We start from the raw sequence: 115,343 nt of genomic DNA on the forward strand, positions 1-115,343 counted from the left end.
ATTCATGTACTTAGCAGCCTTATTAGAGAAGGTCATCTGTACCCCTAACGTCTCTAGAACATGCTGCTGATTGGGTAAATATTTATCTAATAATAAAGAGGAGTAAACCATTTGTATCGGAGAAGTATCTACGAACGTCTTTTTGCCCTCTTTCATACTCTCAAAATAATTTAATTTCGTAGGATCCATAGAATCTTTTTGACCCATTAACTTGGCCGATTCTTCTGTCCATTTATTAATTTGATCTCGGATTTGCTTAATACCATTATTCATCCCATCAATCACTTTCTGATAATCAAAGCGTGACATCACCGAATTAGGACTCCTCGTCATTAATTCAATGCATTTTTGGAAAAATTCAGGATTAAGATTAGTTTGACTGCTGCCATAAAATAGCTTGATACCTTGATAAGTAGCATAAGGGTTATTCTTAAATGTAACTAAAGGCACGTCGGCAACATTAAAATTACTATTTCCGCGTTCATTCCAATAAGTATATTCTTTCTCAAGAACCGCTTTATAATTAGCCTGCGAACTACTCTGGGATATACCGTATTGCCCAGCACACACTAAATAGGAATACAATAAACTTAGGAAACTGGGTAAAGTCACATTGGCATTCATCTTCAAGCTACCCATAGCATTGATAAACGTAGTTACTCCCTGTTTGACTCCTTCGGGCATCTTGTCTACAGCATGACCTGAGTACTTATCCATAAGCATGCGATATACCCCGCCCAACACTATATAGGTGCGTGTCATACCCCCTTGCATAGCGTTATAACCGGAACCAGTTAAGGTAGATGCTGTTGAAGATATATCCCAAATAGGATTGAGTAGATCTTTAAGAGAACTTGAGAACTGACGTATTAGCTCAATGACTTTATTCGCTTCATCAATATTTAATGAGCATTCAGCAAGTTGGATATTCAGTTGTTCAGAAACAGGATAAGACAAGGAGATCATGGCATTATAAACTACCATAATGTTCTGCCAAAAATTGATCACTTTGCTTTTTGGAGGAGCGTCTTTCCCCTCTAGTTTTTCTATTGCCGCTACAAACTCTTTAGATAAACCATATAGAGATGTGTATTGTGCTTCTGTAGGAGTTCCTGCTACAAAGGCCTGTTTCAAAGTATCTAATTTTATTTTAAAATCTTTAACTATAGTTTTTTCAGCTTCTGTAGGATTAACAATCCCTCCTTGATCAACGTCCTTTAGCCAATCATCAAAACTCTTATCAAGCCCCTCTATATAAAGTTTTGCAGCAGCAAGATTTGGGTTTGCTAAAATTTCGTCAACTTTACGGGAATCATAAGTAATATTTGAAAGTGTGATTTTTTCTTCAGGAAGATTTTCGAAAGAAGCATCTCCTATAAACTCTGAGGAAAATTGCGCTGTGGGTAACTTAACCTCTGCTTCTTGCAACAAACCAAGTGCGTGTTTTAATCCCCTTGCTTTCTGATCTAGTTCTTGAAAAAGAAATACAGAACTAGAAAACGGTGTTGTCATATCTACCTGATCACCAAGTAGTGCCGCAGTTACATTGCGATTAAAAGTAATGTATGAAGATGGTACCGTCACTGTAATTTATCCAGAAGAGACTAATTATTTTTCTAATTTTAAAATAAAAAAAATATTTCAAAAATAAAAAATAATTAACTTTAAAACTAAAACATAAATAACAAGTGACTTTGATTATTTAATTATTTTAATTCTCTTTCTATTCTGAATAATTCATCAGTGATTGTTTGAGGAAAGTCAGATCCAAAAATCTTGCAATACTCACGAACATTAGCAACCTCTTTCAGCCACCCAGAAACATCCACAGAAAGTAGATCCTGAAGAGCTTGTGAAGATAAATTGAGTCCTTCTAAGTTCAAAGAAGATTCTTCTGGTAAGTAACCAATGGGTGTTTTCTTAGCGATGGACTCTTCCCCATTAGTTCTTCGAAAAATCCATTCTAAAACACGAAGATTGTCGCTAAATCCTGGCCAGATAAAATTACCATCTTTATCCTTACGGAACCAGTTCACGCCATAGATCTTTGGTAGTTTTAAACTTGTGTTAGAAGCAAAAGATAACCAGTGATCAAAATAGTATGCCATGTTGTAGCCACAGAAAGGTAACATAGCAAAAGGATCATGCCGCAACTTCCCTTGTTCACCAACAATAGCTGCGGTAGTTGCCGAAGACATGCTTGCACCAATGGTGACTCCATGTTGCCAACTTAAAGCCTCATAAACCAAAGGTATAGTCTCAGAACGACGACCACCAAAAATAATCGCCTCAATTGGTACACCTTCAGGACTATTCCATTGAGGATCTAAAACAGGACACTGCTTTACAAGAGTAGTGAATCTAGAATTAGCATGTGCTGCAGGAGCTCCTCCGGGTTGCCAAGGATTACCATGCCAATCTATAAGACCTTCAGGAGGTTGGCTCGTTAAACCTTCCCACCAGACATCTCCATTTGGAGTCAAAGCAACATTAGTGAATATCGAGTTAGATTTGCAAGTAGCTAAAGCATTAGGATTTGTCGTTTCTGATGTTCCTGGAGCAACACCAAAAAAACCAAATTCAGGATTCACAGCGTATAACCTACCGTCAACACCAGGACGTATCCATGCAATGTCATCGCCGACACATTCGACTTTCCAACCAGGAATCTTAGGCATGAGCATCGCGAGATTAGTTTTACCACAAGCGCTAGGGAAAGAAGCGGCAAAATATTTCTTCTGTCCTTGAGGATTAGTCACACCGATGATTAGCATATGCTCTGCAAGCCAGTTTTGTGAACGAGCTATATATGAAGCTAAGCGTAATGCTACGCATTTCTTCCCTAGTAAAGCATTTCCCCCGTAACCACTACCAAATGACATTACACTACTGTCATCTTGGAAATGTACTATACGCATATGCTTAGGATTACAAGGCCAAGCTACATCTTTTTCACCCGGAGATAAAGGGACTCCCACACTGTGTAGACACTTATGAAAAGAACCGGATGTTCCTAGAGATTCTAATACCTCTGCTCCCATTCGTGTCATGATCTTCATAGAACAAACAACATATGGAGAATCGGTAATTTCAACACCAATAAGAGAAAATGGAGAATTTAACGGTCCCATGCAAAAAGGAATCACATAGAGAGTCCTTCCGCGCATACAACCTCGGAAAAGACCTTCTAATTCCTGACGCATTTCTTGGGGATCACGCCAATTATTGGTAGGGCCTGCATCTTCTTTTTTTGTAGTACAAATAAAAGTGAACTGTTCAACACGAGCAACATCTTCAGGAGAAGAACGCACTAGAAAACAGTTGGGATGTAAATCAGAGTTTAAAGGAATAGCTATTCCTGATTTTTGCATCATACTGTAGACTTCAGCATATTCAGCATCAGAGCCATTACATATACGGATATCCTTAGGAGTTACTAATTCAGCAACCTCTTTGATCCATTGTCTTAAACCTTCATGCTGAATTTCATTGCTCCATGCACTGGTCATACCATATTCCCTTTGCGTTTTTTGAATTGATCTAGGTGTTCTAAAGCCTTTCCTGTTCCTAAACAAACAGCAAGTAAAGGATGCGGTGCAGTAATTACAGAAAGCCCTGTATTTTTACTTAAAGCCTTATCGAGACCTTTAATTAAAGCCCCTCCACCAGCTAATACCATACCACGTTCAACTAAATCAGCAGAAAGTTCGGGAGGACACTTCTCTAAAGTTAAACGAACGCATTCAATAATTTGTTGGATAGGCTCTGCTAAACATTCACGAATTTCAACAGAGTTAATCCTTTTTGTGATTGGTAATCCTGCAACCTGATCACGACCTCGAACTTCCATTTCAAGCTCATGATCTCCCAAAGGATACGCAGAACCAATAGTGATTTTTATTTCTTCAGCAGTACGCGGGCCAATCATAAGATTGTAAGTACGACGCATGTAATTAATAATACATTCATCGAACTCATCCCCAGCAATACGTAAGGAACGTGACTCTACAATTCCTCCTAGAGAAATGATAGCAATCTCCGTAGTTCCACCACCAATATCAATAATCATACTCGCAGCAGGTTCGTGAACAGGAAGATCCACGCCAATAGCAGCCGCCATAGGCTCCTCTATTAAGATCACTTCCTGAGCTCCAGCATGTAAAGCAGAGTCTTCAACAGCACGCTTTTCCACACCAGTAATCCCCGAAGGTACAGCAATTAAAATTCTAGGTCGGAACATACTACGAGAAGGTGTTACACGTTTGATCAACGCCTTTAACATGCCCTCCGCTATTTCGAAATCTGCAATCACCCCATCTTTCATAGGACGAACAGCCATAATTTTACGCGGAGTTTTTCCCAACATAGCCTTAGCTTTATGGCCAACAGCAAGAACTGTATGCGTTTGAGCATCTACAGCAACTACGGAGGGCTCACTGAGAACAATACCCCGACCACGAACATAAACTAAAGTGTTCGCTGTTCCTAAATCGATACCAACATTGCCAGAAAAAAAGTTGAAAACTTTATCAAAACGGCCTAGAGTCTTGTTGTACAATCGATTAGAAAGATTTTTAATTTTAAATAAGCTTCGATGTGGGCTCATAGCATCATATCTGTAGCAATTCTAGTACTTCTTCCCAAGTCAACTTGGAAACGACTTCATCATCAGAGTTGATCACTTTCTTTACAAGGCTCTTTTTCCTGTTTTGGAGAGTTAGAATTTTTTCCTCAATAGTATTTAACGTAACTAGCTTATACGAAGACACTGAGCGATTCTGCCCTATGCGATGCACCCGATCTGTAGCTTGATTTTCTACAGCAGGATTCCACCACATGTCGTAGTGAATCACCGTGTCCGCACCAACAAGATTTAATCCTGTTCCTCCAGCTTTTAAAGAAATCAAGAAAACTAAAAGTCCTGGATCTTCGTTAAACTGGTTGACTATTTCTAATCTGTTCTTGGTGGAACCGTCTAAATAAACAAAGCGCACGCCACGAGCTTCTAAGTCTTTTTTTATGATGCTTAACATCTTGGTATATTGACTAAAGAGAACGGTTTTATGCCCTGTCTCAACAAGAGAAGAAAGAAGGTCCATAAGCAAATCATACTTTGCAGAATCACCCGGCTCAGGTACATCTTTTGCAAAAATAGCTGGGTGACAACAGATTTGTTTTAGACGGGTAAGTGTTGCAAGAACATGGATATGTATACGATCAAATCCTTCTTGTTTAACTAAACGAGAAAGTTCTTTTTTAGCTGAAGCAGCATAAGAATGGTATAGCTCTTTCTGAGAATCTGTAAGGTGACAATGATATAGAATTTCTGAAACAGGAGGTAAATCTTCCAATACGTCTTCTTTCATACGACGAAGAATGAACGGTGCGACCTTCTTCTTCAAAGCAACCATATTATCGGTCTTATTCCCCATATAGTTGCCTGTGCGGATATATTTTCCAACAAAGCGATCGTAACTGCTTAATAAGCCAGGCATTAAGAAATCGAAAAGGCTCCATAATTCTTCAAGAGAATTTTCAATCGGAGTCCCTGTTAAGATTAATCGATGCCCCGAACGAATCATTTTTACAGATTTTGCATTACGCGTCGTACGGTTCTTAATATGATGAGCTTCGTCTAAAACTACATAGTCAAAGACAAAATCCTTATAAATATCGATGTCTTTTTGCAACAGGTTGTATGAGGTAATGGCAACGTCATAATCTGATAAAGTAGCTAGCTGTCTACGTCTATGAGAAGGGATCCCATCAACTATCATAGTTTTGAATTCGGGATTAAACTTACGGAATTCTTCTTTCCAGTTATATACTAGAGATGTTGGACAGACAATTAGCGAACATCCCTTTCCCTTCTCTAATCTACTTTGTGTAATAGCAATGATCGCTTGTAAGGTTTTCCCAAGGCCCATATCGTCAGCAAGAATGCCATTTAAATGCATTCTTCTAAGACGTTCTAGCCAATGAATTCCTTCTGTTTGATAGCTACGTAATGTAGCTTGTATTTGCTTAGGAATAGCTTGGAAATCAAAAGCAACTTCTCCACGAATTTGCTTTTGTATCTCCGCGAGTTTATCCGTCATTTTAAAATTGACCGGTAAACCTTTGAATAATTCAGGAGAAATCCCTGTTAAACTCCACAAAGGACACTTTTCTACAAAGTCATCAAGAACTTTAAAGCCTATTTCATTAAAAATCTGAATAACTGGAGAAATTTTTTCTAAATCCAAAACTAAAATACATGGAAGTTTTGCAGAACCAGAGGTTCTACCTCTTCGAGGAGTTTTTACATTACGTCCTCGCTTTGGCAACTCAAGGAAACGTTTTTTAGCGCTTATACAATCCCAAAGCAAGTCCAAGCTAATTCCCTTCAGCAAACCATTAACTTTAAGCTCGGCTTCATAAGTATTAATTTCAGAGCTTTCCTTAAAGGAAAGATCAAAGACTGTTTCATCATAAATAAACTGATCAGAAAGAGTCTCAGGACAATTAAACGTTATCCTATGCTGATTATTAGGAATTGTTTCTGTCATAAACTCTACGATTTTCTTTTCACTTTTTACATGAAAAGCACCGTCACGCTCATCATAAATAAAGCCTGAGAAAACCTCTTCTATGATTTTACGTTCTTCAACAAGATTTCTAGCCAAGATTCCGTCGTCACGAATAAATGCACGAATATCTTGGTATTTTAAAGAAAAAGAAGCAGCTGGAATCGCAAGCGAATCATAAATAAAATGTAATTTTGCCTCTAATTCGCCATCTAAATAACTTATGTTACAGACACCACGAACATCTTCAATATAAGGCAGAGTAATAAAGGAGTTTAGAACTTCAACGTTGGAAACTTCAGCGTATTCTTTAAACACAGGAAGAGCATTCTCTCGGAAAGAGCCGAATAGAGCTTCTGGGACAGTAATATCTCGTAGCCTTGAAAAAGAACGTAAATGCGCACGTCGAATTTGGGGTGCGAAGTGATGGTAAACGTTATTATGAATAATTCCGGGAACATTAGATTCTAAAAGAATCGCTTGCTCAGGCTGAAGAGTCTCATCGTCCACTAAGATTAGTGGAGTCATTAACAATGCTTTGTAGGGAGTGTCGAAAAAATCTAAATCAAACTTCATCTTAGCTGGTGAAACCGACCAACATAAAGGTTCTTCAAGGTTCCCACAAAACATTCCTGAAAAACTTTCTTTCTCTCCAGCTTGCCCTCCACCACGATCTGCCATTTGATGTTCATACATTTTTCCTAAAATTACACCTAACGATGTTAATGTAAGATAAGCAGATTTTAATAGTTTTTCTTCAGGAGCTTGGTTCGCATAACGAACATAGCGAATTAACAAATCTATAAGCTTACGGTCAGAAGCATTGAAAGATTGCATTGTGAAAAAGAAACGACGCCCATTAAGGATAATCGGCTCTTGATATAAAACTCCTTCAAGAAAGGTTTTAATATTTGAAATATAAAACGGTTTAGAACGTCCGGGAAGACGTAAAACAAGTTGGAATTCAACATGCTGATTTGGGCGAAATACTTCATCGTTGGCACCAACAAATAAAACAGCAAGTTCTGCAGAATTCTTCTCTAAATATTCTTGAGGGAGGAAAAATGGATTCGCGCTTAATACATTCGCTGCGTGAACGTACTCACTCAAAATTTCTTTTTGATGAGCTCGGTCTTTTCTCTCTTCTTCTCTACTGGCCGCAACAACAAAAGTTTCTTGAAGCTCTTTTTTTACTTCTTCATTTATCTCTTGATTAGTATCTAAGTTGGCTTCTTGAGAATAAGCCACTACCATTTCATTAAAATACTTCTCTAGATAAAACAGTAGTGCCACTATGTGCTGGCAATCATAATTATAAGAGCAATCACAATTAGAATCTATGGTATCAGATTTCGATCGATCAACTTCTATTTCACATTCATATACGTTGTCATATAGGCCTCGAATCTGTGCTCCTATACACACTGATTCTCCGTTCATAGACAGGATTTTCGCATTAATCACAGCTCCTTGGTCAAAAAGTTCCTTGCCATCCTGCAAAATGTTAGCTGTAAAATCCCTTCGTAATTTGCGAAAATTGAGCATTTCTCCTCTAAATTATAGAGTTCTGATTGAATCAGCTTACTTGTACCTGTTTACCCATGCTAAATCAATGAAAAATTTTATCAGGCCTTTTGTCTTGTATTTCAGCCTGTGTTTTTGCACTAACTATTACTACCGTAGTTGACTAGTCATTGATAAAAACTCATCAAATATCTAGAATATCACTTTTCTTGCGGGTGTAGCTCAGTGGTAGAGCGCCACGTTGCCAACGTGAAGGTCGTGAGTTCAAGCCTCATCACCCGCTTTTCCTTCCAGAAAAGCTTCAAAAGGTAGTCTTGTGTCGCGAAATTTTTCTAACGAGCAATTTTCTATTAATTTAGAAGAACAGTCAGGATGTGTTGTTTCTGCTGTAGTAAAAACCACGCCGCAACTCTTAGATAAACTTCATAAACAAGCTATAAAAAAGATAAAGAAAGATGTTGTATTATCAGGATTCCGAAAAGGTAAAGCTCCTGATGAAATTATTGTTTCTCGTTATCCTAGCCAAGCAACAAGAGAATTGAATCAATTATTGATTCAAGCAGCTTACCAAGCTTTATCTACTGTAGGAGATCGCCGACCTCTTTCTCCACAAGCTATCAAATCAACATCTGTAGCAAAAGCAGATCTAGCGGAAGGTGGGCAAGTAGATTTCACTTATGAAGCTTTTCCTGTGATTGCTGATATTTCTTGGGACAAATTATCACTAGCAAAAGAAGCCCCTATAAAAGATATTACTGATGAAGAAATGGAAAAGGGATTACTCAATATCTCTTATTTCTTCGCCACAAAAACCCCTGTAACTCGTCCTTCTCAAGAAGGGGATTTTGTATCCCTATCTCTTTATGTTTCCAAACAAGACGAAGAAAGAACCCCTACAGCAATTTTTGAAAATAAATACTTCAAACTTTGCGAAGAAGAAATGACGGATTCTTTTAAAGCTAAATTTTTAGGTATTTCTGCAGGTCATCGCGTTACAGAGATCATCACCTCTCCTGACATTCAATCATTTTTAAATGGAGATGTTCTAACTTTTACTGTTAATGCAGTCATTGAAGTTGTTGCTCCAGAACTTGATGATGAGAAAGCTCGTCAGTTACAGGCTGAATCTTTAGAAGATCTAAAGAAAAAGCTACGCATTCAATTAGAAAATCAAGCAAAAGATAAACAGCATCAACAACGCTTTACTGAAGCAGAAAATGCTCTAGCAAATATTATAGATTTTGATCTTCCAACATCTATGTTAGAAGATCGTTTAGCCACGCTAACGAGAGAAAAATTACTCAATGCTCGTTTGATTCAATATTGTTCTGATGAAGAATTAGAAGATAAAAAATCAGATTTATTACAAGAAGCGGAAGCAGAAGCTAAAAAAACTTTAAAATTATTTTTCTTGGCAAACAAGATTTTCACAGATGAAAAGCTTGTGATTAGCCGTGAAGAACTTCAATATATGATGGATGTATGTTCTAGAGAGCGTTACGGCATGCAACCTCCTCGAGATATATCTAACGAAGCTTTGCAAGAACTCGTGATGGCAGCTCGCGATCGTCTAACTTACCATAAAGCCATGGAAACAGTTCTATCCAAAGCAAAAGAATTAGCGACAGCACCCTCTGCATAATTTAGCTAGAGGAAAACACTTGACCCAAGAAAGTCTTAAACATAGAATTCAACATTTTAATGCGTAGGCTTATTTCCAGGCAAAAAAGCATAAAAAATGAATTATGTGTATTGTTGGAATTGCTTTTGCGCATCCTATATATATGCGGGAAAGAAACTATTTTGAGAGGAAATGCAAATGACATTGGTGCCTTATGTGGTCGAGGATACAGGTCGTGGCGAACGCGCCATGGATATTTACTCGCGTCTTTTAAAAGATCGCATTGTAATGATTGGCCAAGAGATTACAGAACCTCTCGCGAATACTGTCATTGCCCAATTACTTTTCCTAATGTCTGAAGATCCTAAAAAAGATATTAAAGTTTTCATTAACTCTCCTGGCGGATATATCACAGCAGGACTAGCTATTTATGATACTATTCGTTTCTTAGGTTGCGATGTAAATACTTATTGCATAGGTCAAGCCGCTTCTATGGGAGCTCTATTACTTTCTGCAGGAACTAAAGGTAAGCGTTATGCTTTACCTCATAGTCGAATGATGATTCACCAACCTTCCGGCGGGATTATAGGAACTTCTGCAGATATTCAGCTACAAGCTGCTGAAATCTTAACACTGAAAAAGCACCTCGCTAACATTCTTTCCGAATGTACAGGACAACCTGTAGAAAAAATCATAGAAGATTCTGAGAGAGATTTCTTTATGGGTGCTGAGGATGCTATCTCGTATGGTCTAATTGATAAAGTGGTCTCTTCAGCAAAAGACACGAAAGATAAGGATACTATCTCCTAGAGAGTCGTTATGAACAAAAAAAATCTCACCATTTGCTCTTTTTGTGGGCGTTCTGAAAAAGATGTAGAAAAACTGATAGCAGGTCCATCTGTCTATATTTGTGATTACTGCATTAAGTTATGCTCAGGGATTTTAGATAAGAAACCTACATCGACTCCATCATCAGGGACACCCACAGAAACTACGCCTCAGCATCCAGATCTTCAAGTTCTTACTCCAAAAGAAATCAAAAAACATATCGATAAATATGTTGTAGGACAGGAAAGAGCAAAAAAAACCATAGCGGTAGCCGTATATAATCATTACAAACGCATACGTGCTTTATTAAACAATAAACACGTAAGCTATGGAAAATCTAATGTTTTACTCTTGGGCCCTACAGGATCAGGGAAAACCCTTATTGCTAAAACCTTAGCAAAAATTTTAGATGTGCCATTTACAATCGCTGATGCGACAACCCTTACCGAAGCCGGTTATGTCGGTGAAGATGTGGAAAACATTGTTTTAAGATTATTGCAAGCCGCTGATTACGACGTCGCTAGGGCAGAACGTGGAATTATCTATATTGATGAAATCGATAAAATTGGTAGAACTACAGCTAACGTTTCTATTACTCGTGACGTTTCCGGTGAAGGCGTCCAACAAGCTCTATTAAAAATTATAGAAGGCACTACTGCTAATGTTCCCCCTAAAGGAGGACGTAAACATCCTAATCAAGAATATATCCGTGTAAATACTGAAAATATTCTTTTCATTGTCGGCGGCGCCTTTGTTAATTTAGATAAGATTATTGCCAAACGTTTAGGGAAAACCACAATCGGATTTTCTGATGATTTAGGAGATTTCTCACAGGAAGATCGAGATCATTTACTTACTAAGGTAGAAACAGAAGATCTCATTGGCTTTGGTATGATCCCTGAATTCGTTGGTCGATTCAACTGTATTGTTAACTGTGAAGAGCTCTCTTTGGACGAACTTGTCGCGATTCTTACTGAACCTACAAATGCAATTGTAAAACAGTATATCGAGCTATTTTCAGAAGAAAATGTGAAGTTGATATTCGAAAAAGATGCTCTGTATGCTATAGCAAAAAAAGCTAAGCTGGCAAAAACTGGCGCCCGCGCTTTAGGTATGATCTTGGAAAATCTACTCAGAGATTTGATGTTTGAGATTCCTTCCGATCCTACAGTAGAGGCGATAAGGATTCAAGAAGACACAATCTTAGAGAATAAAGCACCAGTGATTATCAGGAGAGCTCCAGAAGCTATAGCTTAAATTTCTTCTCTTCTTTATTTAGGGATGTAATGACAACGATCGCCCTAGAAGCTGCAAAAAAAATTCTCTTGAAATTGCGTAATGCAGGTTATCAAGCATACTTTGTTGGAGGTTGCGTTCGCGATATGCTCATGGGCAAACCCATAGAAGAGATTGATATTGCAACCAGCGCATCCCCTGTCATCGTTTCCACTATTTTTACTGATACTTTAGCACTAGGTGCTGCCTTCGGTATTATCGTCGTTAAAGAAGACAACCGGCTATTTGAAGTGGCTACATTCCGTAGTGATGAAAATTATGAGGATGGACGTCATCCCGAACGTGTTGTATTCTCATCAATGAAAGAAGACGCTCTACGTCGAGATTTTACAATAAATGGGATGTATTATGATCCTTTCGAAGAAAAACTCTTTGATCTTGTTGAAGGAAGAAGGGATCTTGAAAAACGCGTCGTCCGTGCCATCGGTCATCCTAAATTACGTTTTGCCGAAGATAAACTCCGTATACTACGAGCTATACGTTTTAGCTCTTCATTAGGTTTTGCTCTAGACCCAGCTACAGAACGCGCTATTATTAAGGAAGCCCCCACCCTAGTAAATTCCGTATCTCCAGAAAGAATCTGGCAGGAACTAAGGAAAATGCTAAAAAACCGTCCCTACGAAGCCCTATCCTTATTGATAAAGCTAAAAATCATTACTGTTATCTTCCCTGAGCTTCGCGATGTTCCTCCTAGTTTATTACGAACAAACATCGAATTTGCTAAAAGAATCAGTCCAATAAAATTTCCTGAGATTTGCTTTCTACTCCCCCTATTTCAAGGGGTTAGTGAAGAAGCCGCTTGCGTAGCATTCACGCGTTTACGGGTGTCAAATAAAGATTTAAAACTTTTACAACTTTGGTACCAAGCTCTTCCACAATTCCAAAACATCAGTAATAATCGTGTTTTTTGGGCACATTTTTTAGCCTCACCAACAGCCCATCTATTTCTATCTCTGTTTTCAGCGACCCAAAAAGATCCTTCTAAACAGCAGCATTTCATCGCTCGCGTTCAAGAATTAGAAATACGCTTAGAACAATTCATTTTAAGAATCAAAACTTCTACACCCTTGGTTTCTGCTCCAGACCTTATTTCTAGAGGGATTACACCAGGTAGACTACTTGGAGATCTTTTAAGAGAAGCTGAGATACTATCTATAGAAAACGAATGTCATGACAAAGAAAAAATTTTATTACTCCTGAAGGAAAAAGGCTTCTGGAAGTAAGATTTATCTTAAAATAAACTTTTCCCTTAAACACTCAATCGATTTTATTTCTTTAGATTTAATTTTTTAGCTTTTATCATTTTCTTTGTAATTATTCAAAACTGAGATTAATTGGCTTATCATGCTACGGATTGCTATCTTAGGAAGACCCAACGTTGGGAAATCTTCTCTTTTCAATCGCATGTGCAAACGATCTTTGGCTATTGTTAACTCCCAAGAAGGGACCACACGAGATCGCCTATACGGGGAGATACGTGGATGGAGCATCCCTGTACAAGTAATCGATACTGGGGGAGTTGATAAAGATTCCGAAGACCACTTTCAAAAGCACATCTACAAGCAAGCTCTAGCGGGTGCTAATGAAGCGGATATTTTGCTTCTTGTTGTTGATATTCGCTGTGGAATTACAGAACAAGACGCTGAACTTGCTAAGTTACTTCTTCCTTTAAACAAGCCTCTTATTCTTGTCGCGAATAAAGCAGATACTTTTAAAGATGAACATCGCATTCATGAATTATATAAAATAGGAATCTCTGAGATTTTTACTGTATCAGCAAGTCACGATAAACATATTGATAAACTTTTAGATAGAATTAAAACTCTTGGTAATGTTCCTGAACTTGTAGAAGAGTTTCCAGAAGAAGAGCTTGAAGAAGAAGCAGTCCCTTCGATTGAGACGTTATCCGAAGAACCCCTATTAGACTACGAAGAAGAAGAAATCCCTTTCCCCGGAGCATCGGCAACAAATAAACCTTTAAAAATTGCTCTCATTGGTCGTCCTAACGTAGGCAAGTCCTCTATCATTAATGGATTATTAAATGAAGAGCGCTGCATCATCGACAATATACCAGGAACAACTCGCGATAACGTCGACATTCTATATTCTCATAATGATCGTTCGTATTTATTCATAGATACTGCCGGTCTAAGAAAAATGAAAAGCGTAAAAAATTCTATAGAATGGATATCTTCGTCTAGAACAGAAAAAGCCATAGCACGCGCAGACGTTTGCTTATTAGTTATCGATGCCATGCATCACCTATCTTCTTACGATAAACGTATTCTTTCTTTGATATCTAAACACAAGAAACCCCATATCATCCTTGTTAACAAATGGGATTTGATTGAGGCGGTGCGTATGGAGCATTACATCCGAGACTTACGCGCCACCGATGTTTATATCGGTCAATCTAGAATTCTTTGCATATCTGCAGCAACAAAACGTAATCTACGACATATCTTTTCATCTATCGATGAACTCTATGAAACAGTATCCAGTAAAGTCCCTACACCCGTCGTTAATAAAACACTGGCCTCAGCACTACAAAGGCATCATCCTCAAGTAATTAATGGAAGAAGATTGCGTGTTTACTATGCCATTCATAAGACAGCCACACCTTTCCAATTCTTATTATTTATTAATGCAAAATCGTTACTAACTAAACATTATGAGTGTTATTTAAAAAACACTTTAAAATCATCTTTTAATTTATACGGGATACCTTTTGATTTAGAATTCAAAGAAAAAACGAAAAGAACAAATTAATTTGTTTAAAAAATGAAATATTATTATTACAAAAATAATAATAACAAATTAATTATTTCTTGGAGACTTTAACCATGAACCATGATCATTATGATGCATCAGAAGCTGATTACCACCACTCACTCGATGAGCTCCTTTACCAATCAGAAGAAGCTTTCTCTTTGGATAAATACCAAGAAACTGGAGTTTATGTTGAAGAAGACAAGGAGAATGGTGATCTCCTTATAGTTCTTGGAGAATCCATTCTAAAAGGTGTCATACGCCAATTCTATATTAGTGATGATAATCATGCTTATACGCGTAGTTGTCTGACAGGAGACTGGGAGTTATGGTTTAATATCCCTCCAAAAACAATAGAAAGCAAAACTTATGACTTCAACTCTCTATTAGAATCCGATTTTCTTCTTACTACAAATGTAGAAACATTTGTAAACGCTCCCGAAGATTTCCCAAAGGGATCGGAGTCCTTAAATAATATCATTATTTGTATGACAACTCGTAATCGAGATCATCACGTACAGTTTCTGATTGGGGATAACCACAGAACATTTTGGATACGCCACCATGATGCAAATACATGGTCCGAGTGGTCCACATTTATTTAAAATCGTAAATTAGAGCAGGAAAAGGCTGGAAGCTAGCCCAGCCCTAAAAGCTTTTTTATTCGTCGTCAGAATCATTGATAACAGTTAATTCCATAGGACCGAAGTTCTCATCATTTTGGAATGATGTAGCAACAACAGGAATAACATTTTGAGGACGCTGTTCTCTAGTCATAGTTAACTCTAGACGGAATAGATGTTTCACAATAGCGATACGAATATCCCGGACAAGGCTTTCAAATAGTAAGAATGATTCGTGTTTAAATTCAATTAAAGGATCTTTCTGACCCACAGTACGTAAACCTACTTCACTACGGAGTAAATCCATGTCCACAAGATGAATTTTCCATTGTTCATCGATATGCATAATCATTACTGAGCGTATAATATCTTTACAGATACCATTAGCATCAACATCATTTCCAGCAGCTGTAGTAATTTCGTCTACCATAGAAGAAAACTTATTCTGGAAAACCCCAATCAAATCATCTGCAACTTTTTCTGCAATAGCATCTAAAGTGTTTAACCTACGCAATTCCTCAAGATTTAACTTCAGAGGGAAAGAGTAGTTCATCCATTCTTCTAGAGTAGGGAGAGAGTGACCTGTGGGATGATTACGACTCGTGATCAATGAAGCTATCATCAATGACACATGATATATCGATTCCTTAGCTAAGGCAAAGATATCCTCAGAACGTATAACTTCGTTACGAAAACCATAAATAGTCTGTCTCTGCCTATTCATAACATCGTCATACTCAAGAGTATGTTTTCGAATTGTATAGTTTCTTGCTTCAACACGTTTTTGAGCAGTCTCAATTAGCTTGTTAAACATAGGATCCGACATGGCCTCTCCCTCAGGAGGACGGAAATGTCGAATCAATGCGTTTAATTTTGGCGAAGCAAATAAACGCATCAGACGATCTTCAAAAGATAAGAAGAACTTAGCAGCGCCAGGATCCCCTAAACGTGCGCAACGTCCACGTAATTGCCTATCAATACGTCGAGACTGATGGCGACTTGTACCGATAACATGAAGACCACCAACAACTACAGCTTCCTGATCTAGCTTGATATCTGTACCACGACCTGCCATATTTGTAGCAACAGTAACAGCACCTAGCTTCCCAGCTGCAGCAATAATCTCCGCTTCTTGAGCATGATTTTTTGCATTTAAAACTGTATGATTTATACGATTTTGTTTCAAAATACGAGACAGCTTCTCAGAGACCTCAACAGATTCTGTACCTATGAGAATAGGATTCCCGTCTTTATGTATACGAGCAATTTCATTAACAATCGCATGATACTTCTCACGCTCTGTCATATAAAATTCATCGTTATGATCTACACGTAAACATGTTTTAAATGTAGGCACTTGGAGAACATATAGATTATAAATTTCTTTAAATTCTTTGGACTCGGTAATTGCCGTCCCAGTCATACCTGCAAGTTTTTCGTAAAGACGGAAGAAATTCTGCAAAGTTACTGTCGCAAAAGTTTGTGATTCCTTACGGATAGTCACATGTTCTTTTGCTTCTATTGCTTGATGAAGACCTTCGGAAAAACGACGGCCTGGTTGTGGACGACCTGTATGTTCATCAATAATGACAATTTGATCATCACGGACAATGTAGTCCACATCACGTTCCATAAGCAATTGTGCTCTCAACAGCTGTCTCAAACCATGAGCTCGAGCTTTTCTTTGAGTGTCTTCTTCAGAAACGGCAATTTTTCTATTAATTTTATCTGTTGGAGAAAGAGATTCATCACTATCTATTAGAGCGTATTCGTGTCCCATATCCATCATGACGAAATCTTCGGCAGAGCCTCCGGCCCTATCAACCCACTGTTGCATGCCACGATCTGTCAATTCAAAATCATTATTGTGCTCATCAACAATGATATAAAGTTGAGATAGTTTTTCAATACTCTCTTCTTTATTTTGTTCAGCGTGATAATAAGTATCCCACTTATCAATCATAGCTCGCAAATCGGGGTGTTCGCGTACTCTACGCAAAACACGATTTAAAGGCATACCCTTACTAACTAGCCATAAACTCCGGCAAAATTCAGAAATACCTTCGATAACTTTTTTATCCTTAGGAAGGATATCCATATCCAAGAACAGTTCTAATCCTCGTCTAGCATCAAGAGCTAATTGATTACATAGTTCTCTTTGTAATTGCACTAGTTCAGCAACTTTATCCTTAAGTTCGAAATAAACAGGATTATGTTTTTCTCCAGGCCCGGAAATAATTAAAGGAGTTCTTGCTTCATCAATTAGAATAGAATCCACTTCATCAATAATAGCAAAATAGAATCCCCGACCTACCTGCTCATCAACAGAAGTTGCTATAGAATTATCTCTGAGATAATCGAACCCAAATTCTGAGGCTGTACCATAGACAACATCACAACGATAGATTTCCTTTCGTTTTTCTAAAGGCGAGCCGGATATCAATACTCCGGTAGTTAGACCTAACCAACGCAATATGGAGCCAACCCATTCACAGTCTCTTTGAGCAAGATAATCGTTAACTGTGACCAAATGCACAGGCTTCCCTGTTAAAGCATTTAAATACAGAGGCATAACTGCGGTAAGAGTTTTTCCTTCGCCTGTCTGCATCTCAGTAATAAAGCCCTTGTGCATAGCTATAGCACCGAGAACCTGAACATCATAAGGAACCATGTCCCAATTCTGATGATAACCGGAAACTTCTACAGGAGTTCCTGTCAAACGTCTACATACATTTTTAACAACAGCATAAGCTTCAGGAAGCATATCATCTAAGGATTCGCCCTCCTGATAGCGCTTTTTTAACTCTACTGTTTTATTACGCAACTCCTCATCAGACAAAGGAGCGAGCATCTCATCATAGAGATTTACCTTATCCACAAGTTTTTGAAATTTTTTTAAGGTACGCTCTTGAGAAGATCCAAAGAAACGTTTAAGAAAATCTAACATACATCGCTTAATTCAATATAATTGCTTGGAAAATACTCTATTAATTCCTACGAAAACTCATCTGTCAATACCATACTCGATTCTGATGAATAAAAGGAACAAAAGTTCCCGCTTACATTCTTCTTTCTCCTGAACAGGAGGGAAAAAACTTCTACCATAAAGACAGAGAATGAAAAAAAGAATTTAAGCAGCAAGTAGTGTATCTACTTCCACAATATGCTGATGATTCAAAGGTAGTTTCTGGCGTAAATTACGCATAATTTGCGAGCGACGCTTCTTTTGCTGCAAAGAAACATCTTGAGCTGATAGAAATGCTTGTATTTCATAAGCAGCGTCGAAATTCCCTGCGCGAGCCTCGCAGGCACTTAATAGTTCTAAAGTTTCTGAGGAATGATTTAGTTGGAGAGCTTTCTTTGCATACTCTAAACCAGTCTCTGCTGTCACTATTGAGGCGTATCCAACTCCTGCAAGCCAAGCTAACGCTTTACATGCTGTAGGACAATCAGGGAATTTCTGAATTACTTTGAGATACATCTTTTCAGCAGCAGAATATTTCTTTAAGCAACATAAACTAAATCCATAACCTAAACCACATTGCCGATCTTCAGCATATGTGCTGCATTGAAATGCTAAATTCCAGCAATGTTCTGCTAAAGGATAGTCATTTTGATCCATAGCTGCCAAAGCCGCATGTTTCATTAACAAAGCATCTCCTCGAGACCACAAATCACTACTTTGATAAATAAGCAACGCTTTTTTCGATTGCCCTTGTTTTTGTTCACACAAACCGATGTTAAATAAAGACTCTTCTCTATAATTGGGTTCAGACAACAATTTACGAAACAACTTTCCCGCCTCAATATAATTACCACAAATACGAGAAGAATGGGCTAAGTTATAGGTAACTTTCAAAGGACACGGGCCTAAGGCATATGCGCGATTATAAAATTCTATAGCATCTTGATAACGTTTTGAGATGAAATAAATATCTCCAACAGTAATGTAAGTTTCTTGATGGGAGAGAGGAGAAATCCAGGGCTCAATAACACTACAAGCAGCATTCAAATGCCCTAAATTCACCAAAGCAGATGCATACTTCGCAGCATCCTGTTCTTCGAATATATCTTTCGAAATTAATGAAAAGGCTTGGCAAGATTCTTTATATGCCCCATGACGATAAGCTTTATAAGCAATCTCCAGTAAAAATTGAGGCCCTCGCAAATTCAATTTTTGTGCCTCGGCTAATAGCTGTTCTACCTCATCAAAACGATTCATACCTCGAAGAATACGCATGTAATCAAATAGACACTGACGACGGTAGCAACGTTTTTTTAAAATAGGCAGGAGCTTTTGTTCAGCAACAGACCATTCTTTCAGTTCCATACTTAAATGAACTTCTCGAATAACCTGCGCCGCGTAGCGACGGAAACGGGAAATGTGACAATAGACTTTAAACACTAAAGCTATTGTCAAACTTGCAACTAAAGCCCACAGGATGACTAGCCACATAATTCGCCAATTTTCACTTTTCTCTCTCTTTGCAATACCAAAAAAAAACCTTTAAAGTCTTTAAAATTATTCTCTCAAAGAACATCCCAAAGATTGCCCCATCAGGCAACGTGTTTCTAATCCCATCCGTGAGTTCTTCAATAAGTCCGCATCAAACTGAACAAATCCTGGTTCAAACAATACAATAACAGTGGAACCTCCAATTTCAAAAAAACCCTTCTCATCACCCTTAGAATACTTTTCTCCAGGTATGTAGGTTTGAATAATAGAGCCGACATTCAATGCCCCTACTTCTAAATAGAGCACATCACCGAACGCCTCTGTTTTAAGCTCTGTTAGCGTACGTTTGTTTTCACAAAAAACATTAAAATTATCCTTCAATGCCATCGGATGCACAGAAAATAAATAACCGTTGATATTATGCGTTGGTCCCGCCAAACAATCGACAGGAAAATGAAAACGGTGATAATCAAAAAGAGCTAACCGAGCAAAGACCACACTCCCAGATGCGTACTTCTCGACAAGCTTGGGGTCACCCAAAAGTTTCGAAAGAGAGAATCGTTTGGATTTAACAACAAATTCTCCAAATTCAGACACGTTTGGATAAATAAGATACGCCCCATCAACAGGTGTCACACAAATATTATTCCCTTGAGCAACCGGCCGCGCTTCCGGACGCAGCTCTCTAGTAAAAAAATCATTGAAAGAAGAGAATTCTGCTATAGATTTTTTGAACTCTTTTGCACAGATATGGTTTCTCTTTATAAATCCTGGAATCTTTTTACGCGTCCAGGAACGTTTTTGAATCCAACCATAAAGACGCGACAAAAATGGAGACCTTGACAATAGTGTGGGTACCCATTTCCCTAATCTAGAAGTATATAGAAATGTCATAGTCTTTTCATAACACACGGATTCTGCCACTCTTTGATTAGTTAAGCGATCAATATACTGCAGTTTCTTCACTTGTCCTCGATCTGAAGATCAAAACAGGCGACTATAAAAAGTTATTAAAAATATTCCAAACTAATTAAATAGAAATCGTTAAAAAACCTACATTCATCTTTAATGGGAAACCTGATATTCTACCTCTCAAGTTAGTTCCATTTTCATCCGTTTTTCATGATTAAAAATGACACTATTGCTGCTATAGCCACCCCTCCAGGAGAGGGAAGCATCGCTATTGTTCGTATATCCGGCCCCGAAGCTATTCAAATCACAGATAAAATATTCTCAGGATCTGTATCATCCTTTTCCTCACATACTGCTCATTTAGGAACAGTAAGTCATAATGACCAGCAAATTGATCAGGTGCTTTTATTAATTATGCGAGCTCCGCGTTCATTTACTGGAGAAGATGTTATCGAACTGCAATGTCATGGTGGTTATTTTTCTTGTTCTCAAATCTTAGAAGCTTTGGTATCCGAAGGAGCTCGACCTGCACTTCCTGGAGAATTTTCTCAACGAGCTTTTCTAAATGGAAAAATAGATCTCATCCAAGCAGAAGCAATTCAAAATATTATTGCGGCCGATAATTTAGACGCCTTTCATATTGCTCAGAATCATTTTCAAGGACATTTTTCCAAAAAAATGCAGTTTATTTCTTCGTTGATCATCGAATCCTTGGCTTTTATTGAGGTTCTCGCAGATTTCCCAGAGGAAGAACAGCCTGATATGGATGTTCCTGACAATCGATTAAGCAAAGCCATACTGATTATTGAGGATCTTATCTCAAGTTTCGATGAAGGCCGCCGACTCTCCCAAGGAACGAGTATTGTTCTTGCGGGACATCCTAATGCAGGAAAATCTTCTCTTCTTAATACGCTAACTAATAAAAATCGCGCTATTGTTACCGATATTCCTGGAACTACAAGGGATATATTAGAAGAAAATTGGCTGCTGCAAGGGAAACGTATTCGCCTCATAGATTCCGCAGGACAACGAGAAACAGATAATCCTGTTGAGCAAGAGGGTATAGAACGCGCTATTTCTGCTATGGAACAAGCTGAGGGGATACTCTGGGTTATGGATGTTACACAACCTCAACCTGATCTCCCAAAAATTTTATTTCAAAAACCTACCCTCCTTCTTTGGAATAAATCTGATCTCGCATCACCACCACAAATCGACACTTCTCTACCCCAACTAGCTGTTTCCGCAAAGACAGGGGAGGGAATTTTCGAGCTCAAACAATTTATCCAAAAATGGATGCAACAACAACAGTTGGGAAAGAATGCAAAAGTCTTTCTTGTTTCTTCTCGACATCATACAATATTACAACAGATGCATGCGTACTTACTCTCAGCAAAAGAAGGATTACAAACCCAACTCCCTCCCGAACTTGTTGCTCTAGAGCTCAGACAAGCCCTGCAAGCTACTGGGAACCTTTCCGGATCTGAAATTAATGAAACAATATTGGGAGAAATTTTTAGCAGGTTTTGTATTGGAAAATAAAATACATATTAAAAATTTTATTATTTCTACTTTAAACGAATTCTTTCCTAATCCAAAACCATCTTTAACTGAATGGAAAACTCCATTTCAACTACTTGTTGCTATTTTGCTTTCAGGAAACTCTACCGACAAGGCTGTGAATTCTGTGACACCGAAATTATTTGCCTCAGCCCCTGATGCGCAAGCATTATCACGACTTCCCTTAGAGGAATTATATTTAATTATTTTGCCTTGTGGTCTTGGCAAAAGAAAGGCTGAATACTTACATAATCTATCAAAGATCCTGTTAGAAAAATACCGCGGCGAACCTCCGGCTTCTTTAGAATTGTTAACCAAACTACCTGGAGTAGGAAGAAAAACCGCTTCAGTCTTTTTGGGAATTATTTACGATATACCAACGTTTCCAGTAGACACACATATTTTGAGACTATCCCAACGTTGGGGCATTTCTAATAAGCGTAGTCCTTCAGCAGCAGAAAAAGACCTTGTACTTTTCTTCGGGAATATGAACTCTCCCAAACTTCACTTACAACTTATCTATTACGCCAGAAATTACTGCCCAGCTCTCTATCATGATGTAAATAAATGCAGAATATGTTGGCACTTAAGTAATTCCTGCAAAAAGAACGTTAAACCCCTTAAGAAATAAAGGCTTCTGTTTATTAAAACAGAAACGGTTCCACATAAAGCTTTCTCTCTGTATATATCGAGAATGAAATTTACTTTGCTTTCTAACGGAGAAATCTTTTAAACTGGGCAACTACTTACTACTTCGATATCGCAATTTTTTAATATAATGAATAAAAACGCTTCTAATAGGGTTAGTTCTAAAAAAGAGCTCTCTGTTTGGTCGATCGGAGGATCTATTTTTGCTATGTTCTTTGGAGCAGGCAATATAGTGTTTCCTTTAGCCCTGGGTTATCACTACCACTCACATCCCTGGTTCGCCTGTTTTGGAATGATGCTTACCGCGGTTTGTGTCCCCCTATTAGGTTTATTTAGTATGCTGCTGTATTCCGGAGATTATAAAAATTTTTTCTACTCTATTGGGAAAATCCCTGGAATGGTTTTCATTATAGCAATTTTATGCTTGATAGGTCCTTTCGGAGGAATTCCTAGAGCAATTGCTGTATCACATTCAACTTTAGCGTCTTTATCAGATTCAAAAACAACACTACTGCCTAATCTTCCTATTTTCAGTTTGATTTGTTGTGTTTTGATTTATCTATTTGCATGCAAACTTAGTAAACTTATCCAGTGGCTGGGATCTGTATTTTTCCCAATTATGTTAATCACCCTACTTTGGATAATCTTTAAGGGGTTAACTATTCCTGCAAATCCAAGTTTTTTGGAATCTGCGAATCCCCAACAAGCTTGGTTAGCTGGGATTACAGAAGGTTTCAATACTATGGACCTTCTTGCAGCCTTCTTCTTCTGCTCCATTGTATTAATTTCTATACGACAAATGATAGCAAATGGAGATGCTGATGACGAAACACCTTTAAACTTTCAAAAAATCAATAAAAAAGACAAACGCACTTTAGGTTTAGCTTTTGCTTTAGCAGCAGCACTTCTTGGATTAATTTATTTAGGATTTGCCCTATGTGCTTCTAGACACGCAGGTTTACTAACTCATGTAGGTAAGGGACAAATTCTAGGAAGAATTTCTGCTATTGCTCTTGGGCCAAATAGTTTATTGACTGGTGTATGTGTGTTTGTTGCTTGCTTGACAACAGAGATTGCTTTAGTTGGGATTGTTGCTGACTTTTTAGCTCGCATCATCTCATCAAAAAGAATGACGTATTCTAATGCAGTAATTTTCACTCTGATACCCTCGTATCTAATTTCTATTTTAAACTTCGAAAATATCAGTCTCCTTCTATTGCCCCTACTACAGCTAAGTTACCCTGCATTAATCGCTTTGACTTGCGGAAGTATTGCTTATAAGTTGTGGAATTTCCGACACGTCCAAGCTTTGTTTTATTTAACCCTCTCTCTTACAATCGTTCTGCGATTGGTAAGTTGAGATAACGCTTATATTTGCTAACTAGCATAACGTTATGGTTTTAAACGCTTTAGCTGGCTTTCGTCAAACAGCGATGGATTATCTCGCTACGAATCGCCAAAACATCGCTTTAGATTTTTCTGGAGATTGTTACAGCATCCGCATCCCTGATGAAGATTCTCCTGATGGGAATTGGGTCAGCACACTAAAATTTAGTGGTATTGACAATCTAACTTTTGCCTCTTGTAGCTGTCCTGATGGGGATTGTTGCGTTCATTTAATGACCGCATTTTTCTCAGCTTATGATGCTCATGGGTGGCTGCCTCTACATCATAAATTTGACATATCTTTTTGGTATGCTTTGTTTTGGAAGTTGTTTATAGAGGAAGCCAAACTAAATGCTCATGGTGATAGACACTATTCTATAACATCTTCTCATGCAACATTAGAGATTTCTGCGTTGTCTCCGGAAGCTTTTACAGAATGGTTGGCTATCATTCATCAAACTCCAGAACCTAAAACTTATACTGAAAAAACTTTCCCTCAGTCTGTTCTGTATCGCATAGCAAAACGCTTTTTCTTTTTTTCTGAAGCAGGTGCTCGCCTAGATCTTATTGAAAATAGCCAAGGATTTCCTACACATTTTGCAATGCAATGGGAAGGAATCTCTTTGAAAGGAGAAATTTTAGATTTTGCAACTTTAGAAGATCTATTCCCAAAGATTAATTTCTCTCAAACATCTCTTTCAGGGAATTATAATGATTTTTCTGTAACAGCAGTACGCGTTGCCCCCGAAGAATCTAAAATATACTTCACTATCACATCTATCGCACAAGACTATAAAAATCAGCCTATAACTACAATTGGTTCCGTTGGTTATATAACAGGCTCCCAACAAGTTATCCTTACTTCCCAAGAAACCTTCGTTTCTATTTATGTTATATCCTTACTTCCTGAAAATCTGAAAAAACAAATATTATCCTTACTGCACTATGATTCTGAAGAACGCCCAATCCGTTACTCTATTTATTTTTTAAGGGATTCTTCTATTTCTTTTTCAGCATATCTAGATACCCCTAGGGACCTGGAGAACGGAAAATTAATTTATCCCGACTTTTGTTATGTTCCCGAAAGAGGATTATTTACAGTAACAGGATTACTCTCTTCTCAAATCTCATTCGTTGTTAAAGTAGATCAGGTGGAGGAGTTTTTAGGTAATGAGGGTTTATTAATTCGTGAGCCAGGATTTGAAGTATTCACAGATCGTGTTCCCGAGGGTCAATTAACGTATAATATTACACAACAAGGTGTTTTACTATTCCATTACAACACTGGTGATCCTGCAGCTATAGATATTCACTATGGTCCTTGGACATATTATTCTGGACAAGGATTCTTCCTACAAAGAAAAGCTGATCTAGAAATTCAGGATGGTTTGATTGTAGAAGCTAATCAAATTCCTAGTTTCATTATGAAACACGAAGTCGTTTTAAGAACGATCCAGAATTTCTTTGCTCCCACACCACCTCTGAAGAATCTTTTCTTCGAAGTACACAAAGAAACGAAAGGCTCGGGATTATATTTAAAACCTATATTTCAAGGTTTAGAAGAAGAAAATTGCCGACTATTTGGAGTGTTTCTTTATCGAGAAAATCTTGGATTTAACTTGCTCCCCACTCCTTTACAATCATTATGCTCCCTACCTAAAAAAATTCCTCCTGAGCAAGTTCCAGAGTTTATAAATCAAAACTTCCATAATGATAAGCTTGTTTTTGCAGATCCACAGCTTTGCCCTCCGGAAACATTCGAGCTTGTCATATTAGCTATAACACGCCCCCACCCGTCATCACCTTTACATCTACATTTAGAACTTAAAACAAACATCGGTTCTATACCATTAGGAATTGTGCTACAAGCATTGAGAAACAAAAAAGCTTTCGCTTTTACTAAAGCTGGATTTTTAAATTTTCAGCACTGCCTATTCCAATTCTTAAAACAATTCATCTCTGCTCAAAAATGTCTAATTTCTGAAAATACTGTAATTGCTACGGTTACTGATATTTTCAAATTAGATGCTTTAGCACCACTGTCTACTCATGAAAAAGTTAACGCAAGTACATCCGATCTAGCGTTTTTCTCTCAGCTTAAAGCAGCTTGTTTGCCGCCTATCCCACAAAGTCTATTTTCTACAGACCATAAATTACGCCCGTATCAAAATAGCGGCTTATTATGGTTATGGTTCTTGTATAACCATCGTTTATCTGGACTACTTTGTGACGAGATGGGGTTAGGGAAAACTCACCAAGCTACAGCATTATTAGATATTGTTTTCCAATCTGCAGAACCTACAGAACGACCTAAGTTCCTTGTTGTTTGTCCAACCAGCGTATTGCCTCATTGGGAACACACATTAGCAACACATCTGCCTACAGTAAGTATTTTTGCTTTTCATGGTCCTAATAAACCAGAACTCCTCCCCCCTACTGACGTAATTATTACTTCATATGGAACCCTAAGACAAAATTACGCTAAGTTTTACAAGATTTCATTCACGGTAACGGTATTTGATGAAATCCATATGGCAAAAAATAAAAATAGCCAAATTCATAAAATCCTCTGTAGATTAGATTCTCAAATGAAATTGGGATTAACAGGGACTCCTATAGAAAATAACCTTCTTGAATTCAAAGGTCTTTTAGACATTATCCTTCCTAATTATCTCCCGTCAGACGCTTTATTTAAGAAGCTATTTACGAAAAAAAATACTGCGGAAATAGATGATGAGATTATTCCATCACAAGATCTATTACTCAAATTAACTCGGCCCTTCATCTTAAGAAGAACAAAAAAACTTGTTCTTCCAGAACTTCCTGAAAAAGTAGAGTCGATAATTCCTTGTACCTTATCTCCAGAACAGAAAAAGCTCTATCTATCTACATTAAAAAGAGAAAAAGCGCAGATTCAACAATTGGAATCTCCGGAAGAACAGACAGTCAACTATCTCCATGTATTTGCCTTATTGAATCATCTCAAACAAATCTGCAACCATCCAGCAATCTTCTTTAAAAATCCTGACAAATACCGAGAACACGAATCTGGAAAATGGGAAGCTTTTGTTCGACTTCTTCATGAGTCATTGTCCTCAGGATATAAGGTTGTTGTCTTCTCACAATACATTCATATGATTCGTATTATTATGTTATATCTAGAAGAGATTGGCGTAAAATATGCCTCTATTCAAGGAAAATCCTTAAATAGAAAAGAAGAGATAGAATATTTTACTACAGATCCTGAATGTCGTGTATTCGTAGGTTCATTACTCGCTGCGGGAACAGGAATTAACCTTACTGCCGGTAACGTTGTAATCATGTACGATCGCTGGTGGAATCCAGCTAAAGAAAATCAAGCTTTGGACCGTGTTCATAGAATAGGGCAAAAAAATACCGTATTTATATATAAACTCATGACAGAGGACACGTTAGAAGAACGTATCCACTACCTGATTGAAAAGAAAATCCGCTTACTAGATAAAGTTATCTCGACCCAAGATTCTAATATTCTCCATATGTTAAATAGAGAAGATTTGATCACGATTCTATCGTATAAAGATGAACGCAACGGAGTGGATGACCCAACAAATAGCATTCCCGATGATACGGAAGAGTCTCTTCTTTAATATAGAAGAAATTAGGAAATATCTTATTCCGAAAGTTTCAAGTAGCCGCGATAAGCAAACACAGCACCGACAATACCGTAAATGTAGGCTCGGTTTTTAGGCCATGTCAACGTCAACCCAGCATCTGTAGCAAACAAGAGAATAATCAAAGCAAAAGCTAAAAATCCTGCGCCTAAAAATAAGGCAACAAGTGGCCAATGCTGTAACCAATTCCAATCAGCTTCAGATTGTTCGGTGGGTTTTTGGAAAGTATTTTGATCACTAAGAACAGCTTCCCAATCCTCTGAAGAAACAGCAAAAAGATCTTCAGATTCTCCCTTTGTGGAGCCTTCTGGGAAAGAAATATGGCATGAGGAGAATCCTCCCGAAGCTACCGGAGGGTCTTGAAGAAATGCACTACAATAGGGGCATTGCGGCATATGCATAGATACGCTACCTTCGCACTTCCAACATGTGCGCTGCATCTCTGCTTCTTTAGCAAATGGCATGGCAACCTACCTTCCCTAAATTAGGATTTATATAAAGAAACAGAAAGTTTCTTATATATCGATTTGTACACACTACGACTAATTAGAGTACACAACTTAAATTATAATTTCTATTGGGAAAAAATCAATGCTGAAAATTAATCTTTAGATCTAGAATAAGCAAAAAGCTCTTCATAAAATAATATTACGACCTAGCGTCTTAAAAAAGATCTTCTTAAGAACTTTTAAATTTCGATACTTATGAGAATTGGGAACAAAATATGAGTACAGATTTTGACTGTGTTGTTATTGGTGCTGGACCTGGGGGTTACGTTGCAGCAATTACTGCAGCGCAACAAGGATTAAAGACTGCGCTGATCGAAGAACAACAAGCCGGAGGCACATGTTTAAATCGTGGCTGTATTCCCTCTAAAGCTCTATTAGTGGGCGCGGGTATTGTTTCCCAAATTAAACATGCCAAGCAATTCGGGATAAACATTGACGGTTATTCTATAGATTATCCTGCAATGGTCCAAAGAAAAAATACTGTCATTAATGGCATACGTCAGGGATTAGAGGGTTTGATACGCAGTAATAAAATTACTGTCTTCAATGGCCGAGGATCTTTAATTTCATCCACTGAGGTAAGAGTTAAAGGTCAAGATACCACAGTTCTCAAAGCTAAACATATTATCATAGCTACAGGATCAGAATCACGTCCTTTCCCAGGAGTTCCTTTCTCATCCCGCGTCTTATGCTCAACGGGCATTTTAAACCTCTCAGAACTTCCTAGAAAGCTCGCTATTATCGGCGGTGGCGTTATTGGTTGTGAATTTGCTTCTCTGTTCAATACTTTAGGAGTAGAAATCACTATCATAGAAGTCGCTGATCAAATTCTTTCCGTAAACAATGCTGACATTTCTAGAACGATGTTGGATAAGTTTTCACGCCAAGGAATTCGCGTGATTACTAAAGCATCCATTGGACATTTAGAAGATCTTAGTGACCGAGTAAAAATCACTGTGAATGATCAGGCAGAAGAATACGACTATGTTCTAGTTGCCATTGGACGTCAATTCAACACTACCAACATTGGGTTGGACAATGCTGGAGTGATTGCCGATGAGCGTGGTATTATCCCTGTAGATGAGACTATGAGAACCAACGTTACGAATATTTTTGCTATTGGAGATATCACAGGAAAATGGTTACTTGCTCACGTTGCTTCCCATCAGGGAATTGTTGCAGGTAGAAATGCTGCGGGTCATAACGAAGTTATGGATTATTCAGCAGTACCCGCAGTAATTTTTACCTTCCCAGAAGTTGCTATGGTAGGTCTTTCTTTAGAAGCCGCTCAACAACAAAGTATTCCTGCGAAACTCACTAAGTTTCCTTTTAAAGCTATTGGCAAGGCTGTAGCTATGGCAGAAGCCGATGGATTTGCAGCTATTATTAGCCATGAAACTACACAACAGATTCTCGGTGCTTATGTGGTAGGTCCTCATGCAGCATCATTAATTGCAGAAATGACATTGGCAGTACGTAATGAGCTAACTCTACCTTGTATCTATGAAACTATACATGCTCACCCAACTCTTGCTGAAGTCTGGGCAGAAAGTGCTCTATTAGCAACAAACCATCCTCTACACTTACCTCCGCCAAAACTATGAATGAAGTTCCCGATGAAACACACAAACCTCAACAAGGTAAACGTTTCGCCGAACGTCTTCCTAAATGGCTAAGGCAAGTTTTACCTAAAGGTTCTGTCTTTGTCCATACGGATGCAACTATAAAGCGTACGGGAATGGCTACAGTATGTGAAGAGGCCTTATGCCCTAACCGTACAAGCTGCTGGTCAAGAAAGACAGCAACATACCTAGCTTTAGGAGAGGCATGCACTAGACGCTGCGGATTCTGTAATATTGACTTTACGAAAAAACCCATATCTCCTGATCCCGAGGAGCCTCAAAAAATTGCAGAATCAGCAAAAGTTCTTCAGCTTAAGCACATTGTTTTAACTATGGTAGCTCGCGATGATTTAGAGGACGGTGGGGCAAGTTGCTTAGTTCGTATTATTGACACTCTACATCAGGAGATCCCAGAGTCTACTGTAGAAATGCTAGCCTCAGATTTTCAAGGAAATGTTGATGCTCTACACAGATTGTTAGATTCAAGATTAACTATTTATAATCATAACGTGGAAACCGTTGAACGGTTAACTCCGGTAGTACGGCATAAAGCAACATATCGCAGATCTTTATTTATGTTGGAGCAAGCAGCTTTATATCTCCCCGATCTTAAAATCAAATCAGGAATTATGGTCGGACTTGGAGAGCAAGAAAGTGAAGTAAAACAAACATTAAAAGATCTTGCAAATCATGGAGTAAAAATCGTCACTATAGGGCAATACCTACGTCCTTCTAGATTACATATACCAGTAAAAAGCTATGTCTCTCCCGAAACTTTTGATTACTACCGTACAATGGGAGAGTCTTTAGGACTCTTTGTTTATGCAGGACCTTTCGTTCGCTCTAGCTTCAATGCTGATATCGTTTTACATGACCTCGAAAATAAACAATCTGAAGTAGCAAAAAGTCCGAACTAATCTGCATTTTCGTGCTTATTTTTTTAAAGCAGCTTTGTTTATAAACATCTTTTTTAGATCTAAACTTGTATAACTATAACGTTATATAAAAGAGTTTTTACCATCTCATGTTGATAGAAATCAAAAACATATTTATTGTTTAATGTTCACGATTGGCACTAATCCCCCCTTTTGTTATGGTGAGTAAAAAGGTATGCGTGGGTTATGTTTCGTAGTTCTATTTCTTGGTGCTTATTCTTTGTAATGACCTTATTTTGCTGTACAAGTTGCAGCAGCAGATCGCTAATCGTTCATGGGCTTCCAGGAAGAGAAGCTAATGAGATTGTCGTTCTTCTTGTTAGCAAAGGAGTCGCTGCACAAAAGCAACCACAAGCTGCAGCTTCTACAGGGGGAGCCGCTGCCGAACAACTATGGGATATTGCTGTTCCCGCTGCGCAAATTACTGAAGCTTTAGCAATTTTAAATCAAGCTGGTCTTCCTCGGATGAAGGGGACGAGCCTCTTAGATCTATTCGCAAAGCAAGGTCTTGTTCCATCAGAAATGCAAGAAAAGATCCGTTATCAAGAAGGTCTTTCGGAGCAGATGGCTTCTACTATTAGAAAGATGGATGGAATTGTAGATGCTAGCGTACAAATTTCTTTCACAACAGAAACTGAAGACAATCTTCCTTTAACAGCGTCCGTCTACATCAAACATCGTGGAGTTTTAGATAATCCAAATAGCATCATGGTTTCTAAAATTAAACGCTTAGTTGCCAGTGCTGTTCCAGGTCTTTCTACAGAAAACGTTTCCGTTATTAGTGATCGCGCTTCTTATAGTGATATTACTATTAATGGTCCTTGGGGACTATCCGATGAAATCGATTATGTCTCCGTATGGGGAATCATCTTAGCGAAATCTTCATTAGGTAAATTCCGTCTCATCTTTTATTTCTTAATACTTACCTTATTCGTTATCTCTTGTGGGTTACTTTGGGTAATTTGGAAAACACATACATTGATTCTTTCCTTAGGTGGAGCTAAAGGTTTCTTCGATCCCTCTCCATATTCTAAAGTTGCTGTAGAAGTTAAGAAACCTGAAGAAGGTACTGGAGAGAAAAAAGAAGGACAAGCAACGCAACCTAATCAAGAGGAAGCGGAAGGTCCTAAAGACAATGCGCCAGAGGCATCAGAAGGAAACGAAGAAAATGAGGATGTCTAGTGACCGCCAATACTTTTGGAACTTTAAACATCTTAATGAAGTATTCCAAAGAGGATGATCTTGCAAATTTTCTTCCAGAAAATCTCCTAGTCACACCTACACACCATGAAGATATTCCTCTAAGTTCTTTATCTTTTACCATGTGTTGGTTAGCAACAATTCATCCCTCATGGATTAGCGTAGCTATTAAAGACTTCCCAGAAGTAATACAAAGCCAATTACTCTCTTGGTTGCCAGACTCTTTAATTCAGGAATTAACTCCACTACTTCCAGGGATTTCCATTGCAAAACAACGTTGCTCTAATTTCGGAGCTTTCTACCTATTAGATATGTTGAGCAAAAAAATCCGTCCTCCAGGAATTACTGAAGAGATATTTCTTCCACTCTCGCCGTTCAATGCTATGCTATATTATTCAGGAACGACGAAGATGACATTGATTAATTGCTTAGGATTATTCGCTATAGCAAAAGAACTAAGAAATATTGTTGATAAAGTGATCATCGATCGTGTACATAAAGTCCTTTCTCCTACGGAACAACTGTTTCTATCTTATTGCCAATCACATCCTATGAAACATCTTGAAACAACTGAATTTTTAGTTTCTTGGGATAGCGATAATGATTTCCGTAATTTTATTCACAAACAAGGCTTACAGTTTCTTGCTATAGCATTGGCAAAAGAAGACGCCTCCTTCCTTTGGTATTTTCTACGTAGGTTGGATATCGGCCGGGGATATATTTTTGAACAAGCTCTACGAAAATCTTATGAACATCCCCATAGTGACTATTTTAAGAACCAGTTAGAATTATGTATTAAGATCTTAGTACAATAAGATCTCTATAACTCAGAGCATGAAATAAAACATAGAGAGACTTTCTTTTTTCTCCTTGCGTATGAGTCGAATGTTAATAATAAGGAATTAAAACAACAAAAGAAGGAGCAGCGTTTCCTCCCTAAACTTTAAGAAATCTCAGGGTTTTCTACGCTGTCAAATGGATGAAGTTTTTTAGTTTAATTTTTAAACATGATGAAGTCGCACCGAATAAAAAAATCCTTTCTCCTGAGGCTTTTTCAGCTCTGCTTGATGCTAAAGAACTCCTAGACAAAACAAAAGAAGATAGCGAATCTTACACTAATGAAACAAAACAAGAGTGTGAAGTACTTCGTAAAGAAGCTAAAGATCAAGGATTCAAAGAAGGCAGTGAACAATGGAGTTCTCAGCTTGCTTATTTAGAAAAAGAAACCCATGATCTTCGTAATAAAGTTAAGGAAGCACTGGTTCCTTTAGCAATTGCTAGTGTGAAAAAGATTCTCGGTAAAGAATTAGAAATTCATCCTGAAGCGATAGTTTCTATCATTGCCAAAGCATTAAAAGAACTTACACAACATAAAAAAATTATTATTCACGTAAATCCAAAAGATCTTCCAATTGTTGAGCAAAATCGTCCTGAGTTGAAGAAAATTGTCGAGTATGCTGACTCTCTAATCATTGCCCCTAAAGCTGATGTTACCCAAGGGGGTTGTGTTATAGAGACAGAAGCTGGTATTGTAAACGCTCAATTGGATGTACAATTAGCTGCTTTAGAAAAAGCGTTCTCTACTATACTAAAACAACAAAATCCTGTAGATGAACCTCAACCTAAGCAACAAGCACCTGCAGATGAAACTCAGGGCAAGCAAAAATAAAGGTATTTGACATCATGCGTTTCATTTTTCGTACTTTCCTTTGTATGTTTATCTTGAGCGCACCGTGGTGTTTTGCAGATACCTACGAGTCGTCTTGCTCTTCTCGTTGTAACTCCCCTACATCTACAGAATTATCAATAGTTGCTCAACAACCTGAGGTAAAAAAAACTTACCCTCAGCCGACTTTCCGAGAAAGAGTAACTGCTAATGATGTACTCCCTCAAGAACATCTTTCTGAAGGGAGTTTTTCGGATACATATCCCGATCTGACAACACAAGCAATTATCTTAATTTTCTTAGCGTTATCACCTTTCCTTGTGATGTTGCTAACATCATATTTAAAAATTATCATCACTCTTGTTCTATTAAGGAATGCTTTGGGTGTTCAACAAACACCGCCTAGCCAGGTCCTTAACGGTATAGCATTGATTCTTTCTATTTATGTGATGTTTCCTACGGGAGTTGCTATGTACAACGACGCTAGGAAAGAGATACAAGGAAATACTATTCCTAGAGATTTATTTTCTGCAGAAGGAGCTGAAACTGTTTTCGTAGCATTAAACAAATCTAAAGAGCCTTTGCGATCCTTTTTAATACGCAATACACCGAAAGCTCAGATCCAAAGTTTTTATAAGATTTCTCAAAAAACGTTTCCACAAGAGATCCGTGAGCATATGACAGCCTCGGATTTCGTGATTATTATTCCTGCTTTTATTATGGGGCAGATTAAAAATGCTTTTGAAATTGGCGTTCTAATTTACCTACCGTTTTTTGTGATTGATCTGGTCACAGCAAACGTTTTGGTAGCTATGCAAATGATGATGCTTTCTCCATTATCTATTTCGCTACCGTTAAAATTACTTCTTGTCGTGATGGTGGATGGTTGGACGTTATTACTTCAAGGTCTCATGATTAGCTTTAAATAGGGATATGCCGTGATAACACTTGCAGCAAGTTTTAAATCTATGCTCTTTGAGTATTCATATCAGTCATTGTTACTGATTTTGATTATCTCTGCGCCTCCTATTATCCTTGCCTCTATTGTTGGTATCATGGTCGCAATTTTCCAAGCCGCAACGCAAATCCAAGAGCAAACATTCGCTTTTGCTATTAAACTCGTTGTTATTTTTGGTACCTTGATGATTTCCGGAGGATGGTTAAGCAATATGATTTTCCGTTTTGCTTCTCAGATCTTCCAAAACTTTTATAAATGGAAATAAACAGCTATGGCAATCTCTTTACCAGAGCTTGTTTCTGTTTTTGGTTCTTCATATCTTGATTATATTTTGCAAAAGCCTCCTGCCTATGTTTGGAGCGTTTTTTTGCTTCTTTTATCTCGATTACTTCCCATATTTGCTATTGTTCCCTTCCTGGGAGGTAAGTTATTCCCAGCACCTATTAAAATAGGTATTGCGCTCTCTTGGGTGGCTATTATTTTTCCTAAGGTATTGATGAGCACCCATATTGCAAACTATCTAGATGATGACGTGTTCTATATCCTCATTGTCAAAGAGCTCTGCATAGGCACGTTAATTGGTTTCATCTTATCTTTTCCTTTCTATGCCGCCCAATCTGCAGGATCGTTTATTACCAACCAACAGGGTATTCAAGGTTTAGAAGGAGCAACATCACTGATTTCCATTGAGCAAACTTCTCCTCATGGAATCTTCTATCATTACTTTGTAACTATAGTTTTCTGGCTTGCTGGAGGACATAGGATTGTTTTAACAATCTTACTACAGTCTCTGGAAATAATTCCTATTCATAAGTTTCTCCCTATGGAGATGATGTCCTTAGATGCGCCGATTTGGATTACGCTAATCAAAATGTGTCAGCTATGTCTTGTTATGACTATCCAACTTAGTGCCCCAGCAGCAGTAGCCATGCTCATGTCCGATCTATTCTTAGGAATTATCAATAGGATGGCTCCACAGGTTCAGGTTATTTATCTTCTTTCTGCTTTGAAAGCCTTCATGGGTCTATTATTCTTAACTCTTGCTTGGTGGTTCATAGTCAAGCAAATCGACTATTTCACTTTAGCGTGGTTTAAGGAAGCTCCCATCATGCTTTTAGGATCGAGCCCTAAAGTTCTATAGGAAAAGAACTTTCTAAAATAACGCTAGTTGTAGAAAAAAATAGAAGTACAGCGGAAAAAAGCTACCTAAATTAAGCAGCTTTTCTCGCTAAAGTTTCTCTAGATTATAGAGGTTTTTGAGAAGAGTCGTTGTTCTTATTGTCTTTGTTATCTCCAAGTAAAACAAGAATCAAACATAAGACTAAAAACGATAGTGTAAAGGGGAAGACGTTCAAAAGAAAAAATAGCAGTAAACCGCAAAGAAGAGCGTTCTTTGCAGGGCCGTTCTTCGCATAGTAGCTTTGAAGATTTTTCAAAACAGTCCGGATCTCGGGATAAAAACCTAGCACCAAACCACAGGCGACGAATAAGCCACCAACCCAAGATACAAAATCAGTAATAATACCGACTAGGACTAGTGCTCCACTAATGGCTTCGCGAGCGTGATGAGAAAAGAACCTCTTCATTCTTCCCACTTTAGGATTGGCGTGTAAATCCTTCACCTTACGCTTCAAAGACTCAAACTGAGAGGGGGACTCTTTTGAAGAAGAGTTTTCTTTTGGTGTCTCATCTGCCATGGCCTTACCTTTAAAAAATCTTTTTTTATTTAAAAATACTTATAATAGACAATTATCAAAAAAAATATTTAAAGATAAATAAGAAATTTTTAATTATAATTTACTACTCTTTGGAGAACAGCGACATCGAGAAACAGCTCCTGTTTCTGGATCAATAAGATAAATATAATCTCCGGCACTCCCTAATGTAAAGTCGAAGATCTTTTTATTCAGCAGTGGAAGCAGGTCATACTGAGAGAGAAGAACCTGGGTTTTATCCCTTAATTCCATACGAAAATCCGTTCGTGTTTTAAACAATTCTAAAGCTGCCGCTTCTCCGTGCTCTTGAATAGACTGTTCTTGACGTTTCACACTTTCCCAAATTCCCCCGCGAAGAGCTTCTAGTTCTTGACATGCAACTGGATGATCTACAATAGCTTCCAAAAGCAAGGGATCAGCAAATATCAAATTTATCTTAATTAAACCTTGGGACTTCTCCTCATAATGAAGAAAGTTTAAAAGAGATTGGGTTTTTTTAGAGCCGCGCAACATTGTGTAAAGAATATCCGCTTCTTGAGAGGGAAGGGTGAGAGTCTCGATAACATCAGGACCGAACTTTTTTCCTCCCTCTAGAATTTCCGCTCTTTTACTTAGCAAAGCTTCGGTGATCGCATATTCGGATCCTGGCGGTACGGATCCAGTATCTACGTAAACACGTTTTAAGAGGCGCACAAATATTGCATGCCAAGATGCTGCGTCTGCATAATATTCGGGAGATTCTTGCATGAGAGCATAGAGGTTATATCGAGAGTTATTCGGTGGTCGTGAAAATGGTACTTTTAGGAGACGATATTTACGTTTTTTCTTAGTAGCTACCTTTGCTATCTTTTTTGGAGAAAAAATTTCTTCATCTTTAGAAATCTTCTCTAGAGCGGAAATCTTTTTAGATTTTTCCTGATACTCCACCTCGGCACATGCTGAACGCTGTGCGGTAAAGAGATTCTCATTACTTTCAATAATCCGAGAGCATACGCAACGCTTTCTCGCATTTACAGCGTCAAAAGATACCATGGAAATTAAGGAGGCCAGGCATAATAAAGTAAAAATGTAAGACTGCATAGCTATTTCCCCAACGCGAATTGATATGAGAGCATCCGCTCATTACCTTCAGGGAAACTCCTATGAATTACTATCAATAATCTCCCTGGAAGCTCCTCATCCGTGGTGTTCCTCTGAGGAACAATATCTACTTTTAAGACGTTATCTAAAAGTAATGCGGTTTCTACCTTAGTATGATTTCGCAAACTGCGTATTTGCAATTCTAACCTGCCCTGACTTTGATGGTAGTATAGAGAACCGGCGACTTCGCCGGCAAGCTCAGGATCTCGATATACCCCTCGATCAAAAATTACAGAACATAAAGCTCCTGGAATCTCTTCAATGCGCAATGTCGAGCAAAATACAGTGCGCAACTTCTTATAAGCGTAGCTTTCCTGTAAAAAAGTTTTATAGGCACGCTCGTCACGTCTGTTAGAGCAAAACATTTGCCTTTGCCAAAACCCCAAAACACTAAAAAGGAGGGCAAACAGAGTTATGGATACTAGAACTTCCATAAGCAGGAAGGACCGTTTCCTTTTTTTTAGGAATGTTATATTACTACACATAAACTTCTTTGCACGGAGGTTGTATATTTTTGATTAGGGAAAATCTCAATGACAACATCTGCAAAACATGCTTTTACAATGTTAGCCTCTATACGCACCCCCTTACGAATATCTATAGAATATACGTAGGGAATAGGAATTTTATTTCCCCGACTCGTATAAACAACACAGGAAAGTTCTCCAGAACCCGGTTTAGGAAAATTTCCATTGAGCATTTGCTCCCGCATGCTATCTTCAACAGCAAAAAAACAATTATCAATTACAGCGGGCAACTGTAAATTAACAATATCGTCTTCGAAAGATCTACGAACGCCACAATAAAAACGGATGCAGGGCATTAGCACTAGACAAACTAATGATAATGACAGCAATACCTCTATCAGCAGAAAGCTCCGCTTTGATCTTTTTTTATGAAGCGTCATAGGAATCTTTATCCGCGCTTACTATTTGTTCCGGTGGCTCTCTTTGAAAACACTATCAAATCATCACCTTGATCATTGAGTTTTACAACAATGTCTTCTCCCCAAGCATCTTTTAATAATTTCTTTCCGTCTTTGCACCATGCGGCTCCTTCAAGAACAGATTCTTTCTGATCTACGATTTCTCTTAAAGATGCCCCTCCAGTTGCGTACTCCATCATTAAGATGTCATAGACCTTGGCACAATTTTGCTCTGATTGAAAAACTTTCCCTTTTTGAATGCTACCACGCATATTAAAAGCTAAAGCTCCTCCAACAATACCGATTAGTGTGATAACAACCATCATCTCGATCAATGTGATGGATTGTTTACGTTTTTGTTTTTTCATAACTTTTGCCCTGTTTGTTCTATAAAATTTGAATGTTGCTGGTTAACGGAATAAGTATTGCCAACATAATAATTCCTATAATTCCTCCAAGAAACACCAGGATAACCGGTTGGCACCACGAAGTTATACAGGTTAGTGTTTTTTGGGTATCCTCATTATAAATATGAGCGACATGCCCCAATACATCAGCAAGCTCTCCGGATTCTTCCCCTAAAGAGACCATTCCCAATGCTAATTTTGGCACCCAAGGTCGTTTTGCTAATTCTTTACTTAATGAGCTTCCCTCGATAACAGCGTGGATTATTTGTGTCATATCTTCACGCAACATATCGTAAGGAACTGCCCCACAGCCTAACTCTAATCCTTCTATCAGCGTTCCACCACCACGAAGAATTGCTGAAACTACTGAACAAAACCTGCTAAATCCTAATTTAATAAAGAATTTCTTCACGCCAGGAATTGAAAATAGGGTTTTTTCAAACCATTTTTTCCAAAAGGGTTTGCGTCGTGTAACGACTATACTTGCTATCCCAGCTCCTAATGTCGCAAGAAGAAGATACTTATACTTACAAACAAAATCGCTAAGACCAAACACTATAGAAGTAAGTGTGTTAGGCTCCATATTCTCAAATGTCTCTTTTAAAGAGGGAATTACTCCTGTGAGAAAAAAGAGAATTACAGCTAGAGAAAACACAAGTAAAACTATTGGGTAACTAAGAGCTGCCATAAGCTTTTTAGACATTTGCTCACGTTCTTCTAAAACAGCGATAATGTTTTGCAAACATCCTTCTAAATTCCCTACACTTTCTCCAGCGAGGACGGCGCTGCGATAAAAATTATCAAAAATAGCGGGATATGCTGCCATTGCCTGTGATAGGGAGCCTCCCGAACGTAAATTTTCCATGAATGCCGTCAATACTCCTGACATTCCCTGTCCCTGATATTGATCTCGAAGGGAAGATAGGCTTTCATATAGAGGTAATCCGGAACGAAGAAGAAGAAGCATCTGTTTTGAACAGATGATCAACTCGCTATTTTTTATTCGTACACGACGCGGAGGCACTTCCCGAATAGAGAGCAATTGCACTCCTTGTTGGGCAAGCTTTTCTCTTGCTTCTTGAATATGTAATGCTTCTAGCCAGTCTTGTTTACGTCGTTCTTTTGCGTTGAGGTAGGTATAGCGATATCGAGGCATATCTTTATCTCCTCCTTAGTCATACCGTTTCGTAACACGGAATACTTCTGCTAATGTTGTCTCTCCCGACAACGCTAAAGCAACTCCATGTTGCAGTAATGGACGAAATCCCTTCTGTTCAGCATGTTCTCGCAATACATGATAAGGTTTATGCGTGGCGATTTCAGAACGTAAAGCTGTATCAGGATGTAGGAATTCATAAATTCCCTGACGTCCTTTATACCCTGAGCGGAAACAATGAGAACATCCCTCTCCGCGATATAGCGATACATCGGGATCTTGACCTATAGATTTTAAGAATACCCGTTCTTGAACATCTGCTGTGCATTGCTGTTTACAGTAAGGACATATTTTTCTTACTAATCTTTGAGCAACAACACCAATGATTGTTGCTGATAATAAATAAGGCTCTACTCCCATATCTAAAAGACGGGGAATTGCAGAAACTGCGTCATTAGTATGCAGCGTGCTTACAACAAGGTGCCCTGTTAGTGCTGCCTGTATAGCAATTTCTGCTGTTTCTTGATCACGAATTTCTCCAACCATCAAAACATCTGGATCCTGACGTAATAAATGTCTTAGACCGCAAGCAAACGACAAACCAATCTTTGGTTTCACAGCAATTTGAGCTATCCCAGATAGCTTATATTCAGGGGGATCTTCTATTGTCATGATATTAGTAAAAGGTCCCGAAAGATGTTGGATAACACTATAGAGTGTTGTTGTTTTTCCACTTCCCGTAGGACCTGTTACTAAAAGTATCCCTTCAGGAACTGCAATCACCTCTTTAAAAGAATTTTCGATATTTTTAGGCATTTGCAACCCAGAGATATCTAAAATCACATTACGCTTATCTAAAATCCTAAGAACAACACGTTCGCCATAGATTACAGGAACGGTGCTTACACGCATATCAATTTCCTGACCCCCTATTTGGATTTTTATTCTTCCATCTTGAGGGAGACGATGTTCAGCTATGTCCATCTTCGCTAACACTTTAATTCTAGTGATTAATGCTGAACATAGATGTGCTGGTGGAGAATGACGATCATGCAAAACTCCGTCTATACGGTAGCGTATGCGTAAAGCATCTTCTAAAGGTTCAAAATGAATATCCGAGGTATGTTCTTCAATAGCTTCTTTTAAAATCAGGTTTAAAAAACGCACAACGGGAACAGAATCCGTACTTTCTAAAAGATCTTCCTCTTCATTTATTTGGGCAGACTCACCTTCTTTCATGCTTAACAGCATATCAGACGCCTTGCCCTCTAAATTAGAGTAGATCTTTTGTAAACTCTGTAAAATGTCTGTCTCATCTTTAAGAACAAAAAGCACAGGCTTTTTTATAAGTAGCTGGACTTCATCTTTCGCCATGAGTGAAGTAATCTTCGCATAAGCTATTGTTACATTATTTTCCTGCTCTTCTAATGGCAACAAACAGTGTTTCTTTAAAAAGCTATAAGGCAAAGCATTTAAAAGCTCTTGAGATAGTAACGTTTTACCGCCCATCATACTCTAGCCCCTCTAATTGAGACGCTGGTAGTTCTATGGCGGAAATCAGTTCTAATTTTTTATGTGCTGCTTTTACAGCCTCTTCTCCAGCGAATAGTGCTTTACGAAATTCAGCGTTTTCTCCAGGACGCGAAGAAAGAATAGCTTCTTCATGACGCTCTTTTTTCTCTACAGGATTCTCTAGAATTTTCGGAGTGATAAACACAAACATTTCTGTTTGACTATCAGACGTAGAATTCATCCCAAACAACTTCCCTACACCAGGAATTTCCCCGAGGAAAGGAATACCATCTTGAGCATCAGAGGCATGCTTGCAACGTAAACCTCCAATAATTACCGTCTCTCCGTCAGGAATACGCACTTTATTGGTGATATTACGTCGAGTAACATCAGGACGCTCATTAGTGTTTTTACCCGTAGTATCAAAGGTAATATCGGTCTCTAGGGTAATGTAACTTTTCCCATCTTCCTCGCCCACATTAATTACCGGAAGCATTTTAATCATAATTCCGTATTGGGCACGATTATACTGAGCTTTTTCCTTATCCGCGGAAACTGCTATCGACATTTCTTCCACAATTGCAATTCTTGCAGGAGTTTGGTTCATTGTCACAACAGAAGGGCTTGCATTTATGCGTACATCTTCTTGAGCCATTAAAAATTGATAAGCAAGATCATAGCCAGGGATCAAAGAAGATCCGGTGCTTCCTTTAAATAAAAATTCTAAAATCCCTGAACTTGTCCAAGAGACCGCTCCTGATGTTTTCTTACAGACCTCTTCTCCAAGTCTTAAAAGATTCAATCCCGCCTTACGTTGGTTAGAAAGCTTTCTTTCAAATAACAAAACTTCGATGCGAACCATTTTCTTAGGCACATCGAGTTTTTTTAATAACATCTTAATTCTGGGTAGAGCTTCTTTCTCCACAACCATGATCAAAGTGCCTGTCTTAGAATCTGCTATGAAATTCCCATATTTTACAGAACCCTCTTTGGCAGTTCCTACTGAAGATGTATCGATATTTATCGTGGAGGCAGCTTCTCTTAACATAGTTTCAGAAGAAGTAAGCGAACTACCTTCCTTACCTGCAAAAACATCATGCACTTGTGATAATAATACCGCGAGTTCTTGAGGATCAGAGTGCTTCACACTATACCAAAAGACAGTTTTGTCTGTAGGGTTCTCAATCCCCTCTTCAAGATCTTTAATCAAATCAATTGCTTGATGAACTAAAGTAGCCGTACCACTTAAAAATAAAGAGCGTCCTTGATGTTGTAGAGGAACAACTTTAAGACCGAGGTTTTCATCATCTCCCTCTTTAGTAATATCTTCTCGAAAAGCTGCCTTAAGAATAGAGATCATTTCCGAAGCTTCCATCTTTGTTAAAGGAACAACGCGATATTCCTGACGAACGCTATCTTCTTGGATAAAATCGTAAATTTTAAGAAGTTCGCTAATTTCCCCAACAGAACCGAATACCCATAATTTCCCTCCAAAAAGATCAATATGTGTGGTATCAAGATTAGCAAATTTTCTTAAGATATGCTGATCTGCGCGTACGTCGATATTTTTCGAGTTTAATACATAACCAATATAGGAAGTTGAGGGAAGCAAATCTAAATCCTTCCTAGAAGAAAAAACTCCAGCAACCCCACAGCTCTCTTTGTGGGTTATATAGAGCTCTTTAATCCACGGGCTTACCTGACGTATGGCAATACCAAGACGCGTTAGTAATTGTGTGAGACACTCTTCAAAACCCTCTTTGGGAACAGTAAATTTTGATAATGCTGTGACTTTAATCGATCCGATATCCTGGGGAACTAGATAAACAACGTTATCTTCACCATAATCGGAAACTAAATTATAAATTGTCGTCTCGGGATGATGCCACAAGGCATAATCATCAGGATTTTCTCCTCTTTCGCGAATCTCTGCCGACCAAAGATTTTCTATATGCTTAATTTGCTTTTTAACCTCTGACAGCTTACTTAGAAGCTCTTTCCATAACGCTTCATCTTCGCATCCTGATGCTCGCAGAGCTGCGGCCTCTTCATAAAGAGTTTTTAGCTGAAGGTTACACTCCTTCATATCTGCATTAAATGAAGCCAAGCCTGGGGAACTATCTATAAAATCTCTGGATTTTTCTAAGGATGCGGCTTTTTCCGAAATAGTCAAAGCTAGACCAGGTGCACAACATGCCAGTCCTGACAATCCAAAGAAATAAACTAAAGGATTACGCAAAAAACGCATTTATGATCCCCCACGATTGGTTCCCTCACCACCTACAAGCGATTGTCGCCCTGGATGCACCTCTTCTTTAGCAGAAGAGGATCCAGAATCAAAACCCTGTTTCAATGGCAGCGTCACAGACTCTACTAACGTTCTTTGTGCATTAAATACATGAGCACGAACGACAAACTCTCTAGAATCTTTTTCTAATTTATCAAAAACCAATAATGGCCCTTGAGTCTTTCCTGAAAGGTAGTCCTCCAACTGTTCTTTGCGAGAAATTTTCTCCCAAGTTTTTCCCGTGTAGACTACCCAATCATCGGGAGAAAGGATCATCCTTTGTCCCCCAGCTTGTATAATAGGACGAGACCAGGAACGCATCCCAATAAATTCAAATTCCTTAACGATCTCAGTAATCTCTATAGGAGAACTCATGGTTTTTACTAAACTCATGGACTGGTGGGAGGTTCCCCCGACGTTCCACAACTCTATAACCATGACTTTTTCGTCTATTTTCTTAACTTCTAATAGAGGTGCCTGAGAACTCTCTCCTCGAAATTCCCCACAAGTCTCCCAGCAATTTCCATCCCAAAGCAAAATATCCCCAACAGCCAGATAACGGCTGTAATTCTCGTCAGACAGAGAGACAAAATCTACTCGCTCCTTAACAGCTTTATCAGCATAATCCGATCCACCGTGCATCAAAAGGAACTTATCAGTGCCTACACGACGAATCTTTTGTTTCACAGGGAAACTCGCATCTACACGAATCCCACCAATTTCCCAAGATTCTAATCCTTTAGCAGGAGCGGTTAAAAATAAGGTTTCTCTCTCTTTCGGAGATACAACTAGCTCCTTATTTACGCTCATTAAACGCACTTTTACTTCTATACGGTTATCCATACTCAAAGGCCGACATTCCAACCACAGGTCCGTGGGTTTTCCTTCGGGACTAAAAGTAAAGACTCCCCCCTCGGGGGAGGGAATAACCTGTAAATATATTTTTTCATTAACGCCAGCCACACAGGAATCCTTAGAAGTAGCTAGCTCTAAAAAAAATTTGCCTCCAGGAGCGTCAGGACGCTTATTGCTCCCTAAAAATATAAGTTCTTGCCTAAGATCTGGCAGTCTTTCCCTAAGCTCGGAAAACTCTAAAGACCAAATCCCTGAAGAGACGTTTTGAGCCATGGGGAACGTCTTTTGTTTTCCGTTCGAACCCTCGAAATTCAAAGAAATACTATAAAGATTTTCTAAGTGATTCGGGGCTCCACACACCATCCAGAGTAAGGCAGCGATACTTATCAGACTGTATCCGATCGAAAAAAGCTGGTGCATATTAGAAACAAACTAAAAATAAAGTTATAAGATAACCGATTAGAGAAAAAAAATCAATTTATACAAACAAAAGTAAGAGTGTTTAACATTAAAAAATAATTAAACAAAGGGAGAATACTTTTATAAGAAAACTAATTCCCTGGATACGGGTCGATCGGTTAAACTAAAATTTTTATCACCATCTATTAACACCGTATCTTCGATACGTATGCCTCCAATTCCTGGGAAATAAACCCCAGGCTCAACAGTAACTGTCATTCCAGTTTCTAAAGTAGTTGAGGCAGATTTTGGAGAAAGCTGAGGATATTCATGAATACTCCTTCCTACACCGTGTCCTACGCCGTGGCAAAAATATTCTTCGATTTCGTATTTTCTTAATATGCGTACAGCCTCTTCATGAATATCTAGACATAAAGCTCCGGCACAACACAATTTCATAGCAGCTTGCTGAGCTTCTACAACGGCAGGATAACTTTCAACAAGACGTGTATCAGGACGACCCCATGCCACTGTCCGTGTCATATCCGAACAATAGCCCTGATATAAAACTCCTATATCAATAAGTACGATATCCCCTTTACGTAATGTTCTGTCTGTAGGAACTGCGTGAGGAAAGGCAGAATGATGACCAAAAGCCACAATTGGAGAAAATGAAGGTCCTTCAGCACCGGCTTTAGCCCAAAATACACGAAGTAGGCGCACAACTTCTTGTTCTGTTATACCCTCTTGTAATACCGAAAGAACATGATCGTATCCTTCGGAACCTAAAGTGGCTGCTTGACGCATTTTTTCTATTTCATCTGCAGATTTTATGCTACGCAACTTTTCTGTAAATAATGTTGTAGGCACCCAAGAGCAAGAAGCATTTTCTCTTTCTTGATATCTATGATATGAGGTGTGGAGACTGTCAAAACCTAAAGTTTGATAAGTTGTTGTTTCAAGATAGGGAAGAAAAAATTCTGCTATATTTCTATCACAAAATATAAGAGAGGGTCCTTGAAGATCTGCGTAGAGATCTTTATCCATACGATAGACAAAGAATACCGCCTCGTCTTTACCTATGAGAAGTGTTCCTGTGGTTACTTTATCTCCGAGAAAATATGCAAGATCCTCACTTCTTTCTACCACAAATCCATCTATACCACAATCTCTAAGAGCTGCTTGAGCTCTAGCTATGCGATCTTGGAACATAATTTACTCCTTAATAAAATCCTCGTCTAAAACTAATCGACGTATTTGTGTGCCGTCAAATGCTTTTTCAGGCTTACCTAATTGCCAGAGCAAAGACAGCCAAGAAATATCGAATGTCCGCAATGTTTTACAAAATATAGTCCCTGTTAGAGTTTCCTTGATTAAAAGAGCCATGGATCTTTTATCAATTTTGGCATGACCTTCTTCCGCTAAAGAAAGTATCCAGGATTTTAACTCTTCTTCACCCACAAATGTGGGAGCACTTTCAATCGCGAATACACAGGGGCCCATTTGAGAGATTTCTATTCCTAACTGTTTAAATTCCTCAATATGAGAGGAAAGGAAAACGCGCTCTTCAGGGGTGACTTCTAAGCATAAAGGAACCAAAAAAGACTGACTTTTATAATTATGTTGATGGCTATCCACCAAAGACAAATAAAATAAATGTTTTCTAGCAGCTTCTGTAAAAATAGCATGAACCCCTTCCGAGTCCTCTGCAAGAACTATTTTCCCTAAAGAAGTTAAAAAACGGACTTCTTGAGCAGCTCCCCAGGGAATTTCCGTTTGTTTAGCCATAGGATCTTGTTCTCTATCCAAGAAAGGAAGAGGAGCGAAGGAGGACGATCTCAATTCTACTACTGGCAAAGAAACAGGGCTGTGAGACTCTTTTGAAGCAGTCTCAAAACATTGCTCATCAAAGAAACGTAGCGCAGGCAAAGCAATTGTTGTTTTCTCAAAAACAGATACTTCTTGAGGACGAGCTAATACCTCTCCTACCGCCTCTGAGAGAAATTCTCCAACAAACTCTTCTCTAAGAATTCTTACTTCTGTTTTTTGAGGATGGACATTAAAATCGCACCACTCTGGGGGCAGATAAAGTTTTAAAACAAAAACAGGATATCTTTGCGGAGGCAAAAGCATTGAGTAGGCCTCGCTTATCTTTCTTGATATAAACATGGAATCTACGGAACGGTCATTGATAAACACCCTTTGCCCTAACCGTGTGGGCCTATGAAAGCCTGGCGAACCTAGGAAACCTACAACACGCGCAGGATTACCTTCTTTATCCAGGCGTAGAGCTTCCTGCATGAAACCATCTCCCATCACAAAAGCCACCCTCTCAGCAAAATCCTGATGCTTCAGAATATGAAATTCCTGTTGTCTTTCACTTATCCATGACCAGCCCACATTCTCTACAGATAAAATCCTATTCTCCAACAGCTTTCTCATAGCTATCCGATCTGTCTGAGGACTTTTCTGAAATCCCCGACGCACAGGAACATTGTAAAATAGCGAGTCTATAGAAATCGTAGTCCCTAGTTGACGAGGCTTAGTTTCGGATAGAATAACCTCCCCTCCGTGAATGATTGTTCTAGAACCTTCTCCTGCTATAGGACAAGAAAGGATCTCCATTTTAGAGATAGAGGCTATTGCCGGAAGAGCTTCCCCGCGAAAACCAAAACTCGATAAAGAAAAAACATCGGAAAATTCGCCTATCTTTGAGGTGGCGTGACGCTTAAGAGCAAGAGCAACATCTTCGGAGCTCATCCCACAACCATTGTCTTTTACAATGATTAAGCCCTGTCCTCCTCCTAGAGTTTCTACCTCTATTTCATTAGCTCCCGCGTCTAAGGCATTCTCCACCAACTCTTTAACAACAGATATAGAGTTTTCAATCACCTCTCCCGCAGCTATCTGATTGATAGTGATTGTATCAAGTAATTGAATAGGATTTCGTGAACTCATAGCAAATTCTAATCAAGGATCTTGCGAAAGCAAAAAGTAAAATACCCAAAAACTAATGTCAAGAAACCTAATTTTTATAATGTCCAAACCTCGAAATAAGAACTACTTACAGAATAATTATTTATAAAGATCACAAATACATTCAATTAATAACTTGTTTTTCGAATTAATTAATTTTAAAATTGATTTATGAATTAAATAATTTTAATTTTAGGAATTATAATTAATGAGCAAGCCTACTTCAAATAATTCTAAAAAGCCATCAGCCTCGTTTAACAAAAAAACACGTAGCCGACTCGCTGAGCTTGCTGCACAAAAAAAAGCTAAGGCTAATGATTTAGAACAGAAATACCCAGTCCCTACAGAAGAAGAAACAAAGAAAGCTTTGTTGGACATCTTAAAAGGCCTTGGAGACGGATTAACTCTTCAACAAATCTTAGGTTTATCCGATGTTTTATTAGAAGAGATCTATACAATCGCCTATAGCTTCTATTCTCAAGGGAAGTATAACGAAGCCATTGGTCTTTTCCAAATCCTTACAGCTTCAAAACCTCAGTGCTACAAGTATATCCTAGGTTTAAGCTCATGCTATCACCAGCTCAAAATGTACAATGAAGCAGCCTTTGGCTTCTTCCTTGCTTTTGATGCCGAGCCTCAAAACCCCATCCCTCCTTACTACATAGCTGATAGTTTGATGAAGATAGATCAAGCCGAGGAATCTCGAGATTTTCTAGATATTACCATCGATATTTGCGCTAACAAACCTGAATTCAGAATTTTGAAAGAACGCTGCAACATTATGAAAGACTCTCTCAAAGATATGATCAAAGAAACAACTCCAAAAAAGAAAAAAACTACCACTGCTAAATCAAAAACACCGGCCAAAAAAAGATCCGGTGGGAAACGTTAATTAGGGTTAGGAGAAATCCAACATGAATAAAAAAGTTAGAAAAACGAAAAAAACCACTACCAAAAAGACATCTGCGAAACATGCAGATACCGCGCCTGTGTTATTCACTAATGAAACAGACAAACAAGAAGTAGCAATCTCAAATCTAGAGAATTTAGTTTCCTCTATTTATGAAGATTTACCTCTAGCTCAGACGTTTTCTGGGATTCAAGATGAAAAACAATTAGCACAAATGATGGCTGCGTTAAATGGCACTTTAGATTCCCTACCTATTGAGAGTTTAACAGAAGGTTTATTTAACAATCCTAAAGAAGATGCGAAGTTTGCTGAAGATTTAGGTTCAGTTCTCCACGGATTGAAGAATCTATCTTCAACAGTCAATAAACATATCTCTGACAAACAGAGCATTAGAAAAAATTAAAAAACATAGGGTAATTTAGAAGATGTCTCTCTCTACCTCAGGTCCAGACAATACCAACCAGAAAAATATTTTGGCTCAGGTACTAGCTTCTACACCACAAGCTGTACCAAACCCTGATAAACTTGCTGGCAATGAAACTAAGCAAATTCAGCAAACCCGACAGGGAAAAAATGCTGAAATGCAAAGTGACGCAGGTATTGCTGGAACACAAGGTAAAGAAAAAACCAGTGCCGTTTCTGAAGCTCAAAATTCAGAGAATATCATGGCGGGGCAAGGAATTGCCGCGGGGCAAGAGGCTGAATCTGCAGAAGCTGCCGCCGGAGCTAACCAAACTGCGGGCGCGTCTGCTCTCCAAGCTGCAAACTTACAAGCTACACTTGAAGAAGCTAACAAAACATTGGAGACTACGATCTCTTCTTTATCTTCTATAGATTCTTCACAGTTACAAGAAATTCAAGAGTTAGTCGCCTCTATTGTCAATGGGACATCAAAATCTTCTATTCAAGGATTAGAAACTCCAGCTCTTCCTAAACCTACCATAACTAAGCCTAGAGAGGAAGTTATGGAAATTAGCATGGCCTTAGCGAAAGCTATTGCTGCTCTTGGAGAAGCTACAGCTTCGGCTCTTTCTGACTATCAAAGTACACAAGCCCAAGCTTCAACTATGAACCGTTTATCCTTAGAGTCTCAAGGATTGAAAATCGATTCCGAGCGTGAAGAATTCCAAAAAATGAAAGAGATTCAAGAGAAAGCAGGTGACAATAGTACTATGGACACCGTAAACACTGTGATGATTGCTATTTCTGTAACAATCACTGTGATCTCTATTGTCGCCGCATTATTTACTTGTGGTCTAGGACTTATAGGAACTGCTGCCGCTGGAGCTACCGCTGCCGCTGCTGCCGCAACTGCTGGAGCTACCGCAGGGACTGCCGCAGCAACAACTGTAGCAACAACTGTAGCCACACAAGTTACCATGCAAGCTGTGATGCAAGCTGTCAAAACGGCTATCGTTCAGGCCGTTAAGCAAGCTATCACACAAGCTATCAAAGCGGCTATAAAACAAGGTGTTAAACAAGCCATCAAAGCGGCTATTAAAGCGGCTGTGAAAACATTGATGAAAAACATGTCTAAGATCTTCCAAACAGGACAAAAAGCCCTTGCTAAATCCTTCCCAAAACTTGCCAAGGTAGTAAATACTTTAGGAAATAAATGGGTCTCTGCGGCACTGGGGACGATGGTTGCCGTTCCTGCCCTAGTTAAGGGTATTGGAGATCTTAAATTATCTGAAATGCAAACCGAACTTGCCGACATTCAGAAAAAAACAGGAATGCTCACCGCGCAATCTGAGATGATGAAGATGTTTACGATGTTTTGGCAACAAGCAAGTAAAATCGCCGCGAAACAAACTGACAGTGCAAATGAAATGCAGCAACAAGCAACTAAATTAGGTGCTCAGATTACTAAAGCCTTCCAAGCTATCAGCTCGGGCTTAGCGTCAGCAGTATAAAATTATTTATTAAGGGGACATTTTTGCTATGACATCAGGAGTTAGTGGAAATAACAATACTGATCCTTCATTAGCTGCTCAGCTTGCACAAAATGCCAGTCAGGCGGCTTCTAAAGCTCAAGGACAACAAAAACCAGCTAATGCTAAAGGAACTCAAGAAGAGGCTGCGGCTGCAGGTTTTGAGGATTTAATCCAGGAGACACAAAGTCAAGGAACCTCTAAAAAAGAATCTGCTTCGCAAACATCAAAAAGCTCTAAAAGTGATAAATCTGAAAAAGCTTCTAATTCTACGTCAGTAGCTAGCGCATCAAGTACTGTTACAGCTCAAGCTGTAAAAGGACCCAAAGGTCTACAGCAAAATAACTACGAGCTCCCCCAGCTTCCTGTTCCTGATAGTACAGAAGTTAACGGCGTAGTAATCAAAAAAGGTATGGGAACTCTTGCCTTATTGGGACTAATTATGACCTTACTTGCACAATCTAGTGCAAAATCTTGGTCTTCACAGTTCCAACAACAAAACCAGGCAATTCAAAACCAAGTAGCTATGGCTCCAGAAATAGGGAATGCCATTAGAACTCAAGCAAGTCACCAAGCTGCTGCTACAGAAGCTCAAGCTAAACAAAGTATGATCTCCGGTATCGTTAACATCGTTGGTTTTGCAGTTTCCGTCGGTGGAGGTATTCTTTCTGCAGCAAAAAGCTTAGGAGGATTAAAATCTGCAGGTTTTGCAAAAGAAACAGCAGGTGCTGCGGGGTCGGCAGCGAGTTCTGCAGCCTCTCAAGCTTCAAAGGTTGCCACAGATGCAGCCACTGCAGCCACTAAAACAGCAACAACAGCTGCTTCTGGTGTTGCGGGGTCGGCAGCTCAGGGTGCTGCAAAGGCTGCAGCAGGATTAACTGATGATATCGCTGCCGCTACTGCAAAAGCTACTGCGGGCGCTACAAAAGGCTCAAGTGGATTATTCGGTAAAGCATTAAACACTCCCGGCTGGAAAGATAAAGTTTCACGAGGGATGAATGTAGTAAAAACTCAAGGGGGACGTGCTGCAGCTTTTGCTGGTAGAGCCCTTTCTACATCCATGCAGATGTCTCAGATGGTCCACGCTCTCACAGCAGGTATTGACGGGATCGTTGGAGGTGTTATGGGTGCTGAAATTGCTCATCACCAAAAACAAGCAGGTATGGCTGAAGCTCACGCTGAAGAATTGAAACAACTTTCTTCTATTCAGAGTCAGTACGCAGGACAAGCGCAACAGCTCCAAGAGCAATCACAACAAAGTTTTAACTCTGCTCTGCAAACTCTACAAAATATTGCTGACTCTCAAACACAAACAACAACAGCTATCTTTAGTTAAGATATTCTTTTGTGTTCTTAAGATAATGAAAAGGCCCAACCGTTATGTTGGGCCTTTTTTATGTAAAGCTGCTGTACATCAGGAAACAATGTAGCCCTGGCGAAATTCTTCATGATAGATTAGTCGACAACCTACAACCATAAAAACAACAGCTAGTAGTAAAGATCCTGATAGACTCTCCCCTAACAATAACCAGCCGTAAAATGCCGAAAATAAAGGCATAACGAGATTACAGAAAGAAAGGAATGTTGAAGAATATTTTCTCAATAACTTCGCATATAGGTTATAGCTAATGAGGTTGGAGAACAATACAAGACAGAAAATTGCCTGAATAAATACGATTCCGTTACTCACAGGAATAGGGTTCCATGTCTCAACAATTATAGAATGTCCTAAAGATAAAACTCCGGATATAAGCATCGCATAGGCGTTTATCGCCATTACCGATAAAGAGGAGTTCTTTTCTATTTTTCTTAATAATGTCCAACCAAAAGCAGAAAAACAGGTCGCTAGCAACAATAACAATTCAGGAATCCCTAATTGCCAACTCCATGTATTTCCAGAACTATCTCCCCCAAAAAATAGATAAGATAGGTAGCCGAATAACCCAAGGCTTAAACCACCTATTTTCTTCATCGTTACAGTTTCTCGTAACTGAATATAAGAAAATAAAGCGGAAACAAACGGAGAAAGCCCGTAGATAAAACAAGCCTTTGAAGAAGATAAGTTTTGTAAACCTAAAAACTCGCAGACATTCGTTAGATAAAATCCAACTACAGCCAAAATTAAAACAGGAATATAAACCTGTTTTGGTAATTTCAAAGATCCTTTTTTCCACAAAACTATTGCTGCCAAAACCAAACCAGCAATAAGCATGCGGCTTCCCGTTACAAATAAAGGAGCTGAAGCCTCCATGGCTAATTTGCTAAAAGCAAAAGATGAGGACCAGATAAAAGCGGTAAAAAACACTAAAAAAATAGACATGAAGAAGTCATTTCTGGAATAGAAAATAGCTTATTGTAAAAGAATAAAGCTTTGGCTCCAACTCAAATATATTTTTATCTATAAACACCTCTAAAAAAATTCTTTATCTTCTCACTTAAATATTAAATTTTTTTTTAAGAAAACTCCCTTGCTTTGATCCGGAAAAACGTTACAATAACAGACTTAGGAAAACTCTTAATGGAGAGAAGATGATCCGCGTAATTTGCAACAATGAAACTTTTGAGCTGCCTGAAGGCGCTACTGCTGCTGATTTCGCGAGCAAAATAAAAAATTCTCATTACTTTGCTGGCGTTGTCATAAACGATCAAATTAAAGATCTATCCTCAACCCTAAAAGAAGGAGATACTCTAAGATTTGTCACCTTCGAAGATTCTGAAGGACGAGAGATTTTTCTACATACTTCTGCTCACATCTTAGCTCAGGCTGTATTACGTCTCTGGCCCAAAGCTATTCCAACAATCGGTCCTGTTATAGATCAGGGATTCTATTATGATTTTGCAAATCTTTCGGTAAGCCAAGACGATTTTCTCATGATCGAAAATATGATGGAGCAAATAGCTCAAGCAAAATTTGAAGTATCTAAAAAAACGTTTCATCATAAACAAGAAGCCTTAAAAGAATTCGCTTCCAACCCATTTAAATTGGAGTTAATCCAAGAACTCCCTGAAGGAGAAAGTATCACAGCATACTCCCAAGGAGAATTTACAGATCTTTGTCGGGGTCCTCATCTCCCCTCTACTAATCCCGTAAAAGCTTTTAAACTCTTACGCACATCAGCAGCCTATTGGAGAGGAGATCCTAGTCGAGAATCTTTAGTAAGAATTTATGGAGTATCTTTCCCCACAACAAAGGAATTAAAAGAACATCTTCATCAATTAGAAGAAGCAAAAAAACGCGATCATCGCGTTTTAGGAGCAAAACTCGATCTCTTCTCACAACAAGAATGCTCGGCAGGCATGCCTTTTTTCCATCCTCGAGGCATGATTATTTGGGACGCTTTAATAGGTTATTGGAAACGGCTCCATCAACTTGCGGGCTACAAGCAAATCTTAACGCCCCAGCTTATGAACCGTAGTCTTTGGGAAGTTTCTGGACATTGGAGCAACTACAAAGAGAACATGTATACTCTAAAAATAGATGAAGAAGACTATGCAATTAAACCGATGAACTGCCCCGGATGCATGCTATATTATAAAACACGCTTACACAGCTATAAGGAATTTCCTTTACGTGTTGCTGAGATTGGTCACGTGCATCGTTATGAAATTTCTGGAGCTCTTTCGGGACTTATGCGTGTACGCGCATTCCATCAAGATGATGCCCACGTATTTCTAACCCCCGAACAAGTGGAAGAAGAAACTCTGAATATTTTAAATCTAGTTTCTGAATTATACTCAACATTTGGTCTTGAATATCACCTAGAACTATCCACACGTCCAGAACAAGCAACTATTGGCAGTGATGAGCTATGGGAATTAGCAACAGCAGCTTTAAAGCGTGCTCTTGTAAATTCCAACACACCTTTCATTATCAATCCTGGAGACGGAGCCTTTTACGGACCGAAAATTGATATTCATGTAAAAGACGCTATTCAACGTACATGGCAATGTGGGACGATACAATTAGATATGTTCCTGCCCGAACGTTTTGAATTGGAGTACACAAATGCACAGGGAGAGAAAAATACTCCTATTATGCTACACCGCGCTTTGTTTGGTTCTATTGAGAGATTTTTAGGAATTCTCATCGAACATTTTAAAGGAAAGTTTCCTCTATGGTTGAGCCCTGAACATATTCGGTTAATCACTGTAGCGGATCGCCATCAACACAGAGCTAAAGAGCTTGCTACCGCATGGCAAAAATTAGGTCTTGTAGTGACCCTGGATGATTCTAATGAATCCGTAAGCAAGAAAATCCGGAATGCACAAAATATGCAAGTCAACTATATGGTCACTTTAGGAGATCGGGAAATAGAGGAAAATACTCTAGCTGTACGCACCCGAGACAACCGAGTTTTAAATGCTATGACAGTAGAGACATTCATAAACACTATACTTGAAGAAAAGAACTCTTTGAGTTTAACTCCACTATTGTAGAAAACCCAGATCCAAGGACGAGCATCTCGCATGAAAACCATCGCTGTCAATAGCTTTAAAGGTGGCACAGCAAAGACATCAACCACTCTGCATTTGGGAGCTGCTTTAGCACAATATCATAGCGCACGCGTGCTTCTTATTGATTTTGATGCTCAAGCAAATCTTACTTCAGGACTAGGTCTTGATCCCGATTGTTATGATAGCTTAGCTGTCGTGCTCCAGGGAGAAAAAAATATTCATGAGGTGATTCGTCCTATTGAAGATACGGGATTAGATCTAATTCCCGCAGACACCTGGCTAGAACGTATTGAAGTTTCTGGAAATCTAGCTGCGGATCGTTATTCTCACGAACGATTAAAACATATTTTAGCCTCTGTTGAAAATGAGTATGACTATGTCATCATTGACACTCCCCCGTCTTTATGTTGGCTTACAGAATCTGCATTAATTGCAGCAAAATATGCTCTAATTTGTGCTACTCCCGAGTTCTATAGTGTTAAAGGTTTGGAAAGGCTTTCCTCATTTATTCAGGGCATTTCCTCAAGACATCCCCTAAATATTCTCGGTGTCGCTCTCTCTTTCTGGAACTATCGTGGAAGAAATAATGCAGCGTTTGCTGATTTGATTCATAAGACATTTCCTGGAAGGCTATTAAACACTAAAATCCGTAGAGACATTACGATTTCTGAAGCAGCAATCCATGGGAAGCCTGTATTTGCTACAGCACCTTCGGCGCGAGCTTCTGAGGATTACCTAAATCTGACCAAAGAATTGTTAATTTTACTGAGGGAAATGTAATCCTATGGGAAATCTAAAAACGTTGTTAGAGAGCCGTTTCAGGAAAAACACTCAAGATAAAATGGAAACGCTAACACGCAAGCGTATGGAGGGAGAGCTCTCACCTTTCTTAAGCAGATTTTCCGATATAAAATTATCCCAAAAAGAAGAAGAAAAATTCCGTCAACTTTTAGAAAACTATACATTTGAAGATCAGATTTCTGAAGAAGATTTTAAAAACCTCTGTAATCTCTCTGCACAAATAAAACAAATCCATCATCAGGCAGTGCTCTTGCATGGGGAGCGTATAAAAAAAGTCCGCGATTTATTAAAAACTTATCGTGAAGGGGCCTTCTCTGCTTGGTTACTTATTACCTATGGGAATCGACAAACTCCCTATAATTTTCTTGTATATTACGAACTATTTTCTAATCTTCCTGAACCTTTGAAAATAGAAGCTGAGAAAATGCCCAGACAAGCAATTTATACATTAGCTTCTCGACAAGGACCTCAAGAGAAAAAAGAAGCCATTATCCGCAACTATCGTGGAGAAAGCAAAGGAGAGCTCTTGGATATTATTAGAAGAGAGTTTCCTTTAATTTCTACAGATCGTCGTCAAACTTGTTTGGCGAAACAAGCACTGGCTATACTTTCCAAAGGCTCGCAATTATTAAAAAAATGCTCAGAATTATCTCCTGAGGATCATGCTGCCCTTGAAAAATTGATAAAAAAGCTTCAAAAAGTTAAAAGTAATTTCTTTCCCAATACAAAGGTCTAAATATGGCAGCTAAATCAAAAACACTAGAACTAGAAGATAATGTTTTTCTTATTCTTGAAGGAAATTTAAAAAGAATTTTCGCCACTGCTATTGGCTACACTACATTCCGAGAATTTCAAAATGTTGTTTTTAACTGCTCTAACGGCCAACAAGAAATAGCGAATTTCTTTTTTGAAATGCTCATCAACGGCAAACTCACTCATGAACTTCCTGTAGAACAAAAACAAGCGGCTCAAAGCCTAATGGCTGAATTTATGATGCTCATTCGTGTCGCTAAAGATGTTCATGAGCGTGGTGAATTCATTAATTTCATTACATCAGATATGCTATCTCAGCAAGAACGCTGCGTATTCTTGAATCGTTTATCTAGAGTAGATGGACAAGAATTTTTATTAATGACCGATGTTCAAAATACCTGCCATTTAATTCGTCATCTATTAGCAAGACTTTTGGAAGCACAAAAGAACCCGGTAGGAGAGAAAAACCTCCAAGAAATTCAAGAAGATATAGTATCATTGAAAAATCATTTCGAAGAATTAGAGAAATCTTTTCAATAAATAAAGATTTATGAACAAGAAAAAACGCGTACTTACCGGTGACCGACCAACAGGAAAACTGCATTTAGGTCATTGGGTGGGTTCCATAAAAAATCGTTTAGATTTACAGAATAACCCTGCTTACGATTGCTTTTTCATCGTTGCGGATCTCCACACTCTTACAACGCGAATACGTAAAGAACAGGTTTTAGATGTTGACAATCACATTTATGAAGTTCTTGCAGACTGGTTGAGTGTGGGGATAGATCCGAATAAGTCTACTATTTACTTACAATCAGCAATTCCTGAGATTTACGAACTCTATTTGCTATTTTCCATGCTAATTTCCATTAACCGGATCATGGGAATTCCTAGTCTCAAAGAAATGGCAAAGAATGCTTCCATTGAAGAAGGCGGCTTGTCTTTTGGACTAGTAGGTTATCCTGTATTACAAAGTGCTGATATTCTCCTTGCAAAAGCTCAGCTTGTTCCCGTAGGCAAAGACAACGAAGCTCACGTAGAGTTAACACGTGATATCGCACGCAATTTTAACCGTTTATATGGAGAGATTTTCCCTGAACCTGAAACCCTACAAGGAGAGATTACCTCTTTAGTAGGTATTGACGGACAAGGCAAAATGAGTAAATCAGCAAACAATGCTGTATACCTTTCTGATGATGATGCTACTATCAAAGATAAGATCAGAAAAATGTATACTGACCCCAATCGGATTCATGCGACGACCCCAGGTCGTGTTGAGGGAAATCCTTTATTTATCTATCACGATATTTTCAATCCTAATAAAGAAGAAGTTGAAGAGTTTAAAACACGTTACCGTCAAGGGTGTATAAAAGACGTTGAGGTAAAAGCACGTCTTGCTGAGGAGCTAATCCTGTTCCTGCAACCTTTTAAAGAGAAACGTGCTGAGCTATTGGCACAGCCTCAAATTCTTCAAGAAGCATTGCAACAAGGCACGGAAAAAATGCGTGCTATAGCAAAAGAAACTATGGAAGAAGTCCATAATACCTTAGGGTTAAGCCATAAATGGCGTTCTCGTCTATCGCTATAACTTACTCACGCCCATGATTTTTGAATTACGAGCAGCTTTTTCCCCTTGTGGCGATCAGCCGGAAGCTATTGCTAAACTTACCAAAGGCATACGTAATAGTGTACAATCTCAGGTACTTTTAGGAACTACTGGCTCAGGAAAAACTTTCACGATTGCCAATGTTGTGGCCAATGTTAACCGTCCTACACTCGTATTGGCACATAATAAAACATTAGCAGCACAATTATACCAAGAATTCAAAGAATTCTTTCCCAATAATGCTGTTGAGTATTTCATCTCTTACTATGATTACTATCAACCTGAAGCCTATATCGCTCGCAATGATACCTACATAGAAAAAAGCCTCTTAATCAATAGTGAAATTGATAAATTACGTTTATCTGCAACACGATCTATATTAGAGCGCAGAGATACTTTGATTGTTTCGTCTGTATCTTGTATTTATGGTATTGGTTCTCCTGAAAACTATGCTTCTATGGCTTTAGAGTTGGAAGTGGGAAAGGACTATCCTCGCATAGCACTTGCCGCTCGGCTTGTAAAAATGAACTACCAAGCTTCTCCAGTAGTACAACGTTCAACATTTCGTGAACGCGGTAGTGTTATTGATATTTTCCCTGCCTATGAAAGTGATCAAGCTATCCGCCTAGAGTTTTTCAATGATACCCTATCTTCCATAGAATACAGCGATCCTTTAACTATGATTCCTATGGCGTCAGTAGCCTCAGCCATTATTTATCCAGGATCACATTACGTAACACCCGAAGCTGTACGTGAACAAGCTATACGTTCTATACGTGAAGAATTAGAAGAACGTATGCTGTTCTTCCAGGATCGCCCTATAGAACAAGATAGATTATTCCATAGAACCACTCATGATATCGAAATGATAAAAGAGACAGGCTTCTGTAAAGGAATAGAAAACTATTCTCGTCATTTTACAAAGATGCCTCCGGGAGCACCTCCCGCTTGTCTATTAGATTATTTTCCTAAAGACTTCCTATTAGTTATAGATGAATCACATCAAACTTTACCTCAAATACGCGCTATGTACCGTGGAGATCTATCTAGGAAACAGTCCTTAGTAGAATATGGTTTTCGACTTCCCTCTGCTTATGATAACCGCCCTTTGACTTATGAAGAAGCTCAGAAGTATTTCCATAATGTAATTTATGTATCTGCAACTCCCGGAGAGACAGAATTAAACGAGAGTCGGGGATATATTGTAGAACAAATTATCCGACCCACAGGGATTCCTGATCCCATTCCAGAAATTCGCCCTGCAACAGGACAAGTAGATGATCTACTCGAAGAAATCCGAAAACGCTTATCTAAATCTCAGGAAAAGATTTTAGTAATTTCTATTACTAAAAAACTCGCTGAGGATATCGCTGCTTTCCTTTCAGAATTAGATATCGCCGCAGCATACCTACATTCTGGAATAGAAACCGCAGAACGTACACGTATTCTTGCTGATTTACGTCTGGGAAATATTGATGTACTTATAGGCGTAAACTTACTTCGAGAAGGATTAGATCTTCCTGAAGTCTCTTTAGTCGCTATTCTTGATGCCGATAAGGAGGGCTTTTTACGTAGCACCTCTTCTTTAATACAGTTTTGTGGGAGAGCAGCAAGAAATGTCGCGGGTAAGGTGATCTTCTATGCCGATCAAAAAACACGATCTATAGAACAAACCTTAAAAGAGACAGAACGTCGTCGACAAATACAATTGGATTATAATAAAGCTAATAACATTACGCCTAAGCCTATTATTAAAGCGATCTTCGCTAATCCTATTCCTCAGGGAGGGAAAAAAGAAACTCAAGAGACTCCTAAAGTCCCGCTTTCCATAAAAGAATTGGAAAAACTTATAAAAAAATATGAAAATCTCATGCAGGAAGCCGCTCATGAATTTCGATTTGATGAGGCCGCAAAATATCGAGATAAAATGAAAGCCGCTAAGGAACAACTTCTTTATATCTCATAAAATATTGTAAAAATCTCAAATGAAATCTGCTTGCTTTTTGTAAAATCAAAACCTAATATTGCCATTAAGCTCCCCCTACGTAATTTCATCTGATAAGGTAATCAGCATACCCAGATTATGTTAAATTAGATCTTTGGGGGCTAGTATCCAACCCCTTGACAAAAGAGATCAAAGACTCATGTTAGAAGTTGTCATTTCCAAGATCCAAGCTAGAGAAATTTTAGACTCCAGAGGATATCCAACACTATATGTTAAAGTAACTACAGACGCAGGCACTTTTGGAGAAGCTTGCGTGCCTTCGGGAGCTTCTACAGGAATAAAAGAAGCTTTAGAACTTCGTGATCAAGATAGTTCTCGATTCCAAGGGAAAGGTGTTTTACAAGCCGTAAAAAATGTAAAAGAAGTACTCCTCCCCGTCTTACAAGGAGTTAGTATATTCGATCAAATCCTCATTGACTCTATCATGGTAGAGGCTGATGGCACTCCAAATAAAGAGAAACTAGGAGCTAATACAATTTTAGGAGTTTCCTTAGCAACGGCAAAAGCTGCAGCAGCTACCTTAGGACGTTCTTTTTACCGTTATATAGGAGGATGTTTCGCTCATGTGCTTCCTTGTCCTATGATGAATCTTATTAACGGAGGTATGCACGCAAATAACGGATTGCAATTTCAAGAGTTTATGATTCGTCCTATTGGAGCAGCATCTCTAAAAGAGGCTGTGCGCATGGGTGCAGATGTTTTTCATACTTTGAAAAATATCCTCAATGATAAAAATTTAGCTACAGGAGTTGGTGATGAAGGGGGCTTTGCTCCACAACTAAAATCTAACTCTGAAGCTCTGGATCTTCTTGTACTTGCTATCGAAAAAGCTGGTTTTCAACCTGGCGAGGATATCTCCTTAGCTCTCGATTGCGCAGCATCTTCCTTCTATGATACAAAAGCAGAAACTTATGACGGAAAGAGTTATCAAGAACAAGTTAGTATACTTGCTGATCTTTGCGATCACTATCCTATCGATTCTATAGAAGACGGTCTTGCAGAAGAAGATTTCGATGGTTGGGAATTACTAACAGCAGAACTTGGTGAAAGCATTCAAATCGTTGGAGATGATCTCTTTGTTACTAATCCCGAGTTGATAGCGGATGGTATTAGTAGAGGTCTAGCTAATGCTGTATTAATTAAACCAAACCAAATTGGTACATTAACAGAAACTTCGGAAGCTATACAACTTGCTCATAATCAAGGCTACACAACAATCCTTTCTCATAGATCCGGAGAAACCGAAGATACAACAATTGCAGATCTTGCTGTAGCTTTTAATACAGGACAAATTAAAACAGGATCACTATCACGTTCTGAGCGCATTGCTAAGTATAACAGGCTTATGGCGATAGAAGAAGAACTCGGTCCTGAAGGATTATTTAAAGATTCTAATCCATTTTCTGGAGAATAGAATTGCACACATATCGCTTTCTAGTCATTCCTGGAAAGCGATTATCTTTTTATAACATCTCTTTGTTAAATATCTTATTTTTTTCCTTAGATACGCTATAAAGATATAAAACTCTCCTGACACGTTAAATAGTAGATGTCTGCTTAAGCAAAATTTTCTATATATTTAAAAAAACGAAAAAAGAAGGTTTATGAAGATCGGAAACGATCTTACAAATGCCATCTTATAACTACTCATTTAATGTAGATGATCCCTTTTACAAAAACGATAGGCTATCGTTTGTGGTTAGCATGTGTAGCTGCAATATTAATTCCTCTGGGGATTAATATCGTCCTACTCAACCTCAGACAATACCACACTACAGTTTCATCGGTTACAGTAGCTTTTAAAGAAAATGCTGCTTTTAAAGTGGATACTCTCATGCAAATAGTTCCACTAAATGCTGATGTTTTAGCACTATTCTCAGAAGTTCTAGATCTTGATGAGGGGATTCCCTCAGTTCCTAATGTTGAGCTTAGTAATGAAATGCAAAGAATATTCAGCTCAACATATGACGAAATCTCTTTAATTAAGCTCCAGTCTAATGGAGAGAAAATTGTTGTGGCCTCTAGTCTTCCGAACCATCTTGGAGAAAATTATCAAAATAAAATAGACATTCCTAACAATTTGCCTTTCTCAGCAACATTTAAACAATCTTCAGATGGTCATGAAGTTTTTTCAATAATGCAGGCAAACATCTTCGATAATGATACTCATGAACTTCTAGGTATTCTTTATACAACACACAATGTTGAAAAATTTCTCGAAGATATTCTTGTAAATACTCAGGCCTACTTCACTATAAAAACAGCTATTTTATCTAAAGATGGAATCATCTTAAAAGCTTCTGACCCCGACTTAGATCTTCGATCTATTCACGATAATGTTACTGAAAAACAATTTTGCGATACTTTCTTGGATGAAAGTACCTGCCCAAAAGGGATTTCTCTAAAGCCCCTCTCACTAACTCCCTTATCTATAGAACCAAATTTTTTCTCTTTTAAAAATGGGGATCGGGAAATATGGAGCTATCTCGCTAACGTCCCTAATATGGATTTACATGTTCTCTCTTATGGGACAAAGGCAGAGCTCTTTTCCTCATTCTGGAAACGTACGTTAATTTACTTTGCTTACTTTTTATGCGTTGTTTTAGGAAGTATTATCGCTTATCTCGCTGCCAAAAGATTATCTTTGCCTATTCGCAAACTTGCCACAGTCATCATACAAACAAGAAAAAATATTCGAGATCCCTATGTTGATGATTCCCTAGGATTCGAAGTGAATAGGTTGGGTCATATTTTTAACGCCATGGTACAAAGTCTAGACCAACAGCAAACCTTAGCAGAAAAAAATTATGAAATAAAAGAAAGTGCTCAAAATGCTCTTCGTCTTGGCGAGCAAGCTCAGCAAAGACTTCTGCCCAATACTCTTCCTAATTATCCTCATACGGAATTAGCAAAAGCTTATATCCCTGCTATTACTGTAGGGGGTGATTTCTTCGATGCCTTTATCGTAGGTGAAGGTGATCAAGCTACATTATTTTTAATCGTTGCTGATGCTTCTGGGAAAGGTGTCCACGCTTGCGGATACTCTTTATTCCTGAAGAATATGCTGCGTACATTCCTATCACAAATCCCTTCGATAAAAGAAGCTGTAGAACAAACAGCCTCTCTATTTTATAAAAACACCGCTGATTCAGGAATGTTTGTCACCCTATGTGTCTACAGTTACAATTATAAAACAGGAGTTATAGAGTTTTATTCCTGTGGTCATAATCCTGCGTGTTATCTATCTCCTAATGGAAATGTTTCCCTCCTCTCTCACCGAGGAATGGCCTTGGGATTTCTTCCTAATATTCCTGATGTCCCTACAGAAAGTTTCCACCCAGCTCCAGGATCTTTGATTGTCTTATATTCAGATGGAATTACAGAAGCTCATAATAAAGATTTTGAAATGTTTGGTGAAGAACGGTTAAAAAGCATTGTACAAACCTTAGTAGGGAAAAGCGCAGAAGATGCTATGCATTCTTTAATGCTATCTGTGAAAACTTTCGTAGGAAATTGCCATCAACATGATGACATTACCTTGCTGATTCTTAAAATATCGGACTCATGAAACAAACTTTTACCAAACGCATTTTGCTGTTCCTTTTTTTGGTAATTCCGATTCCTCTAATTTTGAATCTGGTAGTTCTATCATTATTTTCTTTTTCAGCAGCAAAAAATAATCTCATGGAAAATCTCCATACCCATGCGACAAACTTTAGCTTAGAATTTGAAAAGAAACTCACCATTCACAAAATCTTCCTCAAACGTCTAGCAAATACTTTAGCGCTTAAAGCCTACGCATCATCATCAGAGGATTTCTACTCTCAAGCTTATGATGAGATGTTCGCCCTATCCGATATGGATTTCTCCCTCTGTTTAATCCCTCTTCTTAATGGAAACATAAAAACAAAAAATCCTCATGATCCATTTATTCACTATTTAAAAAGTCATCCTGAAATAAAAAAGAAGCTCAGCATGTCTGCAGGAAAGGCATGTATCATTACTATCTCTTCAGAGGCTTCCTCGAATTTTCCTAAAAACTATCTGGTGATTACTGAAGATATTGAAGTATGGAACTCACCAACAAGTTCAGGATTGCTTGTCAGTTTTTATCCCATGGATTTCTTACAAAGAGATTTATTTAAATCTCTGCATTTAAAAAATGAAGATATCTGTCTATTAAACAAATATGGAGAAGTCCTCTTCGCTTCAAATTCTCAATTCTCTTCAGAAGTATTTTCCGTAGATATTCCCGACCTTCCTAAAATTACTGCCAGGAAACAAGCTATCCCCGTTGAAATAGCTCCAAAAATACTGCAAGAACACAGTCTCATAAGCGTAAAAATAAACAATAAAAAATATCTAGGCATTGTTTTAAATAAACTGCCTATTCAGGGAACCTATACCCTATCTATCATTCCACTTTCTTGGTTTATCACTAAGGCCATCCGTCTTCCTTTGAATGTAATTTTCTTCTACTCTTTGGCCTTTATCCTAATGGGGTGGATACTCACGAAAATCAATAAACGGTTAAATCAGCCGATTCAAGAACTTACAATATGTATGGAAGCCGCGTGGAGAGGAAATCATAATATCCGTTATGAACCTCAACCTTATGGATATGAAATTAATGAATTAGGAAATATCTTTAACTGCACATTACTATTACTGCTCAATTCAAGAGAAAAAGCAGAAATTGAACATACCTCTGGAGATAAGCTCCAAAAAGAATTGGCTATTCTTGCCTCCCTACAACAAACACTACTTAGCCCTACTTTCCCAGAATTTCCTAATGTCTCTTTTATATCCAAACACCTTCAAGGTATTCAGCTATCAGGCCATTTTTATGGATGGAAAGCCTCCATCCCTGAAAAGAATCTCATTGGCGTTGTAGGCCTTGCTGGAGATATAGGACTTCCATCCTATCTTTATGCTCTATCTGCACGAAGTTTATTCCTTGCTTATGCAAATCTTTCCTCTTCTTTAGAGAAAATAAGCTCTAATACTTTCGATGCCTTTGGGAAAACCACAGAGGGTGATGAAGCGACAGTCTCCATGACCTTTATTCGCTACTGTTCAATAGATACTACTTTGTCCATTCTATCAGTAGGAGAGGCGCCTCCTATAACCTTTTTAAAAAGGCAGGAAACATTTTTCCGTCTTACCTCGCCCACTAAGCAAAAAATAGAACCCGGGGATATTCTTGTCTGTATTACAGGGAATTATGAACTGACTGAATATCTCATGCGTCTACCTATTGAAGAGCTCATTAAAGATCCTTTAGCACCCCTAAATTCAGAAAATTTCATAGAGACTCTTACAGAAATGCTGAATAAAGAAACGCAATCACAAATAGATGGAACTTTAAGTTTCCTGTCTTTCAGTTGAGTGGAGATTTTGAATCGTTATACTTTCACTACCAGGTTCTGAAAGCAATTTAGGCTCCTTCCCCAACCATAACAATAGTGCTGAAATTACAAGGGCAATAACACCAACGATGGTGATGCCGGAGATAACAGTTACAAAGATTGGTGAAGTTACTGCTAAACTGATCAAAACTAAAGCTGCTCCAACAATGACAAAAACTATGAAGATTTTATTAATTTTTGATAATTTTGACTGGTGAGTCTGCACAAATTGCATAACTGTAGGACAGTAAGGTTTTAGATGTCCCTGTATACTCACTTAATACTCATTAGTTTAAAAATAAAACGAAACATGTTATCCATTAACGTCTTTTCTTACAAAATGATAAAAACTTCCTAACAGTGGTTCTTGAGGGTTTTTTTGTACTTTTCGTTACAGTATACTCATCCTATTCATTCTATGAACACAAATAATCTTCTCTTATTAAAATAACTTTTCTTGAGTTTTCCTTCAGGGAATCGTTTGCTGACAGAAACGAGGAATTCATGATAAGAAATAGGAAAAGTGCAAAGTTTTCTCTGTATTTCCTATGTCACGACTGGATTTTTTTGTTTTTGATTCACTAGTTCTTAAGCAAAAGCATAATGAATTAGAAGAGATCTTCTGCTCAGAAGATAATGATCTATTTCGCACTTATCAGACGACTTCCCTACAATCACCCCTAGCAGCGAAAAATCTCACTATAGCAAGAAATGCAGCACGTTATATTCTCGCAGAAAATGGGGAGATCGATATAGCTAAAGTCGTAAAAGCTATAGAACATCTAACAAAATGTCTCTATCCTCTAGGTCCTCATAGACATAATGAAGCTAAGCCTAGAGAACATCTGCTAAAAATGCTTCAAGCTATCAAACAAGAATCTGAGATTAAAGAAAGAATCAGAAAGCTTTTTGTTCCCTCTTATAAGAGCATTCAAGAGCTCATTCGCAATACTTTAGCTTTACCTCCTGAGATTGCTTTAACACCTATTCATGCACGTCAAGCAGCTCTCACCGCAATGTTTTGTTATCTACGTCAAGATGTTGGCTCATGCTTTGCAACTGCTTTTGCTATTGTCATTCACCAAGAATATCCTACATTATTTATAAAAGATATTGATGATCTACTAACCTCCGGCAAACTTACAAGAATCATAGGCACAAGAGAAGTCTCCGTACCTATAAATCTATCAGGATGTATTGGAGAATTGTTTAAGCCATTAAGAATATTAGATTTATATCCCGATCCTATAGCAAAACTTTCAGCATCTCCAGGTTTACAACGCGCATTCGAAGCTGCTGGCATCGTGGATACTTTGGATGATCCTCAAGTTCGTGTTCAGCAATTTTTGGCTCATGAATATCTTCTAAATAAACTACAGCATGTCGATGATATCATAACAACTAATGAAGTCATTCAAAGCACGTTGTTACACCATTATCAAATTACCGCGAGCTCCGTACGCTCCATCTTATTTCAAGAAGGCTTCTACAGTAAAGAGCAAGTCTTGTCTATTGAGAATTCTCATAGGCTTTCGCAAACACAAAGAATCTACAGTTATCTCAATGCATACGAACAAGCTAAATCTGCCTTTATCGGTGATACGCAAAATCCCCTATTAAAATCCTGGGAATATACATTAGCAACCCTTGCCGATTCTAACGATTCATCAACACTAAATCATATTCGTGTAGCTCTAGGATGGCATCATGATGATCCTGATAGCCTAGCCCATATTATCCAAACGTTTGTAGAAGAAGAAGTTGATAATGCTCGTGATCTTATACAACAATGTGAGCAGACCTATAACGAAGCACATGCTCAGCTTGAATACATAGAAAGTCGCATGAGAAATCCGTTAAACGAACAGGACAATAAAATCTTGCTCATGGATCATTTGCGTTTTCGTCAAGAGCTCAACAAAGCTCTTTATGATTGGGATACCGCTCAAGAAAAAGCAAAAAAACTCTTCGCTCTTCCTAATTTCTTACTCTCCTTTTACACAAAAATCATTCCACAATATTTCCGTAGTTCTTACGATGCCTTCATCCAAGAATTTTCTCATCTTTACGCAGATTCTCCAGCAGGATTTCGTATCCTTTTTACTCATGGAAGAAGTCATCCAAACACATGGTCTGCGATCTATTCGATTAATGAATTCATCAGTTCTTTATCAGAATTCTTTTCCTCAACAGAAGTAGAGCTATTAGGAAAACATGGAGTTTTAGGATTAGAGAAAGAAACTTCAGCTCTTATCCATCGTATTATTTCTTCCCTACATAAAAACTCTTTCCAAGAAGCTGCAATAACACGCATTCTTCAAGGATATAACCTTCCTGTACCCCAACCTGTTCTTAATAATTTAGACAAGATTTCTCATACGCCTTGGGTTTATGTTTCTGGAGGAACAGTAGAAACTTTATTGAAAGATTACTTCGAAAATTCTGAAGAACTTACACACATCGAAAAACATCCTGAAAATGCTCATGAGTTAGCAGCTTTCTTCTCAGATGCTTTAAAAGATCTACCCTCAGCGATAAAAAGCTATTTAGAAGATGGCTCACATTCATTAATAGCTTCATCTCCAACACATGTATTTTCCATAATTGCAGGATCGCCTCTATTCCTTGAAGCATGGAATAACGACTGGTATAGCTATACCTGGTTACGTGATGTTTGGGTAAAAAATCATCAAGATTTCCTAGCTGATACAGTATTAAATCAACAGGGAATCTACACATTTATAGAAAGATTCTGCACAAAATATAGTCTGGAAAAGTTTACTTATGATTTTCATGATTTCTGCTCTGACCACTCTTTATTACTTCCCGAACTCTATGAAAAAGCGTCGCGATTTTTACAAGAAACTCTACCAAGATCAAAAAATATCTTCCTCTTATATCAAAGACGCTTAGCTCATCAAATTGTCCAAGATATTCCCTATACTTCTGATCAACAACTTCCAGAAGTTTTAGATAGTGTTTGCTCTTATTTAGGAATTTCCTCACGAATTACTTATGAAAAGTTCAATAAACTCATAGAACAATTTATTCCCAGTTTCTCCTTATTATCGTCAGGAGAAATTCGTCATCTTTTTAAAGGATTGATGATGGAAAGCTATCAGCAGTTGTACTTTGAAGAGGACATCTTTTTAAGATTAGCAACAGCTATGCGCCATCATAATCTCGCCTATCCAGCTCCTCTACTCTTTGGAGATAGTAATTGGGCATACAGCTATTTCGGATTTATTCTTCATCCAGGAACTCAAGAAATCGATCTCTGGCAATTTAACTATGCCGGTTTGCAAGGATATCCATTGGAAAACATAGACAAATTGCTTTCTGTTTCAAGACCTTGGACTCTCTATGCAAATCCTATAGACTATGGCATGCCACCTCCTCCAGGATATCGTAGTCATATGCCTAAAGGATTTTTCTAATCCTCATCATTATCTTTTTTCTTCCTTTGGAAAATCAAACGAAATAAAGATTTTAAAGAATATTTGGAAATTTCTCTTCCCATTGCAGAAATACTTTCTGTTAAGGGAAGCTTTTTAGGGCATACACGCACGCAGTTGTGTGCTTGTCCACAACCTTCTATACCTTTCTTTCCCATAAGGCTGCGTAAACGTTTTTTAGACTGCTTATCTCCAGGATACGTATTAAACAAACGTGCCTGAGCAATAGCTGCTGGTCCAATAAAATCATTATGCTCATTAATTTGAGGACAAGCTTCCGTACAACATCCACATGTCATACACATAGATAAGGCATACATTAGCTCTTGCTGTTCTTGTGATACCTTCACACCACAATTTTCTCCATCGGTATCGGCAGCTACCCAACCTTGAATCTTTTGTAAATTATCAAACATAATCGAACGATCAACAATAAGATCACGAATTAATGGAAACTTCGTTAACGGAGCTAAAACAATTTCTCGAGATCCTGTTTCTTTTATGTACTCTTCTATAAGTGCAGTGCATGCCTGACGAGGCGTACCATTTACCAATAATGAACAAGAACCACAAACTTCTTCTAAACATCCTTGTTCCCATACAACAGGATTCACCGTCTCCCCCAGGATATTTACAGGACGTTTTTCGATTTCCATAAGAGCACTAATTACATTCTCTCCTGGATGTAACAGCAATTCAAAACTTTCCCAATATTGTTTTCCTGGGGTTCCCCGATAGATTTTCAATATAAAAGTTTCAGGAGTATCCATAGTCCTCTCTTTATTTATATGGGCAAACGAATGATTTCAGGAACGTTGGCAAACTCGATTTTCCCTGTCGAAGATTTTGTATAATCTCGTAATGTAGGTTGCACGTGACGCGTATCTACCGGTTTGTAAGTAATCTCAGGTTCTTCAGGAGAATATGATGCTAATGTTGTCTTTAGCCAATGGACATCATCACGCTTAGGGAATTCTTCTTTATAATGAGAACCTCGGAATTCATCTCGCAATAGCGCTCCTTTTGTAATCGCTAATGCTAGCTCTATCATAGGGCCCATCTGACGGACAAAATGGAACGTCTTATTGGCAAACTGTGAAGAATCATGTACAGAAACTTTTTGGAGTCTCTCTCTAAATATTTTCAACTGTTCTAGAGTATCTCTTAAATCTTTGTTATTGCGTTTCACAGTAACATTTCCAACCATGACTTTGGCGATCTCTTCATGTAAAACAAAGATATTCTCTCCCCCACTTCTTGAAAGTAAAAGAACATTTTCTTCCTTCTCTTGCTGAAGAGCGTCAGTAAAATCCGTAGAATTTGTTGGACAAGAGCCAAAAGCAGTTATGAAACGTGCTGCCTCTTCTCCAGCAACAAGTCCTGCATATAAACAAGATAATAATGAATTCGCTCCTAAACGATTCGCTCCATGATATTGGAAATCAGATTCCCCACAGTTGAAACATCCTGGAATATTTGTCATTTGACGATAACGACTATCGCGATCGGAATCATCCGCAGCAGGCCAATCTACCCAAGCACCACCCATGGAATAGTGCACGGCTGGGAAAATTCTCATCGGGACTTTATCAGGATCTTCTCCAGTAAATTTCCTATAGATATCTAAAACGACTTCTAGCTTATGTCGTGTGGAGGCTGGTAGATGAGTAACATCTAAAAAGACTTCCATACGTCCATCAATTCCTAACCCTGCTTCACATACCTGTAAGATAGCTCGAGCACCTACATCACGGCTAACTAAATTTCCATAAGCAGGATACATTTCTTCTAAGAAATACCAAGGTTTTCCTGTTTCTCCACACGGACGTTGCGAACCATCAGGAAAAGTAATTGTCTTTGAGGCATCTCCAGGAACCCAAACGCGTCCACCTTCGCCACGAACAGATTCAGATATTAACCGTAGCTTATCAATACCAGGAATTGCTGTAGGGTGAATTTGAATAAACTCTGGATTTGCATAGGTCATTCCCTGTAAGAATAATCGTCCATTTGCTGCTCCTGTACAAAATGTCGAGTTTGTAGACATTTTGAAAATAACTCCTGGACCGCCTGTAGCAAAAATAACAGCGTCTCCCTTAAGAACTTCCAGACGATTATTGAATAAATTCATCAATACAATCCCACAGGTTCTGCCAGAACTGTTAGTAATTAATCTTACAAATTCATGATTTTCGAATTTGTTAACTTTCCCCTGTCTTTCTCGACGGCGCACCTGTTCGTCTAGGGTATACATAAGCTGCTGTCCCGTAGAGGCTCCACAAAATACTGTACGATGATATAGAGTCCCTCCAAATCTACGCACATCTAATTCTCCATTAGGAGTGCGATTAAAAGGACATCCAAAATTATCCAACATACGGATAATCCTGGGTGCTGCCAAACACATTTCTAAAATAGGAGGTTGATCTGCTAGGAAATCACCTCCTTTGATCGTGTCGTATGCATGTATGTAAGGAGAATCTGCTTCTTCATGTTTAAGATTAAGAGCGGCATTTATTCCTCCCTGAGCACATACAGAATGAGATCTTTTTACTTTTGTCAATGATACAAGATCAACAACGATACCGTAATCCGCCAATTTCATTGCCGCTGACAACCCTGCTAAACCACCACCGACGACAATAACTCTACAACCCTGTGCTTCCATAATCTTATGCCACGCTATACAAATTCCAAATCACACTAATGCCCATGGCAGCGACAACAACCATGGCAAAATAACACAAATTACGTAAAAGAGCCTGAGACCGTAAAGATATAACAACTCCCCACCGGGAACAAAATGTCCAAAAACCATTAAACCCATGAAATGCAGCAGCCATCACAAGTATAGTATAGAAAATAGCCATCCATAAAGATCCCAAAGAATCACGAACAATATACAGAAAAGCCGTCCCTACATTGGGCGTAAGAAGGTATTCCTTATTTTCTGACAATTTAGAAACAGCACTACCTTCAAGATCCTCTTTATCCAAACGGATAGTTCCCATTTGAGGAGCTGAGAAATTTATAGTGAAAAATCGTTTGGTGCCACGAACTATCGCTGAATAACGAGAGGAATCAACATCCACAACATAGTATGTTTGTCCATGCAGCTCTACATGAACAGGATAACGAAGAAAACGAAACTGAACAACGTGAAAAATAAGTCCAAAAAGTAAAATCCATGCTGTTCTTCTCTGCCAAGTGTAAGCAATGTTTCTCGCATAAATCAAAGCAGGTTTACTACCGTCAGATTTCCCAGAATTACTCTGGGCGTGGAAAAGATAGACTATACCTATAACAGCATGAGTTATAAAGGGTAATGCTAAAAAGGAGATTTCTATAATCTTCAGACCAGGAATCTGATGGAACTTACTCACCAACTGAACAAATCCCTTTCCCTGATTAAAATAAGAAGAAGCAAGCATATTCGTAAACATATGCTCACAAAGAAACAACGTAAATGCAAATCCCGCTAAAGAATGAACACAACGTAAAACAAAGCTGGTGTAGTACTTCCATGGCTTCTGAGTCATCTCAGAACATGCTTCCCTTTCATTCATCGTAAGCCTTTATTTCACAATCTCTTTTTCTAGCAACCATAAAAGCTTAAATAGAATTATGTGAAGCTATTTTTACTAGCAAATCAGAGATAAGGCTAACCTTTTTTACGACCCTCTAAAAATCGTAAAATATTACCTCGAGCTATATCTGCAAGCTCTTGAGAGTCGATACCATGAATATTAGCAATAGTCTCAATTGTATATGCTATGTAAGCAGGCTCATTTTTTTTACCACGATAGGGAGTCGGAGCTAGAAAAGGAGCATCTGTTTCTATTAACAAATGATTAAGAGGGATTTGGGCAACTACAAAACGTAAATCCTGAGCATTTTTAAACGTAACAATGCCACTAATAGAGACATACCATCCACGAGAAATGAGCTCCTTAGCCTCTTCTAAAGTGCCTGTAAAGCAATGCAGCATCCCAGGACAAGAGCGTTCATCATGATGATAATATTGATCTATCATATGGAAAAAATCATCGAAAGCACCACGACAATGGACAACCAAAGGCAATTCACATTCTAAAGCTAAAGACAAATATTTCTTCAGAACCTCTTTCTGACGCTCTTTGGCTAGATCATCTGTGCCGAAACAATAATCTAAGCCTACCTCACCAATAGCAGCTAATTTTCCAGACTGAGCTAAACCTTGAAAGTATTGAAAATGCTCGTCTATATCTGTATGGGCATCTTGGGGCGGAGTTCCAGCGACATGATAAAAACGCAATTCTGGGAAATTCTCTGCATAGTTAAAAGATTTATTCAACTCGTCAATAGTTGTTGTTACATTAACAAAGAGGGAAACTCCGGAATCTTTTGCACGATGAATAACATCAGTAGCATCTTCCATAAACGCTTCATCCGAAAGATGTAAATGCGCATCAGCTAAATCCATAACCCCTCTCCTTAAAATCTCGACGCGAGGAAATGTACAATCATACATCTCCTAGTAAAATATCTTCAAAAGAATCGATCTTTTAAGAAGCATTTCTTAAATTAAGAAAAAAAAGAGTGTATTTATTCAAATACACTCTAAAAAGTCTAACATCTAAAGTTATAGATTAATTTTTAGAAAAGACCATATCTTCAAGAACTGATTGCGTAATCTTTTCGGGAAGCACTATAGGTTCCGACTGATCAGCAGGATAATAGACATAGGAAGGAACGCTTGCTCGTCCTAAACGCGCTAGCTCCTCAGTAATACCCGGATCCTTACGTGTCCAATCTGCCTCCAGGGTAACTACCCCGCGTTCTTTAAACATCTCCTGTATAGCGGTTCCATATAATACAGGCTTGTTCATCTGACAGGTTAAGCACCACTTAGCTGTGAAGTTTACAAATACAGCTTGCCCCTCTTTACGCAGCTGCGCAAGTTTTGTTCCAGAAAAAGGCTGCCAAGAACCTCCTCCCTGAACTACTACAGTTTCTACTTCTTCTGTGAAATTTCTAGAAGCCATAAAGCTCAATGATAAGGCTCCTGCCACAAATCCAAAAAATAATGTCGAAGCAAATACTCTCTGTTTCTTAGGAGAAACAGGTGTTCCCCATTTCCCTAGAATCCATGCTCCTAACCCAGCAAGCCACAATCCAGCAAGCAAGATAATTAACGCTGTAGTACTTGTTTCTGAACCAAAAATCCACGCTAACCAAGTTACCGTTCCCAATAACATGAATCCAGTAAGTTGCTTAAATGTGCTCATCCAACTTCCAGGTTTAGGAAGAATGGATAACATCTTAGGAAATACAGAAAACACAAGATAAGGTGAGGCCATTCCCAAGCCAATAGAGGTGAATATCATCAACTGCTTGATAAATGATAGAGACATAACCAAACCTAATATGGAACCTAAAAATGGTCCCGTGCAAGGTGTTGTTACTAAAGTAGCTAATACTCCATTAAATACAGCTCCTACAGCTTTATTCTTAGAAGCTCCCGACTCTGTAGACTGAAGTTTTCCACCAAGGTTAGCAAACATCGTTCCCATTTCAAATAAGCCTAAAGAGCTCAAAGCAAACAGGAAGAATACAATAATCAAGGTGGCTACAAACATAGGTTCTTGAAGCTGAAAACCCCAACCAATGTTATGACCTAACATTTTTAGAAGAAAAGCGACTCCTGCCAATCCCCAAAAACAGCCCACCACTCCTAAAGTAAAACAAAGACCATTGACAATCACTGAAGAGCGATGTTCTCCTGCAGATTTAATCAATCCATAAACCTTAAGAGTTACTAAAGGCAAAACACAAGGCATGATATTAAGAAGAAGTCCCCCGAGGAACGCCATCGCTATAATTGTCATATAATTCCAGAATTCCGAGGTTTGTCCAGAATCACTAATTTGACCCTGGATAACGAAAGACTCGATCTCTCGACCCGCGCTATCCGTAAGTAATAAAACACCTCGCAATTCCTGATTCTTCTGAACTCCCGACAGGGTTTTAACCTTAAGTTTCCAGGCTATCCCAGAAGTCTCATTTATCGCCTCTTCAGAATAAGCAAAGATTTTATCAGCCTTCTCCGAGATAAACCAAGCTTTCTCTGCTCGGTTTGAGCTGCCAATAATATTTAAAATAAGCTCACCTTCTTGACTACGTCCTAATGTAATCGTCTGATCATCCTTCAATAAACGTGGTCGAGATTGTAGAGTTTGAGCAAACTCTGCGGATCTTTCAGGATGTAAAGGAGCAACGCCATCGCGATACGGCAACGACAGCTCTAAATCGACATTCCCAGGGACGCAACTCTCTCCGCAAGCCAACCATTCCACATGAGCTTTTAATACTATAGATTCATTATCAGCGCCACTTTCGGGAGCACGGATATCTGCAACTATAAATGCATTATCATCATAACCAAAGAATGTCGTACCGTCTTCTTCGAAAACCTTTGGAGCAGGCCAATGCTCCTCCTCAACGACAAACCCCTTGGGTAAATTCCAATTAATTCTTAATGGGCTACCCACTTCTCCTGGGTTTTTCCAATAAATATGACTTCCTCTAGGAGCGGATATTTTAATCCCCAATCTGAATATTCCACCTTTAGGAATATGAGAGCCCTCAGAAACTAGAGTAGCACCTGGCAAAGCTTTTTCCTCTACTACGGGCTCTGCAGCACGCAATTTCTGACCATGCGCACTAAAGGCAGGCAGAGAAATTAGAAAAGCTACCAATATAGTTTGAAAATGCTTTTTGATTTTATTCAAAATAACTCCAATTATTTCTAAATCAGGTAGATAATTATACACTATATATAGTTTTATTTTTATAAATGCTTTCGTAAATTTCTTTAACAAAACCTACTTGGCTCTATACCAGAATTTTGATAGGATCGTCTTTTGTACAATCCCCTCATTATGTAAAGAATTTTATACTCTATGTTGCAATTCACCCATAATCCAATTATCCAGGCCTTCAGAGAAGCCGATCTTTTCGGTAAGGGGATATTCTTTAGCTTATTGATTCTTTCCCTATGCACTTGGACGGTACTACATCAAAAGCTTGCTATTCAAAAAAAATTTCTAAAATCGGGCAAGTCTCTTAAAGATTTCCTGATAAAGAATCGCCATGCTCCGCTATCTTTAGAAATTCATCCGGAGCTAAATCCATTTGCGGATCTATATTTCACTATTAAACGAGGAACTTTAGAACTTCTCGATAAAAATCGTCAGCAGGCTCCTGATCATGGACCGGTGTTGTCTATAGAAGACATTCAATCTCTGGAGACTCTATTAGGAGCAATTATCCCCAAATATCGTGCAATTATGCATGAAAACAATTTTATCCCTGCCACGACGATTAGCTTAGCGCCTTTTTTAGGTCTTTTAGGGACTGTTTGGGGCATTTTGGTAGCTTTTTCTCATATTAGCTCGGGACAGGCTGAGGGAACAGCGATGATGGAAGGACTGGCAACAGCGTTAGGGACAACAATTATGGGCCTATTTGTTGCTATTCCTTCTTTGATTGGGTTTAACTATCTTAAAGCGCATTCTTCCCGATTAATTCTAGAAATAGAGCAGACAGCATATTTGCTGTTAAATTCTATAGAAGTTAAGTATCGTCAGACAAATTTATGAAACGTATTATCGTTGAAGATACTGAAGAAGATCCCAATGTCAATCTCACTCCGTTAATTGATATTGTCTTTGTTATTTTGATGGCATTTATGATTGCCATGCCTTTAATACGCCTTGATTCCATAGCTCTAGCTCCAGGAACTAAAGAGCATAAGGTTCTCGGGAAAGATGATGAACTTCCCATAACAATAAAAGTATTAGCAGATAATACAATCACACTGAATGATCAGGTTCTTTCCTTAATGGAATTAAAAACACAACTGACCCTTCTATATCAGCGATACCCAAATAGAGTACCTCTGCTATTACAAGATGGCGATACACCTTTTAGATTATACCAAGAAGTAAAAACTACGATAGAATCAGCAGGATTTCACGAACTCCATATAGCTTTAAAAAGCTAATTATGAAAAAGATGCTTCCTTATATTCTCTTTGCAACTTTCCTCCACGGAGTCTGTATTGTTCTCCTTGCATACTCTCCAGTGCAAAAAAAACAACCTAAGCTCCTACCTTTTAAAGAAAAGCTCGTTATTTTGAATGAGTCTCTTTCCATTACAAAAACATGCACAACAGCAACACCTCCGTCACAGCAAGTAGTCAAAATAGAAAAAAAACAACCTAGTGCTCAGAAACAACCTCAAAAACATCCCCCTAAAATTCCTGCTGACAAGAAAAAAATCGATAACGTTAAACCTGTGGAAAAAGAAAAATCCGTATTAAAATCACAGGCAGAAGATAAAACTTCTGTAAAGAAAAAAGCCGACAAAAACACCAAACTCAAAACTATTGCTGATCTTGCAAAAACACTTTCAAAACACCTCGATGATAGTGATGCACGGCTTGCAGATATTTCTCTCCCCATAAGCAGGGAACTCGCCATACACTCATCTTTAGCAGCAACTCAAGAAGAAGAATTGTGCCAACTACTTCGTGAATATATTGTTTTACCTTTTTCTGGAGAAGTTCGAGTAAAACTTGTATTAACACCTCAAGGGAACCTCCAGGAATGTGTTTTGTTATCCGAAATTAGCGAGGCTGAAAAACAACTCGTTCTTATGCGAATTCATGAAATTCCTTTTAAAAAATTCCTAGACAAATACAAAATCTCGAAAAATATCACTTTTCATATTAAACTCCTGAGTAGTGAGTCTTAACACAGTAGGGGCTGTCGGAATGTTACGAAGTATATTTGTCAGTGCCTTCCTTATTTTTGGGATAGTTTCCCTCTATGCTAAAGATTTAGAAGTTACCGTACGTTCTGAAATCTCCCTATTACCAATTCACGTAGAATTGAAGATAGGCCCTAATGACGCAAAACAACAAAAATATCTACGCACATTATGCCATACCTTTATTAACGATTTAGCTCTTGGAGATCGTCTCCAACCCTCCCTTATCAAATCCGAAATTCCTTCTACTCCTTTTAGTATTGCCATTGTTTCTCGTTATCCCGAGATCATATTTACTATAGCTAGAGGTTCTCACAACCATCAGCCATTTCATTCGTTAATACTTACAGAAAACAATGCTAGTAACCGTCAAAAAATACACGAAGCAGCGGATAAGATTCATTATGCTCTCACTAGCGTTCCTGGAATAAGCTCAGGGAAAATTGTTTTCTCATTAAGTAAAAATTCACAAGATTGTGAATTAAAACAGGGAGAAATTTGGTCTGTAGACTATGATGGAGGGAACCTATGTGCTCTTACGCAAGAAAATTCTTTATCCATTACTCCCAATTGGATGAACATAGGAAGCGCTAACCCCTATCTTTATGTCTCTTATAAATTCGGCATTCCTAAAATTTTCCTAGGTTCTTTAGAGAACACCACAGGTAAAAAGGTTCTCAATTTACAAGGGAATCAGTTTATGCCTACATTTTCTCCGAGGAAGAAACTCTTAGCTTTTATCTCAGATACTTACGGGAATCCTGATCTGTTTCTGCAAAGTTTCTCTTTATCAAGGGGGGCTATGGGAAAACCACGAAGAGTATTGAATGAAACTTTCGGGACTCAAGGAAACCCTTCTTTCAGCCCCGATGGTTCTAAGTTAGTCTTCGTTTCTAATAAAGATGGTAGACCTCGCTTATACATTATCCAAATAGATCCAGAAATTCAAACTCCACGTCTACTCACGAAAAAATATAGAAATAGCAGTTGCCCTTCATGGTCTCCAGATGGTAAAAAAATAGCCTTTTGCTCTGTAATTAAGGGAGTTCGTCAAATTTGTCTGTACGATCTTTCTACTGGGAGAGATTATCAGCTGACAACAACTCCTATAGATAAGGAGGGACCTTCATGGGCTATTGATAGTCATCATCTTGTTTATAGTGCAGGAAATTCAGGAGAGTCAGAACTTTATTTATTAAGTCTGATTACCCAAAAAACTAAGAAAATTGTTATAGGATTGGGGGAAAAACGTTTTCCTTCCTGGGGAGGATTCCCTAATAACCAATAAAGAGAATCTTATGAAAAAGAAATATTTAAGCGTTCTGAGTTGTTTACTACTTGCGCTTTTCGCTTTACCTTCTTGCTCTTATCCTTGTGGTGATTGGGATACCGTTTGCGAAGATTGTCAGCATCCAAAAAGAAGAAAACAAAATTTCGCTTTTGTTCCCCTTTATACTAATGATGAAATGAATCAAAATTTCTCAGATGCCTATGATTCTAAGGAAGAGCAATTATATAAAACGAGTAGTCAATCGGTTTCTCTCAGAAATATTACTTTCGCTACTGATAGCTACACAATAAAAGGCGAAGAAAATTTAGCTATTTTATCTAGTCTTGTTCGTCAAATGCAAAAGTCCCCAAGAACAACATTGTATATAGAAGGTCATACTGACGAGCGTGGCGCCGCAGCATATAACCTAGCTTTAGGAGCACGACGCGCTAATGCTGTTAAACAATATCTAATTAAACAGGGAATTTCTGCAGAGCGGTTATTTACTATATCTTACGGAAAAGAGCAGCCTATAAACTCCAGTCATAACGAGCTTGCTTGGCAACAAAATCGTCGTACAGAATTTAAAGTCCATGCACGTTAATTACAAATTCTTGTTCTATTGTGGATTTTGGCTTTCTTTGGGGATTATGCTCCCTATAGATGCTGCGGGTAAAACCCCATCTATACAAACTGTGCTTGCAGAAGTTGAAGATGCTTCTGCAAAGTTATTATGTCATGAAGCCGAAATACAGATGTTAGCAGATCGTATAGATGAACAAGATGGTAAAATCCAAAGACTGTCTTCTGCAAAACCAGAATCTCTTACGAAACAAATCCAGCAATTAGAAATTGAACAAAAAACCCTAGCGAAAACTGTTGCTGTCCTTACAGCTTCTGTAAAGGATATCCAAGCTACCCTAAATAATAAACTTCAAGAAATACAAAAAGACCATAAAACTCTCTCTCAAGATATTCGTCTTTTACGTCGTTCTCTTCTAGCTCTTGTTGATGGCTCTTCTCCTGAAACTTACAGCGATCTTTCTGATGAGGCACCTGCACATATCCATATTGTGAGACCTGGTGAAACCCTAGGTAAAATCGCTGCGAAATATAAAATTCCCGTATCAGAATTAAAAAAACTTAATAAATTAAATTCTGATGTTATTTATGCTAATCAAAAGCTTTGTTTGCCAGAGAATAAGAAATAATCATCAGTTTTTTCATAACTAATATTTACTTCTAACTATAGATAATAAACAAAGTCTTTTGTAGGATCGGAAATAAAGTCCGATTTATCCATAATTCAATGAAACTGACAATTGCTTTATTTGGTGAAGCAGAAAAAGGAAGCTACGACACTGCTTACCTATGTCGCAGCACAGCAGATCTTTACGATCATCTTGGCGGAGGATCTGCAACAACTAGGTCAGGAATAGCCTTAGCCATACAAGCTTTGATGTACAACTACAATGTGCTTTATTTCAGAGTGAAAGAAGAAGGGTATTGCGTGGATAGTTACTTTTTCGGCCTACACTTCTTAAATACTCAGACTAATTTAAAAAATATTATCGCCATGGGTCTTCCCGGTGTTGGAGACCAACATATTGTAGAAGCCTCTAAATCTCTCTGTCGAAAATACAAGAGCTTTCTTTTGTTTTTCGAACAAGATCTCTATGATTTATTAACTTTTAATAAAGTTTTCTAATCAATGGTTCCGAAGTACTCTTTTAAGCCTTCTTCATTAGGAGCCATAGCTTTCTCTCCTTGATGCCAATTTGCAGGGCATACGAGTCCATGATTTTCAAAGAAAATCAAAGCATCTAACACACGGAGCTCTTCATCTATAGAACGACCTAAAGGAAGATCATTGATTACCATATGTCTGATTATACCATCCTTATCGATCAAGAAAGATCCACGGAATGATAATCCTGATTGAGAGTCCAGTACACCATAGAGTTTAGAAAGTTCATAAGTTGTATCAGAAACTAGAGGATAGGTAACACCTTTAACTCCACCAGATCTTTTATCAGTATCTAACCAACGTTTGTGAGTATCGAGATCATCAACGGAGCAACCAATGATTTGTGCACCACGATTTTCAAATTCTTCTAAAGAATCTTGGAAAGCATGAAGCTCTGTAGGACACACATAAGTGAAGTCTTTAGGATAAAAGAAAAGAATAACGTATTTACCACGATAATCTTTCAAAGAAACATTTTTTACTTCGCCGTCAACGACTGCTTGTAGAGAAAAATCTGGGGCAGTCTTCCCAATAAATAGCGATCCCATTACCACCCTATTTTTTATGATTATGCATCGCACCAGAGAGGACTTGAACCTCTGACCACCTGGTTCGTAGCCAGGTACTCTATCCACTGAGCTACTGGTGCACAGCTCTTTCGATAAAAAGTGTAGTCAAGTTAGACCAAATGATCAAGTCTTTCTCCTTATCTTTGAAAAAAAGATCATTCTAAACCAAAAAGATATTACTACATGAGGGGGTGTATAAAATTTATTTACTTATGAATCCTTTGAAAATTAGGTTTCCGGAAAAGATGGGTTTTGCATTTCTTCCGAAGAGTCTGCAATAAAAAACGAACTAGTCAAAAGTAAACAAGAGATAGAAATAGAATATTTCAAAGCAAATTTAATTACTGTGAAAGGATCAAACACTCCTGAAGTAATTAAATTTTCAAAAGCATCATTAATGCAATTATATCCAAAGTAAGGGTCTGGATGCGCTAAAACAGTATCTACTACATATTCTGGAACTTTCCCGCAATTCGTAGCCAAGACTCTAAGAGGAACTTCTGCGGATTGCAACATGCACTTACACCCAAACATTACCCCCTTGGACAATTGCTCAGGGATTTTCACAATAGATGCTGCGCGGGCTAAGGCTGAACCTCCTCCAGGAAGACAACCTTCTTTAAAAGCAGCTTTTATACATTTTAAAGCATTCTCTAAGCGAATTTTCTTTTCTTTGAATTCGTTTTCTGTCGTAGCTTCTAAATATATCTGAGCTACTCCACCAACAAATCTGGCTAAACGCTTTTCTAAATCCTGAGTATCCATTTCAGATTTACTATGCACGATAGCCTGTCGCAAATATTCAATACGTTGTTCTATTCTTTCTTGGTTTCCTTTCCCTTCAAAAAAAACAGTTGTATTTTGTTTAACAACGATTTTCCCTACCCGACCTAAAATATCTAAACTACTCTTATCTAAAGAAATTCCCAATAAATCTCCTACAAGAGTAGCGCCTGTCAAAATGGCAATATCTTCTAAAATCTCTCTACGCTGTTGACCATATCCCGGAGCTTTTATTGCACATACAGGAAGGTTCCCTTTCAGTTTATTAACAATTAAAATAGAGAGAAGCTGAGGATCAAAATCTTCAGCGATGATAATTAAAGGATCACAACTTGTTTGAAAGGTCTGTTCTAAAAAATGAATAAACGATTGATTTAAAGAAGATAATGTCTGGTTACACAATAAGATAGACGCATTTTCATAGACGACTTCCATCGTCTCGGGATGCGTTATAAAATATGAAGATAAATATCCCGAGTTTAACCCTACATGTGTCGTAGCTTGTAAAGTAGTCTCTGTTCCTTCTTTTACTACAAAAACTCCCTCAATTCCTACCCGAGCTATAGCATCGGAAAGGATTTTTCCAATGGATGAATCATAATTGGCTGAGTTTGTAGCTATATGAAATATATCTTCTGTTTCATTGATTTTAACTGCGAGCTTAGTAAGCTCACTATTTAACATTTCTCCGGCAAGTTGAATTCCTTGTTTGATTTCTAAAGGATCTAATCCAACGGCAATACCTTTGAGTCCCGAAGAAAATAACGCATCTGTGATTACGATAGCCGTAGTAGATCCGTCCCCTATCTGAGCTTCCGTTTGTAGTGCAGCTTCCCTAGCAAGTTTTAGACCAGTATTTTCAAAAGCATCAGATAAATTGATCTCTTTAGCTATTGAAGCCCCGTGTTTTGTGACGTAAGGAGGGAAAAGATCCTTTTTGATAACAACATGGGACCCTTGAGGTCCTAAGGTTGTGGTGACGGCCTTAGCTAAAGCACGCACGCCTCGATTTAACGCGCTAAGCCCTTCTAATCGATTCTTGAATATTTTAGACACGTTTTTTCTATGTCTCCCCTAGATTCCAGGGATAAGGCGACCCCATAAGGTCGCTTATAGAAACAACAAAAATTCCTGTCAAACAGAGGAATCCCTAGAGGAAATTACTTTTAATCACCATAGTCAGCTATTAAGAAAGGCTTACGTATATTTTCAAACTTTGTTCTGCCTTCAATACATAATTTTTTTAACGGCCAAATAATATAACGCTCGTTTTGGCAAATATATAAAAACTTTTCTTCTCCTAGACAACGATGAATAGACGTTCTTCGCAAAGGAATTTTTTCCAAAGCTTTAAAAGCATTCTCCACTTGTTTAGGATAAAGAGTCTTTAGCGTTCCTAAAATTGTACACTGCGTTTCCATGGGAAGAAATTCTTCAGGCTTTTCTAACATAAGTAAAACTCCCGAACAAAATTCCATCTTATATTTACCAAAAAAAGGTTCGTAACAAAAAGGATAGAACATTACTCCTGGTAACCGTGCTTCATTTAACTTCTTCGCAACAAGATTACCGTCCATCCAGGGAGCTCCTATTACTCTAAAAGGAAGAGTGTAACCTATACCAATACTTGATATAGATAAAGCTCCTATAATCCCTGTTGCTGCATAAAAAAAAGTCGTTTGTGCATCAGGAATTTGTGGGCTGGTAGGAATCCAACTTAATCCAGTTTGAGAGAATATCATCGAACGTTTCCATCCCTGCATGGGGACGACAGATACCTGAGCATAAGGCGCATACTTGGCTTTATAAAATAACGCGAGTTCCCCGGGAGTCATTCCGTAGCAATAAGGAATTTCTGGAGCATAATCTGATTGAGACGTAGGCATGGGACCATCGATTACCTTACCTCCCATGGGATTTGGACGATCTAAGATGATCAAAGTCTTTTTATACTTTTGTGCAGCACAAACTAAATGAAGTAATGAAGACACGAAAGTATAGGAACGCACTCCAATATCTTGTACATCGTAGATTAAAACATCACTACCCTGCACAGCACATTCGGGAATGTCTTTAATACCATAGAGAGACACTATACGCACTCCTTGAACTCCTGGAGCAGTTCCTGGAGTTTCTGCAGGTGCAGTACCATAATAGCCGTGTTCTAATGTGCAAAGGATATTCAAGGAGCATAGATCTTTATGCTCTTGAAAAACAGATAAGGCGTCCTTTCCTTCATTATTAATAGCAGCATTATGAGAAACTAATGTTACTTTCTTACCACGAATCCAAGAAATATAAGATTCATCGTTGAAAATACGATCTAACCCCACAGAAACTTGAGAAAATCCTAAGTAAGGAAATAAACATAATAAAATTAAAAACGAGCATATCACTCTCATAACACCTATCTGCCTATAAAAAATAACATTCTGATAGTTTGTATGTTGGTTAAGTACTGCTAGCAAAAAAGATATCTTTGTGCAACCGTGCTAATAGTTGTGTAGGTGCGTCTATTTCGATTATTTTGTAATATAATCGCGGAAGACACTACAATCGACAAAATTGCTAGTGTGATTTCAAACGAGACAAAAACTTTTAGTTATTTGCTCTTTCCCTTTTGCTAAGGAGAGACCCATGAAGATAGTAATTGCTAGCTCCCACGGTTATAAAATACGAGAAACCAAGACTTTTTTAAAACAATTAGGAAGTTTCGATATTTTCTCATTAACAGATTTCCCTAACTATCACTCTCCTAAAGAAATAGGTTGCCTTCCCGAAGAAAATGCTCTAGCAAAAGGTCTTCATGCAGCAAAAGAGCTGAATTCTTGGGTTATTGCGGATGATACTATGCTCATGGTGCCTGCATTAAATGGTCTTCCTGGCAAACTATCAGCCATTTTTGCTGGAGAAGATGCGTGTGATAAAGATCACAGGAAAAAACTTCTACAAAAGATGCAATCTTTAGAAAGTATTGTAGACCGCTCTGCATATTTTGAATGTTGTATTGTTCTTGCTTCTCCTGAAGGGAAATTCTTTAAAGCTCGAGGAATTTGCGAAGGTTATATTAGTAATCAAGAAAAAGGTTCTTCGGGGTTTGGCTATGATCCATTATTTTTAAAATATGATTATAAACAAACATTTGCTGAACTCTCTGAAGATGTAAAAAATCAGGTCTCACATAGAGCTAAGGCTTTACAAAAGCTAACTCCTTATTTGCAAGACCTGTTGGAGAAACATCTAATCTTTAGGAATTAGCGTTTCTAATGAATGTTTTAAACAGCCGCGAATTTCACGCATTTCTGCAAGTATAGCTTCTGCTCTTAAGAAATCTGCCTCTAAACTTGCTGTAGCGGGCATGCCTTCTTTACCTTGAAGTTTCTGCGTCGCTATGGGCATCTCTAAACTAACTGTAGATTTCGCTGTAAGTCGGTGTGTCTTGTTAAAAAAAACTGTTTGAATACCTTCATTCATGGGAGCTTCCAATTAATCATGGGCTTATTCAGCTTTTTAAGCAGGTAGTTAATTTTTGAAAAGTGCGAACAGCCAAAAAAACCTCTATGTGCCGCTAAAGGAGAAGGATGCGGAGCTGCTAAAATAGCGTGTTTATGCGTGGAATGGAAAAGTAAATCACATTTCTTTCTTGCAGCATTCCCCCATAATACAAAAATGACATGGGAACGGTTTTCTATAAGCTTAGCAACGATAGTATCGGTAAATTGTTCCCATCCCCGACCAGCATGAGAAAAAGGAGCTCCCCCACGTACAGTTAATACAGTATTTAATAATAGAACTCCTTGATCGGCCCAAGATTGCAAACATCCTGTGGTATTTTCTATTCCCAAGTCAGTCTGTAATTCGCGAAAGATATTAATAAGAGATGGGGGCAAACGAACGCCTTTCGGAACGCTAAAGCTTAATCCATGAGCTTGCCCTTCTCCAGGATAAGGATCTTGTCCAAGAATAACAACACGTACAGAATCAAAAGGTGTGCTTTTTAATGCAGTAAAGATATTGTCTTTTGCGGGGTAAATGATTGTCTGAGAATACTCAGATTGTAAAAATTCCCTAAGCTTACACATATAGGGCTGGGACCATTCAGTTTTAAGCTGCTCTTGCCAAGACAAAGGAAGCTGGTCTATAGTAAAGGCATTTTGCATAAACCACCCACTTTTATTATTTGAAAATAGAAATATATTAACCTTCTTAGATTATTTTAGCTTCAGTGATCCTGATTTTTTCAGCCAGAAGCTATAAGTTAGGACACCACTATGCTCACTTCAGAATTAAACGAAGCACAAATTGCAGCTGTCACCTCACCATTAAGTCCTATTTTGGTTCTTGCTGGAGCTGGAGCTGGGAAAACTCGCGTGGTAACATGCCGTATTCTCCATTTAATCAATGAAGGTATTGCTCCTAAAGAAATCCTAGCTGTTACTTTCACCAATAAAGCAGCAAAAGAACTTAAAGAACGTATTTTGCATCAATGCCCTCAAGCTCATGGTGCGGATATTCCTATGGTATGTACATTCCATAGCCTAGGAGTCTTTATCCTACGCCGGTCCATACAAGCTTTAAACAGAGAAAATAATTTTATTATCTATGATCAAAGTGACACGGACAAGCTTCTTAAGCAATGTTTGCAAAAATTTAATTTAAAGAAAACTCTGAGTAATTCGATACAATATCACATATCCCAAGCAAAAAATCGTCTATTGTATCCTGAAGATTTAGATCCTGAAGAATATATTGATCCGGTGGTTTCTATTTATAAAGAATACCAGCAACGTCTAAATGAAACTAATGCTTTGGACTTTGATGATCTTTTATTTCTTACTGTAAAGCTATTTAAGGAATTCCCTGAAATCAGAAAAGAATATAGCGAACTATGGAAAGCTCTTCTTATTGATGAGTATCAAGATACCAACCACGCACAATATATGATGGCTCAGACTATCGCAGGGAAACATCAAAATATATTTGCTGTAGGAGATCCTGATCAATCTATCTACTCTTGGCGCGGAGCGAATATCCATAATATTTTAAACTTTGAAAAAGATTATCCCAGAGCTCTTGTCCTACGTTTAGAAGACAATTACCGTAGTTATGGGAATATTCTTAATGCTGCTAACGCTTTAATTCAAAATAACGCCTCGAGACTAAAGAAAGACTTACGAAGCGTAAAGGGTCCTGGAGAAAAAATTCGTGTATTTCTAGGAAAAACAGACAAGGAAGAAGCGGAATTTGTAGCAGATGAAATCAATCGTCTCCATAGAAGAGCGAATATTCCTCTACGTGATATTTGTATTTTTTATAGAACAAACTTCCAATCTCGCACCTTCGAAGATGCTTTATTACGTAGACGTATTCCCTATGAAATTCTTGGAGGGCTATCTTTCTACAAACGCAAAGAAATTCAAGATATCTTAGCTTTTCTAAGAATGTTCACTGCCAAATGCGATGTTGTTGCCTTTGACAGAATAGTAAATCTTCCCAAACGCGGTTTAGGGCCTTCTACGATTTCTTCTTTAATAGACTACGCTCTCACCAATAATCTACCCATGTTAGAAGCATGTAAAAATGCTTTAGAAAGTCAAGCCGTAAAGTTATCTAAGAAACAACAAGAAGGTCTAAGAAGTTATCTAAGTATTTTCCAACAACTCGAACATGCTTATGAAACCCTCACTCTTAATGAGTTTGTTGTCGCTACCATACGAATTACAGGATACCTTCAAGTATTAAAGGAAGATCCTGATACTTTCGAAGATAGAAAAAGCAACCTTGATGAACTTGCTTCAAAAACTTTTGAGTGGGAACAGCAAAATACAGAGGGCACCCTAGAAAGCTTCTTAGATGATTTAGCTTTAAAAAGTTCTACAGACGAAACAGAACTTATTACAGATCGTGTCAATCTTATGACAATTCATAATGGCAAGGGATTAGAGTTTCGCATAGCCTTTGTTGTAGGCTTAGAGGAAAATCTCTTCCCCCACGCAAACTCTAAAGGAAATTATGAAAATCTTGAAGAAGAACGGCGGCTATGCTACGTAGGAATCACTAGAGCCCAAGATCTCCTTTATTTAACCGCAGCACAAACTCGTTTTCTTTGGGGCACAGTTCGTGTCATGAAACCGAGTCGATTTCTTAAGGAAATCCCTAGAGATTACTTGATTCAAGTACATTAGGTATGTTTCAGCAACATCAAAAGCTTTCTCAAAACTACCTTCCCTCGCTGCGTATGCAGCAGGGATTGCAGATGTTGCAATCTTCAATCACCGAACTTTCTTCTTATGTACTTCAACAAATCATCCATAATCCATTCTTCGACATCTCCTCTTTAGAAGATGAGGAGTGGTCTGTATGTTCTTCTCTACCTTCTATAGACGCTGCATATTCTCGTCCCGAATCTTTATTTTCTCATCTTCTCACACAAGTACAGCAGACGTTTGATAGTTCTGAGGAATTACTCATTGCTCAGCATATTATAGGCAATCTATCAGACCAGGGTTTATTCCTTTCTTCTCCTGAGGAGCTATCATTACAGTTAGAAATTCCTTTAGAAATTATTCATACTGTTTGGAAAACAATTCAGTTATTTCATCCTTTAGGTATCGCCTCCCCCTCCTTACAAGACTATTGGCTATTACATTTAGAAAGTTCTTCTCATGATCTTGCTTACAAAATCATCAAAGAACACTACTCTCTTTTGATTAACTGTGACTTTCTACGTATAGCAAAAAAATGTCGATGCTCTCCTTTAGATATAAGAAATGCTCTAAAATTAGCTTTAGCAAAAATTCCTTGGTGTCCTGCCGAAGGTTATGCATCTTTATCTAATATACAACCCGCGCTTCCTGATGTTTACGTCACTAAAAAACATCAGATTTGGGAAATTCAAGTTAGTTCTCGAGGTTTACCTCCTATAAAACTTAACAGTGAAGTTTTTCATATTTATGAACAGCTTCCTAAAGAAGAGAAAAAGAATCTCACACAGCAAATTCTTTCTGCTAAATGGCTTATTAAAAATTTAAGAAAACGAGAACAAACTTTATTTGCTATTGTAGAAAAGATCCTCCCTCATCAAGAAAGCTTCCTTCTTGGTAAGACGTCTTCCCCTAAAGCTTTATCTGTAAAAAACTTATCTGAAGAACTCTCTTTTCATGAATCAACAATATTTCGTGCTATAGAAAATAAGACATTGGCAGCACCTATCGGAATTATCCCTATGAAACAGCTGTTTCCACGTGCTGCGAGCAATAATACCTCTCAATCTAAAGAAACGATCTTACAGTGGATTCATCAATGGATAGCTTCAGAAACAATACCCTTATCTGATGCTGATATTAGCCAACGAATTTCTCAACAGGGAATTCAATGTGCTCGCCGTACAGTAGCTAAATACCGCTCACAATTAAAGATTCTTCCTGCGCATAAAAGAAAATCGTATTCTGAAATGTAAAGCAGTTTTACATCTTAGAAGTTAAGTAAAGTAAGCAATATAGATTTGCTGCCATCGAACACTTTCTAATTTTTGCTCTCTAGCATATTTTTCAAGAATTGGAATCGGTTGCGTTGCAAACATGCGAATTTCTGCATCTGTAAGTCTTAGCATTACCCATAAAGGAGGAATACCAAGCATCCTACGAATCTTCTTCATAGCACGACGAAAATAACTCTGTACAATCAATAGCCTCGCTCCAAAATACGCAGGAGTCGCAAGAACACAAGCAAGACCAGCCAAAGGAGACCACAAGCTTAATCCTAGACCGGACAGCACGAAAAAGAATAGACAATAACTCTCTCCTGGAGAGCGAAATAAAGGTCCTAAAAACCGTCTCCAAACCTTTGATGAGGTTTGATAAGCCAAAGCTTCTTCAAACATAGGCTCGTAGAACTTCATACGTGCAGCATGGACAGCCTCATGAGCAAGGATCTCTTCCTTAGAATACATATAAAACCAACGCGCCGCCTTACGTAAGTGTTTGCGCAACTGTATGATCACTTGATTATTTGCTATCCAGGTGCATCCTGCTTCCCAAACATCCATACCTTCATTAGAATAGATCACTTCTAAATGTGTAGGGTTAATATCGAATATTTCTTGTAATCTTGAGGGGAAAGCTGTGGGGTGATCAGGGGCATTATCGATAATGTCTTGGGCCCGATATAGAAAGGGAGGCTTTAACTCTTCAGGGCCAGCTATGATCCCTTGCTTATTCAAATCAAGCAGATCATCTTCTAAAGATTTTGGAGGAATTAAACACTCAAACTTTTCCACGTTTTAGTTCCATTTTTCTAAGACACTAACTGTTCTTCAGAAATACTACTTACCCATCGTTATAATCAAAAATGCAGTTAAATTAGATCTATGGGTTTTTCAGGAAATATTCTGATTAGATGTAAAGTTTGTTTCTTATCTTTTCAACTTTCAAAAACAAGAAATATTCTTATTAAAGTTTTCTTGCAGAGCTACATTCCATAAGTATTACATTATTCCCTTGAAAAGAATCTACCTCATACTGAATAACCATTAGGACGTGCCTGGGCCTCTGGCCAAATCTCTGCTGAAGAATTAGGGTTTTGTTCTTTTTAATATGTTTCATATGGGATCAGCTCTACAAATCGTAGAAATTATCGAGATAATGAATTCTCAATAATAAACGGTATTTTCCTCTAAGAGAAAAATAAAATTACCTATTTTTAACCATTTTTTATTTTGGAGATTTTCTCTCTATATTAAGAAGATTATTGTCAAAAATTCTAGCTTGTCCGTTATTACAATGAGCTGAAATATGTGTTAATAGTGAAAGCTTGCAATAAATAATAGATGGTTGCATGAGGGTTTTTTTTAGATAGGGAACATAAACAATAAAAAAGGAGAGGCGTTTTTACTCCGAATAAAATGCGGAGCTCGCCATTTAATATTAATGAAAAAATCCTTAATCGTAGTGGAATCTCCTGCTAAAATTAAAACCTTGCAAAAACTCTTAGGGAAAGGTTTTATTTTTGCTTCATCACTAGGACATGTTGTTGATCTTCCCGCCAAGGAATTCGGTATCGATATCGAACATGATTTCGAACCTGACTATCAAGTTCTTCCTGACAAACAAGAAGTTATCAATCAAATTCGCAAATTAGCCTCTAGCTGTGAAGTTGTCTATCTGTCTCCCGACCCTGATAGAGAAGGAGAAGCCATAGCCTGGCATATCGCCAACCAGCTTCCTAAAAATACTCATATGCAGCGAATTTCCTTCAATGCAATTACCAAAGGCGCTGTTAACGAAGCTTTAAAGCATCCTCGAGAAATCGATATGGCTTTAGTAAATGCCCAACAAGCGCGTCGCCTATTGGATCGTATTGTAGGTTATAAAATCTCTCCTATTTTAAGCCGAAAGCTTCAGCAGCGATCAGGCATATCTGCAGGGCGTGTGCAATCGGTTGCGTTAAAGCTCGTTGTAGATCGTGAAAAAGCTATAGAAGCTTTTGTTCCTACAGAATATTGGAACATTCGTGTGTTTCTCCAAGACCCTAAGACCTCAAAAACTTTTTGGGCTCATCTCTATTCTGCAGACGGGAAAAAATGGGAAAAGGAACTTCCTAAAGGAAAAACCGAAGATGAAATTTTATTAATCAATTCTGAAGCTAAAGCTCAAGATTATGTAGAGCTTTTAGAAGAGGCTTCCTATAGAGTTACTCGCGTAGAAGCTAAAGAGAAACGTCGCAACGCAGCACCACCATTTATTACATCAACTTTACAACAAGAAGCAAGTCGTCATTTTAGATTCTCTTCTTCCAAAACAATGTCTGTAGCGCAAACATTATATGAAGGTGTTGAATTAGATAATGAAGATGCCACAGGATTAATTACATACATGCGTACAGACTCCGTGCGTATAGATCCTGAAGCGTTAAATAATGCCAGAGACTATATACAGGATACATTTGGTCAAGAGTATCTTCCCAAATCTCCTAATCTCTATGCCACAAAGAAAATGGCTCAAGATGCTCACGAAGCTATTCGTCCTACAGATATTCAGTTATCTCCGGATAAGCTTCAAGGAAGGTTGACTGATGATCAACACAAACTCTATTCTCTCATTTGGAAACGTTTCGTTGCCTCACAGATGAATCCTGCGGTTTATGATACGTTAGCGATGACAATCTCTACAAACGTGAAAATAGATTTACGCGCTTCTGGATCGTTGCTGAAGTTCAAAGGTTTTCTAGCTGTATATGAAGAAAAAATAGATGATGATATCGCTGAAGAAGAAAATCTCTCTCTTCCCCAACTGCATGCTCAAGATATTTTAGATAAAGAAAAGGTTTCTGCAGAACAGGCATTTACAAAACCCCTTCCTAGATTCACAGAAGCTTCTTTAGTAAAAGAATTGGAAAAGTCTGGAATAGGCCGTCCATCCACATATGCAACGATTATGAATAAAATTCAAAGTCGTGAGTATACAATCAAAGAAAACCAACGTCTGCGTCCTACAGAATTAGGGAAAATTATTTCACAATTCCTAGAAACAAATTTTCCTAGAATTATGGACATAGGTTTTACTGCTCTTATGGAAGATGAGCTAGAACTTATCGCTGATAATAAAAAATCTTGGAAACTACTTCTTAGAGAGTTTTGGGATCAATTTCTTCCTGTAGTCACCACAGCAGAAAAAGAAGCCGTTATCCCACGTGTTATAACCGATATAGAATGTTCGGCATGTCATAAAGGAAAACTTGTTAAAATCTGGGCAAAAAATCGCTATTTCTATGGTTGTTCAGAATACCCTGAATGTGACTTCAAAACTTCTGAAGAAGAACTTGCCTTTAATAAGGATGACTATGCTGTTGATACACCTTGGGATAGTCTCTGTCCTGTTTGTGAAGGCAAAATGAAAGTCCGTCATGGGCGTTTCGGCACGTTTTTAGGATGCTTAAACTATCCTAAATGCCGTGGAACGATCTCTATCCATAAAAAGGGAGAGGAAGTAGAAAAAGAAGAATCAATTCCTTGCCCTGCTACAGGATGCTCTGGAAAGATTCTAAAGAAGCGTTCACGTTATAATAAAACATTCTATTCTTGCTCAGAATATCCCGACTGCAGTGTGATTGGCAATACTATAGACGCTGTCGTTACAAAATATACAGGAACACCAAAAACTCCTTACGAAAAGAAAACAACGGGAAAGAAAAAAGCTGCAGGAAAAACAAGTAGTAAAACTACAAAAACAGCAGCAAAGAAAAAGAGCGAAAAGAAAACCACCAGGGTAGGTTCTTTACTTACACCTTCTCCTGAGCTTGCCCTGATGATAGGCAATGAACCTGTGGCGCGTGGAGAAGCCACAAAGAAAATTTGGAAATACATCAAAGATCATAATCTACAATCTCCTGAGAATAAAAAGATGTTAATCCCCGATGATAAATTCCGAGCAATTATTGGCGCCGAACCTGTAGATATGTTCCAGTTACCAAAATTGCTAAATCAGCATTTATTTAAAGCTGGTTGATCCCGATGCTCATCGTCAGCTTCTTCATAACTATCGATAAGCTGATATACCTCTTGCACAGATGTAGCTTTAGATAAAGCTGAGCGTAGAAATCGCACTTTAGAAGCGGATATTAAATAATGTCCGCAGAGTTTGCGTGTTTCACAAAGAAATTTCGCTTCACTTTGATAATATTCATCTACCCACTGTAAATGTTGAATAAACGCCTGTTTCCTCACCGAAAAAGGCATTTTTTCATATGTTCCTGTTGTAAGATAGTCTTGTATTTGTCTTACTATCCAAGGAGCTCCCATCGTACCACGGGCAACAAGCACGCCGTCACATCCCGTAGTATCTAGCATTACTTTAGCGGCTTCTGGAGAAAATACATCACCATTTCCAAATACAGGAAAGTCTTTGCCCGCAGCAGCCTTTGCTCGTGATATATATTCAAGATTACTAGGACCAACGTAGCCCTGGGCACGTGTTCTTCCGTGTACAAAAACAGCGCTAGCCCCGGAATCTTTGATAACTCTCACCGTTTCTTCAATATTAATAGTATTTCCATCCCATCCAGAACGTATCTTTACAGTAACAGGAATTGATACAGCCTCTATAATCTTTTCTAAAACTTTCCCGATAAGCTCAGGAGATTTCAGCATCCCCGATCCACTACCATCTTTTGTAATCCTATCTGTAGGACAACCGCAGTTTAAATCTATTAAATCAAAACCTAAACCCTCTAATACCTTAGCAGCTTCCCCAGCCATCTCAGGTTTACTACCACAAAGCTGTCCGCCTATAGGACGCATCAATTCAGAATATTCTAAGAGTTTCAATGTACGTGAAGGAGAGTAGTGTAGCCCTTCTATTTTCACCATCTCACAAAACATCAGGGCGGGCGGACCATAAAGTGAAGACATTCTCCGATAAGGATAATCTGAAAAACCCGCTAAAGGTGCGTAAACAATAGGAGATCTTAGTAAAATATTTCTTATATATATTGAAGAAGCCATGGAGACTGGAAAATATTAAGAATAACAAACCTCAGGGTTCGTATCACAATAAAAGGAACAGCCTCTAGGCAGAGTAGAGCGATCAATGGACTAATATCAATGAAGCCAATACGAGGAATAAATTTTCTAAATAGAGCTAAATAGGGGTCTACGAACTTATATACGTATTGGTACCATTTTGTACTGTGACATTCAGGAACCCAAGAGGCAAGAATATACACCAAAATTAAAAAACTATAAACATTAATAGCTGCTTTCAAAAAATAAGATACCATTTCTTTTCCCTTTATAAACAATTAATATGTGTTTTTCTTGAAAAACAGCCATTTATTCTTTAAAATGGTTATCTTTATTTTTTAAGAACACCGTACTATGGATTTTAAACTCCCCATATACCACATCGGGGTAACCCAAGATGCAAATAATACTATTAAAATAGCAATTTTGCAGAAAACATGTAAAGGATGGATAGTTTCCCATTGTGAGCATATCTTTGAAAATCAAGAATGGCAACTTCCAAAAAAGTACTTAACAGCTTCTATAACTTTTTCTTTAAAAGGAACCGGTAGTCTAATTAGAAGCTCTGTCTCTTTATTAAAAAATAAAAAAAACATTTTAAAGATAGCTTTAACCGATTTAGAAACTAATGCGGCATTCCCCTGGAATTCCTTGGTAGTTGCGCCTAGATTAGGTAAAAGAAATGAGAATGGAGAAACTTTAGTAACTTTATGGGTAACACAGAAAACTACGGTTGAACGTGAAATTGCTCTTCTACACAAAGCTCGCATATTTCCGGATACCATATCTTGCCAACCTGCAGATATATTTTCCCTGGCCCAACAGACACCTTTAAAAGCTCTCCCTGCATATTTTTTGGTTTATACGGGTTCTTCTGAGACTACATGTCTTTTTGTCCAAAATGGATCCGTTCTCGTCTCCCGTTCTTTTTGCAACCCGACAAAGAAAAATGGCGACGACATTCTCACTACACTAGATTACGTAAAAGAAACCTATCCTGCTGTAGAGTTGACCGCTATACATACTGTACAACTTCCTGAGGAATTAAAAAAATACTTAGAACAAAAATTGTCTTTACCTCTGATTTCCTGCCAAACAATGACTTTTGGTTTAGAAGAAGAAGAATGGGCAAATTATGGCGATGCGATTACTACGGCGTATCATGGAGCTTACCGAAGAACACTAACATTTCCCTATAATCCAGTTTTTAACTGCGCAGAATCTCAAAAACATTGGTTAAAACGTTCAGCATTTATAATAGGAAAACTCGCTCTGCTATCCACAATATTTGTGGGTCTAGGCTCTACTTTAAAACTTGCCTCTATTTCTCATCGAGTGCGAGAACATTTTGCCTTAGTATGTCCTGAAACAAAAAAAATTCCTAAATCCCTTCGTGGTGTAGAAGAAGCGCTGCACGCCGCTGTATCATCGAATAAGCACTTTGAGTATCCCTACCTGCCTACAATCCCGACAAGTAAAGAAACTATGCAATTTCTGTCTTCTGTAGCGCAGAATACTCCTTCCGTGAAACTTTCGTATTTCTGTTATTCCTTAACATCATTCCCTTCACAACAGAACCCTGCTCTACCTTACAAAGCAAATATTTCCGTTAGGGGTGAAGGAAATCCTGAAGAAGTGTCTGAGTTCCTCCGCAAAATATCCCTGCATCCTAAACTCTCTAATGTTAGCAAAACGTTGTGTAGCGGACACTCTTTTGAATTACAATTTACTATAGTTTCCCAGGAAGCCCTATGAAAAAATGGTCATTAGTTTGCGCTCTTATTGCGTTAAGTTTAGTTAGCTGTCTTCCGATTATAGGCATTGTTTACAAACATGTCCGGACAACAAAACGTTGGGAAGCTCTAAACTCGCACATTCTTACTCTAAAGGTTATGAAAGATCAATCTGATCTGATTAATAAAATGAACGAGCGTCTTAAACAACAACATAAAAACATCCAGCCCCAAGAATTTATTCATGCAAGTAAGAAAATTCGTCTATTAGGTAGGGAACAAGACCGTCTAGCGTCTCTTAAAGAAAATTCCCTGATTTCCCAGAGTAAAGAGGTGTGGTCGAGGAAACAGCTGTTTCTTTCATCAAACAATCAAGTGATATGGTCAATCGGACAAATTTCCGATGATCTCATATCCCTACGTCTGGAAAATCCTGTAGAAGCTGATAGCGATAATCTTGAAGAACTATTTTATCTAATCGATACTAACAACCCCAACGCACCTTTAGCTTTCTTCACACATTGGGAAATGACAAAACTGACCACGTCGTTAAACAATCAGGTGTGGTCTATAAATGCTGAGGCTATAAGTCGATGGTTATAAGAAAATTTTTATGCTTATTCCTTCTATGTTTTGCTTTTACTCCAAGCTATGCTGCTGGAACCTATGAGAAGCTAACATTAACAGGGATTAACATCATTGATAGAAATGGCTTATCGGAGACAATCTGCTCTAAAGAGAAGTTGAAAAAGTATGCTAAGGTAGATTTCCTATCTCCCCAGCCCTATCAAAAAGTTATGCGTATGTATAAAAATACACGAGGTGAAAATGTTTCGTGTTTAACAACATACCATCCGAATGGTCAATTAAAACAGTATTTAGAGTGTGTGAATAATCGCGCTTGCGGACGCTACCGAGAATGGCATGGCAATGGAAAAATTAAAATCCAAGCAGAAGTCATAGGAGGAATTGCAGACCTTCATCCCTCTGCAGAATCTGGATGGTTATTCCATGGGACAACACTAGCTCATAGCGACGAGGGTATGTTAGAAGCCGCTATTAATTATGATAAAGGTTTGCTACAGGGAACTTCGTATTACTATCATCCGAATGGTCAAGTATGGAAAGAATGTTCTTATCATAAAGGCCGCGCTCATGGCGATTTCCTTACCTACACAGTGGAAGGGTTTTTGCTGAAAAAGCAAACTTATCAAGATGGAGAAAAACATAGTGTATCCGTACGCTATCAAGAACGTTCTAATATTGTGCTTTCTGAAGAGGAATATGATAATGGTTTGTTATTAAAAGGTTCTTATTTAGATCCTCACACACATCAAATATTCTCTGAAATCGTTAATGGCAACGGAGTACAGGCAATTTATGGGAAACATGCGATTGTAGAAACTCGCGTGTTTATACGAGGTGAAGCCTGCGGGAAAGTTACCGTATTCGATAGCCTTGGAGATCAAATTCTTCAAACATACACACTGGTTGAAGGTGTGAAACATGGTGAAGAGTTATTTTTTTATCCCGATACAGGAAAATCTAAGCTTCTTTTAACCTGGAATCACGGAATTTTACAAGGTCCTGTAAAAACCTGGTATCCAAATGGGTCATTAGAAAGTTGTAAGGAATTGATAAATAATAAAAAATCCGGCCTATTAACCCTGTACTATCCTGAAGGCCAAATTATGGCTACTGAAGAATACGACAATGAACTACTTATAAAAGGAGAATACTTCCGTCCTGGAGATCGTCATCCCTATTCTAAGATAGATAAAGGCTGCGGAACAGCTGTATTTTTCACATCTTCGGGAACTATTACTAAAAAGATCCCTTATCAAGATGGTAAACCTCTGATCAATTAGCTATGAATACTTCTGTAATTGCTGAGAAAAAGAAGCGACGTGAATTTTTTACCTCCCTAAGGCAATCTATACAGGAACCGCGATTATCACAAGCCTCTCAAGCCGTTGCTGCTTTTATTCGTGAATTACCCAAGGGAAGCTTGGTTCTTTCCTTTATTTCTTTCCGTTCAGAAATCAATATAGATTTAGCAAATCGCATTCTTATCAACGAATTCTCTTTAGCCATACCACAAACGCAAAATCATGAACTTATCCCTGTTCACGTGCCCTCGTTAAAGGTTTTATCAAATCTAACACATCCTTTACGGCTTTCTGAATTTAATTTGGAACCCATTCAACCTCAACAAATCACTCATGTTCTCATCCCGGCCTTAGCCTTTGATAATGATAATTATCGTCTTGGTTACGGCGGTGGTTGTTATGATCGTTGGTTAGCAGTAAATTCCCATCCAATAACTATAGGCGTCGGGTTTAAGGAACAAAAAACTCTTATTCTCCCTAGAGAAGACCACGATATTTCCCTATCTCAAGTATTTTTAGCATAACAAAATCTATTCTAAGAAATGTGTTCAGAAATATCTCCTAGAGATTTTTAAGCCCTTAATTATAAAAACCTTTGTGTGTTTTCTGATAAATCAGTGAATTGTCAATAACACATTCTGTGTGTATGATGACAGACCACTGTCAAGGTGAACCCACGAAAAATCTTTTATCCTTATTTAAAACGAACTCTACAGATACAGAAAATGTTACATTTACAACTGCTTTCTATCTTGACTGGTGTGAAAAATTGGGTTATCCATAAAAATCAAAAGAAAAGCCAAGCATACATCTATCATAAAAAATCACCACTCTGACATCTCTTAGCTAATTTCGAGAAGAAGCTTACCCATTCTTCTCTCAAAGTCCAAAAATGAAGGACTATTGCATAGAAAGTGTGGAAAAAAGGAGCACCTATTAAATGAATGTACCTGATCGTAAAAAAGCACTAGAAGCAGCAATTGCCTATATCGAAAAACAATTTGGCTCTGGATCTATCATGAGTCTAGGGAAACACTCTGCCACTCATGAAATTTCAACTATAAAAACAGGAGCCTTATCTTTAGATTTAGCTTTAGGTATTGGGGGTGTTCCAAAAGGACGTATTGTTGAGATTTTCGGCCCTGAATCTTCAGGAAAAACCACATTAGCTACCCATATCGTTGCCAATGCTCAAAAGATGGGCGGCATTGCTGCATATATCGATGCAGAACATGCTTTAGATCCTAGCTACGCTTCTCTTATAGGTGCAAATATCAATGATCTTATGATCTCCCAACCCGATTGTGGTGAAGATGCTTTAAGTATTGCTGAACTATTGGCAAGATCAGGAGCTGTTGATGTTATTGTTATTGATTCTGTAGCTGCTTTGGTTCCTAAAAGCGAACTCGAAGGAGATATCGGTGATGTACATGTAGGGCTACAAGCACGTATGATGTCTCAAGCATTACGTAAGCTTACAGCAACATTAGCGCGTAGTCAAACCTGTGCGGTATTCATTAACCAGATTCGTGAAAAGATAGGCGTTAGCTTCGGCAATCCTGAAACAACAACAGGTGGACGTGCTTTAAAATTCTATTCATCAATACGTATGGATATCCGTCGTATTGGAGCCATTAAAGGTAATGAAAGCTTTGATCTTGGAAACCGCATCAAAGTAAAAGTTGCTAAAAATAAATTAGCACCTCCATTTAGAACCGCAGAATTTGATATTCTCTTTAATGAAGGCATTTCTTCAGCAGGATGTATTCTAGATCTTGCTGTAGAACATAATATCGTCGAAAAAAAGGGTTCTTGGTTCAACTATCAAGATCGCAAGTTAGGCCAAGGAAGAGAGGCTGTTCGTGAAGAACTCAAGAAAAATAAAAAGCTATTTGATGAGTTAGAAAAACGTATCTTTGACATAATCTCTTCAGCAAAATTAGCAGTCGCAGAAGAGAAAAAAGAAGAGCAAACAGCGCAACCTGTAGCTTAAAATTACAATCTTTAGGCCCTCCTTCTCTTATTTTACAAAGAGAAGGAGACCATGCGAATTAATGACAGCAGTTACAACCACATGAAGACGGTTTAGAGTCCGAAACAGGAAGCAGGGTTGCTGAACAAGTAGCTTTCTCGTCTAAGAAAGTGTCTAAAAAGTCATATAAAGCATCACATACTTCTCTAGAAGCTTGTAAAACCTTATTACAATCATTATTTAGTAATGTTTCTATTAATTCTCTTTCCTCACAAGCATGTCTTACATCAATATCTTGATGTACTGTGAAGTACTCGTAATCTTCAGGAGCAGTAAAACCAAAATACTGTTTTAATCCAGAAATTTTAGTCTCTGCAACTGTAGGGATTTGGCTTTCATAGGTGTATAAAGCCGACACACCTGCAGATAATGAATCTCCGGTACACCAACGCAAAAATGTATCGACTTTCTTTTGTGCTGCTGCACTGGGAACATGATTTTCTAATTCCTCCTCATTAACACCCAAAGCATAAGCAAAATTTTTCCATAGATCTATATGATTAGGATGGCCTGTTTCTTCATCCATGAGATTATTAAGAAACAGTTTGCGTGCTTCTAAATTATCACAACGGCTATGTATTGCTGAGAGATAACGTGGAAAAGTTTTAATATGGAGGTAATAATCCTTAGCATATGCCTTTAACTGCTCTTTCGTTAACTCTCCCTTAGACCACTTCATGTAAAAGGTATGATCTAACATATGTTTTTCTTTGATGTTTTTATCTAATAAATCTAAACAGGGTTTCATTAACGCCTCCCAAAAATTAAAAATGTGTAGATTCCCAAACTACAGAACGGAGAATAGGACCATATAGATCTTCAGTTTCATCAATACCTAGTAATGACAAATCCGAATGTAACGTAGGGGAAGAATGAAAAGAGATCTTAGGTGCATCTTCTATAAGCGCTAGAGGCGTATGTTCATCTCCCTCTCCCATACAAAGTACAGCAGAGACCGCCAAGGCATCTAAAAGATTAATTTGCGTCATGCGTAAGGGGCGGCCAAAACAATCAGGCTTCCCCACATAACTATATAGAGGAGAAAACCCATACCAACATAATCCTAACCCTAAAACACCCCGACGCATAGGGGTTGTATGACTGTCTACGATAATCACTCCGAGATTCTCTAAATGATAAAAATTCTTTAACCAAACTCCTAAAGCATTTGTGGATGCTAATAAATCTCGAGGATATAAAACGTAGTAATCTTGAGCATTAGACTCATCAATTCCTGCAGATGGAATTAAAATTCCGTGTTTCTTCGTCAGATATAAATCATGAAAAGCAGAATAAACATAAGCATCTGATTCCTGCTTGATCAAAGCCTCTTTTGTTGTTGTCTTAGTATCAACAACCGCACCTTCACAAAGACTCAAAACTTTTGAAGATAAAGCGATTACAGAATTTTCGGATAAAGAAGGAAGAGATTCTTCTAAAAGTTCATAAAGATCATCATAAACATGAACTTTACGCGTAACAATTGGTGTGACTTTCATAATAGCAAAATGTCAAATCTTCTTTTTCATCTAAAATTGTCTTTTTCCAACCTTCCAATAGAGATAAGGGGAAAAAAGTATCTCCGTCATAATACTTATGAATGTGCGTTACAAAACACCCATGCAACATGTGATTTTCTAAAAATAAAGAAAACAAATCTCCTCCGCCGATAAGGAAAATCAAAGAAGGAAGTTCTAAATTATGAAATTCCTCTAGAGAAGATACCCAGACCATATCCTCAGAATTTTCATGAAAATTCTTAGAAAATATTATCATCTTACGATTTTTCTTATATGTATCGGGAAGACCTTCGAAAGTTTTCCTACCTATAATTAGGGGCATGTTTTCTATAGTTTTCGAAAAAAAATTTATGTCTTCAGGATAGTTCCAAGGTAGTTTTCCTAGATTTCCAATTACTCCATTAGGATCACAAGCAACTATACCAAGTATTTTATACATAGACTCCGGGCCACACTGCTGCAGACAACACTCTTTGGTTAGCTTTCACATCATGAACTCGCAGATAGTTCACCCCTTGTTGCTGCAACAATACTGATAAGCTAACAGTTTCCCAATCACGATCTTTAGCATCGTACTTGCCTAAAAGAGCGAAACACGATTTCCTTGAATGGCCCACCAACGTAGCACAGCCAAGCTTTCGGAATTTTTCCATTCTATGTAACACATTCAATGCTTGTATTTGGGTTGTTCCAAAACCAATACCAGGATCAAAAATAATTTGATCCTGGTGCAAGCCTAGGTCAACAAAAGCTTTCACTTGCTTTTCTCCCCAACTTAACAACTGATCAGAAGCACACGAAGTAAACGCTAGTGTTTTATCAGCACGAGGAGGCAAAGAGCATGAGTGATTTATAACTAATAATAAATTCGCGTCTCTAGCAATCTCTGCCATTTCCTTAGAACCGCCTGAAACGTCGTTGATCCATCGAATAGGATAGATCTCTAAAGCTCTTCTGATAATTTCGGGATAAAATGTATCTAATGAGACATCGGGATATTGCTTACGTCCAATCCATTTTTCAGCAAGTAGCTTTAATACTGGTTCTAAACGCGCCCATTCTTGTTCTACATCAAGCAACTGTTTTACCTTAGGATTAGTCGCTTGTCCTCCGAAATCTATAACAGAAGCTCCTTGAGCAAACAATTTTTCAGCATGAGCAACTGCTTTAGAAGCTTCAAGGTACAATCCTCCATCCGAAATGGAGTTATCGGTGACATTGACTATCCCCATTAATAAAGTACTAGGGGAAAAACTATTCAGAATCATCTCCTGAGGGCATGGAAGAAGATGAGCTATTTCTCCAAACGTTCTTAAATGGTACTCAGAAGCTGGTTGATGAAATTTTCTATTAGGACAAATTGAAGCAATAAGAGAAAGTAAAAAAGGCCTTTCTAAGATTCTCTCATGAGGTATGCTGATATCTTTCTGTTGGTGATTTTCATCCCCATATAAAAGGATATCAATATCCAAAATTCTCGGAGACCAGGGTAGCGCATCAGAATCTCTACCGAGCTTACGCTCGATGTGTTTTATTTCTGATAACAACTGTTTCGGAGATAGTGTTGTTTTCCCAATAAGTACGGAATTAAAAAAAGGTAAATCCCATTCTTCTGGAGAACCAGGAAATAACAAAGCCTTCGTTTCTAAAATTATAGAGCTTTGCAAATCTTCTATATCTATCTCCTTTAAAAGAGAAAATGCTCTGCGAAAATTTTCAAATCGATTTCCTAGATTAGATCCTAAAGATAAACAAATAAATTGAGCTGTTGTCATAATGAGATCTTCCTACTTATTTTAAAGCAAATGGGCTTCAACAAGTTAGGAACAGGAGGGCGTTCTTTATGCACCTCTAAATCTATTTTAGAAACCTTGTTCTTTAACTTTGATTCTAAAGCATCCATTAAGAGCTTAGACAAGTGTTCAACTAAAGCACAAGGTTTACTAGAAGCAACTTCTTCTATTAAAGAAGTTATCTCAATATAACAACATGCGTCATTGAGATCATCTGAAACACAAACAGAGGGCTCTTCAAAAAAAGAAAGAACTATAGAAACTAAGATGGGCTGCTTAAAATGCCGTTCTTCAAGAGAACATCCAAGACGCACCCACAGACGAAAATCTGGAATAATTAATTGATATGGTTCTGCGGTAACACCTACAAGTTATGAAATGTGTTTGGTTACTTACCCTTAATATTTTTTGCTTTACCCGAGCCTGTTTTTTCCTCTTCCAAAAGATCAAGGAAAGCACGTAGCTGTTTTGAACGAATGGGGTGACGCATTTTTCTTAAAGCTTTAGCTTCAATCTGACGAATGCGTTCTCGAGTCACATTAAACGCCGACCCCACTTCTTCTAATGTTTTAGGCTTCCCATCTAAAAGACCAAAACGATGAATCAATACAAACCGCTCTCGATCTGTAAGAGTTTTTAAAACCTCTTTCATCTTATCTTTAAGCATTGAATAGCCCGTGGCTTCTGCTGGAGATTCTACACCAGTATCTTCTAAGAAATCACCAAAAGAACTTTCGCCTCCTTCACCAACTTCTGCCTGTAAAGAAATAGGATGCTGGGCAATTTTATAAATCTCCCGCACCCGATCAGGAGTTAATCCTAATTCCTCGGCCAATTCTTCTGGAGTGGGCTCTTTACCTGTTTCCATCATCAATTTCTTCGCGCCCCGAAGAACTTTATTTATGGTTTCAATCATGTGCACAGGAATACGAATAGTTCGCGCTTGATCAGCTATAGCGCGAGTAACAGCCTGACGAATCCACCAGGTGGCGTAAGTAGAAAATTTATATCCTCTGCGGTATTCAAATTTTTCTACAGCCTTCATCAAACCCATATTACCCTCCTGAATCAAATCTAAGAAGGATAGACCGCGGTTTGTGTATTTTTTAGCTATCGAAATCACTAAACGTAAATTGGATTCAACCATTTCTTTTTTAGCTTCCTGGCTCTTGTCCATCCAACGTTGCAACATACGCACGTCTTTTTTAAATTCTTCCAGGGTTCGTCCTGCAGCGACTTCTCGTTTGTATAATCTACGTTTAGCAGCATCTAATTTTGCTGCTGCGAATTTGTTTCTTTCTGCTCGAACTTTCAAATCATTAATTTGCTGTTCTAACTGTAGGAAGGAGTCATATGCTTTAAAAACAACTTCACCAAAATCCTCTGTAACATTGTGACGACAGTGGAAACAACGTAAATACGCTTGCGTACGGATACGACATTTTTCTAAATTATCATTTAATTTCGCGCTTTCTTGTTTTGATAAACTACTCTGCTTCAACGCTAAGAGAAGTGATTCTAAATAGACATCTTCTTCTTTAAGTAAAGTAATTAACTTAGGAAGTAACTTAAGAAAATGCGCCTTATCTTCTACTTCTTTTTCTGAAATAATTTTATCAAAACGCTCTTTTCCATTGATTAGATACTGCGCAATGGAAATAGCTTCTTTCGAGGAATAACGAAAACGTAAAATAATACGTTCGATTTGAACTTGCGCTTTTTCTATTCTCTTAGAAATTTCAACTTCTTCCTCTCTAGTTAAAAGAGGAACCGTTCCCATTTCTTTCAAATACATACGTACAGGGTCATCTGGAGTCCCCTCCGTACGTTTAGCTAAGCCTTCTAGCTCTTTAGCTTCTTTTTTTCTTTCTTTTTGTCTTTCTACGTCTGCTTGGTTCAGGACCTGGATATCCATTCCTGTAAGGAAAATCAACACCTGATCAATCTGTTCAGGTGTGTCGAAAGACATAGGAAGGATCTCGTTGATCTCCTCGTAAGTGATAAAGCCCTGATCTTTAGCAAGAGAAACAAGCTCCTCTAGTTTTTTTTGAGCTTCTTCTTCATGAGCCGCTTCCGTAGCCTGGCCATTTTGTGTATTCATGAGCATTTAATTATTGGGTTGCAACAAAATAATAGGACCCTAGCCTTTGGGTAATAGTTTAGCCAAAGAAAGATAGGAAATCTAGGGATTTTTAATAAACACGGTCGATGATGAGTCTATCCACGAAGAGCATCTATACGCACCGGATAAAGAACTCCTAAAACATGATTATGCAGAGGACCTTTATTTAAAATAGTTAAGCAGTAATAAAAAGGAATTTGACCGTGGTTTTTTGTTTTGATTATTACCTTCCCCGATCGTTCTTGTCGATCAAGTAAACGAAGATCTGTTTCCCATTGAGGTAAACCAGAAATAATAATATCGCTATCTGTATTTAAAAAATCTTCTACACCATATCCCGTCCAAGTCTTAAATAAAGAATTTGCAAAAACCGCCCTCTGAGATTGTGGGGCATATACAAAAAGCATCCCGAGACCCTCCTCCCTCAGATTATCAAATAGCTGACGACACTCCAAAGAATAGTTATGTACAGAAGATTCGGATCTTATATAACGAGAAGCTGTCAAAGATGAAGCTGCCTCTGCATTTTCTACTTTAAAAGCTATCTTTTTCAATTCTGAAAGAAGTTGTTTAGGTAATTCTTGAGAATTGACCGTAGCCTGCCTAGGCAAACTATCTACAATATTCGACTCAAGCTGCAATAAGTTGCGAATCTCACACATCAGATCTTGCACTTTTGACTCCAGCTTTCCAATATAGACCTGTCGCATATCCAGCATGTTATGCTGTTCTGCAAAAGTTGCCTGGTACTCTTCATTAAGAACTTGCTGGTAAGCTAAGGCATCTGCAAGTTCGCAATTCAATTGCTGACTTTCTTCTTCTTTTTCACGACACTCTTGAGATAATGCATCCAACTGCAACTGTAAACATTGATTTTCTTCTCTTAAACGAGCGACTGTGCCCTCCATGCGTTGCGTATCAGATTTGGTTTTCATAAATACGCTGCGAACATGAAGCAATTGATTAAGAAGTTTTTGATTTTGAGATCTTAACTGTTGACTCTCGTATTGACGTTCTTCAACTGATTCACGTATTTTTCTTAACCCCTCGTCTTTTTCAACAATTTTACGAATTTTAGTTTGTAACAATTGACCGGCGGCTGTTTTTAATTGCTTTTCTCTAAGTCCGATAGAAAAAAACCAGCCTATAGAAGAAATAATTGAGAAAATGAAATAGTTATAATTTTTTTGAGAAGTTGAAAGAAAGGGTAGACAAATTAGGGGAAGAAGAAATGCAGCTATAGGAAAAAGATAATTATAGTACCGAGAAAGCGGGTGAAAAAAATTTTTCACAAACGACATAAAAATTCGAATCCTTGTCTCATTAACTCACAAAAATATGCTTTTACCGTCAAAGTCTTTTTAGAAAAACTAAACGGTTAATTCTATTTTTTTATGTTCGCACAAAAGTTTATTTATCTCTCCCATAAAATACCGTCTATTTTTCTCTGTTTTTATTCCTTTTTATTGTTCTTTCTTTTACAATCCTGACCTTACTGCAAGACAGTATATTACAATTGTGAAGTCTTATTTTGAATGTTAAGACTGAGTTTACTCTTTTGCACTAAAAAAGCCTCGGTTTTGGAGTAGTAATGGCACCAAAGAAAACAACTAAGAAAGGCGGTCCGAAAAAGCGACCTTCCGCAGAAAAGCGTATTTTAACTGCGCAAAAACGTTATTTGATCAATCAAAGTTTTAAGTCAAAAGCAAAAACTATGATGAAGAAATTTGAGACCGCTTTAAAAGCCGGTGATCAAGCAACTATCACTTCTGGATTACAGTTAGTCTACAGTGTTACTGATAAAGCTGTAAAAAGAGGTATTTTTAAAAACAATAAAGCAGCTCGAATCAAGTCACGTGCTACTTTAAGAGCTAATGCAAAAATATAATTTTTAATCGTTTGTAGGTAATTATGACCACCGCCTCCCTTACTAGATTTTGTCCTTTTCTATCATCTAATATTCTCTCAAATCCGATATTGAGGACGTGTGGTAATAAGGTTCGCAAAGAAGCAGGAAAACTTCATAATAGCATGAACCTCTTAAGTGACATGATTGGGGTTGTTGGTTCTTCTACAATGATTGCTAAAGCGTCTCTAGGACTAGGCGCTTCTAATGCTCTCGCAAAACTTTCCTCTTTAGAGCATGCTTGTGGAATGGCTTCGGGAATAAATACTTGTGTGGATACCATAGCGCTGTTCTCTCAATTTGCAACAGGAGCTATGTTCTACGAAGTTGATTCCGCTACCGGTAATTTCATAATCAATACAAAAACTATCCAAAAAGAAAATGGAACTGTTGAGCTGGTGCCTAACCGCATTCTAAGATCCCCTCTTTCTATTGCAAGTAAAGTTACTCGCCTGGCTTCGAAAGCAACAGGATCTGTTTGCTTCATGGACGGTCATTTACAACTTATGGCTCTAGGTAAACATGCTCAAGGTTTAGGAGCAGTTGCTACAAGCCTATCAGCAATTAGCTCGGCTTGCGGTGCTGCTGACGATGTTGTTAATATCGTTGGTGCTATACGCTCAACAAACAGAGAATCTTCAGCTGAAGACTTCACAATGCGTCGTCAAACATTAAGAGAGAAATTCTACTCCTTACTTTGCAACTTAGTCGATTTTGTCGGCGAGGTTCTTCTTTTGTTTGCTTCGTTCGTACCAGCTTTATTAGGGCCTCAAGCCGCCCTGATTATTGGTATTTTCTGGTTGATGTCTTCAGTGCTCAACTTTGTCCAAGATTTTATCGGTTAATAAAAGTCTTTTTTAAAAGAAGCAATTTATTCTACCCCATAAGTGTACTTGTGGGGTTTTTTTATGATCTTATTCAACGTATCACTATCTGCCCAGACAGACACGTCATGTTTAGCACGTGTAATAGCTGTGTAAAGAATAGATACATCAAAAATTTCACCCCCCTTAGGAATAATGACAATCACATTATCATATTCGCTCCCCTGACTCTTATGCACCGACATCGCATAATTATAGGTATAATAGGAAAATTCCTTAGAATCTATAGAGCGGGTATGAGGAAAGAATAACTGTTGTGTTTTTGGACAAAGAAATCCTGTATCTCCATTAAACAATCCCCAAGCTTCGTAACGTTCTGTAATCATAATAGGAATAGGAAGATCAGAATGTGTTTTTTGTATTTCATTAAAGATTAGCTCATTGAGACGTAAATATCCCCAGGGACCGTGACGCATAGGAGTTAAAATACATAACTGCGTTTGAGATAAGGGTGTTTTTACAAACGCCTCTTTGATCATAGTAATTGCGGAATGTATAGGAGGTAACGGTGTAAAAGGAATCGATTGTTTTTCTAAAATTGCTTTCGAAAAATTCTGAACTTGATCTGTTTTTGCCCTATGAGAAACACAAAGGTGTAAAGCTCTTTCAGGAAAACGTAATATCAAATCCTGAAGAGGGTTTCCTGCGCCCACTCCTATAGGAGGAAGCTGGTTTTCATCACCTAATATAATTAAGTTATCTGCAATGATTTTTCCATTCTTGTTTTCCCCGGATAATGTGTTGACCAGGCTATGTAAAAGGTTAAATGTCACCATAGAACCCTCATCAACCAATAATAGATCTACAGAACTACACTGATGATAGGCATGCTCTTGTAAAAACCTATGGATCGTTTGGGTAGTGACATTATCCTCAGAAATATTATGTTGGGAGAGTATATGACGAATGTGCGAAGTTGCTTTTCCTGTAGGAGAAACTATAGCAATACGACTTCGAGGACAGCGCTTAATTAAAGTGAGTATTATCTCCACAGCTAAAAATGTCTTCCCTGTTCCAGGACCTCCACAAATCAAAGAAAAACAACTATTAATAGCTTTTTGAAAAACAGTATTTTGTTCTGAGGATAGATTAGGAAGAAATTCTGTAGTTACATTATACCGTGGAGAAGCTTGTGATAATACAGAAAGCTTTTTGAAAAGCTTTTCACGAATTGCGTACAAGGAGCGCAGGTATATCCTATTGTTTTCTATAACAAACAAAGATGAACAAATATCCTCAGGAAGAGCCGTGAAGTACTCGTAAAAAATCTTTTCTGAAATTCCAGACAAAGAAGGAAATAATCGGTCCTTATCTATATTAAGAAAAGGATATCCACAACGCCAAAGAGCAGAAGAAAGAGCAAGAAATGCAAAACCTTTTTTCGAATTTGGAGAAATATATTTCTTAGCAAAAGCTAAGTCTAAAGGTAAAACAAGTTGTTGTTGAACTACATTATAAAGAAGATGAGAAACGTCTAAACTTAACGAAGGCATAAAACTATATGCGTTTTATCCTCTTTTATAACCTGCTCCGGGATCTTTTGGTAGATGTTTTTGGCATATTGCTAATGCCTTCTGAACTTTAGAATCATACATACGCTCATTTGAAGGAAGAGAATGTAGATAATCCCACGCTTCCAAATAACATTTTTTTTCTAGAAGACATAGCCCTAACAAACGATAGGTCTGAGGTGAAGGAGCTATTTTTGTAAGCCATAAACTATAAAAATAACATTTATTGTATTTGCCTTGAGCATATAAAAACTCTGCATCTGCTAAAAAGTTAGCTATTTCTTCTTCTCTTATCGTTATAGGAGTTAAGCCCAACTCTGTAATAAAATCTTCTAATTTCAGCAGGCGTGCTATGGAATGCCCAGATAACATTTGCTTATAGACCTGCTTTACAAATAGAAAAACAATGTTTTCACTTTCTATATCATAATTTGTAAATTGCAAAATGAGATGGAGTAAATTCAGAGCTTTATCATCACAAATACCCTGATTCCAAAGTTGCTTTGCTCCTTTCATCAGATGATGAACAAGTTGTTGCCTATCTATATCATAAGACTGTATCGCTTCCCAAAGATTTAGATACTTTTTTAAATTTGTGTAATCAATATCGTCTTGAGAAATGATGTCTTGAAGAGCATCAGGAGAGATGATCAATTTCTCACTTACCCATAAATCTGAGTCTAAAGTTTTTAATACTGAAAGCGTTTGTTGAGCTTGTGTGGTTTGTACTTCTTTTACTTTTTCAGATAAAATAACCCCGAAAGCATCTATAAGCTTTTTCTTGAGAGGCTCTATTCCAAAAAAAGTTATAGAATTACAAAAAGTTACAACTTGTTCAGGGAAAGAAACAAATCTATCTATTAAAAGTTGAATTACTAAGTCATAGTTAGGCTTGAAATAAAAACGTTCCCAATTTTTGATTATCTGCATCAAAGGAGCTAAGCGTTCTTCTGGAATAACAAAAATATGCTTCATAAGCATCGCAAACAATTCCTCTTGAGGAATAAATTCTTCATAGGACCTTTGATCTATTGCATGAACTTTCTTCTTATAAAAAAGAATCATTTCATAATAATCCGGATAGAGCTTAAAGGAATTCGATTGTTTCAGCTCTAAAAAGTAGCTTCTACTCAACATCAAAACAGCATAATCGTAAGCTTCAGAATCCCAGTCGCATTCTCTTTTTAATAATTTTTCAATAATACGATTAAGAATAGCTCGTCCTTCTGAAAACTCTCCTAATTCTATCAAACAATGAGCTTCTATATTCTCTAAAAAGAAATCAGAAACCAGTTGTTGAATATTCAAATCTAATAAAGAAGATTCTGAACCCTTTAACTGATTTTTCCATGCTGATAAAGCTTGTAAAGCTCTATCAAAATGTTTCTGTCTATAATTCAAAAGGAATTCAAACAAAGAAAGATACTGAGATTTTACAAATTGCTGATGCAAAGAACTAATTAGATTCTCCATTTTTTCTATATCTTCTAAGAAAAAAGCATTAAGAATCCTTCCGCCTATTATCTCTTCTTTAAATAAAAATTGCGTATTCTCTATTTCATCATAAATCTTAGAAAAAATTTTCTCAGATTGGTTCATATTTTTCTGCTTTTGCAGAATAAACCCTTGGAAACAAAGAAGACATTGTCGTTGTTGACTCGGAAGCAAACGATGTAAAAAAGATTCTACCTGTTCTTTTTGACCATCAACCCATAAGGCTGCTGCTTTTGCACTTTCTAACGAGGTTACAGAAGGGTGGTGTGAGGAACATATAAAATACAAGCCCCCTCCCATAGCAAAACACGAGAGAAAAAATAAGCAAAACACTATACAGCGAACCATTAGAGCCTCTATCGGCTTTGTTTAAAACCGTTGGTTTTTAATTAATTTTTTAACTTGTTAAAGTTAAATTATATATATTGCGTTGTCTTTATGCAAAATTATTTTTAATCAGAAAAAATTAAAAAACTGTAAAGGATCTTTGAAAAATAAAAGATTTTGTATTAGTTACTCAAATAATATAGCTCATCTTGTTCAATTATGCTTACGGATAAAATTATATTATTTGTTACCGAAGACAGTAATATATCTTTGCAACTTAAAGAATTTGCTCAGAATGTCGGATATAAGATAATCGTCTCTTCTGCCCTTACAGACACTTCTGAAGCCGATTTAATTTTTTGTGAACATTTACTTCTCCCTGAAGTTATGTTCGCCAACAAAATTCCATCCGGAATAGATCTTGTGGTATTATTTGATGTATTTGAAGAAGAGGCTATTGTAAAAATTTTAAACAACGGCGCAAGCGGTTATTTACTTCGTCCTATAACAGCAAAAGTTTTAGATGCTGTTATTGGAGCTTTTTTACGCCATCATTGTCATTTCGAACACGCAATTCCTGAATCTATTTCTTTTGGTGATCGAACTTTCCATCTTTTAAGTCTTTCTATAGATTCCCCTCAGGGCACTATTCATTTAACTCCTTCAGAAGCAGGAATATTAAAAAAACTTCTGATGAATCGTGGTCAGTTGTGTCTAAGAAAACATTTGCTAGAGGAAATAAAGGGTAACACTAAGGAAATTATAGCTAGAAATGTCGATGTTCATATTGCTTCTTTAAGAAAAAAATTAGGGCCCTATGGGTCAAAAATTTCTACAATTCGAGGTGTTGGTTATTTATTTTCAGAAAATGATAATCTAACTAACTCATCAACCAGCGAAACGACAACAATCTATCCTTAAAATAACTCTTGATTACTCCTTGTCACTAAATTGCCATAACTAGACAATATCTTAAAAAGCTATGACCTGTCATGATATTCGCATCTGTTTTATTTTCTCCTGAAGATTTCCCTTTTCCAGAACTTATTACAGAAGCGTATTACACTTGGGATATTTTAGCATTAATAGATAAAAAATTATCTACATATGTGTTCTCAGGTATTCACGGTACCGTAGAGTCTGGAGCTTTTCTAAAGAATATAGAGAGTATAGAAATTGCAGAAGGTGCTTACGTAGAATCAGGAGCCTATATTGCTGGTCCTTGCATTATAGGTCCTCAAACAGAAATACGCCATGGCGCCTATCTACGTGGTGGTGTAATTACGGGAACAGGATGTGTGATAGGACATTGCACAGAAGTAAAAAATGCTTACTTTGGTCATCAAGCTAAAGCAGGACATTTTGCTTATGTAGGAGATTCTGTTTTAAGTTCAGAAGTTAATCTCGGTGCCGGAGTGCGTTGCGCGAACTTCCGTCTTGATGGGAAAAACATCTCTGTTACTTGCGAAGAAGGAAAGATAGACACCCAATTAAGAAAAGTAGGAGCCTTTCTCGGTAGAAGAGTTTCTATAGGGTGTAACACTGTTATTAATCCTGGGCATTGTATTCCTGCTCATACAACAATTTATCCCGGAAAAGTCATCTAGTTAGGGGAAGTGTTATGGTCGTTATGGATATATTCGAAACTTATCGAGTAATGATAGAAGAAGGTATAGAGTCCTCTTTAGAAGATTTTGGGTCTAAAGGATTATCTGTGCGTGCACCTGTAGAATATTCTCTAACAAGTGGTGGGAAACGCATTCGACCCATGCTAGTTTGTATGATCGCTAAAGGTCTCGGTATGAATAGAGATGTTTTAGACTCTGCCCTAGCTATAGAATTCATACATACATCTACGTTAATTGCTGATGATCTTCCTTGTATGGATGACGATGATGAGCGTCGCGGACGTCCTACAGTACATAAAGCTTTTGATGAAGCTTCCGCTTTACTAGCATCTTATGCTTTAATTCCCTCTGCATATTCTCGGATCCGTTTAAACGCAAAGAAACTCAAATCTCAAGGTATAGATCCTAGAGAAGTAGATATTGCTTACGATATTATTTCTGATGTTACAGATAAGAACTTTGGTGTTAACGGTGTTTTAGGAGGACAATATGAAGATATGTTCTTTAAAAATGAGGGGCCCGAATATGTCCAATTAATCATCAATAAGAAAACCGGTGCTCTTTTTGAAATAGCTTGTGTTTCTGGTTGGTTATTTGGGGGCGGTGATCCTTTATGCGTTCCTCAAATAATTGAATTTTCTCAAACTTTTGGTCTGTTATTTCAAATGAAAGATGATATTTTAGATATGCATCAAGACCGTCAAGATGTGGGATTGAACTACGCACTGTTATTCGGATTAGACGCTGCAAAAGAGCTTCTAAATACTTCAATGGATAAGTGTATTAGATTACTCAACCACCTTAAACAACATGGTTTGAAAGATTCTTCAGAATTAGAAATGCTTATAGAATATATGGGTGTTCGCGATTATTAAAGTAAGAAGTATTAAAAAATCTGGGTGAGAGGATTTGAACCTCCGCCCCCTTGCACCCCATGCAAGTGCGCTACCAGGCTGCGCTACACCCAGGAAAACTTTAATTTTATAAACAGGTAATTCCTTCGAACTGGAATTCGCACTTTTTAAATTCTGCAACACCAATTTGAGCACATCTTTCAATAATAGTTTCTAAAGTATCTCCCGCAGATACATCAGCGGATTCTATATCTACTGCTATAGATGCCGTAAAAGAGGCTCCTCCTTTCTCTCCCCTAACCTTAAAGTTAACGAAAATACCCTGCTTGGTTTTAGAAATATTTTTAAACCTAACTAAGTTGTTATCGATAAGGTTTTTCATTTTATGACCTTCGTCTTGGAAAGCAACAAAAATACCAACCTCTAAGGTTCCTGTAAACGCAAAGATTATATTTAAGAAATTACTAAGAAGATCTTTTTCGTGATTCTTGTTTTAGCCTACCCAAATCACACTCGGAATAATCT

98 protein-coding genes and 3 tRNA genes (2 of these 101 only partly in view) are annotated in these 115,343 nt (G+C 37.9%); 54 read left to right on the plus strand and 47 right to left on the minus strand.

Annotation, left to right across the window (positions count from 1 at the left end):
* The 4 genes from C10C_RS04640 to C10C_RS04655 all read right to left on the minus strand — a co-directional run.
* A protein-coding gene (locus C10C_RS04640) for a CT620/CT621 family type III secretion system effector (RefSeq protein ID WP_117274654.1) crosses the window boundary here: on the minus strand, positions 1–1,584 show its 5' portion. Its footprint begins 663 nt before the window's first position; 1,584 of the gene's 2,247 nt are visible here — the first part of the coding sequence; the start codon lies at positions 1,582–1,584; its stop codon lies beyond the left edge, outside the window.
* Positions 1,585–1,706: 122 nt separating this feature from the next.
* Complete coding sequence (locus tag C10C_RS04645) at positions 1,707–3,509, minus strand: phosphoenolpyruvate carboxykinase (GTP) (RefSeq protein ID WP_117274655.1); 1,803 nt, start codon at positions 3,507–3,509, stop codon at positions 1,707–1,709.
* On the minus strand, positions 3,506–4,606 hold the full coding sequence (locus C10C_RS04650) for a rod shape-determining protein (protein WP_006343575.1): 1,101 nt from the start codon (positions 4,604–4,606) through the stop codon (positions 3,506–3,508). The genes C10C_RS04645 and C10C_RS04650 overlap by 4 nt, the downstream gene beginning before the upstream one ends.
* 4 nt (positions 4,607–4,610) lie before the next feature.
* Positions 4,611–8,111, minus strand: coding sequence for a DEAD/DEAH box helicase (locus tag C10C_RS04655; RefSeq protein WP_117274656.1), 3,501 nt, complete (start codon positions 8,109–8,111; stop codon positions 4,611–4,613).
* A 190-nt stretch (positions 8,112–8,301) separates the two neighbouring features.
* Here C10C_RS04655 and C10C_RS04660 point away from each other — a divergent pair.
* The 7 genes from C10C_RS04660 to C10C_RS04690 all read left to right on the plus strand — a co-directional run bounded on the left by C10C_RS04660 (position 8,302) and on the right by C10C_RS04690 (position 15,209).
* A tRNA-Gly gene (locus tag C10C_RS04660) sits at positions 8,302–8,373 on the plus strand.
* Positions 8,374–8,406: 33 nt separating this feature from the next.
* Positions 8,407–9,732 carry a trigger factor gene (gene tig / locus C10C_RS04665; protein ID WP_117274657.1) on the plus strand — a complete coding sequence of 442 codons (1,326 nt, stop codon included), beginning with the start codon at positions 8,407–8,409 and terminating at the stop codon, positions 9,730–9,732.
* Positions 9,733–9,909: 177 nt separating this feature from the next.
* Positions 9,910–10,521, plus strand: coding sequence for an ATP-dependent Clp protease proteolytic subunit (locus C10C_RS04670; protein ID WP_006343578.1), 612 nt, complete (start codon positions 9,910–9,912; stop codon positions 10,519–10,521).
* A gap of 9 nt (positions 10,522–10,530) precedes the next feature.
* A complete protein-coding gene (clpX, locus tag C10C_RS04675) occupies positions 10,531–11,796 on the plus strand; it encodes an ATP-dependent Clp protease ATP-binding subunit ClpX (RefSeq protein ID WP_117274658.1) in 1,266 nt (421 codons plus the stop codon).
* A gap of 29 nt (positions 11,797–11,825) precedes the next feature.
* Positions 11,826–13,058, plus strand: coding sequence for a CCA tRNA nucleotidyltransferase (locus C10C_RS04680; protein WP_117274659.1), 1,233 nt, complete (start codon positions 11,826–11,828; stop codon positions 13,056–13,058).
* A gap of 121 nt (positions 13,059–13,179) precedes the next feature.
* The gene (gene der, locus C10C_RS04685; RefSeq protein WP_117274660.1) at positions 13,180–14,604 is read left to right on the plus strand and encodes a ribosome biogenesis GTPase Der; all 1,425 of its coding nucleotides are present in this window, start codon (positions 13,180–13,182) and stop codon (positions 14,602–14,604) included.
* 74 nt (positions 14,605–14,678) lie between these two features.
* The gene (locus tag C10C_RS04690; protein WP_117274661.1) at positions 14,679–15,209 is read left to right on the plus strand and encodes a hypothetical protein; all 531 of its coding nucleotides are present in this window, start codon (positions 14,679–14,681) and stop codon (positions 15,207–15,209) included.
* 55 nt (positions 15,210–15,264) lie between these two features.
* Here C10C_RS04690 and secA read toward each other — a convergent pair whose 3' ends face one another.
* From secA to C10C_RS04705, 3 genes are all read right to left on the minus strand, one after another.
* A complete protein-coding gene (gene secA, locus C10C_RS04695) occupies positions 15,265–18,174 on the minus strand; it encodes a preprotein translocase subunit SecA (protein ID WP_117274662.1) in 2,910 nt (969 codons plus the stop codon).
* 183 nt (positions 18,175–18,357) lie between these two features.
* The gene (locus tag C10C_RS04700) at positions 18,358–19,683 is read right to left on the minus strand and encodes a tetratricopeptide repeat protein (protein ID WP_117274663.1); all 1,326 of its coding nucleotides are present in this window, start codon (positions 19,681–19,683) and stop codon (positions 18,358–18,360) included.
* 66 nt (positions 19,684–19,749) lie between these two features.
* Positions 19,750–20,649 carry a phosphatidylserine decarboxylase gene (locus tag C10C_RS04705; protein ID WP_117274664.1) on the minus strand — a complete coding sequence of 300 codons (900 nt, stop codon included), beginning with the start codon at positions 20,647–20,649 and terminating at the stop codon, positions 19,750–19,752.
* A gap of 156 nt (positions 20,650–20,805) precedes the next feature.
* On the opposite strand from C10C_RS04705, the gene mnmE reads away from it, so the two are divergent.
* From mnmE to C10C_RS04725, 4 genes are all read left to right on the plus strand, one after another.
* Positions 20,806–22,137 carry a tRNA uridine-5-carboxymethylaminomethyl(34) synthesis GTPase MnmE gene (mnmE, locus tag C10C_RS04710; protein WP_117274665.1) on the plus strand — a complete coding sequence of 444 codons (1,332 nt, stop codon included), beginning with the start codon at positions 20,806–20,808 and terminating at the stop codon, positions 22,135–22,137.
* Positions 22,088–22,786 (plus strand): endonuclease III domain-containing protein, encoded by a 699-nt coding sequence (locus C10C_RS04715; RefSeq protein ID WP_420808132.1) that lies wholly within the window; start codon positions 22,088–22,090, stop codon positions 22,784–22,786. Before mnmE ends, C10C_RS04715 begins: the two co-directional genes overlap by 50 nt.
* A 147-nt stretch (positions 22,787–22,933) precedes the next feature.
* Positions 22,934–24,163, plus strand: a complete 1,230-nt coding sequence (gene brnQ, locus C10C_RS04720; RefSeq protein ID WP_117274666.1) for a branched-chain amino acid transport system II carrier protein — start codon at positions 22,934–22,936, stop codon at positions 24,161–24,163.
* Positions 24,164–24,197: 34 nt separating this feature from the next.
* Entirely contained in the window at positions 24,198–27,818 is a 3,621-nt protein-coding gene (locus C10C_RS04725; protein ID WP_117274667.1) for a DEAD/DEAH box helicase, read from the plus strand.
* 23 nt (positions 27,819–27,841) lie between these two features.
* Here the strand turns inward: C10C_RS04725 and C10C_RS04730 are convergent, their stop codons facing one another.
* Complete coding sequence (locus tag C10C_RS04730) at positions 27,842–28,306, minus strand: phage holin family protein (RefSeq protein WP_117274668.1); 465 nt, start codon at positions 28,304–28,306, stop codon at positions 27,842–27,844.
* 260 nt (positions 28,307–28,566) lie between these two features.
* Here C10C_RS04730 and lpdA point away from each other — a divergent pair, with 260 nt between their 5' ends.
* The 8 genes from lpdA (at position 28,567) to C10C_RS04770 (ending at position 35,873) form a co-directional block, all read left to right on the plus strand.
* On the plus strand, positions 28,567–29,955 hold the full coding sequence (lpdA, locus tag C10C_RS04735) for a dihydrolipoyl dehydrogenase (protein ID WP_117274669.1): 1,389 nt from the start codon (positions 28,567–28,569) through the stop codon (positions 29,953–29,955).
* Positions 29,952–30,890, plus strand: coding sequence for a lipoyl synthase (gene lipA / locus C10C_RS04740; protein ID WP_117274670.1), 939 nt, complete (start codon positions 29,952–29,954; stop codon positions 30,888–30,890). The genes lpdA and lipA overlap by 4 nt, the downstream gene beginning before the upstream one ends.
* 204 nt (positions 30,891–31,094) lie before the next feature.
* Complete coding sequence (gene sctJ, locus C10C_RS04745; protein ID WP_117274671.1) at positions 31,095–32,090, plus strand: type III secretion system inner membrane ring lipoprotein SctJ; 996 nt, start codon at positions 31,095–31,097, stop codon at positions 32,088–32,090.
* Positions 32,090–32,923: a hypothetical protein gene (locus C10C_RS04750; protein WP_117274672.1), complete on the plus strand. Its 834-nt coding sequence runs from the start codon at positions 32,090–32,092 to the stop codon at positions 32,921–32,923. Before sctJ ends, C10C_RS04750 begins: the two co-directional genes overlap by 1 nt.
* Positions 32,924–33,087: 164 nt before the next feature.
* The gene (locus tag C10C_RS04755) at positions 33,088–33,777 is read left to right on the plus strand and encodes an HrpE/YscL family type III secretion apparatus protein (RefSeq protein WP_117274673.1); all 690 of its coding nucleotides are present in this window, start codon (positions 33,088–33,090) and stop codon (positions 33,775–33,777) included.
* 14 nt (positions 33,778–33,791) lie between these two features.
* A complete protein-coding gene (gene sctR, locus C10C_RS04760; RefSeq protein ID WP_117274674.1) occupies positions 33,792–34,703 on the plus strand; it encodes a type III secretion system export apparatus subunit SctR in 912 nt (303 codons plus the stop codon).
* Between the two features lie 9 nt (positions 34,704–34,712).
* The gene (gene sctS, locus C10C_RS04765; protein ID WP_117274675.1) at positions 34,713–34,997 is read left to right on the plus strand and encodes a type III secretion system export apparatus subunit SctS; all 285 of its coding nucleotides are present in this window, start codon (positions 34,713–34,715) and stop codon (positions 34,995–34,997) included.
* 6 nt (positions 34,998–35,003) lie between these two features.
* The gene (locus tag C10C_RS04770; protein ID WP_117274676.1) at positions 35,004–35,873 is read left to right on the plus strand and encodes an EscT/YscT/HrcT family type III secretion system export apparatus protein; all 870 of its coding nucleotides are present in this window, start codon (positions 35,004–35,006) and stop codon (positions 35,871–35,873) included.
* A gap of 103 nt (positions 35,874–35,976) precedes the next feature.
* Here the strand turns inward: C10C_RS04770 and C10C_RS04775 are convergent, their stop codons facing one another.
* The 11 genes from C10C_RS04775 to mutL form a co-directional block, all read right to left on the minus strand.
* Positions 35,977–36,429 carry a hypothetical protein gene (locus C10C_RS04775; protein ID WP_117274677.1) on the minus strand — a complete coding sequence of 151 codons (453 nt, stop codon included), beginning with the start codon at positions 36,427–36,429 and terminating at the stop codon, positions 35,977–35,979.
* Positions 36,430–36,522: 93 nt separating this feature from the next.
* A complete protein-coding gene (locus C10C_RS04780) occupies positions 36,523–37,527 on the minus strand; it encodes a hypothetical protein (RefSeq protein ID WP_117274678.1) in 1,005 nt (334 codons plus the stop codon).
* A gap of 2 nt (positions 37,528–37,529) precedes the next feature.
* Entirely contained in the window at positions 37,530–38,072 is a 543-nt protein-coding gene (locus C10C_RS04785; protein WP_117274679.1) for a DUF1494 domain-containing protein, read from the minus strand.
* The gene (locus C10C_RS04790) at positions 38,057–38,494 is read right to left on the minus strand and encodes a type II secretion system protein (RefSeq protein WP_174222238.1); all 438 of its coding nucleotides are present in this window, start codon (positions 38,492–38,494) and stop codon (positions 38,057–38,059) included. The genes C10C_RS04785 and C10C_RS04790 overlap by 16 nt, the downstream gene beginning before the upstream one ends.
* 8 nt (positions 38,495–38,502) lie before the next feature.
* Positions 38,503–38,880, minus strand: a complete 378-nt coding sequence (locus C10C_RS04795; RefSeq protein ID WP_117274681.1) for a type II secretion system protein — start codon at positions 38,878–38,880, stop codon at positions 38,503–38,505.
* A gap of 19 nt (positions 38,881–38,899) precedes the next feature.
* On the minus strand, positions 38,900–40,075 hold the full coding sequence (locus tag C10C_RS04800) for a type II secretion system F family protein (protein ID WP_117274682.1): 1,176 nt from the start codon (positions 40,073–40,075) through the stop codon (positions 38,900–38,902).
* Between the two features lie 15 nt (positions 40,076–40,090).
* Positions 40,091–41,587, minus strand: coding sequence for a GspE/PulE family protein (locus tag C10C_RS04805; RefSeq protein ID WP_420808133.1), 1,497 nt, complete (start codon positions 41,585–41,587; stop codon positions 40,091–40,093).
* Positions 41,574–43,835 carry a secretin N-terminal domain-containing protein gene (locus C10C_RS04810; protein WP_117274683.1) on the minus strand — a complete coding sequence of 754 codons (2,262 nt, stop codon included), beginning with the start codon at positions 43,833–43,835 and terminating at the stop codon, positions 41,574–41,576. Before C10C_RS04810 ends, C10C_RS04805 begins: the two co-directional genes overlap by 14 nt.
* Entirely contained in the window at positions 43,836–45,149 is a 1,314-nt protein-coding gene (locus C10C_RS04815) for a hypothetical protein (RefSeq protein WP_117274684.1), read from the minus strand.
* 120 nt (positions 45,150–45,269) lie between these two features.
* A complete protein-coding gene (locus C10C_RS04820; protein WP_117274685.1) occupies positions 45,270–46,340 on the minus strand; it encodes a M24 family metallopeptidase in 1,071 nt (356 codons plus the stop codon).
* A 3-nt stretch (positions 46,341–46,343) separates the two neighbouring features.
* On the minus strand, positions 46,344–48,086 hold the full coding sequence (gene mutL, locus C10C_RS04825; RefSeq protein ID WP_117274686.1) for a DNA mismatch repair endonuclease MutL: 1,743 nt from the start codon (positions 48,084–48,086) through the stop codon (positions 46,344–46,346).
* 226 nt (positions 48,087–48,312) lie between these two features.
* On the opposite strand from mutL, the gene C10C_RS04830 reads away from it, so the two are divergent.
* Genes C10C_RS04830 through sctE form a run of 4 tightly spaced genes read left to right on the plus strand, consistent with a single transcriptional unit; the run spans position 48,313 to position 52,281 of the window.
* Positions 48,313–48,996 carry a SycD/LcrH family type III secretion system chaperone gene (locus C10C_RS04830; protein ID WP_117274687.1) on the plus strand — a complete coding sequence of 228 codons (684 nt, stop codon included), beginning with the start codon at positions 48,313–48,315 and terminating at the stop codon, positions 48,994–48,996.
* Between the two features lie 22 nt (positions 48,997–49,018).
* Complete coding sequence (locus tag C10C_RS04835; protein ID WP_117274688.1) at positions 49,019–49,417, plus strand: hypothetical protein; 399 nt, start codon at positions 49,019–49,021, stop codon at positions 49,415–49,417.
* Positions 49,418–49,439: 22 nt separating this feature from the next.
* Entirely contained in the window at positions 49,440–50,927 is a 1,488-nt protein-coding gene (locus C10C_RS04840; protein WP_117274689.1) for a secretion system protein, read from the plus strand.
* 28 nt (positions 50,928–50,955) lie between these two features.
* The gene (sctE, locus tag C10C_RS04845; RefSeq protein ID WP_117274690.1) at positions 50,956–52,281 is read left to right on the plus strand and encodes a type III secretion system translocon subunit SseC family protein; all 1,326 of its coding nucleotides are present in this window, start codon (positions 50,956–50,958) and stop codon (positions 52,279–52,281) included.
* A gap of 78 nt (positions 52,282–52,359) precedes the next feature.
* On the opposite strand, the gene C10C_RS04850 is transcribed toward sctE, so the two are convergent.
* The gene (locus tag C10C_RS04850; RefSeq protein WP_117274691.1) at positions 52,360–53,265 is read right to left on the minus strand and encodes a DMT family transporter; all 906 of its coding nucleotides are present in this window, start codon (positions 53,263–53,265) and stop codon (positions 52,360–52,362) included.
* Positions 53,266–53,474: 209 nt separating this feature from the next.
* Here C10C_RS04850 and thrS point away from each other — a divergent pair, with 209 nt between their 5' ends.
* The 9 genes from thrS to C10C_RS04895 all read left to right on the plus strand — a co-directional run bounded on the left by thrS (position 53,475) and on the right by C10C_RS04895 (position 65,953).
* On the plus strand, positions 53,475–55,382 hold the full coding sequence (gene thrS / locus C10C_RS04855; protein WP_117274692.1) for a threonine--tRNA ligase: 1,908 nt from the start codon (positions 53,475–53,477) through the stop codon (positions 55,380–55,382).
* A 30-nt stretch (positions 55,383–55,412) separates the two neighbouring features.
* Positions 55,413–56,180, plus strand: coding sequence for a ParA family protein (locus C10C_RS04860; RefSeq protein ID WP_117274693.1), 768 nt, complete (start codon positions 55,413–55,415; stop codon positions 56,178–56,180).
* Between the two features lie 4 nt (positions 56,181–56,184).
* Positions 56,185–56,937, plus strand: a complete 753-nt coding sequence (locus C10C_RS04865; RefSeq protein ID WP_117274694.1) for a pGP6-D family virulence protein — start codon at positions 56,185–56,187, stop codon at positions 56,935–56,937.
* Positions 56,938–56,939: 2 nt separating this feature from the next.
* Positions 56,940–57,494 carry a CT584 family type III secretion system tip protein gene (locus C10C_RS04870; protein ID WP_117274695.1) on the plus strand — a complete coding sequence of 185 codons (555 nt, stop codon included), beginning with the start codon at positions 56,940–56,942 and terminating at the stop codon, positions 57,492–57,494.
* Positions 57,495–57,504: 10 nt separating this feature from the next.
* Positions 57,505–58,542, plus strand: coding sequence for a tryptophan--tRNA ligase (gene trpS / locus C10C_RS04875; RefSeq protein WP_117274696.1), 1,038 nt, complete (start codon positions 57,505–57,507; stop codon positions 58,540–58,542).
* A gap of 13 nt (positions 58,543–58,555) precedes the next feature.
* Entirely contained in the window at positions 58,556–60,526 is a 1,971-nt protein-coding gene (gene uvrB / locus C10C_RS04880) for an excinuclease ABC subunit UvrB (RefSeq protein ID WP_117274697.1), read from the plus strand.
* 178 nt (positions 60,527–60,704) lie between these two features.
* On the plus strand, positions 60,705–61,979 hold the full coding sequence (gene eno, locus C10C_RS04885; protein WP_117274698.1) for a phosphopyruvate hydratase: 1,275 nt from the start codon (positions 60,705–60,707) through the stop codon (positions 61,977–61,979).
* A 246-nt stretch (positions 61,980–62,225) separates the two neighbouring features.
* Positions 62,226–64,133 (plus strand): PP2C family protein-serine/threonine phosphatase, encoded by a 1,908-nt coding sequence (locus C10C_RS04890; protein ID WP_117274699.1) that lies wholly within the window; start codon positions 62,226–62,228, stop codon positions 64,131–64,133.
* The gene (locus C10C_RS04895; RefSeq protein WP_117274700.1) at positions 64,130–65,953 is read left to right on the plus strand and encodes a PP2C family serine/threonine-protein phosphatase; all 1,824 of its coding nucleotides are present in this window, start codon (positions 64,130–64,132) and stop codon (positions 65,951–65,953) included. Before C10C_RS04890 ends, C10C_RS04895 begins: the two co-directional genes overlap by 4 nt.
* Here C10C_RS04895 and C10C_RS04900 read toward each other — a convergent pair.
* Positions 65,930–66,250 (minus strand): hypothetical protein, encoded by a 321-nt coding sequence (locus C10C_RS04900; RefSeq protein WP_231913637.1) that lies wholly within the window; start codon positions 66,248–66,250, stop codon positions 65,930–65,932. The genes C10C_RS04895 and C10C_RS04900 overlap by 24 nt on opposite strands.
* Positions 66,251–66,521: 271 nt before the next feature.
* Here C10C_RS04900 and C10C_RS04905 point away from each other — a divergent pair, with 271 nt between their 5' ends.
* A complete protein-coding gene (locus C10C_RS04905; protein WP_117274702.1) occupies positions 66,522–69,410 on the plus strand; it encodes a hypothetical protein in 2,889 nt (962 codons plus the stop codon).
* Here the strand turns inward: C10C_RS04905 and sdhB are convergent.
* From sdhB to C10C_RS04930, 5 genes are all read right to left on the minus strand, one after another.
* The gene (gene sdhB, locus C10C_RS04910) at positions 69,407–70,198 is read right to left on the minus strand and encodes a succinate dehydrogenase iron-sulfur subunit (protein WP_117274703.1); all 792 of its coding nucleotides are present in this window, start codon (positions 70,196–70,198) and stop codon (positions 69,407–69,409) included. The two genes, C10C_RS04905 and sdhB, sit on opposite strands and share 4 nt — an antisense overlap.
* Positions 70,199–70,212: 14 nt before the next feature.
* Positions 70,213–72,096, minus strand: coding sequence for a succinate dehydrogenase flavoprotein subunit (gene sdhA / locus C10C_RS04915; RefSeq protein WP_117274704.1), 1,884 nt, complete (start codon positions 72,094–72,096; stop codon positions 70,213–70,215).
* A gap of 4 nt (positions 72,097–72,100) precedes the next feature.
* On the minus strand, positions 72,101–72,994 hold the full coding sequence (locus C10C_RS04920) for a succinate dehydrogenase cytochrome b558 subunit (RefSeq protein WP_117274705.1): 894 nt from the start codon (positions 72,992–72,994) through the stop codon (positions 72,101–72,103).
* Between the two features lie 95 nt (positions 72,995–73,089).
* Entirely contained in the window at positions 73,090–73,890 is an 801-nt protein-coding gene (locus tag C10C_RS04925; RefSeq protein WP_117274706.1) for a TatD family hydrolase, read from the minus strand.
* 166 nt (positions 73,891–74,056) lie between these two features.
* Positions 74,057–76,198, minus strand: coding sequence for a protein-disulfide reductase DsbD family protein (locus tag C10C_RS04930; RefSeq protein WP_117274791.1), 2,142 nt, complete (start codon positions 76,196–76,198; stop codon positions 74,057–74,059).
* 171 nt (positions 76,199–76,369) lie between these two features.
* Between C10C_RS04930 and C10C_RS04935 the strand changes: the two genes are divergently transcribed.
* The 7 genes from C10C_RS04935 (at position 76,370) to C10C_RS04965 (ending at position 81,217) form a co-directional block, all read left to right on the plus strand.
* Positions 76,370–77,068, plus strand: a complete 699-nt coding sequence (locus C10C_RS04935; protein WP_117274707.1) for a MotA/TolQ/ExbB proton channel family protein — start codon at positions 76,370–76,372, stop codon at positions 77,066–77,068.
* Positions 77,065–77,472 carry an ExbD/TolR family protein gene (locus C10C_RS04940; protein ID WP_117274708.1) on the plus strand — a complete coding sequence of 136 codons (408 nt, stop codon included), beginning with the start codon at positions 77,065–77,067 and terminating at the stop codon, positions 77,470–77,472. The genes C10C_RS04935 and C10C_RS04940 overlap by 4 nt, the downstream gene beginning before the upstream one ends.
* Before the next feature lie 2 nt (positions 77,473–77,474).
* Positions 77,475–78,224 carry an inclusion-associated protein gene (locus C10C_RS04945; RefSeq protein WP_117274709.1) on the plus strand — a complete coding sequence of 250 codons (750 nt, stop codon included), beginning with the start codon at positions 77,475–77,477 and terminating at the stop codon, positions 78,222–78,224.
* A gap of 19 nt (positions 78,225–78,243) precedes the next feature.
* Entirely contained in the window at positions 78,244–79,527 is a 1,284-nt protein-coding gene (gene tolB, locus C10C_RS04950; RefSeq protein WP_117274710.1) for a Tol-Pal system protein TolB, read from the plus strand.
* 10 nt (positions 79,528–79,537) lie between these two features.
* A complete protein-coding gene (locus C10C_RS04955) occupies positions 79,538–80,113 on the plus strand; it encodes an OmpA family protein (RefSeq protein ID WP_117274711.1) in 576 nt (191 codons plus the stop codon).
* Entirely contained in the window at positions 80,103–80,720 is a 618-nt protein-coding gene (locus C10C_RS04960) for a LysM peptidoglycan-binding domain-containing protein (RefSeq protein ID WP_117274712.1), read from the plus strand. The genes C10C_RS04955 and C10C_RS04960 overlap by 11 nt, the downstream gene beginning before the upstream one ends.
* Positions 80,721–80,818: 98 nt before the next feature.
* Positions 80,819–81,217, plus strand: coding sequence for a hypothetical protein (locus C10C_RS04965; protein ID WP_117274713.1), 399 nt, complete (start codon positions 80,819–80,821; stop codon positions 81,215–81,217).
* Here C10C_RS04965 and C10C_RS04970 read toward each other — a convergent pair.
* The 4 genes from C10C_RS04970 to C10C_RS04985 all read right to left on the minus strand — a co-directional run bounded on the left by C10C_RS04970 (position 81,214) and on the right by C10C_RS04985 (position 85,010).
* The gene (locus C10C_RS04970; protein ID WP_117274714.1) at positions 81,214–81,804 is read right to left on the minus strand and encodes a peroxiredoxin; all 591 of its coding nucleotides are present in this window, start codon (positions 81,802–81,804) and stop codon (positions 81,214–81,216) included. The genes C10C_RS04965 and C10C_RS04970 overlap by 4 nt on opposite strands.
* 28 nt (positions 81,805–81,832) lie before the next feature.
* Positions 81,833–81,905: transfer RNA gene (locus C10C_RS04975), tRNA-Arg, on the minus strand.
* 148 nt (positions 81,906–82,053) lie between these two features.
* Positions 82,054–83,664 carry a molecular chaperone GroEL gene (gene groEL / locus C10C_RS04980; protein WP_117274715.1) on the minus strand — a complete coding sequence of 537 codons (1,611 nt, stop codon included), beginning with the start codon at positions 83,662–83,664 and terminating at the stop codon, positions 82,054–82,056.
* Positions 83,665–83,774: 110 nt separating this feature from the next.
* The gene (locus C10C_RS04985; RefSeq protein WP_117274716.1) at positions 83,775–85,010 is read right to left on the minus strand and encodes a DUF1343 domain-containing protein; all 1,236 of its coding nucleotides are present in this window, start codon (positions 85,008–85,010) and stop codon (positions 83,775–83,777) included.
* A 235-nt stretch (positions 85,011–85,245) separates the two neighbouring features.
* Between C10C_RS04985 and rdgB the strand changes: the two genes are divergently transcribed.
* The gene (rdgB, locus tag C10C_RS04990) at positions 85,246–85,866 is read left to right on the plus strand and encodes an RdgB/HAM1 family non-canonical purine NTP pyrophosphatase (protein WP_117274717.1); all 621 of its coding nucleotides are present in this window, start codon (positions 85,246–85,248) and stop codon (positions 85,864–85,866) included.
* Here rdgB and C10C_RS04995 read toward each other — a convergent pair.
* Positions 85,849–86,082, minus strand: a complete 234-nt coding sequence (locus C10C_RS04995; protein WP_117274718.1) for a hypothetical protein — start codon at positions 86,080–86,082, stop codon at positions 85,849–85,851. The genes rdgB and C10C_RS04995 overlap by 18 nt on opposite strands.
* Positions 86,079–86,768 carry a uracil-DNA glycosylase gene (gene ung, locus C10C_RS05000; protein ID WP_117274719.1) on the minus strand — a complete coding sequence of 230 codons (690 nt, stop codon included), beginning with the start codon at positions 86,766–86,768 and terminating at the stop codon, positions 86,079–86,081. Before ung ends, C10C_RS04995 begins: the two co-directional genes overlap by 4 nt.
* Before the next feature lie 111 nt (positions 86,769–86,879).
* Here ung and C10C_RS05005 point away from each other — a divergent pair, with 111 nt between their 5' ends.
* Together C10C_RS05005 and rpoN are read left to right on the plus strand one after the other, a co-directional pair.
* Complete coding sequence (locus C10C_RS05005; RefSeq protein ID WP_117274720.1) at positions 86,880–88,793, plus strand: ATP-dependent helicase; 1,914 nt, start codon at positions 86,880–86,882, stop codon at positions 88,791–88,793.
* A 2-nt stretch (positions 88,794–88,795) separates the two neighbouring features.
* Complete coding sequence (gene rpoN / locus C10C_RS05010; protein WP_117274721.1) at positions 88,796–90,067, plus strand: RNA polymerase factor sigma-54; 1,272 nt, start codon at positions 88,796–88,798, stop codon at positions 90,065–90,067.
* Between the two features lie 21 nt (positions 90,068–90,088).
* Here the strand turns inward: rpoN and C10C_RS05015 are convergent, their stop codons facing one another.
* Positions 90,089–90,886 carry a hypothetical protein gene (locus C10C_RS05015; RefSeq protein WP_117274722.1) on the minus strand — a complete coding sequence of 266 codons (798 nt, stop codon included), beginning with the start codon at positions 90,884–90,886 and terminating at the stop codon, positions 90,089–90,091.
* A 649-nt stretch (positions 90,887–91,535) separates the two neighbouring features.
* On the opposite strand from C10C_RS05015, the gene topA reads away from it, so the two are divergent.
* Positions 91,536–94,112, plus strand: a complete 2,577-nt coding sequence (gene topA, locus C10C_RS05020; protein ID WP_117274723.1) for a type I DNA topoisomerase — start codon at positions 91,536–91,538, stop codon at positions 94,110–94,112.
* Here the strand turns inward: topA and dusB are convergent.
* The gene (gene dusB / locus C10C_RS05025; protein ID WP_117274724.1) at positions 94,088–95,107 is read right to left on the minus strand and encodes a tRNA dihydrouridine synthase DusB; all 1,020 of its coding nucleotides are present in this window, start codon (positions 95,105–95,107) and stop codon (positions 94,088–94,090) included. The genes topA and dusB overlap by 25 nt on opposite strands.
* Positions 95,086–95,382, minus strand: a complete 297-nt coding sequence (locus C10C_RS05030) for a YggT family protein (RefSeq protein ID WP_117274725.1) — start codon at positions 95,380–95,382, stop codon at positions 95,086–95,088. Before C10C_RS05030 ends, dusB begins: the two co-directional genes overlap by 22 nt.
* 97 nt (positions 95,383–95,479) lie before the next feature.
* Here C10C_RS05030 and C10C_RS05035 point away from each other — a divergent pair, with 97 nt between their 5' ends.
* The 5 genes from C10C_RS05035 (at position 95,480) to recA (ending at position 100,740) form a co-directional block, all read left to right on the plus strand.
* Complete coding sequence (locus tag C10C_RS05035; protein WP_117274726.1) at positions 95,480–96,880, plus strand: hypothetical protein; 1,401 nt, start codon at positions 95,480–95,482, stop codon at positions 96,878–96,880.
* Positions 96,877–97,461, plus strand: coding sequence for a hypothetical protein (locus C10C_RS05040; RefSeq protein WP_117274727.1), 585 nt, complete (start codon positions 96,877–96,879; stop codon positions 97,459–97,461). Before C10C_RS05035 ends, C10C_RS05040 begins: the two co-directional genes overlap by 4 nt.
* Positions 97,452–98,726 (plus strand): toxin-antitoxin system YwqK family antitoxin, encoded by a 1,275-nt coding sequence (locus C10C_RS05045; RefSeq protein ID WP_117274728.1) that lies wholly within the window; start codon positions 97,452–97,454, stop codon positions 98,724–98,726. Before C10C_RS05040 ends, C10C_RS05045 begins: the two co-directional genes overlap by 10 nt.
* 2 nt (positions 98,727–98,728) lie before the next feature.
* Positions 98,729–99,271, plus strand: a complete 543-nt coding sequence (locus C10C_RS05050; RefSeq protein ID WP_117274729.1) for a 5-formyltetrahydrofolate cyclo-ligase — start codon at positions 98,729–98,731, stop codon at positions 99,269–99,271.
* Positions 99,272–99,687: 416 nt separating this feature from the next.
* Entirely contained in the window at positions 99,688–100,740 is a 1,053-nt protein-coding gene (recA, locus tag C10C_RS05055; RefSeq protein WP_117274730.1) for a recombinase RecA, read from the plus strand.
* Positions 100,741–100,798: 58 nt separating this feature from the next.
* Here the strand turns inward: recA and C10C_RS05060 are convergent, their stop codons facing one another.
* The 7 genes from C10C_RS05060 to C10C_RS05090 form a co-directional block, all read right to left on the minus strand.
* Entirely contained in the window at positions 100,799–101,527 is a 729-nt protein-coding gene (locus C10C_RS05060; RefSeq protein WP_117274731.1) for a CADD family putative folate metabolism protein, read from the minus strand.
* Between the two features lie 16 nt (positions 101,528–101,543).
* The gene (locus C10C_RS05065) at positions 101,544–102,278 is read right to left on the minus strand and encodes a putative folate metabolism gamma-glutamate ligase (RefSeq protein ID WP_117274732.1); all 735 of its coding nucleotides are present in this window, start codon (positions 102,276–102,278) and stop codon (positions 101,544–101,546) included.
* Positions 102,250–102,738 carry a dihydrofolate reductase gene (locus C10C_RS05070; RefSeq protein WP_117274733.1) on the minus strand — a complete coding sequence of 163 codons (489 nt, stop codon included), beginning with the start codon at positions 102,736–102,738 and terminating at the stop codon, positions 102,250–102,252. Before C10C_RS05070 ends, C10C_RS05065 begins: the two co-directional genes overlap by 29 nt.
* A complete protein-coding gene (gene folP, locus C10C_RS05075; RefSeq protein ID WP_117274734.1) occupies positions 102,731–104,074 on the minus strand; it encodes a dihydropteroate synthase in 1,344 nt (447 codons plus the stop codon). Before folP ends, C10C_RS05070 begins: the two co-directional genes overlap by 8 nt.
* Positions 104,071–104,430 (minus strand): dihydroneopterin aldolase, encoded by a 360-nt coding sequence (folB, locus tag C10C_RS05080; protein ID WP_275667695.1) that lies wholly within the window; start codon positions 104,428–104,430, stop codon positions 104,071–104,073. The genes folP and folB overlap by 4 nt, the downstream gene beginning before the upstream one ends.
* Before the next feature lie 50 nt (positions 104,431–104,480).
* Complete coding sequence (locus tag C10C_RS05085) at positions 104,481–106,199, minus strand: RNA polymerase sigma factor (RefSeq protein ID WP_117274736.1); 1,719 nt, start codon at positions 106,197–106,199, stop codon at positions 104,481–104,483.
* A gap of 110 nt (positions 106,200–106,309) precedes the next feature.
* Entirely contained in the window at positions 106,310–107,515 is a 1,206-nt protein-coding gene (locus C10C_RS05090; RefSeq protein ID WP_117274737.1) for a hypothetical protein, read from the minus strand.
* Positions 107,516–107,805: 290 nt separating this feature from the next.
* Between C10C_RS05090 and rpsT the strand changes: the two genes are divergently transcribed.
* Complete coding sequence (gene rpsT, locus C10C_RS05095; RefSeq protein ID WP_117274738.1) at positions 107,806–108,102, plus strand: 30S ribosomal protein S20; 297 nt, start codon at positions 107,806–107,808, stop codon at positions 108,100–108,102.
* 188 nt (positions 108,103–108,290) lie between these two features.
* Entirely contained in the window at positions 108,291–108,965 is a 675-nt protein-coding gene (locus C10C_RS05100) for a hypothetical protein (protein WP_174222248.1), read from the plus strand.
* Between the two features lie 26 nt (positions 108,966–108,991).
* Here C10C_RS05100 and recD read toward each other — a convergent pair whose 3' ends face one another.
* Positions 108,992–110,497 carry an exodeoxyribonuclease V subunit alpha gene (recD, locus tag C10C_RS05105; RefSeq protein WP_117274740.1) on the minus strand — a complete coding sequence of 502 codons (1,506 nt, stop codon included), beginning with the start codon at positions 110,495–110,497 and terminating at the stop codon, positions 108,992–108,994.
* Positions 110,498–110,512: 15 nt separating this feature from the next.
* Positions 110,513–112,357, minus strand: coding sequence for a DUF1347 family protein (locus C10C_RS05110; protein ID WP_117274741.1), 1,845 nt, complete (start codon positions 112,355–112,357; stop codon positions 110,513–110,515).
* Positions 112,358–112,555: 198 nt separating this feature from the next.
* Here C10C_RS05110 and C10C_RS05115 point away from each other — a divergent pair, with 198 nt between their 5' ends.
* The 3 genes from C10C_RS05115 to C10C_RS05125 all read left to right on the plus strand — a co-directional run bounded on the left by C10C_RS05115 (position 112,556) and on the right by C10C_RS05125 (position 114,839).
* Positions 112,556–113,257, plus strand: a complete 702-nt coding sequence (locus tag C10C_RS05115) for a response regulator transcription factor (RefSeq protein ID WP_117274742.1) — start codon at positions 112,556–112,558, stop codon at positions 113,255–113,257.
* A gap of 71 nt (positions 113,258–113,328) precedes the next feature.
* Positions 113,329–113,943 (plus strand): LbetaH domain-containing protein, encoded by a 615-nt coding sequence (locus C10C_RS05120; RefSeq protein ID WP_117274743.1) that lies wholly within the window; start codon positions 113,329–113,331, stop codon positions 113,941–113,943.
* A 14-nt stretch (positions 113,944–113,957) separates the two neighbouring features.
* Positions 113,958–114,839 carry a polyprenyl synthetase family protein gene (locus C10C_RS05125; protein WP_117274744.1) on the plus strand — a complete coding sequence of 294 codons (882 nt, stop codon included), beginning with the start codon at positions 113,958–113,960 and terminating at the stop codon, positions 114,837–114,839.
* Positions 114,840–114,858: 19 nt separating this feature from the next.
* Here the strand turns inward: C10C_RS05125 and C10C_RS05130 are convergent.
* The 3 genes from C10C_RS05130 to C10C_RS05140 all read right to left on the minus strand — a co-directional run.
* Positions 114,859–114,932: transfer RNA gene (locus tag C10C_RS05130), tRNA-Pro, on the minus strand.
* A gap of 13 nt (positions 114,933–114,945) precedes the next feature.
* Positions 114,946–115,200 (minus strand): hypothetical protein, encoded by a 255-nt coding sequence (locus tag C10C_RS05135; protein WP_006343670.1) that lies wholly within the window; start codon positions 115,198–115,200, stop codon positions 114,946–114,948.
* Between the two features lie 82 nt (positions 115,201–115,282).
* Positions 115,283–115,343 carry the final stretch of an FAD-dependent thymidylate synthase gene (locus C10C_RS05140; RefSeq protein WP_117274745.1) on the minus strand. 1,532 nt of this gene lie beyond the right edge of the window, so only the last 61 of its 1,593 coding nucleotides appear in the window; its start codon lies beyond the right edge, outside the window; the stop codon is at positions 115,283–115,285.

Origin of the sequence: Chlamydia poikilotherma (genome assembly GCF_900239975.1) — a bacterium.
Lineage (GTDB): Bacteria > Chlamydiota > Chlamydiia > Chlamydiales > Chlamydiaceae > Chlamydia > Chlamydia poikilotherma.

Excerpts from the sequence above, each read along its gene's own strand:
- secA (WP_117274662.1), bottom strand. The coding sequence starts at position 18,174 with ATGTTAGATTTTCTTAAACGTTTCTTTGGATCTTCTCAAGAGCGTACC.
- C10C_RS05125 (WP_117274744.1), top strand. The coding sequence starts at position 113,958 with ATGGTCGTTATGGATATATTCGAAACTTATCGAGTAATGATAGAAGAA.
- C10C_RS04805 (WP_420808133.1), bottom strand. The coding sequence starts at position 41,587 with ATGATGGGCGGTAAAACGTTACTATCTCAAGAGCTTTTAAATGCTTTG.
- C10C_RS05070 (WP_117274733.1), bottom strand. The coding sequence starts at position 102,738 with ATGTATAAAATACTTGGTATAGTTGCTTGTGATCCTAATGGAGTAATT.
- C10C_RS04970 (WP_117274714.1), bottom strand. The coding sequence starts at position 81,804 with ATGGGATCGCTATTTATTGGGAAGACTGCCCCAGATTTTTCTCTACAA.
- C10C_RS04945 (WP_117274709.1), top strand. The coding sequence starts at position 77,475 with ATGAAAAAGATGCTTCCTTATATTCTCTTTGCAACTTTCCTCCACGGA.
- C10C_RS05045 (WP_117274728.1), top strand. The coding sequence starts at position 97,452 with ATGGTTATAAGAAAATTTTTATGCTTATTCCTTCTATGTTTTGCTTTT.
- C10C_RS04865 (WP_117274694.1), top strand. The coding sequence starts at position 56,185 with ATGGGAAATCTAAAAACGTTGTTAGAGAGCCGTTTCAGGAAAAACACT.
- C10C_RS04700 (WP_117274663.1), bottom strand. The coding sequence starts at position 19,683 with ATGTGGCTAGTCATCCTGTGGGCTTTAGTTGCAAGTTTGACAATAGCT.
- mutL (WP_117274686.1), bottom strand. The coding sequence starts at position 48,086 with ATGAGTTCACGAAATCCTATTCAATTACTTGATACAATCACTATCAAT.
- C10C_RS04800 (WP_117274682.1), bottom strand. The coding sequence starts at position 40,075 with ATGCCTCGATATCGCTATACCTACCTCAACGCAAAAGAACGACGTAAA.
- sdhB (WP_117274703.1), bottom strand. The coding sequence starts at position 70,198 with ATGGATACTCCTGAAACTTTTATATTGAAAATCTATCGGGGAACCCCA.
- rdgB (WP_117274717.1), top strand. The coding sequence starts at position 85,246 with ATGAAGATAGTAATTGCTAGCTCCCACGGTTATAAAATACGAGAAACC.
- C10C_RS04960 (WP_117274712.1), top strand. The coding sequence starts at position 80,103 with ATGCACGTTAATTACAAATTCTTGTTCTATTGTGGATTTTGGCTTTCT.
- sdhA (WP_117274704.1), bottom strand. The coding sequence starts at position 72,096 with ATGGAAGCACAGGGTTGTAGAGTTATTGTCGTCGGTGGTGGTTTAGCA.
- C10C_RS04645 (WP_117274655.1), bottom strand. The coding sequence starts at position 3,509 with ATGACCAGTGCATGGAGCAATGAAATTCAGCATGAAGGTTTAAGACAA.
- C10C_RS04925 (WP_117274706.1), bottom strand. The coding sequence starts at position 73,890 with ATGGATTTAGCTGATGCGCATTTACATCTTTCGGATGAAGCGTTTATG.
- sctR (WP_117274674.1), top strand. The coding sequence starts at position 33,792 with ATGCGTTTCATTTTTCGTACTTTCCTTTGTATGTTTATCTTGAGCGCA.
- C10C_RS04985 (WP_117274716.1), bottom strand. The coding sequence starts at position 85,010 with ATGAGAGTGATATGCTCGTTTTTAATTTTATTATGTTTATTTCCTTAC.
- C10C_RS05050 (WP_117274729.1), top strand. The coding sequence starts at position 98,729 with ATGAATACTTCTGTAATTGCTGAGAAAAAGAAGCGACGTGAATTTTTT.
- C10C_RS04820 (WP_117274685.1), bottom strand. The coding sequence starts at position 46,340 with ATGTTCCAAGATCGCATAGCTAGAGCTCAAGCAGCTCTTAGAGATTGT.
- C10C_RS05040 (WP_117274727.1), top strand. The coding sequence starts at position 96,877 with ATGAAAAAATGGTCATTAGTTTGCGCTCTTATTGCGTTAAGTTTAGTT.
- mnmE (WP_117274665.1), top strand. The coding sequence starts at position 20,806 with ATGATTAAAAATGACACTATTGCTGCTATAGCCACCCCTCCAGGAGAG.
- C10C_RS04790 (WP_174222238.1), bottom strand. The coding sequence starts at position 38,494 with ATGACGCTTCATAAAAAAAGATCAAAGCGGAGCTTTCTGCTGATAGAG.
- C10C_RS04810 (WP_117274683.1), bottom strand. The coding sequence starts at position 43,835 with ATGCGTTTTTTGCGTAATCCTTTAGTTTATTTCTTTGGATTGTCAGGA.
- lipA (WP_117274670.1), top strand. The coding sequence starts at position 29,952 with ATGAATGAAGTTCCCGATGAAACACACAAACCTCAACAAGGTAAACGT.
- eno (WP_117274698.1), top strand. The coding sequence starts at position 60,705 with ATGTTAGAAGTTGTCATTTCCAAGATCCAAGCTAGAGAAATTTTAGAC.
- C10C_RS04690 (WP_117274661.1), top strand. The coding sequence starts at position 14,679 with ATGAACCATGATCATTATGATGCATCAGAAGCTGATTACCACCACTCA.
- C10C_RS04995 (WP_117274718.1), bottom strand. The coding sequence starts at position 86,082 with ATGAATGAAGGTATTCAAACAGTTTTTTTTAACAAGACACACCGACTT.
- C10C_RS04780 (WP_117274678.1), bottom strand. The coding sequence starts at position 37,527 with ATGCAGTCTTACATTTTTACTTTATTATGCCTGGCCTCCTTAATTTCC.
- C10C_RS05120 (WP_117274743.1), top strand. The coding sequence starts at position 113,329 with ATGATATTCGCATCTGTTTTATTTTCTCCTGAAGATTTCCCTTTTCCA.
- C10C_RS04755 (WP_117274673.1), top strand. The coding sequence starts at position 33,088 with ATGAAGTTTTTTAGTTTAATTTTTAAACATGATGAAGTCGCACCGAAT.
- C10C_RS05065 (WP_117274732.1), bottom strand. The coding sequence starts at position 102,278 with ATGAAAGTCACACCAATTGTTACGCGTAAAGTTCATGTTTATGATGAT.
- thrS (WP_117274692.1), top strand. The coding sequence starts at position 53,475 with ATGATCCGCGTAATTTGCAACAATGAAACTTTTGAGCTGCCTGAAGGC.
- C10C_RS04940 (WP_117274708.1), top strand. The coding sequence starts at position 77,065 with ATGAAACGTATTATCGTTGAAGATACTGAAGAAGATCCCAATGTCAAT.
- folP (WP_117274734.1), bottom strand. The coding sequence starts at position 104,074 with ATGACAACAGCTCAATTTATTTGTTTATCTTTAGGATCTAATCTAGGA.
- C10C_RS05035 (WP_117274726.1), top strand. The coding sequence starts at position 95,480 with ATGGATTTTAAACTCCCCATATACCACATCGGGGTAACCCAAGATGCA.
- C10C_RS05085 (WP_117274736.1), bottom strand. The coding sequence starts at position 106,199 with ATGCTCATGAATACACAAAATGGCCAGGCTACGGAAGCGGCTCATGAA.
- C10C_RS04670 (WP_006343578.1), top strand. The coding sequence starts at position 9,910 with ATGACATTGGTGCCTTATGTGGTCGAGGATACAGGTCGTGGCGAACGC.
- brnQ (WP_117274666.1), top strand. The coding sequence starts at position 22,934 with ATGAATAAAAACGCTTCTAATAGGGTTAGTTCTAAAAAAGAGCTCTCT.
- C10C_RS04785 (WP_117274679.1), bottom strand. The coding sequence starts at position 38,072 with ATGTGTAGTAATATAACATTCCTAAAAAAAAGGAAACGGTCCTTCCTG.
- C10C_RS04775 (WP_117274677.1), bottom strand. The coding sequence starts at position 36,429 with ATGGCAGATGAGACACCAAAAGAAAACTCTTCTTCAAAAGAGTCCCCC.
- C10C_RS04725 (WP_117274667.1), top strand. The coding sequence starts at position 24,198 with ATGGTTTTAAACGCTTTAGCTGGCTTTCGTCAAACAGCGATGGATTAT.
- C10C_RS04655 (WP_117274656.1), bottom strand. The coding sequence starts at position 8,111 with ATGCTCAATTTTCGCAAATTACGAAGGGATTTTACAGCTAACATTTTG.
- tolB (WP_117274710.1), top strand. The coding sequence starts at position 78,244 with ATGTTACGAAGTATATTTGTCAGTGCCTTCCTTATTTTTGGGATAGTT.
- recA (WP_117274730.1), top strand. The coding sequence starts at position 99,688 with ATGAATGTACCTGATCGTAAAAAAGCACTAGAAGCAGCAATTGCCTAT.
- C10C_RS04920 (WP_117274705.1), bottom strand. The coding sequence starts at position 72,994 with ATGAATGAAAGGGAAGCATGTTCTGAGATGACTCAGAAGCCATGGAAG.
- rpoN (WP_117274721.1), top strand. The coding sequence starts at position 88,796 with ATGTTTCAGCAACATCAAAAGCTTTCTCAAAACTACCTTCCCTCGCTG.
- trpS (WP_117274696.1), top strand. The coding sequence starts at position 57,505 with ATGAACAAGAAAAAACGCGTACTTACCGGTGACCGACCAACAGGAAAA.
- C10C_RS04770 (WP_117274676.1), top strand. The coding sequence starts at position 35,004 with ATGGCAATCTCTTTACCAGAGCTTGTTTCTGTTTTTGGTTCTTCATAT.
- C10C_RS04650 (WP_006343575.1), bottom strand. The coding sequence starts at position 4,606 with ATGAGCCCACATCGAAGCTTATTTAAAATTAAAAATCTTTCTAATCGA.
- sctJ (WP_117274671.1), top strand. The coding sequence starts at position 31,095 with ATGTTTCGTAGTTCTATTTCTTGGTGCTTATTCTTTGTAATGACCTTA.
- recD (WP_117274740.1), bottom strand. The coding sequence starts at position 110,497 with ATGCCTTCGTTAAGTTTAGACGTTTCTCATCTTCTTTATAATGTAGTT.
- C10C_RS04935 (WP_117274707.1), top strand. The coding sequence starts at position 76,370 with ATGTTGCAATTCACCCATAATCCAATTATCCAGGCCTTCAGAGAAGCC.
- der (WP_117274660.1), top strand. The coding sequence starts at position 13,180 with ATGCTACGGATTGCTATCTTAGGAAGACCCAACGTTGGGAAATCTTCT.
- C10C_RS05005 (WP_117274720.1), top strand. The coding sequence starts at position 86,880 with ATGCTCACTTCAGAATTAAACGAAGCACAAATTGCAGCTGTCACCTCA.
- C10C_RS04835 (WP_117274688.1), top strand. The coding sequence starts at position 49,019 with ATGAATAAAAAAGTTAGAAAAACGAAAAAAACCACTACCAAAAAGACA.
- C10C_RS04730 (WP_117274668.1), bottom strand. The coding sequence starts at position 28,306 with ATGCCATTTGCTAAAGAAGCAGAGATGCAGCGCACATGTTGGAAGTGC.
- C10C_RS04965 (WP_117274713.1), top strand. The coding sequence starts at position 80,819 with ATGAAACTGACAATTGCTTTATTTGGTGAAGCAGAAAAAGGAAGCTAC.
- C10C_RS04905 (WP_117274702.1), top strand. The coding sequence starts at position 66,522 with ATGTCACGACTGGATTTTTTTGTTTTTGATTCACTAGTTCTTAAGCAA.
- C10C_RS05030 (WP_117274725.1), bottom strand. The coding sequence starts at position 95,382 with ATGGTATCTTATTTTTTGAAAGCAGCTATTAATGTTTATAGTTTTTTA.
- C10C_RS04870 (WP_117274695.1), top strand. The coding sequence starts at position 56,940 with ATGGCAGCTAAATCAAAAACACTAGAACTAGAAGATAATGTTTTTCTT.
- C10C_RS04850 (WP_117274691.1), bottom strand. The coding sequence starts at position 53,265 with ATGTCTATTTTTTTAGTGTTTTTTACCGCTTTTATCTGGTCCTCATCT.
- C10C_RS04715 (WP_420808132.1), top strand. The coding sequence starts at position 22,088 with ATGAAACAATATTGGGAGAAATTTTTAGCAGGTTTTGTATTGGAAAAT.
- C10C_RS05060 (WP_117274731.1), bottom strand. The coding sequence starts at position 101,527 with ATGAAACCCTGTTTAGATTTATTAGATAAAAACATCAAAGAAAAACAT.
- C10C_RS04955 (WP_117274711.1), top strand. The coding sequence starts at position 79,538 with ATGAAAAAGAAATATTTAAGCGTTCTGAGTTGTTTACTACTTGCGCTT.
- C10C_RS05115 (WP_117274742.1), top strand. The coding sequence starts at position 112,556 with ATGCTTACGGATAAAATTATATTATTTGTTACCGAAGACAGTAATATA.
- rpsT (WP_117274738.1), top strand. The coding sequence starts at position 107,806 with ATGGCACCAAAGAAAACAACTAAGAAAGGCGGTCCGAAAAAGCGACCT.
- C10C_RS04860 (WP_117274693.1), top strand. The coding sequence starts at position 55,413 with ATGAAAACCATCGCTGTCAATAGCTTTAAAGGTGGCACAGCAAAGACA.
- C10C_RS04680 (WP_117274659.1), top strand. The coding sequence starts at position 11,826 with ATGACAACGATCGCCCTAGAAGCTGCAAAAAAAATTCTCTTGAAATTG.
- clpX (WP_117274658.1), top strand. The coding sequence starts at position 10,531 with ATGAACAAAAAAAATCTCACCATTTGCTCTTTTTGTGGGCGTTCTGAA.
- C10C_RS05135 (WP_006343670.1), bottom strand. The coding sequence starts at position 115,200 with ATGAAAAACCTTATCGATAACAACTTAGTTAGGTTTAAAAATATTTCT.
- C10C_RS04815 (WP_117274684.1), bottom strand. The coding sequence starts at position 45,149 with ATGCACCAGCTTTTTTCGATCGGATACAGTCTGATAAGTATCGCTGCC.
- dusB (WP_117274724.1), bottom strand. The coding sequence starts at position 95,107 with ATGGCTTCTTCAATATATATAAGAAATATTTTACTAAGATCTCCTATT.
- uvrB (WP_117274697.1), top strand. The coding sequence starts at position 58,556 with ATGATTTTTGAATTACGAGCAGCTTTTTCCCCTTGTGGCGATCAGCCG.
- C10C_RS04840 (WP_117274689.1), top strand. The coding sequence starts at position 49,440 with ATGTCTCTCTCTACCTCAGGTCCAGACAATACCAACCAGAAAAATATT.
- lpdA (WP_117274669.1), top strand. The coding sequence starts at position 28,567 with ATGAGTACAGATTTTGACTGTGTTGTTATTGGTGCTGGACCTGGGGGT.
- C10C_RS04795 (WP_117274681.1), bottom strand. The coding sequence starts at position 38,880 with ATGAAAAAACAAAAACGTAAACAATCCATCACATTGATCGAGATGATG.
- C10C_RS04890 (WP_117274699.1), top strand. The coding sequence starts at position 62,226 with ATGATCCCTTTTACAAAAACGATAGGCTATCGTTTGTGGTTAGCATGT.
- C10C_RS04830 (WP_117274687.1), top strand. The coding sequence starts at position 48,313 with ATGAGCAAGCCTACTTCAAATAATTCTAAAAAGCCATCAGCCTCGTTT.
- C10C_RS05090 (WP_117274737.1), bottom strand. The coding sequence starts at position 107,515 with ATGTCGTTTGTGAAAAATTTTTTTCACCCGCTTTCTCGGTACTATAAT.
- ung (WP_117274719.1), bottom strand. The coding sequence starts at position 86,768 with ATGCAAAATGCCTTTACTATAGACCAGCTTCCTTTGTCTTGGCAAGAG.
- C10C_RS04895 (WP_117274700.1), top strand. The coding sequence starts at position 64,130 with ATGAAACAAACTTTTACCAAACGCATTTTGCTGTTCCTTTTTTTGGTA.
- C10C_RS05100 (WP_174222248.1), top strand. The coding sequence starts at position 108,291 with ATGATTGCTAAAGCGTCTCTAGGACTAGGCGCTTCTAATGCTCTCGCA.
- topA (WP_117274723.1), top strand. The coding sequence starts at position 91,536 with ATGAAAAAATCCTTAATCGTAGTGGAATCTCCTGCTAAAATTAAAACC.
- sctE (WP_117274690.1), top strand. The coding sequence starts at position 50,956 with ATGACATCAGGAGTTAGTGGAAATAACAATACTGATCCTTCATTAGCT.
- C10C_RS05110 (WP_117274741.1), bottom strand. The coding sequence starts at position 112,357 with ATGGTTCGCTGTATAGTGTTTTGCTTATTTTTTCTCTCGTGTTTTGCT.